Below are 113,682 nucleotides of genomic sequence, written 5' to 3'. Positions count from 1 at the left end.
TCAACAGCCAGCTTAGCGCCATCTGCGCCATCGTCTGCCCGCGCGCGTGCGCCATCTCGTTCAGCAGACGAAGGCTGCTCAGGTTGGCTTCCGTCAGCATTTTCTCCGTCAGGCCGCGCACTTTTTTCCCTTCGCGTTGCATACGTGAACCGTCCGGAATACCGTTCAGGTATTTTCCGGTGAGCAGGCCCTGTGCCAGCGGGGTAAAGGCGATACAGCCCGTTCCGTTTTTCTCCAGCGCGTCCAGCAGGCCAGTCTTGTCGACCCAGCGGTTAAGCAGGTTGTAAGACGGCTGGTGGATCAAAAGCGGGATCTTCCACTCGCGCAGCAATTCGGCCATTACCGCCGTGCGTTCCGTGGAGTAGGACGAAATGCCGACGTACAGCGCTTTTCCGCTCTGCACCGCGTGCGCCAGCGCGGCGGCGGTCTCTTCCATCGGCGTGTTTTCGTCTACGCGGTGAGAATAGAAAATATCCACATACTCCACACCCATGCGTTTCAGGCTCTGGTCGAGGCTGGCGAGCAGGTATTTACGTGAACCGCCCGAACCATACGGCCCTGGCCACATGTCGTAGCCCGCTTTGGTGGAGATGATCAGCTCGTCACGATACCCGGCAAAATCCTCCCGCAGCAGACGGCCAAAATTCTCTTCAGCGCTGCCTGGTGGGGGGCCGTAGTTGTTGGCAAGGTCAAAGTGGGTAATACCGAGATCGAAGGCCTTACGCAGCAGCGCGCGCTGGGAATCGAGCGGCTGAACGTGACCGAAGCTGTGCCACAGGCCCAGCGACAGTGCCGGTAAGCGCAGGCCGCTTTTGCCGCAGTATCGGTACTGCATGTTTTCGTATCGGCCGGTGTAAGGGTGCCAGGACATGATGTCTCCTTTCTTGTCGGTGAATTTTCGAAACAACGTTTTCATTCTATGCCGACTCGATAACAAAAAAGTATATTTTCTGCGGTATCTGCCGATAAAGAGGGTAGTACTCGCCTCTGGGCGAATTCACCCTCACGGCAAGGAATACTCAATGAAGATGCTTCGTAATTTCACCATCCGTTTCGTCATGCTGACGATACTGGGGATCTTTTGTGTCATGTGGGCAGGCGTGGGGCTTTACAGCACCTGGTCTCTGTCTCGTGTTTCTGATGGTAATGATGTTGACCGCCAGCTGGTCCGGCAAATGACGGTGCTGAGCCAGGGCAACGATCAGTATTTCCGTTTCGTCACCCGCCTGAGCCGGGCGATGGAAGTTAAAGCGGCGGGCGGCACGCCGGACCTGGCTCCTGCTCAGCAGGCGCTGGATAACATGAGTAAAAAGCTGGCAGAGATGAAAGCTATCTCTCCGGGCCCGATGGATGAAAAGGTGTCTGCGCAGGTGATTTCCACCTGGCAGGCGCTGCTCGATCGGGGCGTGACGCCGCAGATGGCGCAGGCGAAGCAGGCGACGCTCGAAGGCTATCGTCAGCATGCCAACAACGTCACGCCGCCGCTAAGCCGTGCATTCGGGGCAGCGGCTGAGAACTTTAACAACACCGCGTCGAAGGCGCTCGACAGCACGCGCGTGGTGGTCGACGGCCTCACCAGCATGACCCGGACGGTGATTATCACCGCCACGATCGTGGGTCTGTTGATCCTGCTGTTCACCGACCGCTACCTGGTGGCGATACTGGTAAAACCGCTGGATCGTATCCGTCAGCAGTTCCGCCAGATTGCGCAGGGCGATCTCAGCCAGCCGATTGAATCCTTTGGCCGCAACTGCGTGGGGCAACTGGTGCCGCTGCTGAGCGCCATGCAGGACAGCCTGCGGGAAGCGGTCAGCACGATTCGTTCCGGCAGCGAGAATATCTGGCGCGGGGCAACGGAGATCTCCAGCGGGAATAACGATCTCTCTTCGCGTACCGAAGAGCAGGCCGCCGCGCTGGAAGAGACCGCGGCCAGCATGGAGCAGCTAACCGCAACGGTGAAGCTGAACGCCGAAAGCGCGCGCCAGGCCAGCCAGCTTGCGGATGTCGCCTCCAGTACGGCCAGCCGCGGCGGCTCGCTGGTGGAAGATGTGGTCACAACCATGAGCGGCATTTCGGACAGCTCGAAAAAAATCGCTGAAATCACTACCGTCATCAACAGCATCGCCTTCCAGACCAATATTCTGGCGCTGAACGCCGCGGTGGAAGCGGCCCGGGCCGGGGAGCAGGGGCGGGGCTTTGCGGTCGTGGCGGGTGAGGTGCGTAATCTGGCCAGCCGCAGCGCGAATGCGGCAAAAGAGATCGAAGGGCTGATTGCAGATTCCGTTGCCCGCGTGGAGCAGGGGGCGCAGCTGGTGAACGATACCGGCACCACGATGGAAGCGATCCTGCGCGACGTGACGGAAGTGACCGTCATTATGAAGCAGATCGCCACCGCGTCAGAGGAGCAGAGCAAAGGTATTTCTCAGGTCGGCGTTGCCATCACGCAGATGGACGGCGTGACCCAGCAGAACGCCTCGCTGGTGGAGCAGGTTTCCGCCGCCGCCGCCGCACTTGAACGGCAGACCGAAGAACTCCAGCGCTCAGTGCAGAAATTCCGTCTCACCGCGTAACCTCTCGTGTCAGGCCGTCTCTGGCGGCCTGACGTTTATCGCTCTGAATAATCTGTGTCACCTGCGACAGCTGACCAATTTTCACTTCACTTGCCCGCATAAATTTACTTTTGTCGATCAGCAGCAGCGACTGGCTGGCGCGGTTTAACAGCAGCGCCTTAAAGCCCGCGTTGTGCTCGGACGGATCCCAAAGGACGCCATGCTCATCGACCCCTTCACACGAGAAGATGAACAGATCGATCTCCAGCCCTTTTAGCTGCGTCACCAGCGCCGGGTTAACATAGCAGCGATACTTACGCTCAAGCGTTCCGCCGGAGCAGATAAGCGTGATCCGCTCGCGCTTTGCCATCTCGTGGCAGATAGGCAGACTGTTGGTAAATACGGTGAGGTCGATGTCCGGCAACTGGCGCGCCAGATGAAAGCAGGTTGAGCTGGCGTCGAGGGCGATGGTCATCCCTTCGCTGATCCAGCCCAGCGCGTGGCGGGCAATATCGGCTTTGTCGGCATAATGGCTTTTCAGGCGTGCGCCAAAGGGTTCACCGCTGTCGCGGCTGTCCGGATGAATCAGACGCGCGCGCCCGTGCTGGCGCAGAAGCTTCCCCTGCTGCTGCAACGACTTCAGATCCCGGCGGATCGTCTCTTTGCTGACGGAGAGCTTTTCAGCCAGCACATCGGTAGTCAGCCAGTCGCTTTTACTCAGCAAGGTGATAAGACTCTGCTGTCGGGTCGCTTTTAGCGTCTGGTCTGACATACGAGGCTCCTTGCGCACGCGTGCTGACGCATTTTTCTCATCGCGGAAGAAGGGCGGCGAACCGCCCGGTCATGGATCAACCCTGACGTTTATCTTCCGTCTGGGTATCGAAGTCGCTTGCTGAATGACGCTCATGTAACTGCTCGTTCAGCTCGCCGTTGGTACGGTTAACAATGCGCCCGCGTTTAACGGCCGGACGATTCGCCACATCTTTTGCCCAGCGCTGCACGTTGGTGTACTTCCCGGCATCCAGGAACTCGGCGGCGTTATACACGCTGCCCAGCGCCACGCAGCCAAACCATGGCCAGACTGCCATATCCGCAATGGTATATTCCTCACCCGCTACGTAACGACCGCGCGCCAGCTGTTTGTCCAGCACGTCGAACAGGCGTTTAGCTTCCATGGTGAAGCGATCGATAGCGTACTCAATCTTCACCGGTGCGTAGTTATAGAAGTGGCCAAAACCGCCGCCGAGGAACGGGGCCGCGCCCTGTAACCAGAACAGCCAGTTCAGGGTTTCCGTTCGTCCTGCCGGATCTTTTGGCAGGAAGTGACCAAATTTCTCGGCCAGGTAGAGCAGGATATTGCCGGATTCAAAGACGCGCGTCGGCGGGGTGGTGGAGTGGTCACGCAGGGCCGGGATCTTCGAGTTCGGGTTCACGTCGACAAAACCGCTGGAGAACTGATCGCCCTCACCAATGCGGATTAACCATGCGTCGTATTCCGCGCCCGTCACGCCTAGCGCCAGCAGCTCTTCCAGCATGATGGTAACTTTCTGTCCATTCGGCGTACCGAGAGAGTACAGCTGGAGCGGGTGCGCGCCCACAGGTAGCTCTTTCTCATGCGTCGCGCCCGAGACGGGACGGTTGATATTGGCGAACGCGCCGCCGTTATTCTGTTTCCATTCCCACACTTTCGGTGGCTGATAGGTGTTATCTGACATGTTGGCCTGCCTTTTTGGTGTTGTGTTGAGGCAGTGTAGCAGGAGATGCAGGAACCGTTTAACGATGCGAGCGTAATGGGCAGGGCGGGTGTATGATAACGCCACCTCTGTCAGTTAATTACAACGTGCAGACGACGACAACCCCACAAAAAAATTGCCGCCTGCCTGTTTTAGGTTGGACACATGCGTAAAGGAACGTTAAGCAGTGACGCACCCTTCGGGACGTTATTAGGTTATGCGCCGGGTGGCGTGGCGATTTACTCTTCAAATTACGGCAGTCTCGATCCGCGTCACTACCCGGAAGACGCGGAATTCCGCAGCTATATCGGCAACGAATACATGGGCCATAAATGGCAGTGCGTTGAGTTTGCGCGCCGTTTCCTGTTTCTCAATCACGGGTTTGTTTTTACCGACGTCGGGATGGCGTGGGAGATCTTCTCCCTGCGTTTTTTGCGCCAGGTGGTAAACGACAATATTTTGCCGCTACTGGCCTTTGCTAATGGCTCAAAACGCGCGCCGCAGGCCGGTGCGCTGCTCATCTGGCAAAAGGGCGGTGAGTTTCATGAAACCGGCCACGTCGCCGTCATTACCCAGCTGCTGGATGACAGAGTGCGCATTGCCGAGCAGAACGTTATTCACTCCCCGCTGCCGATGGGGCAGCAGTGGACGCGCGAGCTTCGTCTGAGCGTGGAGGACGGTTGCTATACGCTTCATGACACGTTCAACGATACCGTGATCCTCGGCTGGATGATCCAGACGGAGGAGACGGAACACAGTATTCCTCAGCCGGAGATCGACGGTGAACTGCTGAAAATCAGCGGCGCGCGATTGAAGAACAACCGTCAGTTCGACGGAAAATGGCTCAATGAAAACGACGCCCTGCAACAGGCGTACGTTCGCGCCAACGGCCACGTTATCAACAACGATCCCTGCCAGTACTTCACCATTACCGAAAGCGCCGAGCAGGAGCTGATCAAAGCCACCAACGAACTGCATCTGATGTACCTTCATGCCACCGACAAGGTGCTGAAAGACGACAGCTTACTCGCGCTTTTCGACATCCCGAAAATTCTCTGGCCGCGTCTGCGTCTTTCATGGCAGTGGCGTCGTCACCATATGATCACCGGTCGTATGGATTTCTGCATGGATGAGCGCGGCATCAAGGTTTACGAGTACAACGCGGATTCCGCCTCCTGCCATACCGAGGGCGGGCTCATTCTTGAAGAGTGGGTGAAAAACGGCTATCGCGGCACCGGCCACAATCCGGCGGAAGGCTTGCTGGAGGAGCTGACCGGCGCATGGAAGCACAGCCACGCGCGGCCGTTCGTCCATATCATGCAGGACAACGATATCGAAGAGGATTACCACGCGCTCTTTATTCAGCGCTCGCTGATCCAGGCCGGGTTTGAAACCAAAATCCTGCATGGACTGGGGGCGCTGAGCTGGGATGCCGCCGGGCAACTGATTGATGATGAAGGCCGTCACGTCAACTGCGTATGGAAAACCTGGGCGTGGGAAACGGCGATTGAGCAGATCCGCGAGGTGAGCGAAACCGAGTACGCCGCCGTGCCTATCCGCACCGGTCACCCGCAAGGTGAAGTGCGCCTGATTGATGTCCTGCTGCGCCCGGAAGTGCTGGTCTTTGAACCGCTGTGGACGGTGATCCCTGGTAACAAGGCGATCCTGCCGGTGCTGTGGCAACTGTTCCCGAACCACCGTTACCTGCTGGATACCGATTTTGAGGTCAACGATCTGCTCAAACGGACCGGTTATGCCGTTAAACCGATCGCCGGACGCTGCGGGAGCAATATCGATCTGATCGGCGCCCAGGACGAACTGCTGGACCAGTCCAGCGGCAAGTTTGTCGACCGTAAAAACATCTACCAGCAGCTATGGTGCCTGCCGAAAGTTGACGGCAGATACATTCAGGTCTGCACTTTTACCGTGGGCGGGAACTATGGCGGAACCTGTCTGCGCGGGGATGACTCGCTGGTGGTGAAGAAAGAGAGCGATATTGAACCGCTGATTGTGGTGAAAGATAAATAACGTCTCCCTGTTATAAAAACGCCCCCGCAGGGCATGTTGCGGGGGCGTTTCATTACTGCTCTTCCTCTTCCTGCTGCTCGCTGATCTTCAAATCAATGATCCGGCCAATCTGGTCATGGTAAACCGTCAGCAGGTTGTACTGGCTCATCTCGGACATAATTTGCGGCGTGACGTTAAAACTTTGGGCAAGCTCGTCATGGCGCAACATTTCCGGATGACGCCGCCTCACATGCGCGCGGCGGCGATTGTACTGATACCACAGGATCAGCAGCCAGCCGTTGAACGCCGCAATCAGCAGATAGACCAGCACCGTATTAAAAGAGGCGATAATCACGCTCCAGCGGTGATCGCCCTCCTCGGTTAACTGCATCCACAGCCTGGCGTACAGGAAAAACAGGAATCCTCCCCAGGCTATCAGCGTTAATGCGGCATCGAAAAGACGCGGTGCCAGCCGATGTTCAGTCAAAATTAACGTATTCTCGTTCATTGAATGCTCCCTTTACCCCGGTCCGGACTGATCCAGCGCGCGCGGGCGCGTTTACGTTTAAGCATGACTTTCGGAAATGCCACAAGGGTGGTAAACAGGCCAATCATCCAGTACACCATCGGGAACCAGATTACCCAGAACAGCGAGCCTGCCACTTTCCGCTCGTAGCGCCGCTCGATATACAAACTGACGAGGAATTGCAGCAGGCACATCACACCCAGCAGCAGCCCGGTAAACGCCGGGGGAAACAGGCTCGCAACGGCCAGGTTCGCGGGAAGAGGGATAATATGGCTGAGAATGAACAACACCACGGTTGCCCCATAGGCAAACGCCCACAGCGTTGATAGCGCGTACTCAAGAAACAGGGGCCACATGCGATGATGCTCCCAGCGGGCCATCTTGCGCAGGTTAACCAGAAACACCTCTGCCCCCCCCTGCGCCCAGCGCAGACGCTGTTTCCACAGCCCCTTTAGCGTCTCCGGCATCAGGATCCAGCACAGTGCCCGCGGCTCGAAAAAGATATCCCAGTGGCGAAGCTGAAGCTTCCAGCTTATGTCGATATCCTCTGTGATCATGTCCGGGCTCCAGTACCCGACATCCGCCAGCGCCTGTCGGCGAAAGGCGGCGATGACGCCGGAGACGGTAAAGACCCGGCCATAGATCCGCTGCGTTCGCTTGATAAGGCCAATAATGGAAGAAAACTCGCCCACCTGAATGCGGCCAATCAGCGTTGAGCGCGTGCGAATACGCGGATTCCCGGTGACGGCCCCAACGTGGGGATACTGAATCAGCGGTGCCACCAGATACGCCGCGGTGTCGCGGTCGAGCAGGGCGTCGCCGTCAATGCAGACCAGCAAATCGCCCCGGGCCGCCGCAGCGCCGGCCTTGAGCGCCACGGCTTTCCCCTGGTTCTCCGCGAGATTAATCACCCGCAGGCGCGGTTGCTCTCGCGCCAGCTGTTGCAGTACCTCCGCCGTGTTATCAGAAGAACCGTCATTGATGGCGATAACTTCCACATTCCAGTACCGCTGACCCAGCGCGGCGCTAATGGTCTCCCGTGCGTTGCGTTCCTCATTGAAGCAGGGAATAAGAATCGAGATTAACGGCTCACCGGCTAAGGCGGGGGCGGGTGTTGCGTTATCCCACGACCAGTGCCGTTCAAGCTGAAACCAGAAATAGAGGCCGCCGGTTACCCAGAGCACGGACATAAACAGCGGCCAGAAAAAGACAAAGTCCAGAATCAGTTCGCCGGTAAACAGCGCGGCTACGCCTAACGGCAACCCGAATACCAGACACAAAATAGAGAAGGCGATAATGCGATCAGTCATTGTCAGGATACCAGTACGAAGAAAATTCAGGCCTGATACGCGAAATATCAGGTTGGTTGTTGAGGAAGTCGTCGGGGTAATAACCGTAATTTTTGATGCCGTTCAGCTGGAGCACCCGCATCCACTCCACCAGACGTTCATCGGCTACGGCACGCTGCGGTTTCTGTGCCCAGTTCCTGGCCTGTAGCTCAAAAATCGTTTTACTCAGCGCGCCGGGGCGTGCGGCGACGGCTTTGACTAAACGCGTCAGCCAGGCATTGCTCTCTTCTGCCGGGACGGACTCCATCAGCGGCATTGCCATCGGCACCGTCCAGTCGTAGGCCGCCAGAAAATCATCGAGATTTTGCGCAAACCATGCCTCGCTTTCCGGCTCGAGAATGGGCAACGCGAACATGTTCCGCGCGGTTTTGATCTGCGGGCCACGGATGTTTTTCACCGCCTGGCTCAGGGTGCGGGTAAAGCCGATAAGCCGCTGACTCTTCTGCCGGGTCGTGTCCTGCCCGGCATCGTCAACGTCCGTCAGCACCGCATCGTCATGAAATAAGATCCCATTGAAGCTGGCATAGCGGGCCAGATCTTCATAGATCTCCGTCACCTGCTGGCGAACCTGCGGACTCCACGGGGAGAGCCTGATATAGGGCTCGGCGGCCACGGTCAACGCTCCCGTTTGACGATCCCGGCGCTGCACGCGCGGCAAGGCTGGACTGAGATCGAAAGAGAGAACCGGCATCCACGCGAAGACTTTCACTCCCGCGCGGGTTTGTAGCTGCCAGGCGACAAAATTAAAGAGATCGGCCCGGACCGGGAGCCGACGGTTGGGGAAATAGAGCGCATCGATCCTGCCGTCGCCCCGCGGATCCGAAAACGCCTGGAGAAACACATGGCTGATTTTCATGTCGTAGACCCGCTGGACGAGTTTGTTGATGTTTTTCGTCTGCTGGGCCGGATCGGGATCGTAGACGTAATCGAGATCGACATGCATGACGCGCACCGGGTCAAACTCCTGAACGCGGCTAACCGTGTTGGCAAAGGTTTTTATCGACGGATTTCCAGCGATCAGCAGGCGCGGGATGTTGCCGAGGTCGCGCACGTTTCCCAGCCCGTCTTCCAGGGTAAAGGCCAACTGATAGCCCTGTTTCTGGGCGATAGCGAGCGACGTACCGTTGGCAGCCCCATAGGGCCACACCCAGGCACGCGGCGCTTTTCCCGTCACCTGGGTGATTTTATCGGTGACTTTGCGTACGTCTGCGGCGATCCGCTGGTTGAAGTGTTCATCGGTTTCGTAATGCCCCGTCGCGTTATCGAAAAAACGGTTGGCGATGGCGGGTTCACGGCTTCCCTGCGGGTTGGCCGGAATGCCGTAATGCGAGGCCCAGGTATGCGAGCCAATCTCAATCAGCGGGGACTGGCTGAGCTCGCGAACCATATCCCAGGTGGCAAAGCGATCGCGGGGCGTCATCAGACCGCCGAAGTTAACTTTTTGATTTGCCGGCGTATCCACCCAACTGCCCACCGGCGCCCACAGCGCAGGAACGTTCCAGGCCTGAAGCAGAGGCCAGACCCGGGTGTAAAAGCTGCTGTAGCCGTCGTCAAAGCTGAGCAAAACGGCTTTCGGCGGCAGCGCTTTTTTCCCTTCATGCGCATCCAGAATGTCCTGCACGCTGATGGCGTGATAGCCGTTGTGCAAAAGCCAGCTTATCTGCTCGTTTAACGCGCTGGTGCGAACGGAGAGGTAGCGCTGATCGGCGGCATCATCTTCAACGTCGTGGTAGGCCAGGACCAGAAACTGATTCTCCGGCCAGGGTTTGCTGGCCTCCAGCTGCGGCCTCTTTTCAGGGGCCATAAAGGAGAGCGGCTGCGCGCAGAGGCTCGCGCTGAGGCAGAGCCAGCCGATGACGATCAGGCTTACAGAAAAACGTGTGTTCAGCATATTCATCCTTAAAAGCGTAAAGTCGCATCTAACGTGACGGAGAGATTGCTCTCGCGTTTGCCGTCGTAAGGGCGCTTATCCCAGTTCAGCATCACGCCAGTATCGACAACGTTGTTCCACTGGATGCGTTGCCCGTAACCCAGCAGGGTAACGGCACCCGCGGACTGATTTTTCTGCCAGTAGCTGCCCCCTCCTGCCACGAACTGCTGGCTCCAGAGGGTGTCGTAGTGGCGGTACATCTCATGGTCAACGGACAGGGCAGCCGTCACGGACAGATCCCGTGCCGGGTTGTAATAGAGCGTATTCCGCAGGCTGTTTTTACTGGCGGCGATCCCCGGTTCGAGATCCAGCGTCAGGGTCGGGGTCTGCCAGAGACGCTCTTTCCCAGAGAGGGTGTATTCCTGACGGCGGTTGTGGTCCGAGAAGCGGCTGACGGCGGCGTTGAACTGGTATTCACGTCGCTCGTTTTGATACCAGCGCACCCCACCTTCACCCCGGTTGGCGCTGATCCCATTGCGTAATGCCCGTAAGGGTGTCGCACGTGACAAGTGTTCGAGGTTACCGCTGACCTGCCAGTTATCACTCAGGCTGTAGGTTGTTGAGAGCCGTGCGCCCGGCCTGTTTGTGCCGTGATAGCGGTTGCTGGAGAGCTCGGCTTCGAGCGTGAGGTCACGTGGGCGCCACTCAACGCCGCCCAACAGGTGGCGGCTGATGCCTTTACCTTCGTCGAAATTCCCCTGGGCATAGCGGGCGCCGGCAAACAGCCGCCAGTTATCCGCCACGGGCGGGCCATAGAGCGTGGCGTCCCAGCTCATGTCGTGGCTACCGCTGACGGGGTTATCTGAGTGCAATCCTTTACCCGCGTTCAGACGCAGCTCAGACATGTGGTGGACCGCTCTGAGCCTGTCCAGGCGACGGGCGCTGCGATCGGCGGGGGCGCGAGCAATCACGTCATCAGCCAGTAAATCCATCTGACGCCACTCCTGAAGGTCCATTGCGACGTAAGCCTGCTGTTTTTCAAGCTCCAGATTCGCGGGTTCAAGCGCCTCTGCTTGTTTAAGCTTTTGCTCGGCCGCGCGCGGCAGGCCTCTGGCCTGAAGCAGGGCGGCATAATCAATCTGTAATCCCTGATTTCCCGGCGCCGTTGACGCCAGACGATACGACAGCTTTTCGGCCTCCGGCAGGGCGTTGGTCGCCAGCAAATAGTTAAGTTTGAGAGACTGTCCGGTGAGCCACCGATCGTTCGGCTGAGCGGTCGGGGATCCGAAATCGTAGCGGGTCCAGGGAACGCTGCGGGTCTCGCGCTCAACGTAGCGGCGGGCGGTCTGATACTGCCCCGTATCCAGCCAGGCGTAGAAAAGCGCATGCTCCTCATCCTGCGGATCGGAGGCGTAGTGTGGATAGCGTTGCACAAGCGAGAAGGCGGCGACGGCATTTTTCTCCTGCAAATATGCAGAGATCACCCAGCCGATGGCCCAGTCCGGCACCGGATGCTGTGCGGCCGTCAGCGACTCGTATTCGCTAATGACCTGCCGGTAATCACCCTTCGCATACAGGGCGCCAAGCCGATCGATACGGGCAAGGATGACGTCTTCAGCCGCCTGCGGGTCGTTTTGCCAGCGAGAAAGCAGGGCCTGGTAACGATCTAATGCGTTTTGTGCCAGCCGCAGGCGCTCTTTCTCCGTTCTGCCAGGCACATCCGCCAGGCGTACCCTTTCAGCCGCGGCGTTACGCTCAAGGCGGCGGCGCTCCGCGGGAGACATCGCCACACTTTGCGACAGCCAGAGTGCGGGCGTGCTTACCCGGTTTTCCGTTAACGCATCGATCGTCTCGCGAAGAAGGGCATTATTCCCGGGTGCGGCGTTCAGCGCGCGCATGTCCGCCAGCAGCCGGTCCCCGTTTTTTCCCTGGCGCATCCAGACATAGGAGAGCGTCTCAAGGTGCGCGGGAGAAGGAGCGTCCTTAACCAGCTGCCGGGCTTCCGAAAGCGCGAGGCGATCTCTGCGGGCATCGGCCAGGGTCTTAACATAGCCGATGCGGTAATCGTCGTTATCCGGCGCAAGGCTGAGCGCCTCTTTCCACAGCGATAAGGCGGATGGCCAGGCTTTTTGGTTTCTTCTGGACTGGGCGACGGCAGCGATGGCGCGAGCGGGCAGCGGCATATAAATACCATAACGCTGCCAGACCCGGATAACCTCATCATCGCGTCCTGCCCAGGAGGCTACCTGTAACCAGTCCGCGACCTGTCCGGGTGTTAAAGCATGTTGTTGCTCATAGCGCTGTAGGTAATCAAGAAACAGAGCGTAATTACCGTTACGTGCCTGTTGTATCTGATGCTCATAAACGGATTCATCAGCCTGAACCAGAACAGGAAAGAGTAAAAGCAGGAGCAATAATATTGTGGTGCGATAAAAGAATAACATAGTGAAGCTAAGCGATCTTTCCATATCTATTTGCCATTTGTTTATCGTGAATCCATTGCATAACACGGCCGCCTTTTAACTCTGTGTTAAAGGGCATAAAGGAGAACATTAAATCTGAATGATGCTACGTTATGGGGTACTTACTTAAAGGTAATTATGAGCCCTCATCTCAGTGGTCTGATTGGGCTTAATGTACACCCGATATGTTGGGGGATAAATAAGTTGAAAAGCGGCTGGGAGGTTTTGAGATAATTCTGGAAGAAGTAAGTTTTTTAGATAATTCAGTGCAGGATTGTTCTTTTTAACTGATTGATGTTAAATGTTTTTTCTTTTGCTTCTTCCTGTTTTTTTATATTAGAAATGAAGTTCTGCTGAGTTAATTAAAGTACTTTCTGGTGCATGTTTGGGAAGTTTCATGACAAAAATTCTTAATGTTCAGAGAAGTGACTTTTCTGAAATTCTTTTTTATTTATAATTAACGCCAGGCATTGAGTGATAGTCTACAAAAAGTCTAGCTCACCAATGTCATATTGAGGGATGATCAAAGCCAGAAAACATTTGCCGTTAATGTAAAACGCTATAAACGAAAGCGTTCTTGTTTCTTAAGAGGCGGGCTTGCTTTAATCTAAAAGGGATGGTTAGTGGCGACTTCAATAGTGTTAGTGACTCAGGATTGTTTCCTTGTCAGGGGGATGCGGCTATTTTTCCCGGATATAATTTGCCTCAGTTCGATAGACAGAAACATATTTGATACCGACGCAAATGAATATACTGTACTGATTGATAGCCGTACGCCGCTCCGTTTATATGATTACCTGATACGCCATCCGGCCAGAACGAGAAAAACGATCTGCTGCGTTATGCTGGATATGCGTCCTCGAGAGGAGGATCTTCTCAGTATGAAGCTGTTTATGAACACGTCGCTTACGGCTCCGGATATGGCGTCGTTATTCAATCTGGTGCTTGATATGAAAGGCAGGCGTCTGACAACCAAATGGCTGCTTAACTTACGGCTGAGTCGACACGAAGCGATAATGATCAGGTTGCTGAAGGCAGGGAGGTCAATGGAAGAGATTGCAGATAAGCTGAATATGTCGGTTAAAAGCCTCTATCGCAAGCGAACGGTGCTGTCGGAGCGGTTAGGAGCAGGTAACTTCAACGAGGCGTGTTTGTTTATCTTTAAAAACAAACTGCTGGACGTGGTTGGGAACGATCCCTAGCTTCGTCAGAAGCCAAAAGCAGAAACCCGCCACGAGGGCGGGTTCTTTTCATGGAAATAATTCAGAACGACCAGCGCAGATTGGCGTTAACAGAGTTGACGCGGGTATCCGCACCATATTGTCCCTGGTAACCCACATCCAGCGTCGCAGCACGCGACAGCTGTACGCTCACGCCGATATCACCGACCATCACATCCTCATCCACGGCCTGTCCCTGAGTAATGAACGCGTCGCTGCCCGCAAACGCCATGCGCGAAGAGGTATTCTTATCGCCATAGGCGTGCTGCCAGCCCAACGAACCGTAGAGGTTAACGTGCTTCGGCAACTCGGTCACACCGCGCAACCCGAGTGTCGTATAGAAGGTGTTCATCGTTTCGTTACGGACGCTCAGCGCAGCGGCACCGCCGTCTTCCCTGAAGCTGTCGGTATGCAGCCGGATGTACGATAAATTGACGAACGGCTCAATATTCCTGTCTGGCTGGCCGAAACGGTAGCCCGCTTCGGTGAACGCCAGCAGGGAGTTCGCGTCGTAATCTGACTTCAGCCGATCCGAGAAGCCGCTGAAATCAACATTGCGCTCGCCTTCGATCTTGTGCCAGGTGTAACCCAGCGCGCCGCGAAGGGAGAACGCATCCTGTTGACCCGCCGCATACAGACCAAGGTGATAGTTGTCGGTATCCGTTGAGGAGCGACGGCTGTCGACGTCATAATCACCCCGGCTGTAGCCGAAGTAGCCGCCGACACGCACGTTATGGTCCGCCAGTTTGCGATCTGCCCCCAGCAGGAAGCCGGTGGTGTTGCCGTCCAGCTTGCCCACGTTACCGTCGCCGCTGTTTCGGCTCCAGGAGCTGAAGGTCTGGCCCCAGACGCCATTGTTTTGCGGCTCCGGCTGCTGCACCAGCGACATGGCTAACGGTGGTATCGGCAGGCTGTCGTTATCAAACGCGCGCTGCATCCGCTGGTTTAACACGTTAAACACCTGCGTGCTGCCAGCGATCAGGTTGGACTGCATTGACGGATAAACTTCACCAGAAAGCTGGTTGAACGCCTCGCGCGCTTCCGGTGCGCTCAGCAGAAGCAGCGAGTTATACAGCGCCAGCGACGGGCCGCTTTGCGTCAGCGTGGAGAGCGCGCCTGCGGTATTCCACTGGTTGCTGCTTTGGGCCACGGTCTGGAAAATGCCCGGCTTGCCGCTGCCCGGGTTTTCACCGCCAGGATTCTCACCGCCCGGGTTTTCACCACCAGGATTTTCGCCTCCGGGGTTTTCACCGCCAGGATTCTCACCGCCAGGGTTTTCGCCTCCGGGGTTTTCTCCTCCGGGGTTTTCTCCTCCAGGATTCTCGCCACCGGTCTCTTTCTGCGCGATGGTCAGATCGACGGCGTTGGTGCTTTGCTTAAGCGCCACGTCGAGGAATGCGGATTTGGAGATCGCTCCGGCGAACTCACCGTCGATTCCCCCGTCGGAGGTCAAAATGCGGTAGCTTTGGCCCGTTTTATAGCTGGTTTGCGGATCCAGCGCGGTGACCTGTACCTTAGCCTGATTGCTGATGGTGGTTTTGCCCGATACCAGTAGCTGGTCGCTGCGGCCATCTGCTGCGATATCGACGTCATAGAAGGATTCGCCGATAAAGTTCAGATAGCGTTTCAGCGTCAACGTACCGATATTGCCGTCGCCGGGCGAGATATGTCCGCCGGACAGGATCTCGGTCTGGCCCAGCGTCCCGTTGCCGCCCAGCGTTCCGCCGGACTTGATTGACGCGGCACTGCTGTAACCCACCCCGTTGCTGACGTCTGAACCCGCCGTCGCGTTGAGGATCAGCGTACCGCCGTTCTCCGCGCTAAGGGTCTGGACGTCAAAGATATCGTCTTCTGGCTGGGTATTAATATTGCTGGCAATGATGACTTTACCGCCCCGCGCGGTTACGTTCGCCTTGAGTGCGGAAAGATCGCCGTTCAGCGTCGTCTGCCCGGAGGTATTGATCACATCACCTTCACCGCTCATCGTGTTGCTGAAGAGGTAATTTCCGTCGGTATGGTTGAAGTAGACATAGCTGCCGAACAGTCCGCCACGCAGGCTGATTGCCGTCTTCGCATCGAGGGTACCTGCGCCGCCCGCCGTGCCAAGCGTTGGCTCAGTTAAACCCGTGCCGGTGTCCATATTGCCGCGGCTGCCGATGATGAGCGCACCCCGGTTCGAGCCGGAACCCGATGTCCCCACGATCAGCGCATTGCTGCCAGCGGAAAATGAACCGCCGTCAATCACAGACAGCACGCCATTGCCGTAATCGCCCACGCTCACGCTGCTGCCGCTGGTAAAGCGCGAGTCCTTGCCCGCAATAACCAGCTCGGCGGTTTTCCCTGCCCCGGAGACGCCCGCCACCTGCACGCCGCCAACGTTAACCACCCCGCCGTTCAGCACGTCCAGGTCGCCATAAAGCGTCAACGTACGGCCAACGTTCCACTGTGACCCGCTCCCCGTGACGGTGGCTTTCGGGCTCAGCGTGTCGGTTTCACCCGGTCCGGTACCGTTGCCGATGCGTGCATCGTAAGCGGTATTGAGCGCAGCGCCGTCTTCAATCGCAAGCGTGGAGCGTGCGCCCAGATCGGTGCCTACGCTAAGAAAATTACTGGTCACACGAGAGCCGGCACCCGTGGCGATTAGGTGGCTGTCGTAGCCGCGGGTGGTGCCGACAACGATCTCCTTCGCGCTTGCCAGCGCGCCCTCTTCGACTCGCAGGGTGCCGAGGCCAAGATTCAGGTCGCCGCGCAGGACGTACCGATCGTTCACCGCGTTAAGCTCAGCGTCTGGCCCACGGACCGTGACCACGCTTTCATAAATTTTGCCGTCGAACAGCCGACCGATATTGATGTTATAGGCGGTGATTTTGCCATTATCGATCAGCAGGTTTCCGCGTTGGTTACGTCCAACATAAACATCTCCGGTGTAACCCAGCGTTTCGGTAATACGCGACTCGCCATCAAAAAAGGCATCGGCTGCACGCGCGACATCGGCAGGTAAAAAAAGTAACAGCGGCGCGGAAAATAGAGCGAGGTAAAGTCTGGAAAGCGGTGTCTTAACCGCTAAAGAATGTGATGTAGAGTTATTCACGGGCTATCTCCGTACTCATTAGCATGATGTCAGGAACATCGTTTTTATATGAAAACTCAGATACGTCAGATAACGTAAAAGGCGTTATTTCAGTACGCCTTTTAATGCGGTGCTAATTATTTATGTGTGACAACTGGTGTACAGGTTGGCGCGCTCAGCGTCGGTGCAGATCCTAAAATTCCCGGCATCATCATCGATGAACAATCGAAAATACGCCCTTTTTCTGTCGTGGCGCGATAAGAGAGTTTTTGTCCTCCCAGTGCGTCCGGCTGGGCGCCATTAACGTTGGATACGGTTATTTCATCCGATGAGCCCAGTCCCAGCATTTTAGCGGTCTCCGCCTGTAGGAGTGGAATAGCCTGATCGGTTTTCAACGTGGAACAACCGGCTAGCATCAACGTAACGGTTAAAACGATGAGTGGTTTTTTCATAAATTATCCTTGATATCCAACCAGTTAATTTCACTGATTGTATTTATGTTTTCTTTTACCCAAATCAGCGAATAATATATTTCTCTTTCCTAATCGAAAAAACCCTCCTAAAGTAGGGTGGGTAGATAATAATTCATCTGTACTCTAAGATATGCGAAGGTAAAAGGAGGCTCCTTTGGGACAGAATTATGCGTTAGTCGTTGATGACCATCCATTGGTAGCAAGCGGCATCGCCAATTTTCTGATTACACATTGCCAGTTTAAGCAGGCGTGTGTGGTGACGAATGAGGATGATTGCTACCGCCAAATTAGGGATCATGGCCCGCCACGTTTGCTGGTAATCGATTTTTGGCTCTCTTCCGGAACGGCCCTGAAATTACTCAAAGAAGTAAAGCAACTTTACCCACAGGTACGACTCCTGGTGGTCAGCGGGGATGACAATAATGATATCTGGCGCAAAGTTAATGCCGCCGGGGGACACGGTTTTGTATTGAAAAGCGAGCCACCTGAGATGTTCTCGCGGGCCGTTTTCGCACTCACTGATAATCAGACCTGGTTTCCTGAGGGAAACGAAATTTCCGTTAAGACGAATAATGAGAAGTTAAGTAAATTTAACTTAACGCCGCGACAAATAGACGTGTTAAATATGATTATGCGCGGCCTGCCAAATAAACGCATCGCCGCCCAGCTTTCAATTTCTGAGCCCACGGTCAAAGAACACATCAGCAATATATTGAAAAAGATAGGCGTTAACAGCCGGGTCGAAGCCATCACGCTTCTGCATGGCAAGCAGGAACCGTCGGAATGAGGTTTTTTCAGAGCTTACAAAATGATGGTATCTCTCCTCCGGCGCAGATCCGTTTGCTAAACAACACCTTTCTGCGGCTGGTATTTAGCTTTAGTGCAGTGCCCTTTGTTGGTATTCCTTTCGCCATCTGGATTTATATGCTTGGGGACGACCTCGGCCCAACGATTATCTGGATAATTATTTATCTGCTATGTGCCGTGGCGATACGAATATTGCACCGACGCTATCAGCGTGAAGCGAAAGAAAACGGTGAAAGGGACGTTCTGCGACGCTGGCTTCCGCGTATTAATAATATTGCCTTTATTCACGGGCTGGGAATTTCATCTCTCTATTTAATTACGCCACAGACGCAGAATTTTGACTTTTCCCTGTTACTTAATATCAGCATTGCCGCCATCGTCGCCGCCAATGCGACGCATCTGACGCCTGTCATCAGTACCTTTACGCGTTTTTCTTCGCCTCCTGGGGGGTGCTGAACCTCGGTATTATCTGGCGGCTGGATGAGTTGATGTTCATCGTGCTCATGCTGAATCTGCTTTACGGCTTCGCGATTTACCGCCATGCGTTAACTTCCCATGCGTTCTTTATTCAGCAAGCGCTGCTTGAGGAAAAAAGCTCACGCCTTGCGGAACAGTTTCGTCAGGCCAAAGAGGACGCGGAGCAGGCATTGCTGGATAAAAATCAGTTTCTGACCACCGCCAGCCACGATCTGCGCCAGCCCGTACACGCAATGGGCTTTCTGATCGAAGCCATCCTCCACCGAAACCGGGACGACAGCCTGACGCCGCAACTCCTTGACCTTCAGCAGAGCGTTCGCTCGGTGCATTTAATGCTCAATTCTCTGCTCGATCTGAGCAAAATAGAATCCGGGAATGTCCTCTCTGCCCCGACCAAAGTGGATATCAGTGCTCTGCTCGACTCGGTCATCACGCTGTTTCGTGAAGAGGCCAACAGCCGCGCGCTTAGGCTGTGCATCCGGCGGCCTAAACGCCGTATCGACGTGATGGGCGATCCGCTGCTGGTGCGACAGTCCCTGATTAACCTGATTCAAAACGCCCTTCGCTACACGCTCCAGGGCGGGGTGCTGGTCGCCATCCGACCGCGCGGTGACGAGTGTATGGTGGAGGTGTGGGACACGGGAGTCGGTATCGCCGATGAAGAGAAGGGCAAAATCTTCTCACCTTACTACCGCCCCGAGCTGGCATGGAAGATCGACAGCGCCGGGCACGGGCTGGGACTGGCCGTCGTTGCCCGTTGTGCCAAGCTGATGAAGGTGAAATACGGAATGCAATCCATTGAAGGTAAAGGCTCACGCTTCTGGATGCGCTTTATCCAATATGCTGGCGAAGACATCGCGCTGGATGCCCCGCCCGCCGCTGATAACACCGCCACGCCGGTACGCTATGCGCCGCTGCACGGTTCCTGCCTGGTCGTTGATGACGACCCGCTGGTGACGTCTGCCTGGGAGAGCCTGATGAGCGTCTGGGGAATCGACGTACGCTGTGCGGCCTCGGCTGAAGAAGCGTTTGCCATAATCGACGACGGCTTTACGCCGTTCGCCGTGCTGTGCGACCAGCGCCTGCGATCGGGCGAAAGCGGCTTCGACATCCTGAAAGCGCTTTTTGACCGTCTGCCGGATATGAGCGGCGCGATAGTCAGCGGCGAATTTAATTCTCCGGTTCTGCTGGAGGCGGAGCAGGAGGGTTACCTGGTGCTTCGCAAGCCTCTTGAGCCGGCTAAACTGCATGCGCTGCTGACGCAGTGGTCGGGGTGTCGTTAAGGGAATGCAGAAGTAGTGGTTCTGGCGGGCTTAGAAAGCAAAAACCCCCGCCAAAGGCGAGGGTTCGAAATAAGTGGTGCCCGGACTCGGAATCGAACCAAGGACACGGGGATTTTCAATCCCCTGCTCTACCGACTGAGCTATCCGGGCAACGGGGCGCATTAAACCCGATCCTCCCTCCGGCGTCAACGAAATTTGTTGCTTTCGGTGCAGACTGCACACTCTCTCACCATTTCGTCGCAAACTTAAGCGAAAAAGCGCGTCCAGAGCGCGGAAAGCGGCATCGCGAGCAGCAGGGCAGGGAGCATGTTCACCACTGCAAACATCTTAATGCCACAGATGCGCAGCCCTGTCGCCAGCAGCAACAGGCCGCCGACGGCGGTAAAGTCTGCCATCATCGCTGGCGTTGTCAGCGGCAGGATCAGCGTGGCGCAGGTGGCCAGCGCCAGCTGAATAAGCAACATCGGCACACAAATCGCGGCGACGGCGATGCCGAGGGTGGTGGCAAAAATGGTGGCAGTAAAGAAATCCAGAAACGCTTTCGCAATCAATATGCTGGGATCGCCGGTCATCCCTTCCTGCATCGAACCGAATATCCCCGTGCCGCTGGCGCAGAACAGAATAATGATCGCAACGTAGTTCTGAATAAACGACTCGTGCGTGCCGTGCTTTGCCTTGCCCGGTCGGGCAATCAGATTTTTGGCTTTGCCTACCGCGTGATTAATACCTTTTTCCAGATAGCAAAACTCGCCGATGAGCGCGCCGAGCAGCGTCGCCAGTACCATCACCGGCAGGTTGGCGCATTTCACCACTAAAAGGATACCAATCCCTAACGACGCCAGGCCAAAAATAGAAGGCATGGAGACGCGAATACGCTCCGGCAGGCGCTGACTTAATACTGCCCCAAGTACACCGCCCAGCAATACGGCTCCCGCATTGATAAAGGGTCCAATTACCACGTTTAACTCCTGTTATTTAAGCACTGGCATTGCATGATTATGGCACGTTCGTCCCTGATTACGCTTAGCTTTGGGAGGCGTAACGCATACTGATTCCTTCTTGCACCTGAAAATAAAAGGTGACATGATTGCGCGAATTTTCTCCTTCCTGTCTCACCGTTCGGTGAGGGTGTTTGCGCTTATGAAAACCATGAAAATTGCCGTCAGCCGTGAGCTGGTATCCAAAGTTTCTACGCATCGCGAAAAAGTTATGCTGGATAACACTGATTTCACCGATGTGGCGGCAGTCGTCATTACGGTTGTTGAAAGCTACAGCGGCATTCTCGCATTGCTGAAGCGTACGGGCTTTCAGCTACCGGTATTTATGTTCTCAACAGAGCCAGGAGAGATGCCAGAGGGTGTCACGGCGATCATCTCAGGTAAAGCACAGGAATTGCTGGAACTGGAATCTGCCGCCTGCCGGTATGAAGAGAACCTGCTGCCACCCTTTTTTGACACCCTGAGCCAGTATGTGGCGATGGGAAACAGCACCTTTGCCTGTCCGGGTCACCAGCACGGTGCCTTTTTCAAAAAACACCCGGCGGGGCGGCAGTTCTATGATTTCTTCGGTGAGAACGTTTTTCGCGCCGACATGTGCAACGCTGACGTTAAGCTGGGCGATCTGCTGATCCACGAAGGCTCCGCCAAGCACGCGCAAAAGTTCGCGGCGAAAGTGTTCAACGCGGATAAAACCTACTTCGTGCTGAACGGCACGTCGGCGGCCAATAAAGTGGTGACCAACGCGCTGCTGACACGTGGCGATCTGGTGCTGTTCGATCGTAACAACCACAAGTCCAACCATCATGGGGCGCTGATCCAGGCCGGGGCAACGCCTGTCTATCTTGAGGCAGCCCGTAATCCGTTTGGTTTTATCGGCGGGATTGATGAGCACTGCTTTGATGAGGCCTGGTTGCGGGAACTGATCCGTGACGTCGCGCCGCAGAAAGCCGCCGAGGCGCGCCCGTTCCGTCTGGCGATCATTCAGCTCGGCACCTACGATGGCACGATCTACAACGCCCGTCAGGTGATCGACAAGATCGGTCACCTTTGCGACTACATCCTCTTTGACTCCGCCTGGGTCGGCTACGAGCAATTTATCCCGATGATGGCGGAAACGTCTCCGCTTCTGCTGGAACTGAACGAGAACGATCCGGGAATTTTCGTGACCCAGTCGGTCCACAAGCAGCAGGCCGGGTTCTCGCAAACGTCGCAGATCCATAAAAAGGATAACCATATTCGCGGTCAGTCGCGCTTCTGCCCGCACAAGCGGTTGAACAATGCGTTCATGCTGCATGCCTCCACCAGCCCGTTTTACCCGCTGTTTGCTGCGCTGGACGTGAACGCCAAGATCCACGAGGGCGAGAGCGGACGCAGGCTGTGGGCGGAGTGCGTCGAGCTGGGCATTGAAGCACGCAAGGCCATCATCGCCAACTGCAATATGATCAAACCGTTTATCCCGCCGGTGGTGGCGGGGCGGCCATGGCAGGATCACCCCACGCTGGCTATCGCCAGCGAGCGTCGCTTCTTTAGTTTTGAACCGGGTGCAAAATGGCACGGTTTTGAAGGCTATGCCCGCGAGCAGTATTTCGTCGATCCGTGCAAGCTGCTGCTGACCACGCCGGGCATTGATGCTGAAACAGGGCACTATACCGATTTCGGTATTCCGGCGACCATTCTCGCCCACTACCTGCGCGAGAACGGCATTGTGCCGGAGAAGTGCGATCTCAACTCCATCCTGTTCCTGCTGACGCCAGCCGAGAGCGCGGAGAAGCTAATGCAGCTCGTGGCAATGCTGGGGCAGTTTGAACAGCATATTGAAGACGACACACCGCTCGCGGATGTGCTTCCGACCATCTGTCAGAAATACCCGGTGCGTTACCGCGACTACACGATCCGTCAGCTGTGCCAGGAGATGCACGACCTCTACGTCAGCTTTAACGTGAAGGATTTACAGAAGGCGATGTTCCGTGAGGAGAGCCTGCCTGCCGTGGTGATGAACCCGCAGGATGCCAACCAGGAGTATATTCGCGGGAACGTCGAACTGGTGCGTATTCGTGACGCCGAAGGACGCATTGCCGCCGAAGGTGCGCTGCCATACCCGCCGGGCGTGCTGTGTGTGGTGCCCGGGGAAGTCTGGGGTGGAGCAGTACAGCGCTATTTCCTGGCGCTGGAAGAGGGCATTAATATGCTGCCGGGTTTCTCGCCAGAGTTGCAGGGCGTTTACAGCGAGAAAGATGCGGACGGGATTAAGCGGCTGTATGGATACGTATTGAATGTCTGAACGTAGGCCGGGTAAGCGTTAGCGCCACCCGGCGAGTGCCCGGCGGCGCAAGCTTACCGGGCCTACAATACTGCGTCAGGCTTCTGCGCGGCGGTACATCCTTCTCGGATGCCCAATCTTCCCGTACAGCATCTCCACCGTCAGAAAACCCACCTCCACGCAGTGTTCCAGATAGCGCCGGGTGGTGGTTTTACTCAGGCCCGTCTCGCTCACCACCTCATCCACCGTAAAACAGTGCGCCGCCTTGTTGTTAAACAGCATTTGCACCCGCGCCAGCGTGTTCTCCTCTATCCCTTTGCTGCCGTTGTCCAGGCGATAGTTTTTCGCCTGCAATTGATAGAGTGAATCTACGTTCTGCTGGTCGACGATCTTCCAGACGCGCTGCTGTTCGGCAAACTGCACAAAACGTTCCAGCGACTGGCTCAGGCGCTTCCAGGAAACCGGCTTGAGGATGTAGTCGAACGCGCCGTTACGAATTGCCTGGCTACAGGTGTCCATATCGCTGGCGGCGGTGATGAAAATCACCGAGCAGTTGGCGCGGGTGAGCATCGGGTTGCTGATAAGGGTGATGCCTTTGCCGTCCGGCAGGTAGTTATCCAGCAGCATCAGCTTCGGCTGTTTGCTCTCCAGTTGTACCTGCGCGTCGGCCAGCGACGCGGCAATCCCCACCAGCCTCAGACGCGGATGTTTACCGATAAGCTCCGCGTGCAGTTGCGCCAGTTCGTTCTCGTCTTCAACAATCAGTACGTCGATAAGTTCATGTTGCATAGTCGGTATCTTCCAGTTCCTGTACGGGGTGCCGGGCCGTTCCCGTGGCGGGAATAAACAGTGAGAAAATGGCACCGCGTGGGGTGTTATCGGCAACTTCAATTGCACCGCCAGCCTGTGTGACATAGCTTTCAATCAGATACAGGCCAATACCATGATCGCCGCGCGTTTTGGTGGTGATGCCGCGCTCAAAGATCCGGTCGCGGATCTCCGGTGTGATGCCGACGCCCTGGTCGGCGACTTCAATAATCAGTTCCTGCTCGTTCAGCTTTATCAGCACGTCCACCGGGGCATGCGGGAGCGGTGCACGCTGGGTCGCTTCAATGGCGTTATCCAGCAAGTTCCCGATGATCGAGATAAGTTCCGATTCGAGCAGCGGCAGGAACGGTTTATCCACCCGGCAGGCCGGGTCGAAACTCAGCTCAACGCCTTTTTCACGCGCGCGGGCGGCCTTTCCAAGCAGCAAACCACACAGCGTCGGAGAGCTAAAGCGGGACGAGATAAAGTCCAGCAGCTCCTGAGCGTGTTCCGACTGCGCCTGTATGTAGCGAATCGCTTCGTCATAACGGCCCATATGCAGCAGGCCGGACAGCGTAGTCATGCGGTTCAGCTGTTCATGGCGCATGATGCGCAGGTTATCAACGTAGCGCTTCACCTGGCTGAGCTGGGCGCTGAGCGAGTCGATCTCGTTGCGATCGCGAAAGGTGATCACCCAGCCCTGCAACGCATCTTCCAGCATGATCCGCACCCGGCTGGCAATAACTGTGAGATCGTTAAAGCGACAGATCTCATCGTGGGTGTCTTTCGCAAGCATGGTTTGCGCGTTGAAGAACGGGACGGGCGCGATCACCTGGCTGATGAGTTGACCTCGCAGTTCGCGGGCGGGCTGGCGTAAGCCTAATAATTTACGCGCCGCCTGGTTGATCACCTCAATGCGGAGATCGTCGTCGATGGCAATCACCCCTTCATAAATGGATTCCATCATCGCCTTTTGCTGGCGCACCAGCAGGCCGATTTCGCGCGGCTCCAGAGAGAATATCTGCTTCTTGATGCTGCGGGTGAAGAACCAGGAGAAAATAAACAGGGCGATAAGCAGCAGCACGGCGGCAATCAGGATATTAACCACCTTGCTGACGGTGATGGTGTCTAGATAGCTCGTGAGATAGCCTACCGAAACAATCCCCACCACCTGCCCGGCATCATTAAAAATGGGCGCTTTGCTGCGCAGCGAAATGCCTAACCCGCCCTTGCGGATGGTGATGGTGCTTTTGCCGTGTAATACCTCGTCGTTATCTCCGCCAACCAGCGTTTTGCCTACCCGGTCGGCAAACACGGAGTGGAAAAGATGCAGCCCCTTATTGTCACCAATCACAATAAAACTGGCGTCGCTGCGGGCGGCTATTTTCTGCATAAAGTCATGGATACCCAGGATATCCTTTTGTTCGACTTCTTTTCGCAGGGTAGGAATAAGCGCAATTTCTTCGGCCTGTATTTTTGCGCGCGCGCTCATTTCCTGATAAAGCTGCCTGCCGACATCGACATAATAATATCCGCCCAGTAATGCGAACAGCACTGAGAAAAAGGCGACCAGCGAAATAAACAGCTTGATCTGAAACGATACTTTCATAACTATCACGCGAGATATCAACAGGTCGGCTGAATATACCCAATAAACCTCAAGATGCAGGTTTGAGCACCTGAAAATGATCGTTAATTCGGGACGTCAGAAAACCCGCTATCCCCGGTAACGTATGGCTGAAAAATTCAGATATTGCATCCCTGAACTCCCTGCTGTTGCTGAAGTAGCGGTTATTCCGGGCATGTTCGTTCATTAACTTCCACATTCGTTCTATCGGATTCAGGTTCGGGCTGTACGGCGGGAGGTAATGAAGTTTTATATTTACCACCTCCGCCCAGTCTTTCACTAACTGTGAACGGTGATAACCAGCACCATCCAGAATAACATGAACTTTCTGCTGATAATCTGGATAAATTTTACGTATCTCATTGAAAAAACGAGATACGTTGTATTCATTAACCGTTTTATATTCGCAGATTAGCGGATGTTCCGGGGCCTTCAGATTCAGCGCCCCCATGATATTCAGCCGTGTACGACTACCTGTTGTTTTTACCGCTTTTCTCTGGCCTTTACGTATCCAGCCATAACCTATTTTGGTGGCCTGAGTCGGATGGACAGCATCAATAAAAAGAACCGGTTCATCACCTGCGGTGGCTTTGAGTTCCTCATAATATTCAATGAATTGCTTTTGTTTCTCTTCACTGAATTTATGCGGGACGCCTGACGGTTTTTTATAGGTGAAGCCGTTCCGGTGCAGCCACTTATTCATTCCCGGAATGCTGAAAACGATGTTCCATGTCCGCGCGACAAACGCGACAATATCACGGGTATGGTAAAATAAATTGTCGGATAAGTGGCTGATTAAAAAAGCCGTTTGTTCAGCGCTGAGTTTGCTGTCTGAGCCGCCATTTTCGGGCTTCAGCTTGCCTTTGTTCAGAAACTCGCTGATATGGTGGTCAACAGTAGTCTGATGCAGGCGTAAAGCCTGAGCGATCATGGCCGAACTCCAGCCCTCGGAGGCCAGAAGAATGGCTTTAATGCGATCGCAAACGCGCTTATCACGACTGGAGTCATGAAGACGCTCAAGTTCAGCTTTTTGTTGGTCAGTGATAAAGATTTTCATGGGGACAGCATGATCTCCTGTTGCTGAAAAATCAAGCGTCTTCAATGATCACGGGTATATATCATCTTTTAAAGCCAGGATGCCCGCTTTGCCGAAAACTTGTGATCCCTTGCACAGCGCAGCCTGTAAAAGATTTTTCCGAAAGTCTCATCCTCTTAAGGTTAAATGAATAAATGTTATTTCTTTGTTCAGTTAAGAAAAGAAACCATAAAAACCACGGCAATAAATAAGGCGTAAGTCACATTAAATAAAAGAAACCATTAAAACCATAGCGTCCATTAAAACTTCGCTTTTAATATGCCATCCCTCACATAAAGTAAGCCTTTGTGACTCTAAGCTGAACGCACAAAATAACTAAGGGGCTTATTATGAGCACAACTGACGATTCATTCTCTGTTACCCACGACCCGATTGATATTCTGCGGCCATCGCTCAAAGAGCGCTGGTGGCATATTATGGATACCTGGAAAATCGGCATTATTCCTCTGCCGCTGTTCGTTCTGGCGGGCGCGCTGATTGCGATTGATTGCCTGGGCGGAAAACTGCCGAGCGACATTGTGGTCATGGTGGCCACGCTGGCCTTCTTCGGCTTTGCCTGCGGTGAGTTCGGCAAACGCCTGCCGATTGTCGGCAAGCTCGGTGCGGCGGCAATTTGCGCCACCTTTATCCCTTCCGCGCTGGTCTATTACGGCCTGCTGCCGGACGTGGTGGTTGAGTCCACGACCAAATTCTATAAATCCACCAATATTCTCTACCTCTATATCTGCTGCATTATCGTCGGCAGCATCATGAGTATGAACCGCACCGTGCTGATCCAGGGCTTCCTGCGCATCTTCTTCCCGATGCTGTGCGGTGAAATCGTCGGCATGATTGTCGGCATGGGTGTTGGGCTGGCGCTGGGCCTCGAGCCGTTCCAGATCTTCTTCTTTATCATTCTGCCGATCATGGCGGGCGGCGTCGGGGAAGGGGCGATCCCGCTCTCTATCGGCTATGCCACCCTGCTGCATATGGATCAGGGCGTGGCGCTCGGCCGCGTGCTGCCGATGGTGATGCTCGGCGGCCTGACGGCGATCATTATCTCCGGCTGCCTCAACCAGCTCGGTAAACGCTACCCGCACCTGACCGGTGAAGGCCAGCTGATGCCGAATCGCGCCAACGCTGATGCCACTGTTTCCCAACCTGCGTTCTCCGGCAAAGCGGACGTGACGACCATCGCCTCGGGCGCGCTGCTGGCGGTGCTGCTGTACATGCTGGGCATGCTCGGTCACAAGCTGATTGGTCTGCCAGCGCCGGTGGGCATGTTGTTTATGGCGGTGCTGGTGAAGCTCTGCAACGGCGCCTCTCCGCGTCTGCTGGAGGGTTCCCAGGTGGTGTACAAATTCTTCCAGACCTCCGTGACCTACCCAATCCTCTTCGCTGTCGGCGTGGCGATTACCCCATGGCATGAACTGGTGGCGGCGTTCACCGTCAGCAACCTGCTGGTGATTGTCAGCACCGTTTCCGCGCTGGTGGCGACCGGATTCTTCGTTGGCAAAAAGATTGGTATGCACCCGATTGATGTCGCCATCGTCTCCTGCTGTCAGAGCGGGCAGGGTGGCACCGGTGACGTGGCGATCCTGACCGCAGGCAACCGCATGAGCCTGATGCCATTCGCCCAGATTGCTACCCGTATCGGCGGCGCGATTAACGTCTCTGTCTCACTGCTGATTCTGGGCAACTTCCTCGTTTAAGTTTTCAGGAAAGAACAATGAAACTCGCAAGCTTTTTATACCAGGGAAAACGCAGCTACGGCATCGTACAGGCCGAAGGCGTGATTGATTTGGGCCGCCGCCTGGGCGACCGCTATGGCGACCTTAAAGCGCTGTTGCAGGGGAACGGGCTGGCGCAGGCCACCCGTTTTCTGAACGACGCGGTGGATGTACCGCTGAACGCCATCACCTTCTTACCGGTGATTGTCCAGCCGGAAAAAATCCTCTGCGTGGGCATGAACTATGCCGACAAGCGCAAGGAGTTTGACCAGCACAACCCGGCCCCGACGCTGTTTGTCCGCTTCCCGGATTCACAGACCGGCCACAACGAGCCGGTGCTGAAGCCGCGCCACTCCAGCGAGTTCGACTACGAAGGCGAGCTGGCGGTGATCATCGGCAAAGGCGGGGAGAACATCAGCCGCGACGACGCCCTGCGCCACGTGGCGGGCTACAGCTGTTACATGGACGGCTCCGCCCGCGACTGGCAGCACACCTGGTTCACCGCCGGGAAAAACTGGCGCCAGACCGGGGCGTTCGGCCCGTGGATGGCGACGGCGGATGAGATCCCGGACCCGCACAGCCTGGCGATCCGCACCTGGCTGAACGGCCGCATGGTGCAGGAGGACAACACCAGCAGCATGATCCACAAGGTGGCGGAGCTGATCGAGTACATCAGCACCTTCACCCGTCTCAGCCCGGGCGACGTGATCATCACCGGCTCGCCTGGTGGCGTGGGTAAAAAGCGCAACCCGCCGCTGTTTATGAAGGAGGGGGATCGCATTGAGGTGGAGATCGAGCATATCGGTCATCTGAGCAACGTGATCGTGGAAGCGCCAGCCGTCGGGCTCGCGGCAGCGCACTGAGTAAGGCGGCAGCATGCAATCGCAACCCATTGATTTTCGGCACACCGTTGTGGCGAAACACCCGGAACGCTTAAGCCAAATCCGCTACCTGCTGGCAGACAGCGGCCTTGGCCTGGACAACGACATCACGCTGTTTGTCGAAGCCTGGTCCGGCGCGCAGCTGGTGGGTTGCGCCGGGCTGGCTGCCAACGTCATCAAATGCGTGGCGGTCAACGAGCAGCTTCGTGGGGAAAACCTCAGCGCGCGTCTGCTGGCAGAGGTGGAAAACGCGGCGCTGGAGCGCGGCCATTTTCACCTCTTCCTCTGCACCCGTCCGTGCAATAAGGAGCGCTTTGGCCGCAGCGGTTTCTGGCCGATTGCCCAGAGCGGGAACAACGCGGTGCTAATGGAGAACACTCCGCAGGGGATCGCGCGCTACTGCCGATCCCTGCGCGCTAAGCGCAGGTGTGGGGAAAAAACGGGCGCGATCGTGATGAACGCCAATCCCTTCACCCTCGGCCATCGTCATCTGGTGGAGCAGGCAGCGGCGCAGTGCGATGCCCTGCATCTGTTTGTGGTGCGTGAAGACGCCTCGTTCTTCCCGTTCAGCGCGCGCCTTGAGATGGTGCGTGCGGGCGTGGCGCATCTGCCGAACGTGGTGGTGCATGAAGGCTCGCAGTACATCATCTCCCGCGCCACGTTTCCGGCCTACTTCCTGAAGGAGACCGGCAAAGTGCAGCAGGCGTGGAGCGAGATCGACGTGCTGATCTTCCGGGACTATATCGCCCCGGCGCTGGGCATCACGCACCGCTTCATCGGCTCGGAGCCGTTCTGCGACATCACCCGGCAGTACAACCAGACGCTGCACGACCTGCTGGCCTCGCACATCGACGTGGTGGAGATGCCGCGCATCAAGGCCACCGGCAACGCCATTTCGGCCTCGGAAGTGCGCCGTTTACTCAAGACACAGCAGTTTTCCCGGATCCGGGAGATTGTCCCGGACTCCACCTTCGCGCACCTCGAAGCACATTATCGTGCGAGTGCGGAAGTCGCATAACTATCAGGAATTTATCATGAATATTGTAAGGGAGGCGCTGGCCGGAACGCAGGAGTCCAGCGACCTGATGGTGAAAATCGCCCCCGCTCACGGTGAGCTGGAGATTGTCATCCACAGTGAAGTGATTAAGCAGTTTGGCGAGCAGATACGCCAGGTGGTCAACGACACATTGCGCGCCATGAACGTGCACCAGGGATTAATCATTATTGAAGACAAAGGGGCGCTGGACTGTGTGATCCGCGCTCGCCTGCAAAGCGCGCTTCTGCGTGCCGCCGATGAACAGGCCATCAACTGGGGGGCGCTGAAATGAGCAAACTCCGCCGCAGTATGCTGTTCCTGCCAGGCGCCAATGCCGCCATGCTCTCTACCGCCTTTATCTACCGCCCCGACTCCATCATGTTTGACCTTGAGGACGCCGTGGCCCTGCGCGAGAAAGACACCGCACGCATGCTGGTGTTCCACGCGTTGCAGCACCCAATGTATCAGGATATCGAAACCGTGGTGCGCATTAACCCGCTGAGCACGCCGTTTGGCCTGCTGGATCTGGAGGCCGCCGTGCGCGCGGGCGTGGACGTGATTCGCCTGCCGAAAACCGACACCCCGGATGATATTTACGAGCTGGAAGGCCACCTCGAGCGTATCGAGCAGGAGTGCGGGCGCGAAGTGGGTTCCACCCGCGTGATGGCGGCGATTGAATCGGCCATTGGCGTTATCAACGCCGTGGCGATTGCCCGCAGCTCCCCGCGCCTGATCGGCATCGCGCTGGCCGCCTTTGACTACGTGATGGACATGCAGACCGAGCGCGGCGACGGCACCGAGCTGTTCTATGCCCGCTGCGCCGTGCTGCACGCCGCACGCGCCGCCGGTATCGACGCCTTCGACGTGGTGTGGTCCGACGTTAACGACGAAGCCGGGTTCCTGCGCGAGGTCGACCTGATCCGCAAGATGGGCTTCAACGGCAAATCGCTGATTAACCCGCGCCAGATAGACCTGCTGCACAACGCCTACGCCCCGACTCAGGAAGAGGTGGATCACGCCAAAAGGGTGATTGAGGCGGCAGAAGAGGGCGAGCGTAACGGCCTGGGCGTGGTGTCGCTCAACGGCAAAATGGTGGATGCACCGATTATTAACCACGCGCAGGTGGTACTGGAGCGCGCGGCGGCCTCTGGCGTGCGTCGGTAAGGATGACATAATGAATCAGACAGAACTTCTCCATGTAAATTTCCCCCATCTGCGGGATCTGAAACCCTTTGATACCGCCCACAGCGCGACGCCGTGGCTGGCGGACAGCGAGGCGAAGCACAGCCGCAAGCTCTGCGCCTCAATTGAAGAGGCGGTTAAGCGCAGCGGCTTGCAGGACGGGATGACCATCTCCTTCCACCATGCCTTTCGCGAAGGCGACCGGGTGATCAACACCGTCGTGGCGCTGCTGGCGCGGATGGGCTTCAAAAATCTGACCCTGGCTTCCAGCTCGCTGATGACCTGCAATGACGCGCTGATCGAGCATATCGAGAGTGGCGTCATCACCCGGATTTACACCTCCGGCATGCGCGGCAGGCTGGCGGATGCCATCTCCCACGGGCTGATGGACGAGCCGGTGCAAATTCACTCCCACGGCGGGCGCGTGAAGCTGCTCCAGGACGGCGAGCTGAATATCGACGTGGCGTTTCTCGGCGTGCCGTGCAGCGATGAGTTTGGCAACGCCAACGGGACGCACGGAAAATCGTGCTGCGGTTCGCTGGGCTACGCCATGGTGGATGCGCACTTTGCCCGTAAGGTGGTGCTGCTGACCGAAGCGCTGGTGCCATTCCCCAATATGCCCGCCAGCCTGGTGCAGGATCAGGTGGACTACATCGTGCAGGTGGAGAGCGTGGGCGACCCGGCGAAAATCAGCGTCGGCGCGGCGCGCGTCACCAGCAACCCGCGCGAGCTGATGATCGCCCGCTATGCGGCGGACGTGATTGAACACTCTGGCTATTTCAAACCAGGCTTCTCGATGCAGACCGGCTCCGGCGCAGCGGCCACCGCCTGCACCCGTTTTATGGAAGAGAAGATGGAGCGCGGCGGCGTGAAGGCGCGCTTCGCCCTTGGCGGCATCACCGGCAGCCTGGTGGATCTGCACGAGAAGGGGCTCATCGAAAAGCTGCTCGACACCCAGTGCTTTGACGGCCAGGCAGCGGCCTCGCTGGCGCGCAACCCGAACCACGTGGAGATCTCCACCAACGTCTACGCCAACCCCGGCAGCAAGGCGGCAAGCTGCGACCAGCTCGACGTGGTGATCCTCAGCGCCCTGGAAATCGACGTCGACTTTAACGTCAATGTCATCACCGGCTCCGATGGCGTGATGCGTGGCGCATCCGGCGGACACTGCGACGTGGCGGCGGCAGCCAACCTGACCATTGTGGTCGCGCCGCTGCTGCGAAGCCGCATCCCGACCGTCGTGAAGCGCGTTACCACCCGCCTCACGCCGGGGGAGAGCATTGACGTGCTGGTCACCGACCACGGTATTGCGGTCAACCCGGCGCGCCCGGAGATCCGCGAACGACTTATGGAAGCAGGGCTGAAGGTTGTAGATATCAACGCGCTGTATGAGCGAGCGATTTCGTTGACAGGCGTACCGAAACCGATTGAGTTCACCGACAAAATCGTCGGGGTGATCCGCTACCGCGACGGCAGCGTGATCGACACCGTTCGACAGGTAAAGGAGGAAGTGTGACTATTGCGACACCCGTGCGGACGGGTGTCAGCCTGGACGAACTGCTGGCGGCGAAAGAGCGCCGCGCAGCGCGCCAGGCTGACATGCTTGCGCACTATCAACAACCGGTGATCTCCCTCACGCTGGTTACGCCCGGGGAAATCAAAGACAGCCTTCGCTATCGCAACACCATGGGCGTGGCGCTGCAAATGTGCGACCAGCTGCTGTGGGAAAACCGCTGGCAGGTGCTGGACCGTAAGGTGCTGTGGCTACCCACCGGACCTGAAGCCTTGTGGTGCATCGCGCATCCGGCGGCGGAAATTAAGGCGCACTGTGCAGAACTGGAGCAGACGCACCCGCTCGGCAGGCTGTGGGATCTGGATGTGATCTGCCCTGAAAACGGCCACGTCGGGCGTCAGTCGCTGGGGGCGAATCTCAGACGCTGCCTGATCTGTGACGAGCCCGCCCACGCCTGTTCCCGTTCGCGCAATCACCCCGCTGAGCAGGTGGTTTCCCGCGTGGAGAAGATGATCGATGACTGGTTTGCTCGCGACTGAACCGCGCCCGGTTGATCTCCCTGTGCTTGCCGCAGAGGCGCTGTGGCAGGAGCTGGAGCTGACGCCAAAACCGGGGCTGGTGGACAGGCTCAATAACGGCTCCCATCGCGATATGGACCATGCCTTGTTTGTCCGCAGCATTATGGCGATTACGCCGTGGTTTGCCCGGTTTGCGGAACTGGGTGAAGCACATGCGGCCAAACCTGCCGATCGGCAGTTGCGGATTCTTCGCCCAATGGGAATGGCCTGCGAGCAGGCAATGTACGCCGCCACGGGCGGGGTAAATACCCACAAGGGCGGGATTTTTGCCCTCGGTTTGCTCTGCTTCGCCGCCGGGCGTGTGAAAAATATCTCTGCGGATAGCCTCTGTTGTGAGGTAAGTAACATCTGTCATGGGCTGGTGGCGAGGGAGCTGGCCGGGCGCAGTGGGCAGGCAACGGCGGGGGAGCGGCAGTTTCAGCTGTACGGTTTAACCGGCGCGCGTGGCGAGGCAGAAAGCGGCTTTGCCACGGTGCGTAAGGCTTTGGATGCGTGGAACGGTCAGTCGCTTCACGGCCTGCTGTTGCGCCTGATTGCGGTAAATCAGGACAGCAATCTCGTTTCGCGCGGCGGCATTGAGGGGCTGCGCTACGTTCAGGGCTACGCGCGGGAATTACTGGCTAACGGCTGGGACTGCGAGGCGTTGCTGAAGATGGATAAGGCATTGATTGAACGCAATCTGAGCCCGGGCGGCAGCGCGGATTTGCTGTCGGTGGGGTGGGTGCTTTCTGGAATAAAATAGCCGGGTGGCGGCTACGCCTTACCCGGCCTACGGTCTGGTTTTGTAGGCCCGGTAAGCGCAGCGCCACCGGGCACAACAATCAATGCGCGATCGGCTGCGCAGCGTGCGGCTCGCGCACGTGCTTGTACTTGAACAGCGCAATGAACGCGAAGAACAGCACCAGCGAGTACCCGGCGAAGATCAGCCACACTGGCTGCCAGTTGGTGATGCCGTTAGTGGTATACATCTCAACCACTTTGCCGCTTACCACGCCGCCCAGAATACAGCCGAAGCCGTTGGTCATCATCAGGAACATGCCCTGCGCACTGGCGCGGATTTCAGGCTTCACCTCTTTTTCCACAAACACCGAGCCGGAGATGTTGAAGAAGTCGAAGGCACAGCCGTAAACAATCATCGACAGAACCAGCAGCACGGTGCCGAACGCGCTCGGGTCGCCATAGGCGAACAGACCGAAGCGCAACATCCAGGCGGCGATACTGATCAGCATGACGTTCTTGATACCGTAGCGGCTCAGGAAGAACGGGATGGTCAGGATGAACAGCGTCTCGGAGATCTGCGAGATGGACATCATCACCGACGCGTGTTCGACGATAAAGCTCCCGGCAAACAGCGGATCGTTATCGAAGCTGTGCAGGAAGGTATTACCGAACATGTTGGTGATTTGCAGTTCCGCGCCCAGCAGCATGGAGAAGATAAAGAAGATCGCCATGCGCTTGTTTTTAAACAGTGCGAAGGCGTCCAGGCCAAGCATGGTGCTCCAGCTCTGGTTTTTCTGCTGATTAGATACCGGAATGGTGGGCAGTGTCAGGGTGAACAGCGCCAGCAGTACGGAGAGCGCCGCGCCGATGTAGAGCTGCATATGGCTCAGCTCGAAGCCCGCGAAGCTCACGCCCCACATCGCCATGATAAAGCCGATGGTGCCCCAGATACGGATTGGCGGGAAGTCGGTGACGATATCCAGACCGGCAGATTTCAGGCGATAGTAGGAGATGGTGTTGATCAGGCCAAGCGTTGGCATATAGGCCAGCGAGTTAAGCAGGATCACCATGAACATCGCCCCCGGCGTGGTCACTTCGGCCGCCATAAACAGCGTCCCCGCACCCACCAGGTGGCAAAGCATATACAGCCATTTCGCGCTTAGCCATTTATCCGCCACGATACCGAGCAGCGTTGGCATGAAGACAGCCGCAATACCCAGCGAGCTGTAAACGGCACCGATCGACGCACCATCGAACTTGAGCGTCACAAACATATAGGAGCCGAGTGTAGTCAGCCAGCTACCCCACAGGCAGAACTGCAGAAACGACAAGATTTTAAGCTGCAGCTTAAGGTTCATGTTACTTTCCTCACAAGTGAGCGGGAGATATGTTGTTTTGGGAACATTCAGGGTTGTTATTTGATGCAATTCTATCAGTTGGCAACGATATGTTTTGTTACCTCCCGCAAAAAAATGCAATCCACATTAATTTGCAGTCTGGATTGTGATGCAAATAGCATTTTCGTATGGGTGGGATGAGATGGGTGCGGTCTGATGTCCCCTCACCCTAACCCTCTCCCAGAGGGAGAGGGAACTTGAATACCCTCTCCCTCTGGGAGAGGGCAGGGTGAGGGGTAGCTTTTTAGCGGCGACGGTAGTTCTTCTGCGCCGTATTCACCTTATACAGATAGCGGCGTGATTCCGCAGACGGGTGGCGGGTGGTGAGGGTTGAGTAGACATCCCCCGGCGCCATGCTGTTGATGATGTTCGCGGCCTGCACTTTGTCATTTGAGAAGACGCGCAGCACGCTGCCCGCCCCGCCGTTATAGGCGGTGATCACCGCATAGCGGCGTGAGGTTGGGTTATCAATCCCGCCCAGGTAGACATTGTTCAGCATCGCCAGGTAGGCCGTACCGGTATCAATGTTGCTTTGCGGATCGAACAGGTAGCTGCGGCTCGGCGTGCCGGATTTCCCCTGCGCGCGGAACACGTCTTTACCGGCGCTGTGCTGTACAACCTGCATCAGCCCCAGCGCGTCGGAACGGCTTACCGCGTAGGGGTTGAACGAGGACTCGGTCTGCATAATCGCCAGGATCAGCGACTCATCCACGCCATACTTACGCGACGCCTGACGCACCATGCCCAGATACTTATGCGCACGCTTGTCGAGGTGGTTCGGCACCAGGTTGATCGTGACGCTGTAGATTACTTTCAGGCCGTTAGTGCGGCTTTTCAGGCGCGTTTGCAGCAGGTAGTCGGCGAATTTCGTGGCGCGGCCTTCCCAGCGGATCGGCTGACCGGTCTGGTCAACGACCTGGCCATACAGGAATGGCTCTTTGGAGATGGTGATGTCATCGGCATCAGAGTAGAGGTCGATAGACCCCGGATCGTCGCCCATCAGCAGGGTTTTGATGATGGCCTGACGTAAATGCGCCGCAGGTTCAGTCCCCGCGATGGTTTCAACCGTAATCGTACCGTCATCGAAGTTGATGTGGCTACGGGTCTGATAGGCGTCGGTGTACTTAACGTAGTCCTTCGGTCCGGCAATAAGAACTTCGTTAAATCCCCATATGTTCTCGATGTTGTGGGCAAACTGCCCCATCAAAATGTCAAAACCGTTGGTGTCCTTGACCCAGGCTTCGTTGTATTCATCGCCTTTTTTGGAAGAACAAGACACAAGCAACGGCGCAACAAGGGCTAGCGCTAAAAGTTTTTTCATCATTCCGGGAGTGCGTGTTGTGTTTGCTTTGGGGTTGCTGTTGCCGGGTGGCGCTGCGCTTACCCGACCTACAAAACCGTAGGCCCGTGCAAGCGCAGCGCCGCCGGGCAGCAGCTGCGCGTTATTATTTTTCCGGTGGCGTATAGCCTTCGATGTGGACGTCTTTACCTTCGAACAGGAAGTTCACCATCTCCTGCTCCAGCAGTTTGCGGTGTTCCGGGTTCATCATGCTGAGCTTTTTCTCGTTGATCAGCATGGTCTGCTTCTTCTGCCACTGTCCCCAGGCTTCTTTGGAGATCTCGTTATAGATGCGCTTACCCAGATCGCCCGGGTAGAGCTGGAAATCCTGGCCTTCAGCGTCGCGCTGTAGGAAAGTACAAAAAATGGTTCTGGCCATACTCATTCCTCTTTGTCTTGCCGATGCTAAACCATTGCTCCGACACGTAATTGCTGTAACAGGCGCTCCACGGGAGCCGCCAGCCCGACTGATGGCGGTTGCGCTAAGTTATACCAGAGAGCGGTGCCTTCATCCATGCACGACGTGAATGAGGACACGGGAAGCCACATCGGCACAATATCCAGATGGAAATGGCTGAAGGTATGACGGAACGCGTTGAGTTGCGTCAGGGTATCGGCCGCAATGCCGCGCTGTTCAAGCCATGCCCGAAGCGAGATTTCATCCTCAAACTGTGGGAAGCAGTATAGACCACCCCACAGGCCACTCGGCGGGCGCTGAGCGAGAAAAACCTCGTCGCCATGCTGCATCAGCAGCATGTACCCGGTGCGTTCAGGCAGCGTCTGCTTCGGTTTTTTCCCCGGATACTGCGCCCAGGTGTGGTTCGCATACGCCACGCAGAGGTTGTTTACCGGGCAGAGTTCGCACTTCGGTTTTGAACGGGTGCAGACCATCGCGCCCAGATCCATCATCGCCTGGTTAAAACGCTCCACCCCTTTCGCCGGAGTGACCGTTTCACTGATCTCCCACAGGCGTTTCTCAACCTCTTTCTTGCCCGGCCAGCCATCTACGGCGTAGCAGCGTGCCAGCACCCGCTTGACGTTGCCGTCGAGAATAGGGAAATGCTTGCCTAATGAGAGGGAGAGAATGGCGCCTGCGGTGGAGCGCCCGACGCCGGGCAAATCCGCCACCTCGTCAAAGGTTTCCGGGAATTTACCGTTGTGGCGGGTGGCGACCTGCTGTGCGGCTTTGTGCAGGTTGCGCGCGCGGGCGTAATAGCCGAGGCCGGTCCACAGGTGCAGTACCTCGTCCAGCGGTGCGTTGGCCAGATCGGTGATAGTCGGGAAGCGCGCCATAAAACGCTCGAAGTAAGGAATGACCGTCGCGACCTGCGTTTGTTGCAACATCACCTCGGAGAGCCATACTTTGTAAGGCGTTTTTTCAATTTGCCAGGGCAGGGTTTTACGCCCGTATTTGTCGTACCAGTCCAGCACCTGGGCTGAAAATTGAGAGGCTTGCATGGTCATCGATTCGCTTAATCAGGGACGCAGATTGCAGCACAGCGTCAATCTGCTGTAAACCGGATCTTTCCCATGCTTGCATAGAAGCCTTAACTTTGGATAATGCCCGTTTCCCGAACATTCTCACAAGCAGACAACTCTTTTATGAAAAACGACGTCATTTCACCGGAATTTGATGAAAACGGTCGCCCGCTGCGCCGTATTCGCAGCTTTGTCCGCCGTCAGGGGCGCCTGACAAAAGGGCAGCAACACGCGCTGGACAACTACTGGCCGGTGATGGGCGTTGAGTTCAGCGAGCAACCGCTCGACTTCACCGACCTGTTTGGCCGCGACGCGCCAGTGACGCTGGAGATTGGTTTTGGCATGGGCACCTCGCTGGTGACCATGGCAAAAGCGCGCCCGGAGCAGAACTTCCTCGGTATCGAAGTACACTCGCCGGGCGTCGGTGCGTGCCTGGCAACGGCCCACGAAGAGGGCGTTGAGAACCTGCGCGTCATGTGTCACGACGCGGTGGAAGTGCTGCACAAAATGATTCCTGACAATTCTTTGAACATGGTTCAGCTCTTTTTCCCTGACCCATGGCACAAAGCGCGTCATAATAAACGCCGTATCGTTCAGGCGCCGTTTGCCGAGCTGGTGAAAAGTAAGCTCAAGTTGGGCGGCGTTTTCCACATGGCAACCGACTGGGAACCTTATGCGGAACATATGCTGGAAGTGATGTCGTCCCTGGACGGGTATAAAAATCAGTCTGAAAGCAACGACTACGTACCGCGTCCGGATTCACGTCCGGTGACAAAATTTGAACAGCGTGGCCATCGTCTTGGTCACGGCGTATGGGACTTAATGTTCGAGAGGGTGAAATAATGGCAAAGAATCGTAGCCGTCGTCTGCGTAAAAAGATGCACATCGAAGAATTCCAGGAAGTGGGTTTCTCCGTTGCCTGGCGCTTCCCGGAAGGCACCAGCGTTGAGCAGATCGATCAGGACGTTGATGCGTTCATCAACGAGGTGATCGAGCCAAACAAGCTGGCCTTCGACGGTAGCGGCTATCTGGCGTGGGAAGGTCTGATTTGCACCCAGGAAGTGGGGAAATGCACCGAAGAGCATCAGGCGCTGGTACGCAAATGGCTTGAAGACCACAAACTGGAAGATGTCCGCGTTAGCGAACTTTTCGACGTTTGGTGGGACTAATAAAGCAAGAACGGGCCAGCATTAGCTGGCCCATTTTGTCTGAGGGAGTGTTAAAGATGCGCAAAACGTTGCTGGCTGTTGCTTTACTGGCAATCGGAACCACCGCCCATGCGGAGTATAAATGTAGCGTCACCCCGCGTGATGACGTGGTGCTGAGTCCGCAAACCGTGCAGGTTAAGGGCGAGAATGGCAATCTGGTGATTACGCCGGATGGCAACGTGACCTTTAACGGCAAACCGCAAAACCTGACGGCCGCCCAGCGCGAGCAGGCGATGGACTACCAGGCCGAGTTGCGTACCGCGCTGCCCTGGATCAACGATGGCGCGCTGACCCGCGTTGAAAAGAGCCGCGTGGCGCTGGATAAAATCATCACCAAAGAGGTGGGGGAGAGCAGCAATATGCGCACCCGCCTGACGAAGCTGGATAAACAGCTGAAAGAGCAGATGAACCGTATTATCGAGACGCGCTCTGATGGCCTGACGTTCCACTATAAGGCGATCGATCAGGTGCGTGCCGACGGTCAGCAGCTGGTGAACCAGGCGATGGGCGGCATTCTCCAGGACAGCATCAACGAGATGGGCGCCAAAGCGGTGCTGAAGGGGGGCGGTAATCCGTTGCAGGGTGTACTGGGTAGCCTGGGCGGACTGCAAACCTCGATTCAGAACGAGTGGAAGAATCAGGAAGCCGATTTCCAGCAGTTCGGCAAAGACGTGTGTAAACGCGTGGTGTCGCTGGAAGACAGCCGGAAGGCGCTGGTGGGGACGCTGAAGTAACGCCTCTGCGCGCAGGACCCCTCACCCCGGCCCTCTCCCACAGGGAGAGGGAGTTAGAGTTCCCTCTCCATGTGGGAGAGGGTTAGGGTGAGGGCATCAGGCATTGCAGTCGTTGAAGAATGATATTTAACACTTCATCTTCGTTAACGCGAAATTCATTATTCCAGAACCGTACGACTTCCCATCCGTTCGTATTCAAAAACGCGGTACGACGTGAATCATAGTTCTCCTCATCCTGATGTTGCCCACCGTCCAGCTCAATAATCAGCTTCGCCTTAAAGCAGGCAAAATCCACGATATACGGCCCAACCGGCATCTGACGACGAAACTTATACCCGAAGAAACGACGACCTCTGAGCAAATACCAGAGGCGTACTTCTTCGGGTGTCATTTGTTTGCGGAGTTGTTTTGATTTTTCCATCCCCACACTCTGCCAGCCTTTCCCTCAGCCAGCAGAACGGGATGTAAAATTCTGAATCAGCCTTCAGGATTTTCAGCGAGGAACAGCTCAAGAAGGGAGTTTAAGAACAGCTTGCCGTGCTCGGTGATCTGCCAGGACTCATCACACTCGGTCAGATACCCCTGCGCCAGCGCCTCGTCAATCTGCGGACGAATCACTGACTCCGGCAGCCCGGTATAACGCGTAAATTCCGCGCGCGGTGCGGCTTCCAGCAGACGGAAGCGGTTCATAAAGAACTCAAACGGCTTATCCGCCGCCTCGACGTCGTGCTGACGCTCCAGGTAGCGGCCTTCCATATACCCGCGCGGGTGACGCGTTTTGGCGGTACGCAGAATGCGTCCGTCCGGGAAGGTCACTTTGCCATGTGCGCCGCAGCCAATTCCCAGATAATCACCAAAACGCCAGTAGTTCAGATTGTGCTGACACTGATAGCCCGGCTTCGCATACGCCGACGTTTCGTATTGCTGATACCCCGCCGCGGTCAAAAGCTGGTGGCCCTGCTCGAAGATATCCCACAGCGCGTCATCGTCCGGCAGCACCGGAGGACGGGAACCAAACAGGGTGTTAGGCTCAATGGTCAGCTGATACCACGACAGATGCGGCGCATTCAGTTCAATCGCCTGACGCAAATCGTCCAGCGCTTCTTCGAGCGACTGATCCGGCAGGCCATGCATCAGGTCGAGGTTAAAGCTGCGCAGCCCAAGCCCCGTTGCCAGGTTTGCCGCGCGTTTTGCCTCTTCTGGGCCGTGGATACGCCCCAGACGCTTCAGCTTTGGCTCGCTAAAGCTCTGCACGCCGATAGAGATACGGTTCACGCCCGCACGCTGATACTCGACAAAACGGTCGGCCTCAACGGTACCGGGGTTGGCTTCCATCGTAATTTCAGCATCCACTGTCAGGTTCAGGCGTGCGCGCACGCCATCCAGCAGCGTCTGCATCGCCGGGCCTGAAAGCAGGCTCGGTGTACCGCCACCAATAAAAATGGTCTTCACTTCACGTCCCTGTGCGTACGATACATCAGCATCCAGATCGGCCAGCAGATGCGCGACGTAATCATCGTGCGGCACTTCGCTCTTCAGCGCGTGCGAGTTGAAATCGCAGTACGGGCATTTCTGCACGCACCATGGGATGTGAATATAAAGACTCAGAGGCGGCAAATTAGCCATTACGCAGTGCTTCCAGTAACAGTTTCAGGGCGCGTCCACGGTGGGAGATCGCGCTTTTCTCTTCGCGGGTGAGTTCCGCAGCGGTTTTTCCCTCGGTCGGGACAAAGAAAATCGGGTCGTAACCAAAGCCGCCGTTGCCCGCCGCTTCAAGGGTGATCACGCCCGGCCAGCTGCCGTGACAGACAATCGGCGTGGGATCTTCCGCGTGACGCATGTAGACCAGCACGCAGTGGAACTGCGCGGTACGCTGTTCGTCAGGGACGTCTTTCAGGGCCACAAGCAGCTTTTCCAGATTCTGCTGGTCGGTGGCGTCCACCCCGGAATAGCGGGCGGAGTAAATCCCTGGCGCACCGCCCAGAAAATCCACGGCCAGACCGGAGTCATCGGCTATCGCGGGCAGTCCGGTGATCTGCGCCGCATGGCGCGCTTTTAGAATGGCGTTTTCGATAAACGTCAGGCCGGTCTCTTCGGCGGAGTCCACGCCCAGCCCGGTCTGGGCCACCACGTCCAGCCCAAAATCATTTAATAGCGAGGCCAGCTCGCGCACTTTACCGGCGTTACCGGTGGCGAGAACAACTTTCTGCATGGTTTAGTCCTGTTCTTTCAGAGCCGCGACTTCCGTCGGGATAGATTGCGGGTTAAGGATTTTTACCTGTTTATGCCGGCCAAGTTCACCTTTCTCAATGATGACCTGGCTTTTAGCGACGCGAAACTGTTTAGCCAGATATTTGGTCAGATGCGCATTCGCCTGGCCGTCAACCGGCGGGGCAGTGATGGCGACTTTTAGCTCGTCGCCATGCAGCCCAACAATACTGTCGCGGCTGGCTTTCGGCTGAATGTACAGCCGCAAAACCAGCCCGTCGGCGCAGGGGCTAACTGCACTCATAACGCCATCCACAGCCCCGGCAGCAGCATATTACCCGTCGCCTGTAACAGTTCCGCGATACCCATATTCAGCACGTACAGCAGCAGAACGAGAAGCATCGGGGAAAAGTCGATTCCGCCCATTGCAGGCAGCAGGCTACGAATCGGACGCAGCAACGGTTCAGTCAGCTGAATCAACGCGTACTCCACCGGGCTACGGCCCCGGCTTACCCAGCTCATGATCGCCATCACCAGCAGGACCCAGAAGATCAGCGAGCCGACGGTTTTAACCAGGATCAGAACGGCTGAAATCCAGATAATCGGCTGGAAAGTGATGACCATAAACAGCACGATCGCTTTGATAACGCTCAGAATAAACGCCATCAGCAGAGATGAACTGTCAATTGGCCCCATTGCCGGAATGACGCGGCGAAGCGGCCCCACAACGGGCTGCGTGATTTTCACGATAAATTGTGAGAATGGATTGTAAAAATCACAACGGGCCCACTGCATCCAGACGCGCAACAGCAGCGCCATCGTATACAGTTCAATGACCGTTGAAAGCAGGAAAGTCAACGTCTTCATGGCGTTCCTCAGGTTTCCTTATTATTGGGGGTAATCGCGCGCACCGAAAATTGCCGTGCCGATGCGCACCATGGTGCTGCCTGCCGCGATGGCGGCTTCCATATCGTCCGACATGCCCAGAGAAAGCGTGTCTACCGTGTCATAGCGCGCCTTAAGCGCCTCAAATGCTACAGCCATTTGCTGTGCCACGGCAAACTGCCTTTCATAACTTGACTCTGGCGCCGGGATAGCCATCAGCCCGCGCAGGGTTAAGCGCGGCAGCGCCGCCACGTCTGCCGCCAGCGCCTCCAGTTCGCCCAGCGTAATGCCGGACTTGCTGTTTTCATCGCTGATGTTGATTTGAATCAGCACGTTAAGCGCTGGCATCTCCATAGGGCGCTGGTCGCTCAGACGGGTAGCGATGCGCAGACGATCGATGGTGTGGCACCAGTCAAAGTGCTCTGCTACCAGACGGCTTTTGTTCGACTGTAGCGGACCGATAAAGTGCCATTGCAGGTCTGTATTTCCCCGTTCCCGGAAAGCGCGAATTTTATCCACGCCTTCCTGCACATAGTTTTCACCAAAGGCACGATGACCGGCGGCTATCGCTTCTGCGATGGCGCTCGCAGGCTTAGTTTTGCTGACTGCAAGCAACGTAATTTCTTCTGGAGCACGGCCGCAACGCGTTGCCGCGGCTGAGATTTTGTCCCGGACCTGTGCCAGGTTATGCGCAATGTCGTTCATTTTCCGAGGAGTAGTCTATGGATGTGGAAGAAATTGTGGCCCTTAGTGTAAAGCATAACGTCTCCGATCTACACCTGTGCAGTGATTCGCCACCGCGCTGGCGCAGGTCAGGTCGTCTTGAACCTGCGCCGTTTCCGCCCCCGGATGTGGAGGCGTTATTAAAAGCGTGGCTCAACGACGAACAGCAGGGCGCATGGTGGGCAAACGGGCAGGTGGATTTTGCCGTTACCCTCGCAGGCCGTCAGCGGCTGCGCGGCAGTGCGTTTAAGCATATGCACGGCGTTTCGATTGCGCTGCGGCTGTTGCCGCTGACGTGCCCGCAGCTCTCTGCGCTAGGTGTGCCGCGAGCGATCCCGGAACTACTGTTCAATGACAATGGCCTGATTCTGGTCACCGGCGCCACCGGCAGTGGGAAATCGACCACCCTGGCCGCTATGGTCGATTTCCTCAATCACCAGACGGACGGGCATATTCTGACCCTGGAAGATCCGGTGGAGTTTATGTACCAGAGCGAACGTTGCCTGATCCAGCAGCGGGAGATAGGCCAGCACAGCCCGTCCTTTGCCGAGGCGCTGCGCAGCGCGCTGCGTGAAGATCCGGATGTGATTCTGCTTGGTGAGCTGCGCGACAGCGAGACGATACGCCTGGCGCTGACGGCGGCGGAAACCGGCCATCTGGTGTTAGCCACGCTGCACACGCGCGGCGCGGCGCAGGCGATCGAGCGCCTGGTCGACACCTTCCCGGCGCAGGAGAAAGATCCGGTGCGTAATCAGCTGGCGGGAAGCCTGCGTGCGGTCCTGGCGCAGAAGCTACGTCAGGATGTCCAGGGCGGGCGCGTGGCGCTGTATGAGCTACTGGTGAATACCTCGGCGGCGGCAAACCTGATCCGCGAAGGCAAAACCTGGCAACTGCCGGGCATTATTCAAACGGGGCAGCAGGCGGGAATGCAGAACTTTGAGCAGAGTCTGGCGGAGCGACGGGCGCAGGGGCGGCTGTAGCCCCGGCGCTCAGTAACCCTGTTCGAAATAGCTTTCGAGAATAATGACGGCTGAAGCTGAATCCACGCTGCCTTTGTTCAGCGCCCGGAAGCCACCGTGCTCGAACAGGCCAGCGCGTGCCTCGACGGTGCTCAAACGTTCATCGTGCAGCTTAACGGAGACGCCAAAGCGGCCATGGATTTTGTTCGCGAATTTGCGCGCGCGGGCGGTAAGCGGTTGCTCGGTGCCGTCCATGTTTAGCGGCAGGCCGACAATCACGTCGTCCGGCTGCCACTCTTTGAGCAAGCGCTCAATAAGGTTCCAGTCCGGCGTGCCGTCGTTAGCTTTCAGCGCCGTGAGCGGGCGAGCGGTGCCGGTGATCCGTTGACCCACAGCGACGCCGATGCTTTTGGTGCCGAAGTCGAAGGCGAGAAGGGTGCCGCTCATTACGCGTGCCCCGCAACGCCAGGCATGGTCAGAATATCAATGCCAATCAGTTTTGCCGCGTCACGCCAGCGATCGGCGATAGGGGTTTTAAACAGGATATTCATATCCGCAGGGGCTGTCAGCCAGGCGTTGTCCAGAATTTCTTGTTCCAGCTGCCCTTTTTCCCAGGAGGCGTAGCCGAGCGCAACCAGCACCTCAGAAGGCTGACTGGCAGTGCCCAGCGTTTCAAGCACGTCGCGAGAGGTGGTGACGACGGTGTTATCGGAGATACGAATGCTGGACGAGAAAACCGGCGGGGTATGCAGGATAAAGCCACGATCTTCTGCAAGCGGGCCGCCGAGCATCACCGGTTTATCGAGACGGATTTCCGGCAGCCGCGCTTCAGCAGGGATTTTCAACTTGTCCAGAATGCCTTCCACCTGGAGGTTTTCCAGCGGCTTATTGATGATAATCCCCATCGCGCCGTCTTCGTTGTATTCGCAAATATAGACCACGGAGCGGCGGAAAATCGGATCCTGGAGAGCAGGCATGGCAATAAGAAAGTGATGCTGTAAATTCATTGTCAGAGGTACTGTTTCCTGGTTTAAAAAGCGACAGCGCCCAGTATGGGGATAAACACAGGCGCTGTCACAGGTTATTTCTGTAAACGTTTTTCGATAGCGTCCATCAGCATTCCGGTGATCGAGATCGGGAATTCCGCTTCGATTTCACGAATGCAGGTCGGGCTGGTGACGTTCACTTCGGTCAGACGATCGCCGATGATATCGAGGCCGACGAAGATCAGGCCTTTGGCTTTCAGCGTAGGGCCGACGCGGCGGGCAATTTCCCAGTCGCTTTCGCTTAACGGACGCGGTTCGCCACGGCCGCCAGCCGCCAGGTTGCCACGGGTTTCCCCTCCCTGCGGGATACGCGCCAGGCAGTAAGGCACCGGCTCGCCGTCTACGACCAGCACACGCTTGTCGCCGTCTTTAATGGCTGGCAGATAGTTCTGCGCCATGCAGTAGCGGGTTCCCAGCTCGGTCAGCGTTTCGGCAATCACGCCAATGTTCGGATCGCCCTCTTTCACGCGGAAGATCGACGCGCCACCCATGCCGTCCAGCGGCTTCATGATGATGTCGCCGTGCTTCTGCCAGAATTCTTTCAGCTGCGTTTTGCTGCGGGTGACGAGCGTTTCCGGCGTCAGGTCAGAGAACCATGCGGTATAGAGCTTCTCGTTGCAGTCGCGCAGGCTCTGCGGCTTGTTGACGATCAGCGTTCCTTTCTCTTCGGCACGCTCAAGGATATAGGTGGCGTAAATGTATTCGGTGTCGAACGGCGGATCTTTACGCATCAGGATCACGTTAAGGTCGGCCAGGGCAATATCCTGCTCGGTACCGAATTCGTACCATTTTTCGTAGTTCTGCTCGACGTTAACGATGCGGGTGCGTGCGCGGGCTTCACCGTTGATCAGGTAAAGATCGTTCATCTCCATATAGTGGAGTTCATAGCCGCGACGCTGCGCTTCCAGCAGCATAGCGAAGCTGGAGTCTTTCTTGATGTTAATGTTTGCGATGGGGTCCATCACGATGCCGAGCTTAATCATCTTCTTCTCCGGTTATGGGTCAGGCTTTGCTTCAACCCAGATCGCCAAATCGCACCTGTAGCGCGGTAATGGCGGTGAGTGCCGTTGTCTCAGTGCGCAGAACGCGAGGTCCCAACAAAATATCAGTAAACTGGTAACGCGCCGTCATGGCAATTTCGTCAGCCGACAGGCCGCCTTCCGGGCCAATCAGCAGGCGTACACGCTCAACGGGCAGCGGCAGCGTATTGATGCTGGCGCTGGCGCGCGGATGAAGATTGAGCTTAAGCCCGCTTTCCTCTTCTGCACACCAGTCCTCCAGATCCATCGCCGGGCGGATCTCCGGGATACGGTTGCGGCCGCTCTGTTCGCAGGCCGCAATGGCAATTTTTTGCCACTGCTGGATCTTTTTGTTCAGACGTTCCGCATCCAGTTTAACGCCGCAGCGCTCAGAAAAAAGTGGCGTAATGAGGCTTACACCCAGTTCAATGGATTTCTGAATGGTGAACTCCATCTTTTCCCCACGCGACATCACCTGGCCCAGGTGAATGTGCAGCGGGGATTCCCGGTCGTCCACGTCGCCACGCAGCACCTTCACGTGCACGCTTTTTTTATCGGCGCGCGTAATTTCAGCGTCGAAAACCTGATTAGAGCCGTCAAAGAGCTGAATCGCCTGGCCGGCCCCCATGCGCAGCACGCGACCTACATGGTTTGCGGCATCATCAGACAGGGCGATTTCGCCGCCTGGGGTAATCAGTTCAGGGTGATAGATGCGAGGGATGCGCATAGTCAGAAATTCCATGTGTCATGCGATATAAGCGAATTGCCGTAGTGTAGGTTAGCTCTTTTGCGCCTGGCAAGCCCGCTGGACGTAAGGGTTGTGATTCCCCTGGACTTTGGCGATACGTTCGTCGCGCTGGCATTCCCAGTCCGTCACCGGGTAGAGCTTGTCCCAGGCATTGAAGAGCTGCGTCTGCTGGCGGGAAAGATTGAGATCGTAGCGGTCGCGCATATAGAAATAAGTGCGGGCGATGCTGCCGCGCGCGCGGGCAGGCGGTTCGGCGACTTTCTCTTTGAAATCGACCTTCATGGCGCACTGACCGTACTGGCCTTCGCCACCGTTCCACTGGCTGTACATGAAGTTTCCGCGGTCGCCATTGACCTCACCCACGGCGGGTTGCAGGTTGTGCATATCGCTTTCCATCTGGCGGTAGACCGGATCTTTTGCGCAATTTTTACGTCCACCGTCCTGCCAGCACTGGCGCTGGTGGCCAAACTGCCAGGCCGGAACAACGTGTTCCCATTCGATTCGGCTGGCGCGATTCTCGTTCTTGCGCACCTTATAGCCGCAGGATCCCAGATCCACGACCCCTTTCTTACCCTGCCAGTTAATTTTACAGCCGCAGTAGAAATCACCCGGTACGTCGGCGTTAATCTTTACGCCTGCGGTTTTTGCCTGAGAGAAACTGTGAATACCGTCGGCCAGAGCATGGCCGGATAGCGCTGTCGCCAGAAAAGCGACCGCGAGAGAAACATTACGGGACATCTTACACTCCGTGTCAAAACGAGCCCGCAACGTAACGAATGTTGTTCCCGTATGCAATCAGTCAGATCAGGAAAGTTCCTGAAAGTTCGAGTGATTATTCCGCAACCAGCGGTTCGCCGCACTTTACGCAGCGATAGGTCGCCTCGCCGCGCACAACGCGGTTATGGCGGCGGACGGTAAGCTGGTGCTGCTGACACTGGCAGCGGTAGGGGAAGGTATTGCGGCGTACCGATTCCAGCTCGAACTGATGGGTGCGGCGGGCCTGAACCCCGAGCACCGCCTCCATCATCCATTTCCACTCTTTGCCGTGCGGCGCGACGCGGCCAAAGTGTTTCCACACCAGCAGGTGCGCCAGCTCGTGCGGGACGACTTCGTCGATAAACGCCTGCTGGTTTTCCATCATCAGCACCGGATTCAGGCGGATCTCATACGACTCCAGCCAGGCGGTGCCTGCCGCGGTGCCACGCTGCTGATAGACCAGCTTCGGTTCAGGATAATTGCGGCCGAGCTTCAGGTTGGCCTGGGCGAGTTTTTCCCGCAGGCTGCGCATGACGGCTTGCTGAATGGCGATGGGGAGACGGGGAGCTTTCATAGGGGCAGAGCATAAAGCGGGAAGCGGGGAGGCGCAAGAGGCGCCTCCCGCAGGAGGATCAGTCGTGTGCGCCGATTTCGCGCAGAGGACGACCTTTCATCAGGTTACGTTCAATGTGTTCCAGTGAAACATGTTTGGTTTCAGGAACCAGCCAGATAGTGAGAACGATAAAGAACAGGTTCAGACCGGCGTAGACCCAGAAGGTATTGGCGTTACCCAGGGTATTGAGCATGGTCAGGAACGTTGCGCCGACGATCATGTTGGCAATCCAGTTGGTTGCGGTAGAACAGGTGATACCAAAATCACGCCCTTTCAGCGGCTGGATCTCAGAGCACAGCACCCAAATCAGCGGACCGGCGCTCATCGCAAACCCAATGATAAACATCAGCAGCATCGCCACGGCGAAGTACTGTGCCGTTGGAGAGTGAATGCCCATGTGCATCATGGTACCCAGCACGCCCATCCCGACGGCCATCACCAGGAAGCCCAGCGTCAGGGTTGGCTTACGTCCCCAGCGGTCCACCAGACCGATAGCGATAAAGGTCGCCAGCACGTTGGTCAGGCCGACGATCACGGTGCCCCACATCTGCTCGGTGGTGTTGGTGTAGCCCGCCAGTTCGAAGATTTTCGGCGCGTAATACATGATGACGTTCATCCCGGTGAACTGTTGCATGATCTGTAACAGCACACCGAGGAACACCGCGCGGCGGAAGTTGCTGTTCTCTTTGAACAGCGCCCAGCCGGACTGTTTGACCTTCAGGCTTTCGCGGATCTCTTCCAGCTCGTTTTTGGCTTCGGCGCTGGTATCACGCAGGCGTAAGAGCACGCGTTCGGCATCATGGAAGCGGCGTTTGGCGGCGAACCAGCGCGGACTGTCCGGCAGGAAGAAGACGCCAATCAGCAGCAGGATGGCTGGAATGATGATTACGCCCAGCATCCAGCGCCATGCGCCGCTGTAGCTGAATGCGGTATCCGAGAGATAAGCCCCCAGAATACCGATGGTGATCATCAGCTGATACATGGAAATCATGCTGCCGCGGATTTTTTCCGGAGCGATTTCAGACAGGTACAGCGGGGCAGTATAAGACGCCACGCCCACTGCCAGACCGAGCAGCACGCGGGAGATGATCAGCACTTCAACGTTAGGCGCAGCGGCAGAGAACAGTGAGCCGGCAACGAACAGGATCGCGCCGATCATCAGGCTCTTTTTACGCCCGAGCTTAAAGGAGAGCCAGCCGCTACCGACCGCGCCGACGGCGGCACCGAACATCATGGAGCTAACCACCCATTCCTGAGTGTGTGCGCTAATCTGGAACTCATCGGTGATGAAAGGTAATGCACCGGCAATTACGCCAATATCCAGGCCAAAGAGTAATCCTGCCAGAGCGGCGAGGAAGCAGACGAAGAACGTCATTGCCTTATTGGACGTACGCCCCTGTTTATTATTGTCAGGCATTATGCCCTCCAGTTGGGTTATCAGTTTTTACGATATTAAGAGTAGGTGAGCGGCTCATAAAAATATGTGAGTCAAATCACAACGGTGTAATCGGTTACACTGGCTTGTAACCGTAAAAATAATTAAAGCTTTGAAAATATAGAGGTAAATTAATTGATGTGCATCGCGTTTGCACAAATTTCAGACTTAACTGAAAGGGAATGTAACAGCAGAAGAAATGCGATCATGCAAAGAGAATATTCTGAAAGCGGGGTATAGAGAGTGAGGTGTAAACGGTTCCAAACATTGCCGGGTGGCGGCTGTGCCTTACCCGGCCTACAAAAACTCACTACCCGTAGGTCGGGTAAGGCATAGCCGCCACCCGACATAAAAAAGGCCAGCACAAAGGCTGGCCTGTTTAAGCTACTGGCAGTCGATTATTTCAGACCGGCAGCATCACGCAGCAGGGCGGCTTTGTCGGTTTTTTCCCATGGGAAATGTTCGCGGCCAAAGTGACCGTACGCTGCGGTTTCCTGGTAGATTGGGTGCAGCAGATCCAGCATCTGAATCAGACCGTATGGACGCAGGTCGAAGAACTCACGCACCAGCAGGGTCAGCTGTTCAGAAGGCACTTTTTCAGTACCGAAGGTTTCCACCATGATGGAGGTTGGCTCAGCCACGCCGATAGCGTAGGAAACCTGGATCTCACAGCGGTCAGCCAGACCGGCAGCAACGATATTTTTCGCCACATAACGTGCAGCGTACGCCGCAGAACGGTCAACTTTAGACGGATCTTTACCGGAGAATGCGCCGCCGCCGTGACGTGCCATGCCGCCGTAGGTATCTACGATGATTTTACGACCGGTCAGACCGCAGTCACCCATTGGGCCGCCGATAACAAAGCGTCCGGTTGGGTTGATGAAGAATTTGGTCGCAGAGCTCAGCCATTCAGTTGGCAGAACCGTCTTGATGATCTCTTCCATCACCGCTTCTTGCAGGGATTTCTGGTCAATCTCTTCAGCATGCTGCGTGGAAAGAACCACTGCATCGATACCGACGATTTTCCCGTCGTCATACTGGAAGGTCACCTGGCTTTTCGCATCCGGACGCAGCCACGGCAGGGTGCCGTTTTTACGCACTTCAGCCTGACGCTGCACCAGACGATGGGCGTAGGTTACCGGCGCTGGCATCAGCACGTCGGTTTCGTTGGTTGCGTAGCCGAACATCAGGCCCTGGTCACCCGCGCCCTGTTCCAGCGGATCGGCACGGTCAACGCCCTGGTTGATATCCGGAGACTGTTTGCCAATCGCGCTCAGTACGGCGCAGGAGTTGGCATCAAAGCCCATATCAGAATGTACATAGCCAATCTCACGCACCGTGTTACGGGTGATCTCTTCGATATCAACCCATGCGCTGGTGGTGATCTCACCGCCAACCAGAACCATGCCGGTTTTGACATAGGTTTCACACGCTACGCGCGCCTTTGGATCCTGCGCCAGGATCGCATCCAGCACCGCATCGGAGATTTGGTCAGCAATTTTATCAGGATGTCCTTCTGATACGGACTCGGACGTAAACAGGTGTTTTGCCATGTTTTATTTCACCTAAGAGGAATTTGGTTAGCTCAAGCTGCTGTGTGGAATAGCCATAGGAGATAATTCTACCAAGGCCTACAGGATTTTGACACTGGCAGTCTGAGTGTTAATCGGTATGGATGGATTAACATCTGGACGTCTATTTTAGGTCACTTCTTCACCCGATTTCCAGTTTTTTTTGACTCACCTCTCACTGCGTTGAAAACACGGCTGGAAATTTTTCCTGACGACGCTGGCAACCTGCGCATTTTTGTTTTGCTTTTTAGCGACCTTCTCGGTATAAAACGCGGCGCGCGGCTCATATAAAATAAGCGCTCGATGAACACATCGTGTCGCCACTTCCAGCCGGGTTAAGCAGTGAACTTTTAGCTTTGGCTTGTGGTCCGTTTCAGCAGAGGCGGCCGTGGAGGTGATACGAGATAATGAACCATCGTTTTCCGCTCATTCAGCGCAGCCGTTCTGGCGCGCATTTGATTCCCACCCGCACTTCTGGTCTAAACACCTGCCGATGTTATACCCATCTCGGTGCTTCTCAGGATTCCAGAGCCGGTCACGCTTTGTGAAAACTGAACAAGGGCGCTCTTGTTAATACAGGAGTTTTCTCGTGGTTTCGCCGAACCTTGTCATACAGAGTTCGGATACGTGTTTTACAATGATATGAATAAGAAACCGGTCGCACGGTCTGGATTTCAGCATACTCTGCTGGGAAATGGAGCCGTTAATGGGTTGTTATCGCCGTATAACGCTGCGATAGTAGTCAACTGTTTTACACTTAATACAAAGAGTTGAGGTTCGCTATGTCTGACGACATGTCTTCGCTTTCGCCTTCGTCAGCAGGCGAACAGGGTGTACTACGTTCTATGCAGGAGGTTGCGATGAGCTCCCAGGAAGCCAGCAAGATGCTGCGCACTTACAATATTGCCTGGTGGGGCAATAACTACTACGACGTTAACGAGCTGGGCCACATCAGTGTCTGCCCGGATCCGGACGTCCCGGAAGCGCGCGTGGATCTCGCTAAACTGGTGAAAACCCGTGAAGCGCAGGGTCAGCGCTTGCCTGCACTGTTCTGCTTCCCGCAGATCCTGCAACATCGCCTGCGTTCTATTAACGCCGCGTTCAAACGCGCGCGGGAATCGTATGGTTATAACGGCGACTATTTCCTCGTTTACCCGATCAAGGTCAACCAGCACCGTCGCGTGATTGAATCCCTGATCCACTCCGGCGAGCCGCTGGGCCTGGAAGCAGGCTCTAAAGCGGAGCTGATGGCGGTTCTGGCGCATGCGGGCATGACCCGGTCGGTGATCGTCTGTAACGGCTATAAAGACCGCGAATACATTCGTCTGGCGCTGATTGGCGAGAAGATGGGCCACAAGGTCTATCTGGTGATCGAGAAGATGACCGAAATCGCGATCGTGCTGGAAGAGGCCGAGCGTCTGAACGTGATCCCACGCCTTGGCGTGCGTGCGCGACTGGCGTCGCAGGGTTCCGGTAAATGGCAGTCTTCCGGCGGTGAGAAATCCAAGTTCGGCCTTGCGGCGAACCAGGTGCTTCAGCTGGTGGAAATTCTGCGCGAGCGCGGCCGTCTGGACAGCATTCAGCTGCTGCACTTCCACCTCGGCTCGCAGATGGCCAATATTCGCGACATCGCCACTGGGGTGCGTGAATCCGCGCGTTTCTACGTTGAGCTGCATAAGCTCGGCGTGAATATTCAGTGCTTTGACGTGGGCGGCGGCTTGGGCGTGGACTACGAAGGGACCCGCTCGCAGTCTGACTGCTCGGTAAACTATGGCCTGAACGAATATGCCAACAACATCATCTGGGCGATTGGCGATGCCTGCGAAGAGCACGGCCTGCCGCACCCGACGGTGATCACCGAATCCGGCCGCGCGGTCACCGCGCACCATACGGTACTGGTCTCTAACATCATTGGCGTTGAGCGTAGCGAAATCACCGAAGCCACGCCTCCGGCAGACGATGCCCCACGTTCCCTGCAAAGCATGTGGGAAACCTGGCAGGAGATGCACGAGCCGGGCACGCGTCGTTCCCTGCGCGAATGGCTGCACGACAGCCAGATGGACCTGCACGATATTCACGTCGGCTACTCGTCTGGCACCTTCAGCCTGCAAGAGCGCGCGTGGGCCGAGCAGCTCTATCTGAATATGTGCCACGAAGTGCAGAAACAGCTCGACCCGAGCAACCGCGCGCACCGTCCGATTATCGACGAGTTGCAGGAGCGTATGGCGGACAAAATGTACGTCAACTTCTCCCTGTTCCAGTCGATGCCGGATGCCTGGGGTATCGACCAGCTGTTCCCGGTTCTGCCGCTGGAAGGGCTGAACCACGCCCCGGAACGCCGCGCCGTGCTGCTGGACATCACCTGTGACTCCGACGGCGCAATTGACCACTACGTCGACGGCGACGGTATCGCGACCACTATGCCAATGCCGGAATACGATCCGGAGAACCCGCCAATGCTGGGCTTCTTTATGGTGGGTGCGTATCAGGAGATCCTTGGCAACATGCACAACCTGTTTGGTGATACCGAAGCGGTTGACGTGTTTGTCTTCCCTGACGGCAGCGTGGAGGTTGAGCTGTCCGACGAAGGGGACACCGTGGCGGACATGCTCGAATACGTTCAGCTGGATCCGAAAAAACTGCTCACCCAGTTCCGCGATCAGGTGAAAAATACCGGTCTGGACGATGCCTTGCAGCAGCAGTTCCTGGAAGAGTTTGAAGCGGGTCTGTACGGGTATACGTATCTGGAAGACGAGTAAGAAAACCTCCCTCTCCCTGTGGGAGAGGGGCGGGGTGAGGGCATCAGGCCGCTGTGCCGCCGATGCCCGGTGGCGCTGCGCTTACCGGGCCTACGAATGTAGGCCGGAGAAGGCGAAGCCGCCATCCGGCAGAATGCTATACTCACTTGAACCCGTATGAATTAACGGCGATAATTCGCCCCAATATGCGATTTACGAATCAATCCCTTCCTCGTCGGGTTTAACGACGCGGAGGGGATTTTTTTTCATCTGTTTTTAATGTATCGACTTTATAAGAGGTCAGGACATGAGCACTTTAGGTCATCAGTACGATAACTCTCTGGTATCTAACGCGTTTGGTTTTTTACGCCTTCCGATGAACTTCCAGCCGTACGACAGCGATGCGGACTGGGTGATCACCGGCGTACCGTTCGACATGGCAACGTCCGGTCGCGCGGGGGGACGTCATGGCCCGGCGGCGATCCGTCAGGTTTCCACCAACCTGGCCTGGGAGCACAACCGCTTCCCGTGGAACTTCGACATGCGCGAGCGCCTGAACGTGGTGGACTGCGGCGATCTGGTGTACGCCTTCGGCGACGCGCGTGAGATGAGCGAAAAATTGCAGGCGCACGCCGAGAAGCTGCTGGCGGCCGGTAAACGCATGCTCTCCTTCGGCGGTGACCACTTCGTGACCCTGCCGCTGCTGCGCGCCCACGCGAAGCACTTCGGCAAAATGGCGCTGGTGCACTTCGATGCGCACACCGACACCTACGCGAACGGCTGCGAGTTCGACCACGGCACCATGTTCTATACCGCGCCGAAGGAAGGCCTGATCGATCCAAACCACTCCGTGCAGATCGGCATCCGCACCGAGTTCGACAAAGACAACGGCTTCACCGTACTCGACGCGGGCCATGTGAACGATCGCGGCGTGGACGATATTCTGGCTCAGGTTAAGCAGATCGTCGGCGACATGCCTGTCTATCTGACCTTCGATATTGACTGCCTGGATCCGGCATTCGCACCGGGTACCGGTACGCCGGTGATCGGCGGCCTGACATCAGACCGCGCCATCAAGCTGGTGCGCGGCCTGAAGGATCTGAACATCGTCGGGATGGACGTGGTGGAAGTGGCTCCGGCCTATGACCAGTCCGAGATCACCGCGCTGGCCGCGGCGACCCTGGCGCTGGAAATGCTCTACATCCAGGCGGCGAAAAAAGGCGAATAAGCCTTACGCGCTGATTGCTGCTGCGCGCCGCATGCGCAGCAGCAACATTCCCCCGGCAAGCAGGGTGACAACCTGCGAGACGACCAGCACCGAAAAGCCTGAACTGACCGACCCCACCGATCTCATCACCATCCCCATCAGCAGCGGAATAAACGCCGCGCAGATATTGCCGATCCCATTGATTATGCCGTAAGCGCTGCCCACCGCTTCCCGCGCGGCGTGATGCTGGATCACCGCCGGAATAGCCGCTCCCTGTAGCCCCCAGAAGACGTTAGCCGAAAGCATAAACAGCGCCAGCCAGGCAGGCTGATGGCTGAGCATCAGCGCGACAACGGAGAGTGCCGTCAACGTACCGCCCACCACAAACAGTACCGGGCCTGTTCCGGACGCATTTTATCGAGCAGCACGCCGCCCAGAAACTTTGACCCCAGACTGAGCAGGAAGGGGATCGCCGCAAGCCAGCCCGTGGCATGCAGCGAGAAGTGGTGCTCGTCACGCAGCCACGCGGGTAACCAGGCGCTGCTCCCCCAGAGATAGCTCAGGGTGGCGATTTCAACCACCATGATCCAGCCCAGCAGCGGCGTCTGCCAGGCCAACGTGAAGGTGTGAACAAACCCCGGCTTTTTCGCGGTCGGGAGCTTGCGCGGCGCGGGCAGAAAACGCCAGATTAAGCCGCCGCCGAGGAGAAGGTTGATTGCCGCCAGTGCATAAAACGATCCGGCCCAGCCCAGATGCGACATCAGCCAGGTCACCAGCGGAAAGCCCACGGCCAGCCCGAGCGAGACGCCCAGCGCGGTCACGGCGTTGGGTTTGCCGATCTCTTGCGCGCTAAAGTTATCGCTGATAAAGCGCGTTTTCAGTGAAAAAAGCGGTCCCTCCGCGATCCCCAGAATCACGCGGGCGAAGAGCATTCCCGTCAGCGAGCCGAGCAAAGGTGAAGCCGCGCAGACCGCGGCCCAAATCGCAATGCTGCTTAATAATCCCTGCCGATAATGAAGTTTGCTTTCAATAACCGGCGTTAATAATAAAGCGGAAAATCCATAACCCAGAAGAAAGCAGGTCATGAGCAGGCCCTGTAACATTCTGTTTTCATTTAACTGAAAATGTTCGGCAAATTCCGGGTTTAAAATCATTACCGAGATATTTACCCGATCGACGTAGGAAATAATAATGAGTAATAAAAGTGCAATCGTGCCTTGCCATCTTGCCGTCATCATGTCCGCCTTACGTTTTTTGTAACTTATATTTTTCATCAATGTGATTGTCACGGAGCTAAAATGGTTCGCCTGTGAAACTCTTTGTTTAATAAAGATAAATAAAAAATAAGTTTCACAGGTGAAACGCGATAGAGGTAACGTTCATTTATTTTTAGAGAGTAAAAAGAAAAGAAGTCAATCTGTTTTATTGAAAATAAGAGTCCATTAAAAAAACCTATTTCTCACGCTGCAATAATGAAAATTTCATATCGCTGCATTTTTTCGTGATCCCTTGCACACTTAGTTAATTAATTGCCGATCGATTAACAAATTCGTCACATTGTCGCTTGACGAAACATTCATCGCTTTTATATTGACCGTATTAAATAAGAAACAGAGTTTCATATATGAAACAAAAGCCTGGAGGATCGTGATGAGCTGGATAGGCGTATGTGACGCAGAACAAGTACAGGAAGATTTCCCTTTTAGCGGCAACGTCGACGGTAAAGAGATCGGCGTTTACCTGATCGACGGTGAATATTACGCGCTGGAGGACGTATGCCCGCACGCCTATGCCCTGCTGAGTCAGGGCTTCGTGGAAGACGGCAAGGTGGAATGCCCGCTGCACGAGGCGGTGTTCGACGTCAAAACCGGCCAGTGTCTGCACGGCCCCGGAGGACGCAACCTCAATCGTTACCCGGTTCGGGTTTTTGAAAACCAGATTCAGATTACCTTCGTTGAGGAGACCGTGGCATGAGCGACACGCTGAACTACAACCCGGCGCTGCCGGAAAGCCGCCAGTTTACCCCGCCGGCAGAGGGCGGTAATGGCGCCATTCATAAGCCGGGTGATTACACCAACCTGATCTGGCAGACCCGCAGCCGCGAGCCGGAAAGCTGGGAAGTGAAGCTGATTGCGACGCTGGAAGATCTCTTCGAGCAGGGCGTTGAAACCTTGCCGGAGCTGGTAAGCGGGCTGAACGCGGTGCGTATGCACGACCAGCAGGGCGAGCCGTGGAGCGACGCCAGCTTCCAGGCATTCTTACAGGTTAACGGCTACTGAGGGCAACGCGATGACGACGACCGTACAAAACTATCTTGATAAAGGCCTGCGCGGCCTCTGGTATCCGGTGCTGGCGAGCTGGGAAGTGCAGTCTGCGCCGGTGGGCATCACCCGCCTGGGCGAGCAGATTGTGGTCTGGCGCAATAAAGATGGACAGGTTCAGGCGCTGGAGGACCGCTGTCCGCATCGCGGTGCGCGCCTGTCGATGGGCTGGAACCTCGGGGACCGCATTGCCTGCTGGTATCACGGCGTAGAGGTGGCGGGCAACGGCGAGGTGAAAGACGTGCCCGCCGTGGATAAATGTCCGCTGGTCGGCCAGCAGTGCGTGCGCAGCTATAACGTGCAGGAGGCGCACGGCGCCATCTTCCTGTGGTTTGGCGTCACCGCGGACCAGCAGCCGGACGAACTGACCTTCCCGGATGAACTCGCCGACACGGAAAACTTCAGCAACTTCCTCTGCACCGCCGCGTGGAAATGCAATTACCAGTACGCGCTGGAAAACGTGATGGACCCGATGCACGGCACCTATCTGCACTCCTCGTCGCACTCGATGGCGGAAGGGGATCGCAAGGCCGACATGGTGCTCCAGCCGACCAAAACCGGTTTTATTTTCGAGAAGAAAGGGCAGAGCGGCGTCAACTTCGACTGGGTTGAGCTCGGCAACAGCGGCACCTGCTGGATGCGCCTCTCTATTCCTTACAAGAAGCGCTTCGGACCGGGCGGCCACTTCTTTATCGTCGGCATGGTGGTGCCGGAAGATAACGACAACTGCCGCGTCTTCTTCTGGCGCATCCGCCGCGTGCAGGGCTGGCAGCGCGATATGTGGCGCTTCATGTACCGCAACCGTCTGGAAAAACTGCACTGGGAAGTGCTGGAGCAGGACCGTGTGGTGCTGGAAAGCCTGGCGCCAAACGCGCGCGATCATGAATACCTGTATCAGCACGACGTTGGCCTCTCGCGCCTGCGCCGCATGATGCAAAAGGCCGCCAAAGAGCAGCTGGCGATGCGTGAAGCACAGCAGGGAGCCGCCTGATGAATGGGCTGCTAAGCGGCAAGCGCATCGTGGTGACCGGCGCCGCGCGCGGGCTGGGCTACCACTTTGCCCAGGCCTGCGCGGAGCAGGGTGCGAAGGTAGTGATGTGCGACATCCTTCAGGGCGAGCTGGCCGAAAGCGCCCACGGGCTGAGCGAGCAGGGCTATGCGATCGAATCGCACGCTATCGATCTGGGCGATCCGCATTCTATTGAGCAGGCGTTTAGCGCCATTGGCGAGCAGGGGCCGATTGACGGCCTGGTCAACAACGCGGCGATGGCAACGGGCGTGGGCGGCAAAAACATGCTTGATTACGATCCGGATCTCTGGGATCGGGTGATGAGCGTCAACGTGAAAGGCACCTGGCTGGTGACGCGCGCCGCCGTGCCGCTGCTGCGCGAAGGGGCAGGCATTGTGAACGTGGCGTCCGACACCGCGCTGTGGGGCGCGCCGCGCCTGATGGCCTACGTTGCCAGCAAGGGGGCCGTGATTGCCATGACCCGTTCAATGGCGCGCGAACTGGGGGAAAAACGTATCCGGATCAACGCCATCGCACCGGGGCTAACCCGCGTCGAGGCGACGGAATATGTCCCCGCCGAACGGCATCAGCTCTACGAAAACGGACGCGCGTTAACCGGCGCGCAGCAGCCGGAAGATGTCACCGGCAGCGTGGTCTGGCTGTTAAGTGATCTGTCGAGGTTTATCACCGGACAGCTGATCCCGGTCAACGGCGGTTTTGTCTTTAACTAAGGTAGGGCGATGATGGCAAACGATCAGGAAGTGAAGTATCTGGTGCCGGGGCTGGAGCGCGGTTTACAGCTGCTGTTGGCCTTTGGCGAGCAGCATCGCGATCTGACCTTTGCCGAACTGCACCGGCTGGTGGATATGCCGAAGGCTACCGCCTATCGCGTGGTCCAGACGCTGGAGTACATGGGATTTCTGGAGCGCAACACGCGCACCAATACCTTTTCGCTGGGCATGAACGTGCTGCGTCTTGGCTTTGAGTACATCGCCTCGCTGGACGTGGCGCAGGTCGGCCAGCCGGTGATCGAGCAATTGCGCGACGTGAGCCAGTGCAGCAGCCATCTGGCGATCCGCGACGGGCGCGACATTATCTACATCGCCCGCGTCAGCGCCGCCGGGTCGCGCATCAACCAGGTCAGCATTGGTACCCGCCTGCCGGTGCACTGCACCTCGCTCGGCCGCATGCTGTTGACCGATATTTCCCGCGCTGATTTCGAACAGCTGTTCCCGCATGAGCGTCTGCCGGGCAACACGCCGGGGCAGCTTTACGACCGTGAAGCCCTGTGGCAGATGGTGCAGCAGGACAAAGCCCGCGGGTATGTCATCGGCGAATCCTTCTTCCGCCACGGCATCTCCTCCATCGTCTACCCGGTGTATGACCGAAGCGGCCGCGTGGCGGCGGTGGTCAGCATTCTGGTGCCGTCGGAGGAGATCCCGCAGAGCGACCGCGAGCGCCTGCAAAACGAGGTTCGCCTCGCGGCGGATAAAATTTCTGGCTTCTTAGGGTATTTGTCACAGGCCAGTTAAATCAGTGAGTTAACGTCAGGCGCTTGACTGCGTCGGGCATGTTTTACGCCCAGTCTGGGCCAGATGAGGCAACGAACGATGAGTGTAACCGGAATTGAAAAGCTGGAATTTGGTGTGGAAGACCTGACGCACTGCGCCAAATTTATGCGTGATTTTGGCCTGACGGGCGATGCCAGCGGCCAGCGTTTCACCACCCTGAGCGGCGCGCGCGTGGAGCTTAACCCGATCGACAGCCCCGACCTGCCGCCCGCATTTGAAGCGGGCAACACCCTGCGCCGCATGACCTGGGCGGTTGCCAGCCAGTCTGATCTGGACGCGCTGCGCCCGAAGCTGGCGCAACAGCCAGGTTTTCGTGAAGTGGGCGACGCGCTGGAGTGCCTGGACCCGAACGGCATGACGCTGCGCGTGCAGGTGACCCAGCAAACTGACGTGGAGCTGAACGTCGAGCCGATTAACCAGTGGGGCGATGCCCGCCGTATCGACACCCCCAGCCCGGTTTACGATCGCGCCCAGCCGATCAACGTGGGGCATGTGGTGTTCTTCGTGGAAGAGCTGGCGGCAGTGGAGAAATTCTACCGCGAGGTGCTCGGCTTCCAGGTCTCGGACCGCTATATCAACCGCGCCGTGTTCCTGCGCTGCGGCGTGCGCGGCGGCCATCACAACCTGTTCCTGCTGCAACTGCCGAACCGCAAGCGCGGCCTCAACCACGTGGCCTTCACCGTGCGCGACATCCACGAGGTGATCGGCGGCGGTATCGCGATGAATAAACATGACTGGAGCACCTTTATCGGGCCGGGCCGTCATCCGGTGTCGTCGGCGTACTTCTGGTACGTCAACAGCCCGACCGGCGGGGCGTTTGAGTATTACACCAACGATGATTACCTGACGGAAAACTGGCAGCCGCGTGAGCTGGAGCATTCCCTGGTCTCCTTTACCGAGTGGGCGGTGGAAGGCGGGATTGACCATGACACACGCCGCCAGCAGAAAAAGCCGGAGGCGGTATGACGTCGCGCATTGTCATTATCGGCGGCGGCCAGGCGGGCGGCTGGGCGGCGAAAACCCTGCGCGATGAGGGTTTCGACGGCGAGATTTGCGTGGTAGCGGAAGAAGAGTGGGATTTCTACGAGCGCCCGCCGCTGTCAAAAGCGTCTTTGCTGGAGCCGGACGCGGCGCTCCCAAGGCTGTTTAGCGACGAGGTGCAGCAGGCGCTGAACCTGGCCTGGTACCGGCCGCTGCGCGCTGAATCTGTCGATCGCGATGAGAAAAAAGTCGTTCTTAGCAACGGCGAGCAGCTTAGTTACAACATCCTTTTAATCGCTACCGGCGGTCGGGCGCGCCTGCCTTCGCAGGCGTGGGCCAGCCATCCGCAGGTCTATACCCTGCGCCACTGGCAGGACGCGCAGCGCCTGAAAAGTCGTCTGGCGGAAAGTAAAAAACTGGCGATCGTCGGCGGCGGCTGGATCGGACTGGAGATTGCTGCCTCGGCGCGGAAAAGCGGCGTGGCGGTCACCCTGTTCGAGCAGCAGCCTGCGCTGTGCATGCGCTCGGTGAGCGGCGAGGTGTCGCAGCGCCTGGAGGCCATCCACCGCGAGCAGGGGGTGGAGATCCGTACCGGCTGCGGTGCGCTGGAGCTGGAGGACGACGGCGGCCTGCCGGTCATCCACTGCGACGGCCAGCGTGAAACCTTTGATGCGGTCGTGGTTGGGATCGGCGTCGATCTCAATCTGGAGCTGGCGCGCGATGCGGGGCTGAAAACCGGGCGCGGGATCGTGGTGGATGCCCAGGGACGCACGACGGATCCGTTCATCTTTGCCGCAGGAGATGTCGCCCAGCACCATCACTACGGGCTGTGCATCCAGTCCTGGGCCTTCGCCCAGAATCAGGCTGCGGCGACGGCGAAAGCGATGCTCAACCCCGATGCGCCAGGCTATGACGACGCGCCGTGGCTGTGGTCGGATCAATATCAGCACAATATTCAGATCCTTGGTATTCCGCAGCCAGGCAGCAGAACGGTCGTGCGTGAAGAGGCGCTGTACTTCTCGCTGGACGACAACGGGAGGCTGACGCAGCTGGTGGCGTTCGACGATGCGCGTACCGTCAAGCTGGCGAAGCGCTGGATGGCGGCGGGGCGGGATCTGTCCGACGTGCCGCTCGCCGACCCGACCTTTTCACTGATGTCACTGCGATAGCTAACCCGCACCCGTAGGGGGAGAGATGACCACACTAGAGACTAACACCGCACCGGTTGAGGCGAGCGGTGAGGGGACCCGCACGCCCGAAAAAGCGGTGCGCTGGGCCATCCCGCTGTTGCTGCTGGCCTGCGTGCTGCTGGCGTTTTTCGACAAAATCAGCATCGCGGCGCTCTTTTCGGATACCCATTTCCAGCAGGCGATGGGCATTGATTTCGACACCACGCGTCTCGGCATTTTGATGAGCGCTTTCCTGCTGAGCTATGGCTTCTCATCGGTGTTTTTAAGCGGTTTAGGCGACAAAATCGCGCCGCTGCGCCTGCTCACCGGGATGATGGCGGTGTGGTGCGTGCTGATGGTGGCGATGGGCTTTACCCATAACTACACGCTGATGATCGTCCTGCGTATTCTGCTGGGCGTGGCGGAAGGACCGCTGTTCCCGCTGGCCTTTGCCATCGTACGTCACAACTTCCCCCAGCATTTACAGGCACGCGCCACCATGCTGTGGCTGCTGGGTACCCCGGTGGGCGCGGCGATTGGTTTCCCGCTCTCCCTCTGGCTGCTGAACACCTTTGGCTGGCAGAGCACTTTCTTTGTGATGGCCATGCTTACCGTGCCGGTGCTTATCTTTGTGCGCATTGGTCTGCGCGGGATCCGCCTGGAGGCAAAACCCGGCACCTCGCAGGCGTCCCGGGACGAGCGGCGCGCGGCGCGGCGTGAGCTGTTCGTCAGCCCGCACTTCTGGATCATCTGCATCTTTAACATCGCTTTCCTGACCTATCTGTGGGGCATCAACGGCTGGCTGCCGGGCTACCTGATCAAAGGCAAAGGCATTCATCTGGAGCACGCGGGCTGGCTGTCGTCGATGCCGTTCATCGCCATGCTGGCAGGGGAAGTGATTGGCGCGTGGCTCTCGGACAGGGTCGATAAGCGCGCGGCGGCATGCTTTATCTCCATGGCGGGGGCGGCCGTCGGGCTGGCGGCGGTGATGCACCTTGATACCCCGCTGGCCGTCATCGCGGCGATGAGCTTCAGCACCTTTATGTGGGGCACCGGCGCACCCAACATTTTCGCCCTGCTGGCGAAGGCCACCCATCCCCGGGTGAGCGCCACGGCGGGCGGTATCTTCAACGGGCTGGGAAACTTTGCGGGCGCGCTGTCGCCGGCGGTGATGGGCGCGCTTATCGCCTTCACCCACAGCATGGATTCCGGGCTGATTTTTCTGGCGGTGATGGCGGCGGTGGGCTGCGTCCTGTTACTGCCGCTGCTGAGACGTTACTGAGGAGAGTGTCATGACTGATTCAACCGTAACCAACACAACAGGCATCAAACCTGACCATCTGACGATGGAAGAGTGGGTCGAGTCGCGCATCGCGCGCTTCGAAGGCCGTAAATACGACTGGAACGCGCTGAAGTTCCAGGCCGATTTTGACCCGAAATACCGCCGGGCGCAGATGCGCTACATCGGCACCGGCGCAACGGGCGTCGCGAACGACACCAACACCGTGCAGGCGGACCATTTTACCTTCTCCACCATGGTGCTGCCGTCGAAGTGCGAAGGACCGCTGCACCTGCACGACGACGTGGAAGAGGTGTTCTTCATGCTCAAGGGGCAGATCACGCTGATGATCCAGGACGGCGACAACTACACAGAAACCGTGCTGCGTGAGCGTGACCTGATCTCCGTTCCGCCGGGCATCTATCGCGGCCTGTTTAACCACGGCGAAGAAGAAGCGCTGATGTGCGTCATGCTGGGGACCAACAAGCCGGAAATCCCAACCTATCCGTCCGACCATCCGCTTTCCAAAGTGAAGCGGAACTAAGGGGGGCATGATGACGGGTTTTCGTGAACAGGGAAGCGGTATTCCGCTGATGCTGCTGCACGGGATCAGCTCCGGCGCCGCCTCCTGGCACAAGCAAATGGCGCTGAACGGTTTTCGCGTGCTGGCGTGGGACATGCCCGGTTACGGCGAAAGCCCGATGCTGGCCGTAGCGCGGGCGAACGCGGGGGATTACGCCGACGCGCTGGCGGCGATGCTGGATCGCGCCGGTGTCTGGCAGGCAGTGCTGGTCGGCCATTCCCTGGGGGCGCTGGTGGCCAGCGCCTTTGCGGCAAAGTTCCCGGATCGCGTCATTCATCTGGTGCTGGCCGACGCCGCGCAGGGGTACGGCAATGCCGCGCCGGAGCAGCGGGAGCAGGTCTGGCGTAACCGCGAGCAGCAGATGGCGCTGGGGGGCGACATCCTCGCCCAGACCCGCGCCGCGAAGCTGCTGCGCCCCGGCGCGCGCGCGGAAGATATCGCCACCGTCGCGGCGGGCATGCGGGCGCTGCGCCCGGAAGGCTACCTTGCCGCCGCGTGGATGCTGGCGCATGACGATATCCACGGCTGGCTTAAACGCTACTCCGGCACGTTTGAAGTCTGGTGCGGCGAGCAGGATGCCATCACCCAGCCGGAACTGGTTCAGGGTCTGGCGCTGCGCTACGGCATGCCGTTTATCGCCATTCCGCAGGCCGGGCACGCCAGCTATCTCGATAACGACGCGTTTTTCAACCAACAGCTTTTACGCATTAACGAAGAGGTGCGCGATGAATGCACAAATTGACGGGCGCGTAGCGGTCGTTACCGGCGGTTCTTCCGGCATTGGCTTTGAAACGCTGCGCCTGCTGCTGGGTGAAGGGGCGAAAGTCGCCTTCTGCGGCCGTGACCCGGACCGGCTCGCCAGCGCCCATGCGACGCTGCAAAACGAATTTCCTCACGGGGAGATTTTTGCTTACCGCTGCGACGTGCTGAACGCCGACGAAGTTCAGGCCTTTGCGGATGCGGTACAGGCGCGTTTTGGCGCGGCGGATATGCTGATCAACAACGCCGGGCAGGGCTACGTGGCGCACTTCCATGACACCCCGCGCGAGGCGTGGCTGCACGAAGCCGAACTCAAACTGTTCGGGGTGATTAACCCGGTGCAGGCGTTTCAGCCTCTGCTGGAGCAGTCCGACATTGCCTCTGTTACCTGTGTGAACTCCCTGCTGGCGCTACAGCCGGAGGAGCACATGATCGCCACCTCTGCCGCTCGTGCCGCGCTGCTGAACATGACGCTGACGCTGTCGAAAGAGCTGGTGGGCAAAGGTATTCGCGTCAATTCCATTCTGCTCGGCATGGTGGAATCCGGCCAGTGGCAGCGCCGCTTTGAAAACCGGGCGGACAAAAGCCAGAGCTGGCCGGAATGGACGGCGGATATCGCGCGCAAGCGAGGCATTCCGATGGCGCGCCTCGGCAAGCCGCAGGAGCCCGCGCAGGCGCTGCTGTTCCTCGCTTCGCCGCTGGCCTCGTTTACCACCGGCGCGGCGCTGGACGTTTCCGGCGGCTTCTGCCGCCATCTGTAAGGACACATCATGAAAAAGGTAATGTTGATTGGTTTTGGCGCCATGGCGCAGGCGGTGATTGAGCGCCTGCCCGCCGGCGTGGCTATCGGCTGGATCGTGGCGCGCGCGTCTCACCATGCCGCCATTCACGACCAGTTTGGCGATGCGGTTGAGGCGCTGACGTCGCCGATGGCGTGCGCACAAACGCCGGATCTGGTGCTGGAATGCGCCAGCCAGCAGGCGGTGGCCCAGTACGGGGAAGAGATCCTGCGTCGCGGCTGGCATCTGGCCGTCATTTCCACCGGCGCGCTGGCGTACAGCGCGCTGGAGCAGCGTCTGCTTGCTGCGGGCGGAAAAATGACCCTGCTTTCCGGTGCGGTGGCCGGTATCGACGGGCTGGCGGCGGCGAAAGAGGGCGGCCTTGAGCGCGTTACCTATCAATCGCGCAAAAGCCCGGCCAGCTGGCGCGGCAGCTATGCCGAGCAGCTTATCGATCTGAATGCGGTGTCAGAGGCAAAGGTCTTTTTTGAAGGCAGCGCCCGCGAGGCGGCGCGCCTGTTCCCGGCGAACGCCAACGTGGCGGCGACCGTGGCGCTCGGCGGCGTCGGGATGGACGACACCCGCGTGCAGCTGATGGTTGACCCGGCAACGAAACGTAACACCCACACGCTCCATGTGGAAGGATTGTTCGGCGAGTTTCATCTGGAGCTGAGCGGACTGCCGCTGGCTTCTAATCCTAAAACCTCCACCCTGGCGGCACTGAGCGCGGTGCGCGCCTGCCGCGAGCTGGCCCTGAGCTGAGGAGAGACGATGGACGATCTGAAGATTTTTATCGGCGGCCAGTGGCGACACGGCGGCGGCAACCCGATGCAGAGCCACTTCCCGGCAGACGGGTCGATCAACGCGACGCTGAACGCCGCCAGTCTGGATGACCTTGAGGAGGCGGTAGACGCCGGGGAGCGCGCCTGGCGCGATCCCGCATGGCGTAACAGCCTGCCGCACATGCGCGCGAAGATCCTGCATAAGGTTGCCGATCTCATTGAATCCCGCATCGACGCGCTGGCGCAGATGCAGAGCCGTGATAACGGCAAGCCGCTGGCGGAAGCGCGCGGGCTGGTGATGAGCGCGGCGGGAACGGCGCGCTACTTTGCCGCCGCCTGCGAGCTGCTGGAAGGGGAACTTCCGACGCCGCGCCAGCCGGATCTGCTGACGCTGAGCCGCTATGAGCCCCTTGGCGTGGTGGCGGCCATCACGCCGTGGAACTCGCCGATTGCCAGCGAAATGCAGAAGGTCGCACCGGCGATTGCCGCCGGGAACGCGGTGATCCTCAAGCCCGCCGAAGCCACGCCGCTGATGGCGCTGGAGCTGGCGCGGATTTTTGAACAGGCCGGGCTGCCCGCCGGGCTGCTGAGCGTCCTGCCGGGTAAAGGCTCGGTGATTGGCGATGCGCTGGCGCGTCATCCTCGCGTGCGCAAAATTTCCTTTACCGGCGGTACCACCACGGGCCGTCATCTGGCGCACGTGGCGGCGGAAAAACTGATCCCGGCCTCGCTGGAGCTGGGCGGCAAATCGCCGACCATTGTGCTGGAGGATGCTGATATCGAACAGGCCGCGCGCGGGATCTGCTATGGCATTTTCAGCTCGGCGGGGCAGGCGTGTATCGCCGGGTCGCGGCTGTTTATCCACGAGAGCATTTACGCCCCGCTGATGGCGAGGCTGCTGGAATTAACTCGCGGGCTGCGTGTCGGACATCCGTTTACCGACGGCGTGCATGTCGGACCGCTGATCGGCGAAAAACATCGCCAGAGCGTGATCCAGTACGTCGAACTGGCGAAGCGTGAAGGGGGCCGCGTGCTGTGCGGCGGCGAGATCCCCGCCGATCCCGCTCTGGCAAACGGCAGCTTTTTCCAGCCCACGATTATCGAAGGGCTGAGCAACATCGCCCGCGCCTGTCAGGAAGAGATCTTCGGCCCGGTGCTGGTGGCGATGCCGTTTGGCGATGAAGCCACGCTTATCCGCGAGGCGAACGACTCGGTTTACGGCCTGGCGGCGGGGATCTGGACGCGCGATACCGGGCGCGCCCTGCGTCTCAGCGAGCAGCTGGAGGCAGGCACGGTGTGGATCAACACCTACAAAGTCTTTGCGATTTCGACCCCGTTCGGGGGCTTTAAAGAGAGCGGTCTGGGCCGCGAGAAGGGTATCCAGGGGCTGAAAGCCTGGATGCAACAAAAGAGCATTTATCTGGCGACGGGTAACAGCGTCAACCACTGGTGCGACTGAGAAAGGGTGAGCAATGAGCGAAATGATAACCGTCGGCGACGCCATCGCCAGAACGCTGGAGCAGTATCAGGTTGAGGCCATCTACGGCGTCATCTCTATTCACAACCTGCCGATCGCGGATGCGGTTGGGCAGCGGGGCAATATCCGCTTTGTGCCCGCGCGCGGTGAAGCCGGTTCCGTCACCATGGCCGATGCCCACGGGCGCTTTTCCGGCCTCGGCGTGGCGCTGACCAGCACCGGCGCGGGGGCGGGGAATGCGGTAGGCGCGCTGGTGGAAGCCATGAATGCCTGCACGCCGCTGCTGCATTTAACCGGGCAGGTTGAGAAAGCCTGGCTGGACGCCGACACCGGGTTTATCCATGAAACCCGTGACCAGCTGACCTTCCTGAAGGCCAGCTCAAAACGGGCGTACCGCATCAGCAATGCGAATCAGGCGATAGCGATTCTGCATAAAGCTATCCAGGACGCGCAGACCCCGCCGTGCGGACCGGTCTCGGTGGAAATACCGATTGATATTCAGGGCGCCAAAATTCCGCTGTCGCTGGTGACTAAACCGGTTAAACCGGCATCGGTTCCAGCCGTGGATACCGGAATGGTTGACGCGCTGTGGGCGCAGCTCAAGCAGGCGAAACAGCCGCTGCTGTGGCTGGGGGGCGGGGCGCTGGGCAGCGCTGAGGCGGTGAAAACGCTGGCGGATGCGGGTATCACCGTGATTTCCAGCACCCACGCGCGCGGCGTGCTGCCGGACAGCCACCGCGCCAGCCTTCGCGCGTTCCACAACTCGCCGTCGGTTGAGGCCCTGATTGCGCAGTGTGATTTTACGCTGGTGGCCGGTTCTCGCCTGCGCAGCAACGAAACCCGATCCTGGACGCTTGAGCTGCCTTCCCCGCGGGTGCAGATCGATATCGACCCGGCGGCGGCAAGCCGTAACTACCTGATGGATAGCACGTTGATAGCCGATTGTTCAGCGGTGCTTGGCGCGCTGGCTGAAAAAGTACAGGGCCGCGAGTGGGGCAGTCCCCAGTGGGATATGCAGGTGCAGCAGGCGGTCGGGCAAGCTGAGCAGGGGCTGCGCGAGCAGTGCGGCGCCTATGCGAAGCTTAACGACGCCATAGCAAAAGCCCTGCCGAAAGATGGCCTGCTTGTGCGCGATATCACCGTGTCCGGCAGCCTGTGGGGTAGCCGCCTGTTCAGGGCTAACGGTCCGCTGATGAACATTCACTCCCTCGCCGGGGCGATTGGTATGGGGCTGCCGATGGCCATCGGCACCGCGATTGCCAACCCGCAGCGCAAGGTGGTGGGGCTGGTGGGCGACGGCGGCCTGAGCCTCAATTTAGGCGAGCTGGCGACGCTGGCGCAGGAGAAAGCCAACGTGACGCTGCTGGTCATGAACGACGGCGGCTACGGGGTGATGCGCGGTATTCAGGATAAGTATTTCGGCGGGCGTCAGTATTATAACGCGCTGCATACGCCGGACTTTACCCTGCTGGCGCAGGCGATTGGCCTTCAGGCGTGGAGCGTTGAGCGGGCAGAGGATTTTGATGCGGTGATGACGGAGGCGCTGGCGATGCCGGGGCCGTCGGTAGTGGAAGTGCGGATGGGGCAGATTGGCGCCCTGAAGTTTGCCGGGCCGCCGCAGAAGACGCTTTACTAGCTGTTTCCCCTCATCCTAACCCTCTTCCACAGGGAGAAAACGGTAGGCCGGGTAAGGCGAAGCCGCCACCCGGCTTTTTTCATCAGAACACGTTAAACGGGTATTCCACGTAAGCGCGGATCTCGTCCCCGCCGACGTTGTACTCGCTGGCGTTGCTGGAGACGCGCAGTACGGAGTAGCGCAGCTTCAGCTTCAGATCTTTCGCCGGGCCATCCTGCACCTGGTACTGGATCTGGTTAAACCACTCGTGTTCTTTGCCATTGCTGGTTTCAGAGGTTTTGATGTTATCGCCGCGCACGTAGGCGGTGGTCCAGCTCAGGCCCGGTAAGCCAAGGCCGCCAAAGTCCAGACCGTAGGATGCCTGCCAGGAACGTTCATCTTCGCCGTTGAAATCAGACCAGTAGGAGTTCGCCAGCCAGATGGTGTTACCGCCGTCACCCACTCCGCCTTTGTCGCGATAGCCGCCGTAGTTGTAGCCGGTACTGCCGCTGCTCTGCTGGTACGCCACTTTGAACGTGTGAATGTCCCAGATATAGCTCGCTGCCAGGCTCCAGATGGTGTTGCTGCGGCCCGTGTTGAGGCTGTCCGCGTAATGCTGGTCGAGACGGGAGTTATAGCCGTTGAAGTCGAGCACCAGCTGCTGCCCGGTACTGAACGGCTGTTTGAAGTTCATGCCCAGGTACTGCTTGTTCATCACCTCTTCGTTATGAGAGGCGTACAGCGCGCCGCTGAACTGGTCGTTAAACTGATAGCTCGCACCGCCGAAGGAGAGGCTCTTCAGTCCGCTGTCGTGGCGGTCATCGCTTTTACGCTGCTCGTCGGTGAAGTAACCGGCGTTGACTTCCAGACCGTCGATCTCTTTCGAGGTCAGCAGGGTGCCGGTGTAGCTTTCAAACAGCAGGCGGGAGCTGTCGGATGTAATGATTGGCAGTTCAGGACGCTGGTTCCCGTAGCTCAGCACGGTATTGGAGATGCGCATTTTGGCCGTCGCGCCAAACTTTGCCAGATCGGATTTTGCCCGGCCGTCGTCTTCCTGCTTAAAGAAGTCGATGCCGCCCGCGCCGCTCTTGCCGCGGCCACCGTCCAGACGCACGCCATACTGCGCGATACCGTCCACGCCGAAGCCCACCAGCCCTTCGGTATAGCCGGATGCAAACGTGGCGATGATCCCCTGACCCCATTCGGCTTTGTCCTGCTGGCCCTGATGGTAGTCGCGGCTGATATACGCATTGCGTAAAAACAGATCCAGATGGCTGTCGTCAATAAAACCCTTGCTGTCGGATTGCTGGCTTGCGGCGGCAGGTAATGCGGCAAATAAACTTAAAGCAATTAATGATAATTCTTTTTTCACGGAGGGAACGTCTCTGTCTGGATATATTAATTTGAATAACTGCGGAAGAGATAATTACCGGAAAAAGTAACCTTTGCAATAATTATGTGACCAGACATTTCAGAGTGGCAGGGTAGATTTGGCGGGGCTTTCAGGGGTGTTATCGATACGTGCTTTTAAGTTAACAATTCATGCGAAATAAAAAGGAGGCAAAACTGCCTCCTTCTGAAATTATTTAATTCCGTCTGCCGCCATACGGTCGCGAATATGCTGCGCACGCTCTTCCGAAGCCGGGTGATCGTCAAACATGGAGCTTTGACGGCCCTCCTCCAGTTTCGCCAGTTTTTCGAAGCTGGTAGCTAAACCCGATGGATTGATGCCGCGTTTGCGCAACAGATCGTAAGAGTAGTCATCCGCTTCCGACTCCTGACGCTGGGAGAACTGCGAGTTCACCAGTTTTTCGCCCACGTCGCCCAGCTGCGACTGGGACAGGCTGCCGACGATGCCGCCCGCAGAGGCCGCCGCTGCGCGCACGGCATTGGTGCCCAGCGCAACCTGCATCCCTTTCTTCACGTGACCCAGTGCAACGTGACCCATTTCATGGCCGATCACCGCTTCCACTTCGTTGTCGGTCATCATGTCCATTAGGCCGCTGTAAACGCGGATACAGCCGTTCGCCATCGCAAAGGCGTTGACGTCTTTCGCCATATACACCTTATAGTTCACCGGCTGACCGTTAATGTTGTCGCCCAGCGCGGAAGCAATCTTGTTCAGACGCTGCGTGTAGGTGCTGTTTGCCGGGGCAAGCGTAGCTTTTCCATCCATATCCTTACAGGCCTCGTCGCTCAACGCTTTCACCTGCGCATCGCTCAATGAGTAGGCCTGAAAAGCTTCTGCGCCTGAGGTCATCAGGCCGTTAGAATCCATATTCTGACAGCCGCTTAGCAGGAGCGTTGTTCCCACAGCCAGCCCGATTGCACGCATTTTCATGATGTTGCTTCCGTACTCGTTAATCTGAATTAATTCCGAAAAATGCACCGTCAACGAAGCCGGTGTCGGGCTAAGTATAAGGAATATCGACAGGGGCGGGCGAGCAGATTGCGCAACATGCGAGCATGATCCAGAGATTTCTTAAGCTGCAAAAGAATGGTCCATGTACATGCCCTGCGGCTTGGGTTACATTGTTGGCACTTTTTTCCGGCGTAGCCCAAAACGCGCTGTCGTCAAGGGCATGGCCTTTAACAGTCCGATCTGGAGTTAAAATGTCCTCACGTAAAGAGCTTGCTAATGCTATTCGTGCGCTGAGCATGGACGCAGTACAGAAAGCCAAATCCGGCCACCCGGGCGCCCCTATGGGCATGGCTGACATCGCCGAAGTCCTGTGGCGTGATTTCCTTAACCACAACCCGCAGAACCCATCATGGGCAGACCGCGACCGTTTCGTGCTGTCTAACGGCCACGGCTCTATGCTGATCTACAGCCTGCTGCACCTCACTGGCTACGATCTGCCAATCGAAGAGCTGAAAAACTTCCGTCAGCTGCACTCCAAAACTCCAGGTCACCCGGAAGTGGGCTACACCGCTGGCGTTGAAACCACTACCGGTCCGCTGGGTCAGGGCATCGCTAACGCCGTAGGGATGGCGATTGCAGAGAAGACGCTGGCGGCGCAGTTCAACCGTCCTGGTCACGACATCGTTGACCACTTCACCTACGCGTTCATGGGCGACGGCTGCATGATGGAAGGCATTTCTCACGAAGTGTGCTCCCTGGCAGGTACCCTGAAGCTGGGCAAACTGGTTGCGTTCTATGACGACAACGGTATCTCCATCGACGGTCACGTTGAAGGCTGGTTCACTGACGACACCGCCGCACGCTTCGAAGCCTACGGCTGGCACGTTGTGCGTGGCGTTGATGGCCACGATGCTGACTCGATTAAACGTGCCGTAGAAGAAGCGCGCGCTGTGACGGACAAACCGTCTCTGCTGATGTGTAAAACCATCATCGGCTTCGGTTCGCCGAACAAAGCGGGTACGCACGACTCCCACGGCGCGCCGCTGGGTGACGCGGAAATTGCACTGACCCGTGAAGCTCTGGGCTGGAAACACCCTGCATTCGAAATCCCATCTGAGATCTACGCTCAGTGGGATGCAAAAGAAGTGGGCCAGGCGAAAGAAGCGGCCTGGAACGAGAAGTTCGCTGCCTATGCGAAGGCCTTCCCTCAGGAAGCGGCTGAGTTCACCCGTCGCATGAAAGGCGACATGCCGTCTGACTTCGACGCGAAAGCGAACGAGTTCATTGCTAAGCTGCAGGCGAACCCGTCTAAAATCGCGAGCCGTAAAGCGTCTCAGAATGCGATTGAAGCGTTCGGTCCTCTGCTGCCAGAGTTCCTCGGCGGCTCCGCTGACCTGGCGCCTTCTAACCTGACTATCTGGTCCGGTTCTAAAGCGATCAACGAAGACACTGCCGGTAACTACATCCATTACGGTGTACGTGAATTCGGTATGACTGCGATTGCCAACGGTATCTCTCTGCACGGTGGTTTCCTGCCGTACACCTCTACTTTCCTGATGTTCGTTGAATATGCACGTAACGCCGTGCGTATGGCTGCGCTGATGAAACAGCGTCAGGTGATGGTCTACACCCACGACTCCATCGGTCTGGGCGAAGATGGTCCAACTCACCAGCCGGTAGAGCAGGTGGCTTCCTTGCGCGTGACCCCGAACATGAGCACATGGCGTCCATGTGACCAGGTTGAATCCGCGGTGGCGTGGAAATACGGCGTTGAGCGTCATGATGGCCCGACCGCACTGATCCTCTCCCGTCAGAACCTGGCGCAGCAGGAGCGTACCCCAGAGCAGCTGGCAAACATCGCGCGCGGTGGTTACGTGCTGAAAGATTGCGCAGGCCAGCCTGAGCTGATCTTCATCGCGACCGGTTCTGAAGTTGAACTGGCCGTTGCCGCATGGGAAAAACTGACTGCTGAAGGCGTGAAAGCGCGCGTAGTCTCCATGCCGTCTACCGATGCGTTCGACAAGCAGGATGCCGCGTACCGCGAATCCGTACTGCCTAAAGCGGTCTCCGCTCGCGTGGCGGTGGAGGCGGGTATCGCTGACTACTGGTACAAATACGTGGGCCTGAACGGTGCTATCGTCGGTATGACCACGTTTGGTGAGTCTGCGCCGGCTGAACAGCTGTTTGAAGAGTTCGGCTTCACCGTTGAGAACGTTGTCGCTAAGGCGAAAGAACTGCTGTAACTCTCCCAGTGAGGCAAAACGGGTCGCTAAGGCGGCCCGTTTTTATTTCGATGGTATTTTTTTTGTGTTAACAACATATATTTGGTGATTCCCATCACAAATACGTAAAGTCATAATATGTGTAATTTGCAATGAATATCACATATATAGACTTGCTTTTTTATTTCTTGTTTTTAACGATATGTTTTCATTCGTTTTATTAAAATGCGTTCTGACACGCTCGCCATTTTCTCCCCGTTTGATTTCATTTTACCGCAGGCGTATTTTGTTTTTAGCGATACGTTGTACCCTAAAAATAAAATAAGGATGATATATGCGGTTAATTGATTATTTCCCTGAATCCTCAATATCAATAAAATCCGCAGCAAAGGACTGGCAGGAAGCCATTGATTTGTCCATGTCGTCTTTGCTGCAAAATCATTATATTAGCGCTGGTTATATTGAAGCAATTAAAACCTCGACGCTCACTAATGGTCCTTATTACATTCTCGCTCCGGGTGTAGCGATGCCTCATGCCCGTCCGGAGTGCGGTGCCTTAAAAACAGGTATGTCATTAACGCTTCTTAAACAGGAAGTGCAGTTTGCCGACGACGATGAGCCCGTGAAATTACTCATTGGTTTATCGGCGGCGGATGCGGATTCACATATCGGCGCTATCCAGGCATTAAGCGAATTATTATGTGAAGAAGATAAACTGTCGGCGTTGTTAACCGCTAAGTCAGAAAAGCAGTTGGCGGATATTATCGCTCGCGCATAATTATTCTCTCCTTTACAGGACATTATTATGGAACACAAGTCTGCTCGTGCAAAGGTCCAGGCTTTTGGGGGCTTTTTGACTGCAATGGTCATCCCGAATATTGGCGCTTTTATTGCCTGGGGATTTATTACCGCATTATTTATTCCAACCGGCTGGATGCCAAATGAGCATTTTGCCAAAATTGTCGGTCCGATGATCACCTATTTATTGCCGGTGATGATTGGCTCTACCGGTGGACACCTGGTTGGCGGCAAACGTGGGGCGGTGATGGGGGGGATCGGCACTATCGGCGTGATTATCGGCGCGGATATTCCTATGTTCCTCGGCTCAATGATCATGGGGCCACTTGGCGGTCTGGTGATTAAGCACATCGATCGGCTGCTGGATAAACGCATTCCCGCTGGTTTTGAGATGGTCATCAACAACTTCTCGCTGGGTATTGCGGGCATGCTCCTCTGCCTGCTGGGATTTGAAGTGATCGGCCCTGCGGTGTTAATTGCCAATAACTTTATCAAAGAATGTATTGAAGCACTGGTGCATGCGGGCTATTTGCCGCTGCTGTCGCTGATTAACGAACCGGCAAAAATCCTGTTTTTAAATAACGCTATCGATCAGGGTGTTTATTATCCGCTGGGAATGCAGCAGGCTTCCGAAACGGGTAAATCCATCTTCTTTATGGTGGCCTCCAACCCCGGGCCGGGATTAGGTCTGCTGCTGGCTTTTACTTTTTTTGGCAAAGGGATGGCAAAGAAATCAGCCCCTGGCGCGATGATTATTCACTTCCTGGGCGGCATTCATGAGCTCTATTTCCCTTACGTACTGATGAAACCGCTGACGCTGATTGCGATGATTGCTGGCGGCATGAGCGGAACGTGGATATTTAATATGTTGGGCGGTGGTCTGGTAGCTGGCCCAAGTCCGGGTTCGATTTTCGCCTATCTCGCGTTAACACCTAAGGGTGCTTTTCTCGCAACGATTGCTGGCGTAACGGCAGGCACTCTGGTCTCTTTTGCAGTCACCTCCCTGATCTTAAAAATGGATAAAAGCCATGAAGCTGAAACGGAAGATACTTTCAATGATTCTGCCAACGCCGTAAAAGCCATGAAGCAGGAAGGCAAGTTTTCTTATCGGGATATTAAGCGCATCGCTTTTGTCTGCGATGCCGGAATGGGCTCCAGCGCTATGGGCGCGACGACATTCCGCAAGCGTCTGGAAAAGGCCGGGCGAGATATCGACGTAAAACATTACGCCATCGAAAATGTGCCTGACGATGCGGACATTATTGTTACCCATGCCAGCCTGGAGGGGCGTGCTAAACGGGTCAGTGACAAACCGTTAGTGCTGATAAAAAACTATCTCGGCGATCCGCAGCTTGACGATCTCTTTAAGCATTTAACGGCGAATTAATCTATCTGGTTTCTGGAGTCATTATGAAAACGAAAGTGGCTGCCATTTATGGCAAGCAGGATGTTCGTATCCGTGAATTTGAACTGCCCGAAATGAGCGACAATGAACTGCTGGTGAGCGTAATTTCTGACAGCGTTTGTTTATCAACCTGGAAGGCAGCGAAATTAGGCAGTGAACATAAACGTGTGCCGGACGATCTGGAAAATCATCCGGTCATCACCGGACATGAATGCGCCGGGGTGATTGTTGAGGTCGGGAAAAATCTGACCGAAAAATATAAAAAAGGTCAGCGCTTTGTTTTACAACCGGCAATGGGATTACCGACCGGTTATTCTGCTGGCTACAGCTATGAATATTTTGGCGGCAATGCGACGTATATGATTATTCCAGAAGTCGCAATTAATCTGGGCTGCGTTTTACCTTATCACGGCTCCTATTTTGCGGCGGCTTCGCTGGCGGAACCCATGTGCTGCATTATCGGCGCGTATAACGCCAATTATCATACGACGCAATATGTCTATGAGCACCGGATGGGCGTGAAACCGGGAGGTAATATTGCGCTTCTGGCCTGCGCCGGGCCGATGGGAATTGGCGCTATTGATTATGCGATTAACGGCGGGATTCAGCCGTCGCGCGTTGTGGTGGTGGATATCGATGAGGCTCGCCTTGCGCAGGCGGAAAAACTCCTGCCGGTTGAGCTGGCGGCACAAAAGGGTATTGAGCTTATCTATGTCAATACCTCCGAACTGGAGAACCCTGCCGCTACGTTACGCGCATTAACTGACAATGCAGGCTTTGACGACGTGTTTGTCTATGCCGCGGTTCCGGCGGTCATTGAACTGGCAGACGATCTTCTCGCCGAGGACGGGTGCCTGAATTTCTTCGCCGGACCAACGGACAGCAATTTCAAGGTGCCGTTTAATTTTTACAACGTCCATTACAACAGTACCCATGTGGTGGGCACCTCCGGCGGCTCGACGGAGGACATGAAAGAGGCGATTGCGCTGAGTGCGACGGGCCAGCTCCAGCCGTCGTTTATGGTGACCCACATCGGCGGCCTTGATGCGGTGCCGCATACGGTACTCAATCTTCCGGACATTCCTGGAGGCAAGAAGCTTATCTATAACGGTGTCACCATGCCGTTAACGGCCATTGCCGATTTTGCCGAAAAGGGCAAAACCGATCCGCTTTTCCGGGAGCTGGCAAGGCTTGTGGAAGAGACGCACGGCATCTGGAATGAAAAAGCAGAGCGCTATCTGCTGGCGCAGTTTGGTGTGGATATTGGGGAGGCGGCGGCATGATGTCTCTGGCATGGCCGCTCTTTCGCGTTACGGAACAGGCGGCGTTGGCCGCCTGGCCGCAAACCGGGTGCGGCGATAAAAACCGAATCGACGGGCTGGCGGTAACCGCCATGCGCGAGGCGCTAAACGCGATAGCGATGCGCGGGCGTATCGTTATCGGCGAAGGTGAGATCGACCATGCGCCAATGCTGTGGATTGGCGAGGAGGTCGGAAGCGGCATCGGCCCGGCGGTGGATATTGCCGTCGATCCCATCGAGGGCACCCGCATGGTGGCGATGGGGCAAAGCAATGCGCTGGCTGTGATGGCGTTTGCGCCTGAGGGCCGCCTGTTTCATGCCCCTGATATGTACATGAAAAAACTGGTGGTTAACGCAGCGGCAGCCGGGGCAATCAGCCTCGATCTCCCGCTGGCAGACAACCTTCGCAACGTTGCCCGGGCGCTGGGCAAGCCGCTGGAGCATCTGCGGATGGTGACGCTGGACAAACCGCGCCTGCAAAATGCAATTGCCGAGGCGACGCAGCTGGGCGTGAAAGTGTTTGCGCTGCCCGATGGCGATGTCGCCGCCAGCGTTCTGACCTGCTTACAGGATAATCCCTATGATCTGATGTACACCACAGGCGGCGCGCCGGAAGGGGTGATCTCCGCCTGCGCGGTGAAAGCGCTGGGTGGCGATATGCAGGCGGAGCTGATCGATTTTTGTGAAGCGAAAGGGGAGAGTCCTGAGAACCGTCGGGTCGCCGTGCAGGAGCACCGTCGCTGTGCGGAGATGAAGGTGGAAGTCAATCGTATCTATACCCTTAGCGAACTGGTAAAGGGCAATGACATCCTGTTCAGCGCGACGGGCGTGACGGGTGGCGAACTGGTTAAAGGTATTCAACAGGTTGCGAAGGGTGTGCGCACGCAAACTTTACTGATCGGCGGCGCAGATCGAACGTGTAATATAATAGACTCTCTGCATTCACGGTGATTTATCGAGATACAAATGACGACGCTGACAGAAGACGATGTGCTTGAGCAACTGGATGCTCAGAATAACCTCCTCGCATTCATGACGACGGCACAGTCTTTTTTACTCCAGGGCATTAAATGTTTTCTGCCGTCGCTGTTTGTCGATAACGATGAAGAGATCGTGGAATATGCAGTGAAGCCGTTACTCGCCCGGAGTGGGCCGCTTGATGACATCGATGTGGCGTTACGCCTGATCTATGCGCTGGGGAAAATGGAAAAATGGCTCTACGCCGACATAACGCATTTTTCGCAGTTTTATCAGTATCTGAACGAGCAGGATACGATCCCTGGCTTCGCCGATGACATCACCTGGGATTTTATCAGCAACGTTAATTGCATCACCCGTAACGCGACGTTATTCAGCGCGCTGGAGTCGATGAAATTTGCTGACTTTGCCGCATGGTCTGAGGTGCGCTTTACCGCAATGATCAAGACGGCGCTCACCCTGGCGGTAACGACAATTTTAAAGGAACTTACGCCGTGAAAATTGGGCTAACGGTCAATGGGCTATATGTAGAAGCACATTATCCTGACGACGAAATTGAAAATGTTCATAAGCCTTTGCTGCGGCAACTGGCGAAACGGCATTTCGCCAGCGCCAGCAGACGTACGATTGTTTTTCTCAGCGCCCCGCCCGGTACGGGCAAGTCCACGCTGACCGCCTTCTGGGAATATCTCTCTCGTCAGATGGAGGGGCTCGCTCCGATTCAGACGTTGCCAATGGATGGATTTCATCACTACAACGTCTGGCTGGAAGCGCATAACCTGCGCGCGTACAAAGGCGCTCCGGAGACCTTTGATGTCGACAGGCTGGCGCAACATCTGCGGCAGATAAAAGAGGGCGACGGTACCTGGCCGCAGTATGACCGGCAAACGCACGACCCTGTCGAAGATGCAATCGTGGTAACGGCCCCTGTCGTGATTGTTGAGGGTAACTGGCTGCTGCTTGATGACGAACGATGGCGAACGCTGATGGAATACTGTGATTTTTCATTGTTTATTCGCGCCCCCGCCGAAGCCTTACGTACGCGCCTGGTTGGACGTAAGCTGGCCGGCGGACTCTCTCAGGCCGACGCCGACGCGTTTTATGCGCGCACCGACGGGCCAAACGTGGAGCGTGCTTTGCGTCACAGCCGTCCTGCCAATGTTGAACTGATGATGTCGGCAAATGGCGAATACCGACTCGTCTGATCCTCAGCGGCTTTCAGTAGGGGCTCCGGTCGACCCGCCGCGTTTTTACGTGGCGGGATGAAAAGGGATTATTCCGGAAAAATGTGATGGAGATCAGATAAAATCGCTCTTAATCTGGACAGAGATTCCTTTTATTCCCCGATTCGCTTATTCTTGCTGAAGCGTTTCAGTCGATTAAATGTTCGACAATTGACCAATCAATCGCAGTTTGTGACAGCAAGGATTCCCCTTCGGGCGTCGCTGGATTACTCTTTCAGCCACCTCAAACTCAGGGATAGCTTTGCAGGAGATCTATGACCGTACGCGTAGCGATTAATGGCTTCGGTCGCATCGGACGCAACGTGGTTCGTGCTTTATATGAATCCGGGCGTCGTGCGGAAATCACCGTGGTGGCAATCAATGAACTGGCGGATGCTGCGGGCATGGCGCATTTGTTGAAATATGACACCAGCCACGGTCGCTTTGCCTGGGACGTTCGCCAGGAAAGGGAACAGCTGTTCGTCGGTGACGATGCCATCCGCGTGCTGCATGAGAACAGTATTGAAGGGCTGCCCTGGCGCGAACTGGGTGTGGATGTGGTGCTGGACTGTACCGGCGTGTACGGTAACCGTGAACATGGCGAAGCGCATCTGAATGCTGGCGCGAAAAAAGTGCTGTTCTCCCATCCCGGCAGTAACGACCTCGACGCCACCGTCGTGTTTGGCGTCAACCAGCACGAGCTGCAAGCTGAACACCGCATTGTCTCCAACGCCTCCTGCACCACCAACTGCATTATTCCGGTCATTAAACTGTTAGACGATGCGTATGGCATTGAATCCGGCACCGTGACCACGATTCACTCCGCCATGCACGATCAGCAGGTCATCGACGCCTACCATCCGGATTTACGGCGCACTCGCGCGGCGAGCCAGTCCATCATTCCGGTGGATACGAAACTGGCTGCCGGGATCACCCGTATTTTCCCGCAGTTTAACGACCGTTTCGAAGCGATTGCCGTGCGCGTGCCGACGATAAACGTCACCGCAATCGATCTTAGCGTGACGGTGAAAAAACCGGTAAAAGCCTGTGAAGTCAACCTGTTGCTGCAAAAAGCGGCACAGGGAGCATTTCATGGTATAGTTGACTATACGGAATTACCGTTGGTCTCAGTAGATTTTAACCACGACCCGCACAGCGCCATCGTGGATGGCACGCAGACGCGAGTCAGTGGTGCGCACCTTATCAAGACGCTGGTCTGGTGTGATAACGAATGGGGCTTTGCTAACCGAATGCTCGACACCACGTTAGCCATGGCCGCAAAAGGTTTCAGGTAGAGCGCACCTTGCGCTTGCAAAACTTTAAGAATCAACGAGAGGATTCACCATGTCTGTAATTAAGATGACCGATCTGGATCTGGCAGGTAAACGCGTTTTCATCCGTGCCGATCTGAACGTACCGGTTAAAGATGGCAAAGTGACCAGCGACGCGCGTATCCGTGCATCTCTGCCAACCATTGAACTGGCTCTGAAGCAGGGCGCTAAAGTGATGGTCACCTCCCACCTGGGCCGTCCAACTGAAGGCGAGTACAACGAAGAGTTCTCTCTGCTGCCGGTTGTTAATTACCTGAAAGACAAACTGTCCAGCCCGGTTCGCCTGGTGAAAGATTACCTGGACGGCGTGGAAGTTGCCGAAGGTGAGCTGGTTGTTCTGGAAAACGTTCGCTTCAACAAAGGCGAAAAGAAAGACGACGAAACCCTGTCCAAAAAATACGCTGCGCTGTGCGACGTATTCGTGATGGATGCATTCGGTACGGCTCACCGTGCGCAGGCATCTACCCACGGTATCGGTAAATTCGCAGACGTCGCCTGTGCAGGTCCGCTGCTGGCTGACGAACTGGAAGCGCTGGGTAAAGCTCTGAAAGAACCAGCTCGTCCAATGGTCGCTATCGTTGGTGGTTCTAAAGTTTCTACCAAACTGACCGTACTGGATTCCCTGTCCAAAATCGCTGACCAGCTGATCGTTGGTGGTGGTATCGCGAATACCTTCGTTGCTGCGCAAGGCCACAACGTGGGTAAATCCCTGTACGAAGCGGATCTGGTTGACGAAGCCAAACGTCTGCTGAGCACCTGTGATATCCCGGTTCCAACTGACGTTCGTGTAGCTACCGAGTTCTCCGAAACCGCTACCGCAACCCTGAAATCTGTTAACGACATCAAAGATGAAGAGCAGATTCTGGACCTGGGCGACGTTTCTGCACAGAAACTGGCTGAAATCCTGAAAAACGCAAAAACTATCCTGTGGAACGGTCCTGTCGGCGTGTTCGAATTCCCGAATTTCCGCAAAGGGACTGAGATCGTGGCTAACGCTATCGCAGACAGCGAAGCGTTCTCTATCGCAGGCGGTGGTGACACCCTGGCAGCTATCGATCTGTTCGGTATCGCTGACAAGATCTCCTACATCTCCACTGGTGGCGGCGCATTCCTCGAATTCGTGGAAGGTAAAGTCCTGCCAGCAGTAGCAATGCTCGAAGAGCGCGCTAAGAAGTAAGCCATTCAGGGGCAGGGAAACCTGCCCAATTTTCAGCGCGCTTATCAGAGCTCGCACCTTTTCTAACGGCCGAAGATACAGGACTAAGCAACATGTCTAAAATTTTTGATTTCGTAAAACCTGGCGTTATCACTGGTGATGACGTACAGAAAGTGTTCCAGGTAGCTAAAGAAAACAACTTCGCTCTGCCAGCAGTTAACTGCGTAGGTACCGACTCCATCAACGCCGTACTGGAAACCGCTGCAAAAGTTAAAGCACCGGTTATCGTTCAGTTCTCTAACGGCGGCGCTGCGTTCATCGCAGGTAAAGGCGTGAAAACTGACGTTCCTCAGGGCGCTGCTATCCTGGGTGCTATCTCTGGCGCACATCACGTTCACCAGATGGCTGAGCACTACGGTGTTCCGGTTATCCTGCACACTGACCACTGCGCGAAAAAACTGCTGCCATGGATCGACGGTCTGCTGGACGCAGGTGAAAAACACTTCGCAGCAACCGGTAAGCCACTGTTCTCTTCTCACATGATCGACCTGTCCGAAGAGTCTCTGGAAGAAAACATCGAGATCTGCTCTAAGTACCTGGCGCGTATGTCCAAAATGGGCATGACCCTGGAAATCGAACTGGGTTGCACCGGCGGTGAAGAAGACGGTGTGGACAACAGCCACATGGACGCTTCTGCTCTGTACACTCAGCCAGAAGACGTTGATTACGCTTACACCGAGCTGAGCAAAATCAGCCCACGCTTCACCATCGCAGCGTCCTTCGGTAACGTACACGGCGTATACAAACCAGGTAACGTGGTTCTGACCCCGACCATCCTGCGTGATTCTCAGGAATACGTGTCTAAGAAACACAACCTGCCGCACAACAGCCTGAACTTCGTCTTCCACGGCGGTTCCGGTTCTTCTGCTCAGGAAATCAAAGATTCCGTAAGCTACGGCGTAGTGAAAATGAACATCGATACCGACACCCAATGGGCAACCTGGGACGGTATCCTGCAATACTACAAAACCAACGAAGCTTACCTGCAAGGTCAGCTGGGCAACCCGAAAGGCGAAGACCAGCCGAACAAGAAATACTACGATCCACGCGTATGGCTGCGCGCTGCCCAGACTTCTATGATTACTCGTCTGGAGCAGGCATTCAAAGAACTGAACGCGGTTGACGTTCTGTAATTTGAGCTGTTCATAGCGTCAAGAAGGTCCGCATATGCGGGCCTTTTTTTATGCCTTTTCAATAGCCTGATGCCTCTGTTTTTGTGATCTGTTTGGCAATATCATGGCTTTTTGTTTACCCTTTACTGACCTGCCTGTCTCCGTGTGGGATAGATTTTGTGGTTTTTATGAGCATAAGGAAAGATAAATGGAAGATCTCGGTGTTGTAGATAGCATCAATAACGCTGGCTCCTGGCTGGTGCGCAACCAGGCGCTCCTGATTAGTTACGCTGTGAATATTGCGGCGGCAATCGCCATTATTATTGTGGGGATGATCGTTGCCCGCACGGTTTCCCGGGGCGTTAATCGCGTAATGCTATCCCGTCATATCGATGCAACCGTTGCTGATTTCCTTTCTGCGCTGGTGCGTTACGGGATTATTGCGTTTACCCTCATTGCGGCAATGGGGCGGGTCGGTGTACAGACCGCTTCGGTCATTGCCGTACTTGGTGCCGCTGGTCTGGCCGTAGGTCTCGCTCTTCAGGGCTCGCTGGCTAACCTTGCAGCTGGCGTACTGTTAGTGACGTTCCGTCCTTTCCGTGCCGGAGAGTATGTTGATCTCGGTGGCACTGCGGGCACCGTGCTGAACGTGCAGATTTTTTCTACCACGCTGCGTTCGGCAGACGGCAAAATCGTCATTGTGCCAAACAAGAAAGTTATTGATGGCAACATTACTAACTTCTCTCGTGAGCCGGTTCGCCGTAATGAACTCATTATCGGGGTTGGCTATGATTCAGATACTGAGTTGGTGAAAAAGCTGATTACCGATATCATCGAATCAGATGACCGCATTCTTAAAGATCGCGAAATGACCGTTCGCCTGAACGAGTTGGGCGCGTCATCCATTAATTTTGTGGTGCGCATCTGGAGTAAAAGCGGCGATCTGCAAAACGTTTACTGGGACGTGCTGGAGCGCATCAAGCGTGATTTCCATGCCAACGGTATCAGCTTCCCTTATCCGCAGATGGACGTAAATCTCAAACGCGAGAAAGCAGCCGAATAATTTGCTTTAACGTAGGCCCGGTAAGCGTCAGCGACACCGGGCTTTTCTTTAATTAGCCCGGCTAATCCCCAATTAATATTATCAATTTCCTCTAATGTCGTTCCCGCAGTATAGTCTGCCTCCAGGACAACTCTGCGAGAATTACGTCATGTTATCTTATTATTTTCAGGGGCTTGCGTTAGGCGCGGCCATGATCCTTCCCCTTGGTCCACAAAATGCGTTTGTGATGAACCAGGGCATTCGCCGCCAGTATCATCTGATGATTGCCCTGCTGTGCGCGGTGAGCGATTTGCTACTGATTTGCGCCGGGATTTTTGGCGGCAGCGCCTTGCTGATGCAGTCGCCGTGGCTGCTGGCGCTGGTTACCTGGGGCGGCGTAGCGTTTCTGCTGTGGTACGGGTTTGGCGCCCTGAAAACGGCCATGAGCAGCAATCTTGAGCTGGCGAGCGCCGAAGTGATGAAGCAGGGGCGCTGGAAGATTATCGTCACCATGCTCGCCGTGACGTGGCTTAACCCGCACGTTTATCTTGATACGTTCGTGGTGCTCGGCAGCCTGGGTGGACAGCTGGACGTTGAGCCCAAGCGCTGGTTTGCGCTCGGTACGGTCAGCGCCTCCTTCCTCTGGTTCTTTGGTCTTGCGATCCTGGCGGCATGGCTGGCGCCACGTCTGCGCACCGCTAAAGCGCAGCGCATTATCAATACCCTGGTTGGGCTGGTGATGTGGTTTATTGCCTTCCAGTTGGCGAAAGAGGGCATTCATCACGTACAGGGATTGTTCAACTAAGCGTTGTCTTATGGACATCTGAACAAGACCCGCTAAGCTTGCTGGCATGAGCCCTGTTGATGGGGCACTCTTCGCAACATGGAGGAATGACAGTGAAGTTTAAGGTGATGGCCCTGGCGGCATTAGTAAGTTTAGGTACGGTGTCGGTGCAGGCGAATGAACTGCCAAACGGCCCGCACATTGTCACTTCAGGCACGGCAAGCGTGGATGCGGTACCGGATGTTGCAACCCTGGCAATTGAAGTGAACGTGGCGGCGAAAGATGCTGCTTCCGCCAAGAAACAGGCAGACGATCGTGTTGCGCAATACCTCTCTTTCCTGGAACAGAACGGTGTCGCGAAAAAAGACATCAGCTCTGCGAACCTGCGTACCCAACCGGATTACGACTACCAGAACGGCAAAAGCATCCTGAAAGGCTATCGCGCCGTGCGTACTGTGGAAGTGACTGTACGCCAGCTTGATAAGCTCAACGGATTGCTGGATGGTGCGCTGAAGGCTGGGCTGAACGAAATTCGTTCCGTCTCGCTGGGCGTTGCGCAACCGGAGAAATATAAAGACGAAGCGCGTAAAGCGGCGATTGATGATGCCATTCATCAGGCGCAGCAGCTGGCATCCGGCTTCAAGACCAAGCTCGGTCCGGTTTACAGCGTGCGCTACCACGTTTCAAACTACCAGCCAAGCCCGATGGTTCGGATGATGAAGGCGGACGCCGCGCCGGTTTCTGCTCAGGAAACCTATGAGCAGCCAACCATTCAGTTCGACGATCAGGTTGATGTGGTGTTCCAGCTGGAGCCGACTGAAAAGCCAGCTCAGTAACCCGTAGGCCGGGTAAGGCGAAGCCGCCACCCGGCTAGTTTTTCAATCCTGTCTTAACACCTTATGCCCAAACGCCAGCAGCGCGTCAGTGACGTTGCGCATCATGCGGCTTTCCGGCGCAAAACGGTGCCAGTACAGCATCCGGCGCTGATACAGCCCCGGGGTTAAATCAATCAGCTCACCGCTTTTCAACTCTTTCTCAATCTGCAAATGCGGGATCATGCAGCAGGTGGTTCCCTGACGCGCGAGCTGTACGAAGGCTTCGGACGAGTTAACGATATGACACGGTACGCTGCCCGGCGGCAGATCGAAGTTTTGTTGCAGGAAGGCCTGATGCATATCGTCCAGATGGTCGAAAGCGACGGCAGGCGCTTTCAGCAGCGCGGCGCGGGTCACACCGTTCGGGAAGTAGCGCTCGGCAAAAGCTTTTGAACCGACAAACAGGTAATCCAGCGCGCCCAGCTGATCCACCAGACAGCTTGGCAACGCCTGAGGCTGAATACTGACCGCACCAACCACTTCGCCGCGACGCAGGCGCTCCTGGGTGCGGGTTTCGTCTTCAACCTGGAGATTCAGGCGGATAGGGGAGTCGGCCAGCACCGGCGCAAGGGCCGGCAGCAGCCAGGTTGCCAGACTGTCGGCGTTCACCGCCAGCGACAGCAGCAGCGGCGTGGAGCCGGTCTGTTCATCGCCCAGCCACTCATCTTCCAGCAGTTCAACCTGCCGCAGCAGGGCGAGGAGCTTTTGTCCTTGCTCCGTCGGACGCGGCGGTACGGTACGCACCAGCAGCGGCTGCCCGAACATGTTTTCAAGCTGTTTGATACGCTGTGATACGGCGGACTGGGTGATGCACAGCTTTTGCGCCGCGCGCTCAAAACCGCGTTCACGAATAACTGCATCAAGTGCCTGTAGTGTTCTGTAGTCCGGACGTTTCATTGCTCTGGCTGACTCCTTAATTTTGCTTAATCTGCACTATGACACAATTTTCCCTTCGTGGCAGACGAAATCCATTCGACGTGTTCTATAATGCGCCCTGAGTTTTCACACCACAGGCAAAACGATCATGACGCAGGATGAACTGAAAAAAGCAGTAGGATGGGCCGCTCTCCAGTACGTACAGCCGGGTACCATTGTCGGTGTTGGTACGGGGTCGACGGCGGCGCACTTTATCGATGCGCTGGGCACGATGAAGGGGCAGATCGAGGGCGCGGTTTCCAGCTCCGATGCTTCCACGGAAAAGCTGAAAAGTCTCGGCATCACCGTTTTCGACCTCAACGAAGTGGACCGTCTGGGCATTTACGTTGATGGCGCGGATGAAATCAACGGCCATATGCAGATGATCAAAGGCGGCGGCGCGGCGCTGACGCGCGAGAAGATCATTGCCTCCGTTGCGGATAAGTTCATCTGCATCGCGGACGCCTCCAAGCAGGTCGACATTCTGGGGAATTTCCCGCTGCCGGTCGAAGTGATCCCGATGGCGCGCAGCGCCGTGGCACGTCAACTGGTGAAGCTGGGTGGTCGTCCGGAATACCGTCAGGGTGTGGTGACCGACAACGGCAACGTGATCCTCGACGTTCACGGCCTTGAGATCCTCGATGCCATTGCGCTGGAAAATGCGATCAACGGCATTCCAGGCGTCGTTACCGTAGGGTTATTTGCCAACCGTGGCGCGGACGTGGCGCTGATCGGCACGGCTGACGGTGTAAAAACCATCGTAAAATGATCTGACGGGGGGAGCACTCCCCCCGCTAAAAAATTTTTGAAAAGCTAAATTCGGTGACTTGTGTCACGTTTTTCCGCCTCTTTTGCCGATCCTGCCGCGTTCGTAATTTTCCGCAGCATTTTCCTCTGCCATTTTGCTCTGTATGACTTTTCTTCAGAGTGCCGACGCAAACGTTCATATTGCTGCAATAGTTTTTTTTGATATGTTGGCTGCACGGGATTTATATCCAGCACAACATCAGTTCAGATAAAAACAGGGTCGGGTAAATGGCAAAGGTATCACTGGAGAAAGACAAGATTAAATTCCTGCTGGTTGAAGGCGTGCACCAGAAAGCGCTCGATAGCCTTCGCGCAGCAGGCTACACCAACATCGAATTTCACAAAGGCGCGCTGGACACTGAAGAGCTGAAAGCGTCCATCCGTGATGCCCATTTCATTGGCCTGCGATCCCGTACCCAACTGACTGAAGACGTTATTGCTGCGGCGGAAAAGCTGGTGGCGATTGGCTGTTTCTGCATCGGCACCAACCAGGTTGATCTGAATGCCGCCGCAAAACGCGGTATCCCGGTCTTTAACGCGCCGTTCTCTAACACCCGTTCCGTGGCGGAGCTGGTGATTGGCGAGCTGCTGCTGCTCCTTCGCGGCATTCCGGAAGCTAACGCCAAAGCGCACCGCGGCGTGTGGAATAAGCTGGCTGCGGGCTCCTACGAAGCGCGTGGTAAAAAGCTTGGGATTATCGGTTACGGCCACATCGGTACGCAGCTCGGTATTCTGGCGGAATCCCTCGGCATGCACGTGTTTTTCTACGATATCGAAAGCAAGCTGCCGCTGGGTAACGCGACGCAGGTGCAGCATCTCTCTGATCTGCTGAATATGAGCGACGTGGTCAGCCTGCACGTGCCGGAAAATGCGTCCACCAAAAACATGATGGGGGCGGAAGAGCTGGCGCTGATGAAGCCGGGCTCTCTGCTGATCAACGCCGCGCGCGGTACGGTGGTCGATATTCCTGCGCTGTGCGATGCGCTGAAGCGTAAGCATCTGGCGGGTGCGGCGATTGACGTATTCCCGACGGAACCGGCCACCAACAGCGATCCGTTCACTTCTCCGTTGTGCGAGTTCGACAACGTGATCCTGACGCCGCACATCGGCGGTTCTACTCAGGAAGCTCAGGAGAATATCGGCCTGGAAGTGGCGGGTAAGCTGAGCAAATATTCCGACAACGGTTCAACGCTCTCTGCGGTGAACTTCCCGGAGGTGTCTCTGCCGCTGCACGGTGGGCGTCGTCTGCTGCACATCCACGAAAACCGTCCTGGCGTGCTGACCGCCATCAACCAGATCTTTGCTGAGCAGGGTGTTAACATTGCCGCGCAGTATCTGCAAACTAACTCGCAGATGGGTTATGTGGTGATTGATATCGAAGCGGATGAAGACATCGCCGAGAAAGCATTGCAGAGCATGAAGGCCATTCCGGGGACGATTCGCGCGCGCCTGTTGTACTGATGGTGCGGTCTGTGGCGTCGGGTGGCGGCTACGCCTTACCCGACCTACAGTTGTCGTGCGGTCTGTGTGTCGGGTGGCGCTTACGCTTACCCGACCTGCAATGTTCGAGGATTTATGTAGGCCGGGTAAGGCGTAGCCGCCACCCGGCTTTGTTCTACCAGGTCCAGGTTTTACTGGGCGTCACCACCGCCGGCAACGGCACATCCCATTTCTCTACGGGTAATGCCTCCACGCCCTGGCAATCATGCGCATACCCCACCGGCTGCAATCCGTACTGCTGCCAGTTTTGTAGCGTCCTGTCATAGAATCCCCCGCCCATGCCTAATCGCTGGCCCTGCTCGTCAAACGCCACCAGCGGCGTAATCAGCACATCCAGCCCGGAAAGCGGGAGCACGTCGCGCACGTCGAGTTTAGGTTCGGTGATTTTCAGACGATTCACCACCAGCTCGCTGTGCGGATGGTAGTGCAGAAACAGCAGATTGCCCGGGCTAAAGGGATGCAGAACCGGCAGGTAAACTTTTTTCCCGGCGCGCCAGAGCTGGTCGATAAGCGGTTGGGTATCCAGCTCACCATCAAACGAGATAAACAGGGCGACGGTGTTTGCCATCACCACAGGGGGATAGGCCATCATGCGGGCGGCGGCCTGCTGAGCAAACTGTGCCTGTTGCTCGGCGCTTAGGGCGCGACGACGCTGGCGAATAAGCTGACGGATGTCCTGGCGTGAAGCAGAAACTTCAGGGAGTTGAGTCATGGTAGTCGGTAGAAGAAAAGAGAGGGAATCTCCGAGATGCCGCCGCAGGCTGTAACCCTTGAACCCTTGGTTCAAGGTGAATGTGTCGTCATAGTTTTAAGGCTTCTCGGACGTACCGAGCATGCTCACCAACCATGGAGCGCCACATTCTTGTGGTATGAAATATCGGCTCAGGGGACTGGCCCGCTTGCGAACATCTCAGAGAAATTTTGTCTTCACAGTTACTCTACCATAGTCAACTGAGAAGTGTTATTCAAACTTTGGTCCCGGTCTTTCGGGGCTGCGACCTTGATCAAGCAATGCCTGTTCTATGGTCTGCTGGAGCATTTTAATGCGCTGCTCCATGCTTGCCGCGTAATCGCGGGTCTTCGCTTTTTCCTGAGTCAGTTCATAGCTGATGTTCAACGCGGCGATGAAAACCAGCTGCTCAGTATTTGTGACTCTAGTGCGTTCTTTTAGATCTTGCAACCGCTGATTCAAATCGTCCGCAGCCTGATTCAAGGCATCCCTTTGTTCAGGCGGACAATTCACTCGCAGTGAACGGCCAAAAATCTGGAGATCGACGGGTTGTGCAGACATGCCACCTTCCTGCTGATTGACTGCGCTGCCTTCGCATACTGCCCCGGGGGCTGCGAAGGGGCGACACTATAGCTACCCTGATGTGAAGATACAAGCCCTTTTCTGGTATCACCAGGGTCCAAAGTGGTAGCATATCATGAATATCCTCCCTTTGATGACGAATGCGTATGTCTATACAGAACGAAATGCCTGGTTACAAGGATTTAAACCAGTTACTGAACCAGCAGGGAGTCGGTCTGACCCCTGCCGAAATGCACGGTCTGATCAGCGGCATACTGTGCGGCGGAAACAGCGACAGCTCATGGCAGCCGCTGATCCACGACCTCACCAACGAAGGGCTGGCGTTTGGCCACGAACTGGCGGAAGCGCTGCGTAAAATGCACGCCGCAACCAGCGATTCCCTGGAAGACGATGGCTTTCTTTTTCAGCTTTATCTGCCTGAAGGCGACGATGTCAGCGTCTTCGATCGCGCTGATGCGCTCGCGGGTTGGGTAAACCACTATCTTCTTGGCCTGGGCGTAACCCAGCCTAAACTGGATAAAGTGACCGGCGAAGCGGGTGAAGCGATCGACGATCTGCGCAACATCGCCCAGCTCGGCTACGATGAAGACGAAGACCAGGAAGAGCTGGAGATGTCTCTCGAAGAGATTATCGAGTACGTACGCGTGGCGTCTCTGCTGTGCCACGACAACTTTACGCGCTCGCAGCCGACCGCGCCGGAAGTTCGCAAGCCAACATTACACTAAGAAAAATAACGCACAGGAGGGTGTCATGGTTATCTCCAGTCAAGAGTATTCTCGCCGTCGTCAGGCGCTGCTGGCAAAAATGCAGCCGGGAAGCGCTGCCCTGATTTTCGCCGCGCCGGAAGTGACGCGCAGCGCCGACAGCGAATACCCCTATCGCCAGAGCAGTGATTTCTGGTACTTCACCGGGTTTAACGAGCCGGAAGCGGTACTGGTGCTGATTAAAAGCAATGACACCCACAACCACAGCGTGATTTTTAACCGCGTGCGCGATCTGACCGCGGAAATCTGGTTTGGCCGCCGCTTAGGACAGGAGGCGGCGCCAGAAAAACTGGGCGTGGACCGCGCGCTGGCCTACAGCGAAATCAACCAGCAGCTCTACCAACTGCTGAACGGTCTGGACGTGCTCTATCACGCCCAGGGCGAATACGCGTATGCGGATGACATTGTTTTCACCGCGCTGGATAAGCTGCGTAAAGGCTCACGTCAGAATTTGTCTGCACCCGCCACCCTGACGGACTGGCGACCGATGGTGCATGAGATGCGCCTGTTCAAGTCTGAAGAAGAGCTGAACGTGATGCGCCGCGCGGGCGAAATCAGCGCCCTGGCGCATACCCGCGCCATGGAAAAGTGCCGTCCCGGTATGTTCGAGTACCAGCTTGAAGGCGAAATTCACCATGAATTTAACCGTCACGGCGCGCGCTTCCCGTCCTATAACACCATCGTAGGCGGCGGGGAAAATGGCTGCATTCTGCACTACACCGAAAACGAAAGTGAACTGCGCGACGGCGATCTGGTGCTGATTGACGCCGGCTGTGAATATCAGGGTTACGCGGGCGACATCACCCGTACCTTCCCGGTGAACGGTAAATTCACCTCCGCGCAGCGTGAAATCTATGACATCGTGCTTGAGTCTCTGGAGACCGCGCTGACGCTGTTCCGTCCTGGCACCTCCATCCAGGAGGTTACGGGCGAGGTGGTGCGCATCATGATTACCGGGCTGGTGAAGCTCGGCATTCTGAAAGGCGATGTGGACACCCTTATAACCGAAAACGCCCATCGTCCGTACTTTATGCACGGCCTGAGCCACTGGCTGGGGCTGGATGTGCATGACGTCGGGGCATACGGTCCGGAACGTTCGCGCGTGCTGGAGCCTGGCATGGTGCTGACCGTTGAGCCGGGGCTGTACATCGCGCCGGATGCCGACGTGCCGGAACAGTACCGCGGGATCGGCATTCGTATTGAAGATGATATCGTCATCACCGAAACCGGTAACGAAAACCTGACCGCGACCGTGGTGAAAAAAGCTGACGACATCGAGGCGCTGATGGCGGCGGCACGCGGATGAGCGTAATCATCGTTGGCGGAGGCATGACCGGCGCTACTCTGGCGCTGGCTATTTCGCAGTTAACCCAGGGCCAGCTTCCGGTGCATCTCGTCGAGGCGGTCGCGCCGCAGGCGGCCGATCATCCCGGTTTCGACGCCCGCGCTATCGCGCTGGCGCAGGGAACCTGTCAGCAGCTTGCGCGTATTGGGATCTGGCAGGCGATAGCGGATTGCGCAACGGCGATCGGCACCGTTCACGTCAGCGATCGCGGGCATGCCGGGTTTGTGACGCTGGATGCCCACGATTACCGGATCGAGGCGCTGGGACAGGTTGTCGAGCTGCATAACGTAGGGCTGCGGCTGTTCCGTCTGTTACAGGACGCGCCTGGCGTCACGCTGCACTGTCCGGCGCGCGTCGCCAGCTTTAGCCGTCGTGACGAGGCCGTCAGCGTGACGCTGGACAACGGCACCACGCTGGAGGGGCAACTGCTGGTGGCGGCAGATGGTTCACGCTCCGCGATCGCCACGCAGTGCGGCGTCGAATGGCGCTCTGAACCCTATGGGCAGGCGGCGGTCATCGCTAACGTCTCTACGGCTGGCGCGCATAACGGCAGGGCATTTGAGCGCTTCACGGAGCACGGCCCGCTGGCCATGCTGCCGATGTCGAACGGGCGCTGCTCGCTGGTATGGTGCCATGCGCAGGATCGGGCCGATGAGGTTCTCTCCTGGTCCGACGAACGTTTTTGTTCCGAGCTGCAAAAAGCCTTCGGCTGGCGGCTTGGGCGCATCACCCATGCCGGAAAACGCGTGGCCTATCCGCTCGCGCTGACGACCGCATCGCAGACTGTCTCCCATCGCGTCGCCCTGCTCGGCAACGCCGCGCAGACGCTGCACCCCATCGCCGGGCAAGGCTTCAACCTTGGCCTCCGTGACGTGATAAGCCTGGCAGAGCTACTGGCCCGGACGTGGAGCGAACAACAGGATTGTGGCGCATACTCGGTGCTAAGCCATTACCAGAAACGACGCCAGGCGGACAAAGCGGCGACCATTGGCGTCACCGACGGTTTAGTCCACCTGTTTGCCAATCGCTGGGCACCGCTGGTTGCGGGTCGCAACCTTGGGCTGATGGCGATGGAACTGTTCATTCCGGCACGTGACGTGCTGGCGCAGCGGACCCTGGGTTGGGTCGCGCGTTAAGGAGTATTGACCGTGCAAAATGTTGATGTCGCCATTGTGGGTGGCGGAATGGTAGGACTGGCGCTGGCCTGTGGTTTACAGGGCAGCGGCCTGCGCGTGGCCGTGCTTGAGCAAAAAGCGCCGCAGCCTGTGGCGCAGGATGCACCGCCGGAGCTGCGCGTCTCGGCGATCAATGCCGCCAGCGAAAAGCTACTGACGCACCTTGGCGTCTGGTCTGAAATCGTGGCGCTGCGTGCCAGCTGTTACCATGGCATGGAAGTGTGGGACAAAGACAGCTTCGGCCATATCGCGTTTGACGATGAAAGCATGGGCTATAGCCACCTTGGACACATCGTTGAAAACGCGGTGATCCACCACGCGCTGTGGCAGAAAGCACAGCAGTGCAGCGACGTCACGCTGATCGCACCGGCGAAACTCCAGCAGGTGGCGTGGGGCGAAAACGACGCGTTTATCACTCTTGAAAGTGGCGACATGCTGACCGCGCGTCTGGTGGTGGGTGCCGACGGCGCCAATTCCTGGCTGCGTAACAAAGCGGATATTCCGCTGACCTTCTGGGATTACCGCCATCACGCGTTGGTGGCCACAATCCGCACCGAAGAGCCGCACGGCGGCGTGGCGCGCCAGATTTTCCATAATGACGGCATTCTGGCCTTCCTGCCGCTTGCCGATCCGCATCTCTGCTCCATCGTCTGGTCCTTAGAGCCGGAGAAAGCGCAGCAGATGCAGGAGGCGACGCCGGATGCCTTCAGTCAGGCGCTATGCGTGGCGTTTGATAACCGTCTGGGCCTGTGCATGCTTGAAAGCGAACGCCAGACGTTTCCGTTAACCGGTCGCTACGCGCGTCAGTTTGCCGCGCACCGTCTGGCGCTGGTGGGGGATGCGGCGCATACCATTCATCCGCTGGCCGGGCAGGGGGTGAACCTCGGCTTTATGGACGCGGCTGAGCTGGTTGAAGAGCTGCGTCGCCTGCATCGGGAAGGCAAAGATATTGGCCAGCATCTGTATCTGCGTCGCTACGAGCGCAGCCGCAAACACAGTGCGGCGATGATGCTGGCGGGGATGCAGGGTTTCCGCGAGCTGTTTGCCGGAGCGAATCCGGCGAAAAAACTGCTGCGCGATATTGGCCTCAAGCTGGCCGACACTCTTCCCGGCGTAAAACCGCAGCTTCTTCGTCAGGCAATGGGCCTCAACGATCTTCCCGACTGGTTACGTTAATCTCGATCCCCGTCACACTTTATTTTCCCGGCCTCCGCGCCGGGGAAATTTCCTCGTTTGAAATAATCTAATTTCACGTCATTTTTCGCATTAGAAAATCTAATCTTACTATTTTTATGTTACGGAAATTCGGCCCGTTTTTCCGCACGAAATATCACCATCTGCTAAATTCTGTTAGATCATTGTTAATTTTATGCGGGTTTAATCGCATTTTCCCAGTGAATAACTCTGTAGGCTTCTCAGCGATTTTTGGTCATAAGCTAATGTGATGACCCGTTTTACCTTATGGTTAACCGCCGGTTTCGGTGGTAAGTTCAGGTAAAAGAGAACGTTTGCGTCGGCCCCCGATCGCGAGGCCGACACCGGGTTTCACGGTGAATTTTTCAACGAGGAAAAGATGGCTCAACAGACTCCTTTGTACGAACAGCACGTGTTGTGCGGCACCCGCATGGTGGACTTCCACGGCTGGATGATGCCGCTGCACTACGGCTCGCAGATTGATGAGCACCACGCGGTGCGCACCGATGCCGGTATGTTCGACGTGTCTCATATGACGATTGTCGACCTGCGCGGTAGCCGCACCCGGGAGTTTTTGCGTTATCTGCTGGCAAATGACGTCGCCAAACTGAAGACGCCGGGCAAAGCGCTCTATACCGGCATGCTGAATGCCTCGGGCGGCGTGATTGATGACCTTATCGTCTATTACTTCACTGAAGATTTCTTCCGCCTCGTTGTAAACTCCGCCACCCGCGAAAAAGACCTCTCCTGGATCACCCAACACGCCGAACCTTATGCCATCGACATCACCGTCCGTGACGATCTGTCACTGATCGCCGTGCAGGGGCCGAACGCGCAGGCGAAAGCCGCGTCTCTGTTCAGCGACGAGCAGCGCAAAGCCACCGAAGGCATGAAGCCGTTCTTCGGCGTGCAGGCGGGCGATCTGTTTATCGCCACCACCGGCTACACCGGTGAAGCGGGCTACGAAATTGCCATGCCAAACGATAAGGCCGCTGATTTCTGGCGTGCGCTGGTGGAGGCGGGCGTGAAGCCTGCGGGCCTGGGCGCGCGCGATACGCTGCGTCTTGAAGCGGGGATGAACCTCTACGGTCAGGAGATGGACGAAGGCGTCTCTCCGCTGGCGGCCAACATGGGCTGGACCATCGCGTGGGAACCGGCTGACCGTGATTTTATTGGCCGTGAAGCGCTGGAGATGCAGCGCGAGAAGGGCACTGAACAGCTGGTAGGCCTGGTGATGAAAGAAAAAGGCGTTCTGCGCGGCGAGCTGCCGGTGCGCTTCACCGATGCCGATGGCAATCATCGCGAAGGCGTGATCACCAGCGGAACGTTCTCCCCGACGCTCGGCTACAGTATTGCCCTGGCACGCGTGCCGGCGGGGATTGGCGAAACGGCGGTGGTGCAGATCCGCAACCGCGAAATGCCGGTCAACGTGACCAAACCGATTTTTGTTCGCGCCGGTAAGCCGGTCGCCTAACTATTTTTATCAGGAGAACTTCAATGAGCAATGTGCCAGCAGAACTGAAATACAGCAAAGAACACGAGTGGCTGCGCAAAGAGGCGGACGGCACTTACACCGTTGGGATCACCGAGCACGCGCAGGAGCTGCTGGGCGACATGGTGTTTGTTGATCTGCCGGAAGTGGGCGCAACCGTGAGCGCAGGCGACGACTGTGCGGTGGCGGAATCCGTTAAAGCGGCCTCTGACATCTACGCCCCGGTAAGCGGTGAAATTGTTGCCGTGAACGACGCGCTGAGCGACTCCCCGGAGCTGGTCAACAGCGAACCGTATGAAGGCGGCTGGATCTTCAAGATCAAAGCCAGCGACGAAGCGCAGGTTGCCGCGCTGCTGGATGCGACCGCGTACGAAGCACTACTGGAAGACGAATAACGTTGTGCCGGATGGCGCTGCGCTTATCCGGCCTACAGGTCAACGTAGGCCCGGTAAGCGTTAGCGCCACCGGGCAACAGCGTTACAGATAACTACGATTCACTGCACGTTTCAGGAACCATCGCTCATGACACAGACTTTAAGCCAGCTTGAAAACCGTGGCGCCTTCATTGAACGTCACATTGGGCCGGATGCTCAGCAACAGCAGGAGATGCTGAAGACAGTTGGCGCGGATTCATTAAACGCACTGATCGGCCAGATCGTGCCAAAAGACATCCAGCTTGCCACGCCGCCGCAGGTAGGCGAGTCCACGACGGAGTTCGCCGCGCTGGCGGAGCTGAAGGCCATCGCCGGCCTTAACAAGCGCTATAAGTCTTATATCGGCATGGGCTACACCAACGTGCAGTTACCGCCGGTGATCCTGCGTAATATGCTGGAAAACCCGGGCTGGTATACCGCTTATACCCCGTATCAGCCAGAAGTCTCCCAGGGCCGTCTGGAAGCGCTGCTGAACTTCCAGCAGGTGACGCTGGATCTGACCGGTATGGATATCGCCTCTGCCTCGCTGCTGGACGAAGCCACCGCCGCCGCCGAAGCGATGGCGATGGCGAAGCGCGTGAGCAAGCTGAAAAACGCCAACCGCTTCTTCGTCGCGGCGGACGTGCATCCCCAGACGCTGGACGTGGTGCGCACCCGTGCGGAAACCTTCGGCTTTGAGGTGATTGTCGACGACGCTGAAAAAGTGCTGGATCACCAGGACGTCTTCGGCGTGCTGTTGCAGCAGGTGGGCACCACCGGCGAAGTACACGACTACGGCGCACTGATCGCCGAGCTAAAATCCCGTAAGGTTATTATTAGCGTCGCCGCTGATTTTATGGCACTGGTGCTGCTGACGGCGCCAGGTAAACAGGGCGCGGATATTGTCTTCGGCTCAGCCCAGCGTTTCGGCGTGCCGATGGGCTACGGCGGCCCGCACGCGGCGTTCTTTGGCGCGAAAGATGAATTTAAACGTTCCATGCCAGGCCGTATTATCGGCGTATCGAAAGATGCCGCCGGTAACACCGCGCTGCGCATGGCGATGCAGACCCGCGAGCAGCATATCCGCCGCGAGAAAGCGAACTCCAATATCTGTACCTCGCAGGTACTGCTGGCTAACATTGCCAGCCTGTACGCGGTGTTCCACGGTCCGGCAGGCCTGAAGCGCATTGCCAGCCGCATCCACCGTCTGGCCGATATCCTGGCCTGCGGTCTGCAACAGAAAGGTCTCAGACTGCGTCATGAACACTATTTCGATACCCTGTGCGTCGAGGTGGCAGACAAAGCGGCCGTGCTGGCGCGCGCCGAGGCAGCGCAAATCAACCTGCGCAGCGACATTCACAATGCGGTCGGCATTACGCTGGACGAAAGCACCACCCGTGACGATATCCTGACCCTGTTCAACGTATTGCTGGGTGACGCACACGGTCTGGACGTTGATACGCTCGACAAAGAGGTTGCGCTCGACAGCCGCTCCATTCAGGAAAGCATGCTGCGCGACGACGCGATCCTGACTCACCCGGTGTTCAACCGCTATCACAGCGAAACCGAGATGATGCGTTACATGCACTCTCTGGAACGTAAAGATCTGGCGCTGAACCAGGCGATGATCCCGCTGGGCTCCTGCACCATGAAGCTGAACGCCGCGGCTGAGATGATCCCAATTACCTGGCCTGAATTCTCTGAGCTGCACCCGTTCTGCCCGGCTGAGCAGGCGGAAGGTTATCACATGATGATCAACCAGCTCTCCGACTGGCTGGTGAAGCTGACCGGGTACGACGCGCTCTGCATGCAGCCGAACTCCGGTGCGCAGGGTGAATACGCTGGTCTGCTGGCGATCCGTCACTATCACGAAAGCCGCAATGAAGGCCACCGTGATATCTGCCTGATCCCAAGCTCTGCCCACGGTACCAACCCGGCTTCTGCCCAGATGGCAGGAATGGAAGTGGTGGTTGTGGCGTGCGACAAAAACGGCAACATCGATCTGGCCGACCTGCGTGCCAAAGCCGAGCAGGCGGGCGACAAACTCTCCTGCATCATGGTGACCTACCCATCCACCCACGGCGTGTACGAAGAAACTATCCGTGAAGTGTGTGATGTGGTGCATCAGTTCGGTGGCCAGGTTTACCTCGACGGCGCAAACATGAACGCCCAGGTGGGCATCACCTCTCCGGGCTTTATTGGCGCGGATGTGTCGCACCTGAACCTGCATAAAACGTTCTGCATTCCGCACGGCGGTGGCGGCCCGGGCATGGGTCCTATCGGCGTGAAGGCGCACCTGGCGCCGTTTGTCCCAGGCCACAGCGTGGTGCAGATCGAAGGCATGCTGACCCGTCAGGGCGCGGTCTCCGCGGCACCGTTCGGCAGCGCCTCTATCCTGCCAATCAGCTGGATGTACATCCGCATGATGGGCGCGGAAGGGCTGAAGCAGGCCAGCCAGGTGGCGATCCTCAACGCCAACTACATCGCAACGCGTCTGAAGGACGCCTATCCGGTGCTCTATACCGGTCGCGACGGTCGCGTGGCGCACGAATGCATCCTCGATATTCGTCCTCTGAAAGAAGAGACGGGCATCAGCGAGCTGGATATCGCCAAGCGTCTGATCGACTACGGCTTCCACGCGCCAACCATGTCGTTCCCGGTAGCGGGTACGCTGATGGTTGAGCCGACCGAATCTGAAAGCAAGGTGGAGCTGGATCGCTTTATCGACGCCATGCTGGCTATCCGCAGCGAAATCGACCGCGTGAAAGGCGGGGAGTGGACGCTGGAAGATAACCCGCTGGTGAACGCGCCGCATACACAGAACGAACTGGTGGCAGAGTGGAACCACGGTTATACCCGCGAGCTGGCTGTCTTCCCGGCAGGTGTGGCAAACAAATACTGGCCAACCGTGAAACGTCTTGATGATGTTTACGGCGACCGTAACCTGTTCTGCTCCTGCGTACCGATGAGCGAATACCAGTAACGTTGTTCCTGTAGTAACGTAGGCCGGGTAAGGCGAAGCCGCCACCCGGCTTTTTTATTGGGAGAAAAGAATGGCAATTGCACTGGTCACCGGCGCCAGCCGGGGTATTGGTAAAGCCACCGCGCTACAGCTGGCAAGCGAAGGCTACACCGTTGCGGTGAATTTTCATCACAACATCAAAGCCGCGACGGACGTCATTAATCAGATCGTGGACGCGGGTGGTAAAGCCTTTGCCGTGCGCGCGGACATCAGCGATGAAGCGCAGGTGATGGCGATGTTCGACAGCATCGATCGCGAAGGTGAGCCGCTCGCCGCGCTGGTGAACAACGCCGGGATTTTGTTTGAACAATCCACGATCGAAAACCTCTCCGCTGAACGTATTAACCGCGTGCTGGCTACCAACGTCACCGGCTATTTTCTCTGTTGCCGTGAAGCGGTGAAACGCATGTCGCATAAACACGGCGGCAAGGGCGGCGCGATTGTGAATGTCTCCTCGGCGGCATCACGGCTGGGCGCGCCGGGGGAATATGTGGATTATGCCGCCTCAAAAGGGGCGGTGGATTCCCTGACCACCGGCCTCGCGCTGGAGGTGGCGGCGCAGGGCATTCGCGTTAACGGCGTGCGGCCAGGCCTGATTTATACCGATATTCACGCCTCCGGCGGCGAGCCGGGGCGTGTGGATCGGGTGAAGTCGATGTTACCGATGCAGCGTGGCGGTCAGCCGGAGGAGGTCGCCCAGGCCATTGTCTGGCTGCTGAGCGACAAAGCCTCCTATGTCACCGGTAGCTTCCTGGAGCTGGCTGGCGGGAAGTAACGCTACGACGCCAGCCACAGCCGCAGGCGCATTCCCCAGCCACTGGTCCAGCCGGTGGTGATCGACTTCACTTCACCGTGAGAGATCACCACCAGCGTTGGCGTAACCTTAACGTCCCACTCACGCGCCAGTTCTCCACTGGCGTCGTTGACCGTGGGCATCATCGCCTTCTTCTTCCTCATCCAGGTTTCGAGCGTCGCGTTATCGCCCGAGCGCAGCGCAACCGACATCACGTTACCCCCGTCCGCGGCAAGCGCCGCCACCGACGGCGTGGTGTAGCGGCATACGCTGCACCATGTCGCCCAGACGTAGACCAGCAGCGGTCGCTCCTTACTCATGGCGATAAGATCGACGGGCTGGCCGTCGAGGGTGTGCAGTGCCGTCGCGGAGAAATTCTGCGGCAGCGCGGGCTGGCGGAAATAGTCCACCGCCAGGCTCACGGCTACGCCAATCAGCAGCCATACGCCCAGCTCGCGCAGCAGGCGCGGAAGCTTACTTGCCACGGGCGTTTGCCAGCTGTTCTTTGACCAGCCCCTCCAGGTCGTCATACGGAATTGCGCCCGCCACCATCTGGTCGCCGATAATGGTCGCCGGGGTACCCTGAATATTCAGCACCTGCGCCAGGATGAGGTTCATCTTTAGGCTGTCCATGGTTTTATCATCCGTTTTAATGCTGTCCGTTCCGGTCTTTACCTTCGCGGCGGCGATGCTGGCGTCATCGTGATAGCCCTTTTTCATCATCAGCCGCTGGTGGAGCGCCCAGAATTTATCCGGCGCCTGCTGCCACGTTGAGAGTGCCGCTTTCGCGGCATTTACCGAGCTTTGTCCCTTGAACGGCAGCAGTTTGACGATGAGCTGCACGTCGGGATTTTCCTGCACGATTTTCTCAAGCATTGGGTCGAACTGCTTGCAATACGGGCAGTTGTAGTCAGTGAAGGAGACGATGGTCAGCTTCGGCGATGTCGCGCCGGTTCGCGGGCTGTTGGGGTCGTTAAACAGCAGTTTTGCCAGCTGGTCGCTGGAAGCGTCATCAGAAGGTGCGGCGAAACCGAACGTTGATAACGACAGCAGAAGTAAAGCAACGAAGGCTCTCATGTTATTTTCCTTTTGCATCGGACAGGGTGCTCAGCACCGCTTCGCGGCTTAACAACGCAGGCAGCACGTGGCCCTGCGGTAATCCCGGTCCGTAGATCTGGTTAAACGGCACGGCGGCGCTGCCGCGCGTGGTTAAGAACTGGCTGATGGTATCTGAGGGGCGGCTCCAGTCGCCGCGCAGGGCGACAACGTCCGGGGCGGAGAGCGCATCCTGCACGTCGTCGCGCAGCAGCACGTTGTATTTATTGGCTTTACAGGTCACGCACCAGTCGGCGGTCACGTCGACGAACACCCGTTTGTTCTCCGCCAGCGCGCGGGCAATGGCCTGCTCGCTGAGCGGCTGCCAGTGAATACGATCGCGGCGGGAACCCTCGCCGCCGGAACCGGATACAAACGCGACCGCCCCGGCCACCACTACAGCTAATACCCCGGCTCGCAGTGCCGTTTGCCAGCGGTAGCGCCAGGCGGTGACCAGCAGCAGCGTAAGGATCAGGAGCACGCCCAGCGTGATGACGGGCAGGCTGCCAATGTGCACCGTCAGCAGGCTCAGCAGCCACAGCGATGAGCCGAGCATCATCATCCCCAGCACTACGCGTACGACGTTCATCCAGCGTCCCGGACGTGGCAACCGCTGGGCCAGCCCCGGCCAGGCCGCCACCAGCAGCCACGGCAGGCTCATGCCGATACCCATCGCCAGGAAGATCCCCCACAGCAGGGGAAGCGGCGCCGCCAGCGCGACCGAGACCGCCGTACCCAGGAACGGTGCGGTGCAGGGCGTCGCCAGCAGCGTGGCAAACGCGCCTTGCCAGAAATGACCCGCAAGCCCGTTGCCGCCGCGCGTGGCGAGGAAGGTGCTGGCGCCGGAAGGGAGACGGATTTCAAACAACCCCAGCAGGCTGGCGCTGAAAAGCACCATCACCAGCGCCATCGCGCCAATAAACCACGGGTTCTGGAACTGGATCCCCCAGCCGAGCGCCTGATTGCCTAAGCGTAAAACCGTCATCATCAGCGCCAGCGCGAGGAACGAGATCACGATCCCGGCTACCGACGCAAGAAACTGTCGGCGTACCTGACCCCGCGCCTGCCGTTCGGTTTGCATCAGCGTGCCCAGCTTCATGGCCAGCACGGGCGGGCAGTACGCAGGGCATGACGTTAAGGATCAGACCGCCCGCCAGCGCCATCAGCAACACCCAGCCTAACGAGAGCGTCGGCGCGGCGTTCCCCGGCTGAATGCTCAGGCTGGACTCCTGCGCCTGCCCGCTATCGGCCAGAACCAGCGACAGGGTTTTGCCGCTGAGGTTGGGCGCGGCCTCGCCCCAGCTGTCCGTCACGGGCACGGTGGCGACCAGCGAGTCACCGCGCACGGTGAGGGCCGGTTTGCCGAAATCAACATCATCCATACTGTCGATAAACAGGGACGGCGCCTGCCAGCCTGCGTCACGCTGCGCCGTTACGGTCAGCTTGCCGGGGGCATAGGTGGCGTTAAGCGTTGAGGTCAACCCGCCGCTGAGCGGAAGGGTGCCCATGGCCCGACTGAAATCGTAATCAAAACCGGCGCCTGCGGATGCGGTCATGTTCAGCGAAAACGGGTAGTCGGTAAGAATACAGACGTTGCTACAGGTGGAGAGCGTCAGTACGCCGCTCAGGATCTTCGGGACGTCGCCCCGCAGAGTGATGGGAAAGCTGACATCGCCGTGGTAGCCCTGCGTGGTGATGCCCGCGACGTCGAAACGCTGCGGCACAGGCCAGCGCCAGATCGCCTCGACGGGCTGATGCCATTTAATCGCGGGTGCGACGCCGCCTTCACCCGGCGAGCGCCAGTAGGTTTTCCAGCCTTTTTGCAGGGCGACGTCCAGCAGCAGGCGGGTTTCGCCAGTGCTTTCGGGTTGCGCACGCAGCCTGACGCTGGCGTGCTGATTATCGGCGGCGCGCAGCCAGCCGCTGTCGGCAGCCTGGCTGAGGGGCAGCCATAGCCAAAGCAGGCAGACCAGCAGTCGCCTGAATACAGTAAACATAAATTTTCTCCGTAAATGATGAATTAACCTGAAGTAACAGGCGAAGGCTCATTCACGGAAGACGCATAATCGCAGATGCACCCTTAACCGGGGCGGGGAGATAACGCGGGGAGGCCACTGCCGTTCGCGGCGCGGTGGACTGGCTGCCAGCAACGCCAGCAGCAGGGTGACGGCAATCAGGGCGCCTTCAAACAAAACAGGCGGGACCGACATCAGCGACTTGGCGCTAAGCTCACACGGGGTTACCGGTGCGTCGGCACTCTCCTGCCCCTGCTGGACAGACTGGCTCGTGGCGGTGACGTTCATGACAAGCGCGTGCATCCCGGCCATCCGCTGGGCGGTGCATATCAGCACCACCAGGCAGGCCAGGGCTACAAGCAGGATAGCGTTGCGTTGTCGCTTGATCATGTTCGCCTCAAATATTCAGGACGCCTATATTATCGGGCGAACATATTTTGGCAACGCAAAAGCTGTAAAGAAGTGTCTGGAAGATAAGCGGTTTGCCCTCTCCGCTTGCAGAGAGGGCGAGCCATTACAGCGTTTCGCCGTTGCTGGCAATGACGGTTTTATACCACTCAAAGCTCTTCTTACGGGAGCGGGACATGTCACCGGTACCGTCGTCGTGCTTGTTGACGTAGATAAAGCCGTAGCGCTTACTGTACTGGCCGGTGGTGAAGGAGACGCAGTCGATGCAGCCCCACGGCGTGTAGCCCATCAGATCCACGCCATCCCAGGTCACCGCCTTCATCATCTCTTCCACGTGGGCGCGCAGGTAGTCGATGCGATAGTCATCGTTGATGCTGCCGTCCTCTTCCACGGTGTCGTAGGCGCCGAAACCATTTTCCACGATAAACAGCGGCTTCTGATAACGCTCGTACAGTTCACACAGCGAATAGCGCAGGCCTACCGGATCAATCTGCCAGCCCCAGTCGGACGCCTTGACGTGTGGGTTCGGCACGCTGCCCTCGAAGCCGGAAATGGCGTCACCGGTACCGCCTTCCGCTTTGACCGCGTTGGTCATGTAGTAGCTGAAACCTAAGTAATCGCAGGTGCCTTCACGCAGGATCTGCTCGTCGCCAGCTTCCATTTTGATGGAGAAGCCACGGCGCTCCCACTCGTTCAGCACGTAAGACGGGTAATAGCCGCGCAGCTGTACGTCGGTAAAGACGTAGCGCTCGCGCATGGATTCCTGAGCGAACATGACATCTTCTGGCTTGCAGGAGTATGGATAGAGCGCCACCATCGCCAGCATGCAGCCGACTTTCATTTCCGGGTTAATGCGGCGTGCGGCTTTCACCGCCAGCGCGCTGGCCACGAACTGGTGGTGCAGCACCTGGTACATGGTCTCTTCCGGGTTGTCGTGCTCGGTATAGACCACGCCAGAGCAGCAGTAGCCGAACAGCGGCGCACGCCAGTTGCGCTGGTTGTTGATTTCGTTGAAGGTCATCCAGTATTTGACCTTATTTTTGTAGCGCTCAAATACCACTTCCGAGAAGCGCACAAAGAAATCGACCACTTTACGGTTGGTCCATCCGCCATATTCCTGAACGAGGTGCAGCGGCATTTCAAAGTGGGAGAGGGTGATAACCGGCTCGATGTTGTACTTCAGCAGTTCATCGAACATGTCGTCGTAAAACTTCAGCCCCTCTTCGTTTGGCTGAGTTTCGTCGCCTTTCGGGAAGATGCGCGTCCAGGCGATGGAGGTACGGAAACATTTGAAGCCCATCTCGGCAAACAGCCTGATGTCTTCTTTGTAATGGCCGTAGAAGTCGACGGCTTCGTGGTTGGGGTAATATTTGCCTTCAATCACTTCCTGCGTGATTTCTCGCGGAACGCCGTGTGCGCCGCCGGTGAGCACGTCGCAGATGCTTGGCCCTTTGCCGCCTTTGTTCCAGCCGCCTTCAACCTGGTGCGCCGCTACCGCGCCGCCCCATAAAAAATCTTTCGGTAAGGTGAGTTTTTTCATCTTTGCTATTCTCAATTCAGGACTTATTGATTTCGAGTCTAGCAAAGCGGAATTAAATGTCACGATATAACATTTTGCGGAAATTGTAATTTGTCACATCAAAAAAACAGGATGTTTTATTCTGTTAATTTCTTCGCCAGTTTCCGGCCTAATGATTCCAGAATATAGATGACGGGAATTTGCGTGGTGATATCGTAAACGCCGCCAATGCGCGTTTGCGGTACGTGCCAGGAGAGGTTAAAGTCCGCCAGCTTTGCGAGACGTGAATGTTCGTGGCTGGTGACTGAGAGCACCTTGCAGTGGTGCAGGCTGAACTGGCTGGCGAAGCGCAGGATCTCCTCGGTCTCGCCGGAGACGGAGAGTACAATGGCCAGCGCATTTTTAGCCATGTCGTTAGTGACCGGGAAATAAGGATCGTCGATATGGTTACTGAATTTCCCGATATTTGAAAAGAAACGTGCGCCATATTTTGCCAGCGATCCGGAGGTGCCCGCACCGACAAAAATAATTCGTTCAGATGATAAAATAATATCGACCGCGTTATCTAATAGCGCATCAAACTCTTCGTTATTTACGCTTTTAAAGAAGCTGATGATTTCACTGGCACCAAAATTCGCCTGCTGCGGCTCGTTCTGCTCCAGATAGAGTTTAAAGCGCACCCGAAATTCCGAGTAACCATCGCAGTTGAGCTTGCGGCAGAAGCGCAGGATAGTGGTAGTGGAAACGCCCGCCGCATCCGCCAGCTCGCGGATGGTCATGTACATCACTTTATCGCGGTTCTTAATGACATAGTTGTAGACCATCATTTCCAGATTGTTGAGGCTGGCAATGGCGGAATGGCTGAACATACTCACAATGGCTAAACTCGCTGTCGGACACTATTCCTGAAGCATACCATGATGACGAAGGGCGGGAGACGGATTTATCTCCTTGATTACTTAGATGTTAATGAAATTATTTACACCTGTGCGGTGGATTGTTTTTACATTATGCTGATTTATAAGGATAAATCATGAATGTGGATTTATTTTAGCTAACAGGTGTTCACTGGAATCATTCTCAGTTAGCATAGACTGGCGATGAATAATCATCTTTTGTTTTCCCGGAGTTAAGTATGGTGAGCAGACCATTAATCGCACAGGGATATTCGCTGGCTGAGGAAGTAGCCAACAGTATAAGCCACGGCATTGGCCTGGTTTTTGGGATTGTCGGCTTAGTGTTATTGCTGGTACAGGCAGTGGATACCAACGCCAGCGCGATGGCCATTACCAGCTACAGTCTGTATGGCGGGAGTATGATCCTGCTTTTCCTGGCCTCAACGCTGTATCACGCTATTCCGCATCAACGGGCGAAGATATGGCTCAAGAAATTTGACCACTGCGCTATCTATCTTCTTATTGCGGGTACCTATACGCCGTTTTTGCTGGTGGGGCTCAACTCACCGCTGTCGCGTGGCCTGATGATTGTGATCTGGAGCCTGGCGCTGCTGGGGATCCTGTTTAAGCTGACCATTGCGCACCGGTTTAAAGTGTTGTCGCTGGTTACCTATCTGACAATGGGCTGGCTGTCGCTGATTGTGGTGTATCAGTTAGCCATTAAGCTGGCGGTGGGGGGCGTGACGCTTCTGGCGGTGGGCGGGGTGGTCTACTCGCTGGGCGTGATTTTCTACGTCTGCAAGCGTATCCCGTATAACCATGCCATCTGGCACGGCTTTGTGCTGGGCGGCAGCGTGTGCCACTTCCTGGCAATTTATCTGTATGTTGGGCAGGTGTAGTTTTTTTGTAAGGTGCGGTCTGATGCCCTCACCCCGACCCTCTCCCACAGGGAGAGGGAGAATATCAACACCGTAGGCCCGGTAAGCGCAGCGCCACCGGGCGATACAGCATCAATCTTCCAGAGAATACGGTAGCGGCTCAATGCTGAGCGTGTTTGCATCATCCCGCACGCGGAACACGCTGTCGGGCTCCATATCATTATTCATGACAACCTGCACCAGCAGGCGGCCATCATCGAGCTGGACGGCGGCTAACACGGTGCCGGTACGGCGCCAGTTTTCGCCCATCTTCATCTCAAGATCTTCACCTGCTTCCGGCACACGGCTGGCGTGACCAGCCAGCGTCCACAGGGCGCGTTTGTTCGCGCCGCGGAATTTCGCACGCGCCACCATTTCCTGACCGGTGTAGCAGCCCTTCTTAAAGCTGATACCACCCAGCGCCTGGATGTTTGTCGCCTGCGGGATAAACTGCGCGCTGTTTGCCGCGTCAATCACCGGCAGGCCCGCTTCGATGTTCAGCGCCAGCCACTGCTGGCTGTTGTTGAGCTGTGCTTCACCGCGCAGGGCGTCAGTGACGCGTTCCGCCGTTGCTTCGTCGGTTACCAGCAGGAAGCGCTCCGCCGGGTGTTCGAACCACAGAATGGAGGTCGCTCCCTCGCTGACCAGCTGTTTTTCAGCATCCGGCAGCTGGGTAAACAGGTTTTTCAGCGCTGCACGCGCCTGGAAACCCGCGACCCCCAGCAGAACGTGTTCATCGTCCGGGGCGATGGTGACTTTAGAAAAGACCGCGTATTTTTTCAGCTCTTTAAGCTGGGCGTCACGCAGGCTGCGGCGCTCAATAAAGGCGAATCCGTCCTGACGGCGGAACAGACGCAGGTTGCTCCACATTTTGCCTTTTGGATCGCAATGCGCGGCCAGCAGATGCTGGTGCTCAGTCAACTGCGCCACGTCCGCCGTGACCTGGCCTTGCAGGTATTTTTCACTGTCCGCACCAGTCAGTGTCGCCAGTGCCCAGTCATCAAGAGTAATCAGCGTCAGCGGCAGACGCGCAGAGGCGGCGGGCTGGCGAGGAGAAAATGGTGTAAATGCCATAGTGATGTCCTGAATTGCTTAACGCTTTGATAATACCTAATGGTAAAAGAGACTGTATTCAATGCAAGCGCTTTCAGCAGGCCATTCGTGCCATTACGCGGTTATGCGTGGCGCTACGCAAAATAGTGTAATCCGCTGTCTTTATAAGGATTATTCAGGGAGCCTGCTCGAGGTTCGCAATATTCCAGTAAAGAAACGGTCAAAAACACGTTACACTAGCAGGTGTTCCCGGAGAGCAATAATGAATACCAAACGGGATACCGACTGTGCCAAACGTAATGCAGGAAACAGAACATGGATATTAACAACAAGGCCCGTATTCACTGGGCGTGCCGTCGCGGCATGCGTGAACTTGATATCTCCATCATGCCTTTCTTCGAGTATGAGTACGACAGCTTAAGCGATGACGATAAGCGCCTGTTTGTCCGTCTGCTTGAGTCTGACGATCCGGATTTATTCAACTGGCTGATGAATCACGGCAAGCCCGCCGACACCGAGTTGCAACGGATGGTGCAATTAATTCAAACACGGAATCAGGAACGTGGTCCTGTGGCAATCTGATCTTCGCGTCTCGTGGCGCTCACAGTGGATGTCCTTACTGCTCCACGGGCTGGTGGCGGCACTGGTGTTATTGGTGCCGTGGCCGCTTAGCTATACCCCTCTGTGGTTGCTATTGCTGTCGTTTGTGGTGTTTGACAGCGTGCGCAGCCAGCGTCGAATCAACGCCCGTCAGGGTGAAATTAAGCTGCTGATGGATTCTCGCCTGCGCTGGCAGGGAAAAGAGTGGGAGATGATGGGGACGCCGTGGATGCTTAATACCGGGATGATGCTACGGCTGCGTCGGGTCGAGGATAACCGTCGCCAGCACCTGTGGCTGGCCGCAGACAGTATGGATCCTGCGGAGTGGCGAGATCTGCGCCGGTTGATCGTGCAACAGCCGACGCAGGAGTAAATCAGCTGAACTGCTCGGCCATCTCACCCAGAATCTGCTCGCACCAGCTCTGGAGGCGCTCGTCGCTAAGATCGTACTGGTTGGTTTCATCCAGCGCGAGCCCGACAAACAGCTGACCGTCGGCAATAATCGGTTTTTGACTGGTGAACTCATAGCCTTCCGTAGGCCAGTAGCCGATAAAGGTCGCGCCCTTTGGCGCCAGTTTGTCGTGCAGCATGCCGAGTGCGTCAAGGAACCACTCCCCGTAGCCCAGCTGGTCGCCCATGCCGTACATCGCAATGATTTTGCCTTCAAAATTGACTGAATCGAGCTGATCCCAGATGGCTTCCCAGTCTTCCTGAATCTCACCAAAGTCCCAGGTAGGGATACCCAGAATCAGCACATCGTACTGCTCCATCAAGGCAACCGCGTCATCTTTCAGGTTATGCAGCGTCACCAGTTCCGGGCCAATGATGTCACGAATTTTCTCCGCCGCCATTTCGGTGTAGCAGGTGCTGGAACCATAGAACAGACCAATATTCATCGCGTAACTATCTCAATTCTTGCTATGACTTTGCGCGTAGTGTACCAGAAACCGATGGCATTCAGGCATAATGGCCAGATTGCAGAACCAAAGGGGCTGATGTGGAAAAGGATCTCGCACTCATCGAACAGTTTCTCGACGCGCTGTGGCTGGAGAAAAACCTCGCTGAAAATACGCTCAGCGCCTATCGTCGTGATCTCACGCTGCTGGTCGAGTGGCTGGCACATCGTGGGCTGACGCTTGAAAGCGCGCAAAGCGATGACCTGCAAGGGTTACTGGCTGAGCGGATGGAAGGGGGGTACAAAGCCACCAGCTCTGCACGTCTGCTGAGCGCCATGCGCCGCCTGTTCCAGCACCTGTACCGCGAGAAGATCCGCGCGGATGACCCCAGCGCACTGCTGGCATCGCCTAAACTGCCTCAGCGGCTGCCAAAAGATCTCAGCGAAGCACAAGTTGAGAGATTATTACAGTCGCCCGCAGTTGACCTTCCGCTGGAGTTACGCGATAAAGCCATGCTTGAACTATTGTATGCCACGGGCTTGCGCGTTTCCGAGTTGGTGGGCCTGACGATGAGCGATATCAGCCTGCGTCAGGGCGTGGTGCGCGTTATCGGTAAAGGGAACAAAGAACGGCTGGTGCCGCTGGGTGAAGAGGCGGTCTACTGGCTGGAGACGTATCTGGAACACGGGCGTCCGTGGCTGCTGAACGGCGTCTCCATAGATGTATTGTTCCCGAGCCAGCGCGCGCAGCAGATGACGCGACAAACGTTCTGGCATCGCATTAAACATTACGCCACACTGGCGGGTATTGACAGTGAGAAGCTGTCGCCGCACGTTTTGCGTCACGCCTTCGCGACGCATCTGTTAAACCACGGCGCTGATTTACGCGTGGTGCAGATGTTGCTTGGACACAGCGATCTTTCAACGACGCAAATATACACCCATGTCGCGACGGAACGCCTGCGGCAGCTACACCAACAGCACCACCCTCGCGCGTGAGTGCCGACGAATTGTTACAGGAACAAATATGAAAAAGTCTTTAGCGCTGCTCACCCTGCTGGCAGCTTCGGTTTCCGGTATTGCCCATGCGGACGATGCCGCCATTAAACAGTCTCTGACGAAACTCGGCGTCGCCAGCAGCGAGATCCAGCCAGCGCCGGTGGCTGGCATGAAAACGGTGCTGACCAACAGCGGCGTGCTGTACGTGACCGAAGACGGCAAACACATCATTCAGGGGCCTATGTACGACGTGAGCGGCGCGCAGCCGGTGAACGTCACTAACCAGCTGCTGATGAAAAACCTGAACGCGCTCGAAAAAGAGATGATTGTCTACAAAGCGGCGCAGGAAAAGCACGTTATTACCGTCTTCACCGACATCACCTGCGGCTACTGCCACAAGCTGCATGAAGAGATGAAAGACTACAACGCGCTGGGCATTACCGTGCGTTACCTGGCTTTCCCACGCGCCGGCGTGCAGAGCCAGCCTGAGCAGGATATGAAAGCGATCTGGTGTGCGAAAGACCGCAACAAGGCCTTTGATGACGCGATGAACGGCAAAGGCGTGAAGCCCGCGTCCTGCGATATCGACATCGCTAACCACTACGCGCTGGGCGTGCAGTTTGGCGTGAGCGGTACGCCAGCCATTGTGCTGAGTAACGGCTACGTGGTGCCGGGCTACCAGGGTCCAAAAGAGATGAAAGCGTTCCTCGACGAGCACCAGAAACAGATGGGTGGTAAATAATTCGCGTGAAAGCCCCGATAAGACTGCGCCGCCGCGATGCGGGTGAAACCGCGGATTTACCAGACACGCTTCCGCTGCTGCTAAAGCGGCTGTATGCCAGCCGTGGCGTGCGTACGGCAAGCGATCTTGAGCGCAGCGTCAAAGGCATGCTGCCCTGGCAAGCACTGAGTGGCATCGAAAAAGCGACTGAAATGCTCTACGACGCGTTCCGGGAAGGCACGCGGATTGTCGTGGTGGGCGATTTCGATGCAGACGGCGCAACCAGTACCGCGTTGAGCGTGCTCAGCCTGCGTGCGCTGGGCTGCGATAACGTGACTTACCTGGTGCCGAACCGGTTTGAAGACGGCTACGGCCTCAGCCCGGAAGTGGTCGATCAGGCCCACGCCCGTGGCGCACAGATGATCATGACCGTGGATAACGGGATCTCCTCTCATGCGGGGGTTGATCATGCCCATGCGCTGGGGATCCCGGTACTGGTCACCGATCACCACCTGCCAGGCGAAACCCTGCCTGCCGCCGAAGCCATCATTAACCCGAACC

The 113,682-nt window shown here is 56.9% G+C and carries 107 protein-coding genes, 1 tRNA gene, 1 other RNA gene and 3 pseudogenes (2 of these 112 only partly in view); 65 read left to right on the top strand and 47 right to left on the bottom strand.

What is annotated here, in order from left to right; genetic code table 11:
* Positions 1 to 871, bottom strand: the 5' portion of a protein-coding gene (locus AC4OVU_RS18390) for an aldo/keto reductase (RefSeq protein WP_017382745.1). It extends 170 nt beyond the left edge of the window; the window shows 871 of its 1,041 coding nt (coding positions 1-871); its start codon is at positions 869 to 871; its stop codon lies beyond the left edge, outside the window.
* A 151-nt stretch (positions 872 to 1,022) separates the two neighbouring features.
* Here AC4OVU_RS18390 and AC4OVU_RS18385 point away from each other — a divergent pair, with 151 nt between their 5' ends.
* Positions 1,023 to 2,570: a methyl-accepting chemotaxis protein gene (locus AC4OVU_RS18385; protein ID WP_110293060.1), complete on the top strand. Its 1,548-nt coding sequence runs from the start codon at positions 1,023 to 1,025 to the stop codon at positions 2,568 to 2,570.
* Here the strand turns inward: AC4OVU_RS18385 and fucR are convergent.
* Entirely contained in the window at positions 2,560 to 3,321 is a 762-nt protein-coding gene (gene fucR / locus AC4OVU_RS18380) for an L-fucose operon activator (protein WP_015571863.1), read from the bottom strand. The two genes, AC4OVU_RS18385 and fucR, sit on opposite strands and share 11 nt — an antisense overlap.
* A 76-nt stretch (positions 3,322 to 3,397) precedes the next feature.
* Positions 3,398 to 4,264, bottom strand: coding sequence for a glutathione-dependent disulfide-bond oxidoreductase (yghU, locus tag AC4OVU_RS18375; RefSeq protein ID WP_003862465.1), 867 nt, complete (start codon positions 4,262 to 4,264; stop codon positions 3,398 to 3,400).
* A 183-nt stretch (positions 4,265 to 4,447) separates the two neighbouring features.
* Between yghU and gss the strand changes: the two genes are divergently transcribed.
* On the top strand, positions 4,448 to 6,310 hold the full coding sequence (gss, locus tag AC4OVU_RS18370; RefSeq protein ID WP_110293061.1) for a bifunctional glutathionylspermidine amidase/synthase: 1,863 nt from the start codon (positions 4,448 to 4,450) through the stop codon (positions 6,308 to 6,310).
* 52 nt (positions 6,311 to 6,362) lie between these two features.
* Here the strand turns inward: gss and pgaD are convergent, their stop codons facing one another.
* The 4 genes from pgaD to pgaA are packed head-to-tail and all read right to left on the bottom strand — an operon-like array spanning position 6,363 to position 12,502.
* Positions 6,363 to 6,797 carry a poly-beta-1,6-N-acetyl-D-glucosamine biosynthesis protein PgaD gene (gene pgaD / locus AC4OVU_RS18365; protein WP_015571861.1) on the bottom strand — a complete coding sequence of 145 codons (435 nt, stop codon included), beginning with the start codon at positions 6,795 to 6,797 and terminating at the stop codon, positions 6,363 to 6,365.
* Positions 6,794 to 8,125, bottom strand: a complete 1,332-nt coding sequence (pgaC, locus tag AC4OVU_RS18360) for a poly-beta-1,6-N-acetyl-D-glucosamine synthase (protein WP_015571860.1) — start codon at positions 8,123 to 8,125, stop codon at positions 6,794 to 6,796. The genes pgaD and pgaC overlap by 4 nt, the downstream gene beginning before the upstream one ends.
* The gene (gene pgaB / locus AC4OVU_RS18355) at positions 8,118 to 10,055 is read right to left on the bottom strand and encodes a poly-beta-1,6-N-acetyl-D-glucosamine N-deacetylase PgaB (RefSeq protein WP_110293062.1); all 1,938 of its coding nucleotides are present in this window, start codon (positions 10,053 to 10,055) and stop codon (positions 8,118 to 8,120) included. Before pgaB ends, pgaC begins: the two co-directional genes overlap by 8 nt.
* 8 nt (positions 10,056 to 10,063) lie before the next feature.
* Positions 10,064 to 12,502 carry a poly-beta-1,6 N-acetyl-D-glucosamine export porin PgaA gene (gene pgaA, locus AC4OVU_RS18350; protein ID WP_110293063.1) on the bottom strand — a complete coding sequence of 813 codons (2,439 nt, stop codon included), beginning with the start codon at positions 12,500 to 12,502 and terminating at the stop codon, positions 10,064 to 10,066.
* Between the two features lie 668 nt (positions 12,503 to 13,170).
* On the opposite strand from pgaA, the gene AC4OVU_RS18345 reads away from it, so the two are divergent.
* Positions 13,171 to 13,698, top strand: coding sequence for a helix-turn-helix transcriptional regulator (locus AC4OVU_RS18345; protein WP_045324834.1), 528 nt, complete (start codon positions 13,171 to 13,173; stop codon positions 13,696 to 13,698).
* Between the two features lie 61 nt (positions 13,699 to 13,759).
* Here the strand turns inward: AC4OVU_RS18345 and AC4OVU_RS18340 are convergent, their stop codons facing one another.
* On the bottom strand, positions 13,760 to 16,807 hold the full coding sequence (locus AC4OVU_RS18340; protein ID WP_063150878.1) for an autotransporter family protein: 3,048 nt from the start codon (positions 16,805 to 16,807) through the stop codon (positions 13,760 to 13,762).
* A gap of 116 nt (positions 16,808 to 16,923) precedes the next feature.
* Positions 16,924 to 17,238: a lipoprotein gene (locus AC4OVU_RS18335; RefSeq protein ID WP_017382737.1), complete on the bottom strand. Its 315-nt coding sequence runs from the start codon at positions 17,236 to 17,238 to the stop codon at positions 16,924 to 16,926.
* A gap of 175 nt (positions 17,239 to 17,413) precedes the next feature.
* Here AC4OVU_RS18335 and AC4OVU_RS18330 point away from each other — a divergent pair, with 175 nt between their 5' ends.
* Positions 17,414 to 18,046 (top strand): response regulator transcription factor, encoded by a 633-nt coding sequence (locus AC4OVU_RS18330; RefSeq protein ID WP_017692678.1) that lies wholly within the window; start codon positions 17,414 to 17,416, stop codon positions 18,044 to 18,046.
* A pseudogene (locus tag AC4OVU_RS18325) lies at positions 18,043 to 19,826 on the top strand (hybrid sensor histidine kinase/response regulator). Before AC4OVU_RS18330 ends, AC4OVU_RS18325 begins: the two are co-directional and overlap by 4 nt.
* Positions 19,827 to 19,900: 74 nt before the next feature.
* On the opposite strand, the gene AC4OVU_RS18320 reads toward AC4OVU_RS18325, so the two are convergent.
* Positions 19,901 to 19,976: transfer RNA gene (locus AC4OVU_RS18320), tRNA-Phe, on the bottom strand.
* A gap of 95 nt (positions 19,977 to 20,071) precedes the next feature.
* Positions 20,072 to 20,785, bottom strand: coding sequence for a DUF554 domain-containing protein (locus AC4OVU_RS18315; RefSeq protein ID WP_017692680.1), 714 nt, complete (start codon positions 20,783 to 20,785; stop codon positions 20,072 to 20,074).
* A 181-nt stretch (positions 20,786 to 20,966) separates the two neighbouring features.
* Between AC4OVU_RS18315 and AC4OVU_RS18310 the strand changes: the two genes are divergently transcribed.
* The gene (locus AC4OVU_RS18310) at positions 20,967 to 23,105 is read left to right on the top strand and encodes an ornithine decarboxylase (RefSeq protein ID WP_039272057.1); all 2,139 of its coding nucleotides are present in this window, start codon (positions 20,967 to 20,969) and stop codon (positions 23,103 to 23,105) included.
* A 75-nt stretch (positions 23,106 to 23,180) separates the two neighbouring features.
* Here the strand turns inward: AC4OVU_RS18310 and AC4OVU_RS18305 are convergent, their stop codons facing one another.
* Genes AC4OVU_RS18305 through AC4OVU_RS18295 form a run of 3 tightly spaced genes read right to left on the bottom strand, consistent with a single transcriptional unit; the run spans position 23,181 to position 26,575 of the window.
* Positions 23,181 to 23,873 (bottom strand): response regulator, encoded by a 693-nt coding sequence (locus AC4OVU_RS18305; RefSeq protein WP_015571854.1) that lies wholly within the window; start codon positions 23,871 to 23,873, stop codon positions 23,181 to 23,183.
* The gene (locus AC4OVU_RS18300; protein ID WP_015571853.1) at positions 23,863 to 25,500 is read right to left on the bottom strand and encodes an ATP-binding protein; all 1,638 of its coding nucleotides are present in this window, start codon (positions 25,498 to 25,500) and stop codon (positions 23,863 to 23,865) included. Before AC4OVU_RS18300 ends, AC4OVU_RS18305 begins: the two co-directional genes overlap by 11 nt.
* A gap of 49 nt (positions 25,501 to 25,549) precedes the next feature.
* Positions 25,550 to 26,575, bottom strand: coding sequence for an IS630 family transposase (locus AC4OVU_RS18295; protein ID WP_040118421.1), 1,026 nt, complete (start codon positions 26,573 to 26,575; stop codon positions 25,550 to 25,552).
* Positions 26,576 to 26,943: 368 nt separating this feature from the next.
* Between AC4OVU_RS18295 and AC4OVU_RS18290 the strand changes: the two genes are divergently transcribed.
* From AC4OVU_RS18290 to citG, 8 genes are read left to right on the top strand one after another with little or no spacing between them, the layout of a single operon-like run.
* A complete protein-coding gene (locus AC4OVU_RS18290; RefSeq protein ID WP_110292357.1) occupies positions 26,944 to 28,305 on the top strand; it encodes a 2-hydroxycarboxylate transporter family protein in 1,362 nt (453 codons plus the stop codon).
* Positions 28,306 to 28,322: 17 nt separating this feature from the next.
* Positions 28,323 to 29,186, top strand: a complete 864-nt coding sequence (locus AC4OVU_RS18285; protein WP_015571851.1) for a fumarylacetoacetate hydrolase family protein — start codon at positions 28,323 to 28,325, stop codon at positions 29,184 to 29,186.
* Positions 29,187 to 29,199: 13 nt separating this feature from the next.
* A complete protein-coding gene (gene citC, locus AC4OVU_RS18280; RefSeq protein WP_047716348.1) occupies positions 29,200 to 30,222 on the top strand; it encodes a [citrate (pro-3S)-lyase] ligase in 1,023 nt (340 codons plus the stop codon).
* Between the two features lie 16 nt (positions 30,223 to 30,238).
* Positions 30,239 to 30,532, top strand: coding sequence for a citrate lyase acyl carrier protein (gene citD, locus AC4OVU_RS18275; RefSeq protein ID WP_017382935.1), 294 nt, complete (start codon positions 30,239 to 30,241; stop codon positions 30,530 to 30,532).
* Positions 30,529 to 31,404 (top strand): citrate (pro-3S)-lyase subunit beta, encoded by an 876-nt coding sequence (gene citE, locus AC4OVU_RS18270; protein ID WP_023306921.1) that lies wholly within the window; start codon positions 30,529 to 30,531, stop codon positions 31,402 to 31,404. Before citD ends, citE begins: the two co-directional genes overlap by 4 nt.
* A gap of 10 nt (positions 31,405 to 31,414) precedes the next feature.
* Positions 31,415 to 32,938 (top strand): citrate lyase subunit alpha, encoded by a 1,524-nt coding sequence (gene citF / locus AC4OVU_RS18265; protein WP_023304410.1) that lies wholly within the window; start codon positions 31,415 to 31,417, stop codon positions 32,936 to 32,938.
* Positions 32,935 to 33,474, top strand: a complete 540-nt coding sequence (citX, locus tag AC4OVU_RS18260; protein ID WP_022651835.1) for a citrate lyase holo-[acyl-carrier protein] synthase — start codon at positions 32,935 to 32,937, stop codon at positions 33,472 to 33,474. The genes citF and citX overlap by 4 nt, the downstream gene beginning before the upstream one ends.
* Positions 33,452 to 34,255, top strand: a complete 804-nt coding sequence (gene citG, locus AC4OVU_RS18255) for a triphosphoribosyl-dephospho-CoA synthase CitG (protein WP_047716349.1) — start codon at positions 33,452 to 33,454, stop codon at positions 34,253 to 34,255. The genes citX and citG overlap by 23 nt, the downstream gene beginning before the upstream one ends.
* Before the next feature lie 79 nt (positions 34,256 to 34,334).
* Here the strand turns inward: citG and AC4OVU_RS18250 are convergent, their stop codons facing one another.
* The 4 genes from AC4OVU_RS18250 to mutY form a co-directional block, all read right to left on the bottom strand.
* Entirely contained in the window at positions 34,335 to 35,591 is a 1,257-nt protein-coding gene (locus AC4OVU_RS18250) for a nucleoside permease (RefSeq protein ID WP_047716350.1), read from the bottom strand.
* A 283-nt stretch (positions 35,592 to 35,874) separates the two neighbouring features.
* On the bottom strand, positions 35,875 to 36,951 hold the full coding sequence (gene mltC / locus AC4OVU_RS18245) for a membrane-bound lytic murein transglycosylase MltC (protein ID WP_017382930.1): 1,077 nt from the start codon (positions 36,949 to 36,951) through the stop codon (positions 35,875 to 35,877).
* Between the two features lie 124 nt (positions 36,952 to 37,075).
* The gene (locus AC4OVU_RS18240) at positions 37,076 to 37,348 is read right to left on the bottom strand and encodes an oxidative damage protection protein (protein ID WP_003862425.1); all 273 of its coding nucleotides are present in this window, start codon (positions 37,346 to 37,348) and stop codon (positions 37,076 to 37,078) included.
* Between the two features lie 26 nt (positions 37,349 to 37,374).
* Positions 37,375 to 38,427 carry an A/G-specific adenine glycosylase gene (mutY, locus tag AC4OVU_RS18235; protein WP_181419209.1) on the bottom strand — a complete coding sequence of 351 codons (1,053 nt, stop codon included), beginning with the start codon at positions 38,425 to 38,427 and terminating at the stop codon, positions 37,375 to 37,377.
* Positions 38,428 to 38,571: 144 nt separating this feature from the next.
* Here mutY and trmB point away from each other — a divergent pair, with 144 nt between their 5' ends.
* The 3 genes from trmB to AC4OVU_RS18220 are packed head-to-tail and all read left to right on the top strand — an operon-like array spanning position 38,572 to position 40,390.
* Positions 38,572 to 39,291 (top strand): tRNA (guanosine(46)-N7)-methyltransferase TrmB, encoded by a 720-nt coding sequence (gene trmB / locus AC4OVU_RS18230; protein WP_015571843.1) that lies wholly within the window; start codon positions 38,572 to 38,574, stop codon positions 39,289 to 39,291.
* Positions 39,291 to 39,617 (top strand): YggL family protein, encoded by a 327-nt coding sequence (locus AC4OVU_RS18225; RefSeq protein ID WP_003862421.1) that lies wholly within the window; start codon positions 39,291 to 39,293, stop codon positions 39,615 to 39,617. The genes trmB and AC4OVU_RS18225 overlap by 1 nt, the downstream gene beginning before the upstream one ends.
* A 56-nt stretch (positions 39,618 to 39,673) precedes the next feature.
* Positions 39,674 to 40,390: a YggN family protein gene (locus AC4OVU_RS18220; RefSeq protein ID WP_015571842.1), complete on the top strand. Its 717-nt coding sequence runs from the start codon at positions 39,674 to 39,676 to the stop codon at positions 40,388 to 40,390.
* An 82-nt stretch (positions 40,391 to 40,472) separates the two neighbouring features.
* Here the strand turns inward: AC4OVU_RS18220 and AC4OVU_RS18215 are convergent, their stop codons facing one another.
* From AC4OVU_RS18215 to AC4OVU_RS18190, 6 genes are read right to left on the bottom strand one after another with little or no spacing between them, the layout of a single operon-like run.
* Positions 40,473 to 40,811, bottom strand: a complete 339-nt coding sequence (locus AC4OVU_RS18215) for an endonuclease domain-containing protein (RefSeq protein WP_047726774.1) — start codon at positions 40,809 to 40,811, stop codon at positions 40,473 to 40,475.
* 56 nt (positions 40,812 to 40,867) lie between these two features.
* A complete protein-coding gene (gene hemW, locus AC4OVU_RS18210; RefSeq protein ID WP_110292355.1) occupies positions 40,868 to 42,016 on the bottom strand; it encodes a radical SAM family heme chaperone HemW in 1,149 nt (382 codons plus the stop codon).
* The gene (rdgB, locus tag AC4OVU_RS18205) at positions 42,009 to 42,602 is read right to left on the bottom strand and encodes an RdgB/HAM1 family non-canonical purine NTP pyrophosphatase (protein ID WP_110292354.1); all 594 of its coding nucleotides are present in this window, start codon (positions 42,600 to 42,602) and stop codon (positions 42,009 to 42,011) included. The genes hemW and rdgB overlap by 8 nt, the downstream gene beginning before the upstream one ends.
* 3 nt (positions 42,603 to 42,605) lie before the next feature.
* Complete coding sequence (yggU, locus tag AC4OVU_RS18200; RefSeq protein ID WP_023304404.1) at positions 42,606 to 42,902, bottom strand: DUF167 family protein YggU; 297 nt, start codon at positions 42,900 to 42,902, stop codon at positions 42,606 to 42,608.
* A complete protein-coding gene (locus AC4OVU_RS18195) occupies positions 42,899 to 43,465 on the bottom strand; it encodes a YggT family protein (RefSeq protein WP_015571838.1) in 567 nt (188 codons plus the stop codon). The genes yggU and AC4OVU_RS18195 overlap by 4 nt, the downstream gene beginning before the upstream one ends.
* 21 nt (positions 43,466 to 43,486) lie before the next feature.
* On the bottom strand, positions 43,487 to 44,188 hold the full coding sequence (locus tag AC4OVU_RS18190) for a YggS family pyridoxal phosphate-dependent enzyme (RefSeq protein WP_017692690.1): 702 nt from the start codon (positions 44,186 to 44,188) through the stop codon (positions 43,487 to 43,489).
* Positions 44,189 to 44,205: 17 nt separating this feature from the next.
* Between AC4OVU_RS18190 and AC4OVU_RS18185 the strand changes: the two genes are divergently transcribed.
* Positions 44,206 to 45,186: a type IV pilus twitching motility protein PilT gene (locus AC4OVU_RS18185; RefSeq protein ID WP_110292353.1), complete on the top strand. Its 981-nt coding sequence runs from the start codon at positions 44,206 to 44,208 to the stop codon at positions 45,184 to 45,186.
* Positions 45,187 to 45,195: 9 nt separating this feature from the next.
* On the opposite strand, the gene ruvX is transcribed toward AC4OVU_RS18185, so the two are convergent.
* The 8 genes from ruvX to metK all read right to left on the bottom strand — a co-directional run bounded on the left by ruvX (position 45,196) and on the right by metK (position 52,335).
* Positions 45,196 to 45,612 (bottom strand): Holliday junction resolvase RuvX, encoded by a 417-nt coding sequence (gene ruvX, locus AC4OVU_RS18180; protein ID WP_006811925.1) that lies wholly within the window; start codon positions 45,610 to 45,612, stop codon positions 45,196 to 45,198.
* Positions 45,612 to 46,172 (bottom strand): YqgE/AlgH family protein, encoded by a 561-nt coding sequence (locus AC4OVU_RS18175; protein ID WP_006811924.1) that lies wholly within the window; start codon positions 46,170 to 46,172, stop codon positions 45,612 to 45,614. The genes ruvX and AC4OVU_RS18175 overlap by 1 nt, the downstream gene beginning before the upstream one ends.
* Positions 46,173 to 46,246: 74 nt before the next feature.
* A complete protein-coding gene (gshB, locus tag AC4OVU_RS18170; protein ID WP_015571835.1) occupies positions 46,247 to 47,194 on the bottom strand; it encodes a glutathione synthase in 948 nt (315 codons plus the stop codon).
* 31 nt (positions 47,195 to 47,225) lie between these two features.
* Positions 47,226 to 47,957 carry a 16S rRNA (uracil(1498)-N(3))-methyltransferase gene (rsmE, locus tag AC4OVU_RS18165; protein WP_017382923.1) on the bottom strand — a complete coding sequence of 244 codons (732 nt, stop codon included), beginning with the start codon at positions 47,955 to 47,957 and terminating at the stop codon, positions 47,226 to 47,228.
* A gap of 51 nt (positions 47,958 to 48,008) precedes the next feature.
* The gene (endA, locus tag AC4OVU_RS18160; RefSeq protein WP_003860034.1) at positions 48,009 to 48,716 is read right to left on the bottom strand and encodes a deoxyribonuclease I; all 708 of its coding nucleotides are present in this window, start codon (positions 48,714 to 48,716) and stop codon (positions 48,009 to 48,011) included.
* Positions 48,717 to 48,810: 94 nt separating this feature from the next.
* The gene (locus tag AC4OVU_RS18155; RefSeq protein WP_110292351.1) at positions 48,811 to 49,308 is read right to left on the bottom strand and encodes a SprT family zinc-dependent metalloprotease; all 498 of its coding nucleotides are present in this window, start codon (positions 49,306 to 49,308) and stop codon (positions 48,811 to 48,813) included.
* Between the two features lie 58 nt (positions 49,309 to 49,366).
* On the bottom strand, positions 49,367 to 50,764 hold the full coding sequence (gene galP, locus AC4OVU_RS18150; RefSeq protein WP_015571832.1) for a galactose/proton symporter: 1,398 nt from the start codon (positions 50,762 to 50,764) through the stop codon (positions 49,367 to 49,369).
* Positions 50,765 to 51,180: 416 nt separating this feature from the next.
* Positions 51,181 to 52,335: a methionine adenosyltransferase gene (gene metK / locus AC4OVU_RS18145; protein ID WP_491928762.1), complete on the bottom strand. Its 1,155-nt coding sequence runs from the start codon at positions 52,333 to 52,335 to the stop codon at positions 51,181 to 51,183.
* A 425-nt stretch (positions 52,336 to 52,760) separates the two neighbouring features.
* Between metK and AC4OVU_RS18140 the strand changes: the two genes are divergently transcribed.
* The 4 genes from AC4OVU_RS18140 (at position 52,761) to speB (ending at position 56,319) form a co-directional block, all read left to right on the top strand.
* Complete coding sequence (locus AC4OVU_RS18140) at positions 52,761 to 52,901, top strand: hypothetical protein (RefSeq protein WP_418235904.1); 141 nt, start codon at positions 52,761 to 52,763, stop codon at positions 52,899 to 52,901.
* Positions 52,902 to 52,995: 94 nt separating this feature from the next.
* Positions 52,996 to 53,127, top strand: a complete 132-nt coding sequence (gene yqgB / locus AC4OVU_RS18135) for an acid stress response protein YqgB (RefSeq protein WP_057979949.1) — start codon at positions 52,996 to 52,998, stop codon at positions 53,125 to 53,127.
* An 8-nt stretch (positions 53,128 to 53,135) separates the two neighbouring features.
* Positions 53,136 to 55,112 (top strand): biosynthetic arginine decarboxylase, encoded by a 1,977-nt coding sequence (gene speA, locus AC4OVU_RS18130; protein ID WP_017382922.1) that lies wholly within the window; start codon positions 53,136 to 53,138, stop codon positions 55,110 to 55,112.
* 286 nt (positions 55,113 to 55,398) lie between these two features.
* On the top strand, positions 55,399 to 56,319 hold the full coding sequence (gene speB / locus AC4OVU_RS18125; RefSeq protein ID WP_110292349.1) for an agmatinase: 921 nt from the start codon (positions 55,399 to 55,401) through the stop codon (positions 56,317 to 56,319).
* A 3-nt stretch (positions 56,320 to 56,322) separates the two neighbouring features.
* Here speB and AC4OVU_RS18120 read toward each other — a convergent pair.
* Positions 56,323 to 57,533: pseudogene (locus AC4OVU_RS18120) on the bottom strand (MFS transporter).
* Positions 57,534 to 57,948: 415 nt separating this feature from the next.
* Between AC4OVU_RS18120 and AC4OVU_RS18115 the strand changes: the two are divergent.
* The 14 genes from AC4OVU_RS18115 to AC4OVU_RS18050 all read left to right on the top strand — a co-directional run bounded on the left by AC4OVU_RS18115 (position 57,949) and on the right by AC4OVU_RS18050 (position 70,644).
* Positions 57,949 to 58,272 carry a Rieske (2Fe-2S) protein gene (locus AC4OVU_RS18115; RefSeq protein ID WP_003860044.1) on the top strand — a complete coding sequence of 108 codons (324 nt, stop codon included), beginning with the start codon at positions 57,949 to 57,951 and terminating at the stop codon, positions 58,270 to 58,272.
* Positions 58,269 to 58,577, top strand: a complete 309-nt coding sequence (locus AC4OVU_RS18110) for a recombinase-like helix-turn-helix domain-containing protein (protein WP_017382919.1) — start codon at positions 58,269 to 58,271, stop codon at positions 58,575 to 58,577. The genes AC4OVU_RS18115 and AC4OVU_RS18110 overlap by 4 nt, the downstream gene beginning before the upstream one ends.
* Before the next feature lie 10 nt (positions 58,578 to 58,587).
* Positions 58,588 to 59,610, top strand: a complete 1,023-nt coding sequence (locus tag AC4OVU_RS18105) for a Rieske 2Fe-2S domain-containing protein (protein ID WP_006811913.1) — start codon at positions 58,588 to 58,590, stop codon at positions 59,608 to 59,610.
* Positions 59,610 to 60,359 (top strand): SDR family oxidoreductase, encoded by a 750-nt coding sequence (locus tag AC4OVU_RS18100; RefSeq protein ID WP_045347328.1) that lies wholly within the window; start codon positions 59,610 to 59,612, stop codon positions 60,357 to 60,359. The genes AC4OVU_RS18105 and AC4OVU_RS18100 overlap by 1 nt, the downstream gene beginning before the upstream one ends.
* 12 nt (positions 60,360 to 60,371) lie before the next feature.
* A complete protein-coding gene (locus AC4OVU_RS18095; RefSeq protein ID WP_045333642.1) occupies positions 60,372 to 61,160 on the top strand; it encodes an IclR family transcriptional regulator in 789 nt (262 codons plus the stop codon).
* Positions 61,161 to 61,238: 78 nt separating this feature from the next.
* Entirely contained in the window at positions 61,239 to 62,165 is a 927-nt protein-coding gene (locus AC4OVU_RS18090) for a VOC family protein (protein WP_015571827.1), read from the top strand.
* Positions 62,162 to 63,349 carry an NAD(P)/FAD-dependent oxidoreductase gene (locus AC4OVU_RS18085; protein WP_110292421.1) on the top strand — a complete coding sequence of 396 codons (1,188 nt, stop codon included), beginning with the start codon at positions 62,162 to 62,164 and terminating at the stop codon, positions 63,347 to 63,349. Before AC4OVU_RS18090 ends, AC4OVU_RS18085 begins: the two co-directional genes overlap by 4 nt.
* Before the next feature lie 25 nt (positions 63,350 to 63,374).
* The gene (locus AC4OVU_RS18080) at positions 63,375 to 64,631 is read left to right on the top strand and encodes an MFS transporter (RefSeq protein WP_491928761.1); all 1,257 of its coding nucleotides are present in this window, start codon (positions 63,375 to 63,377) and stop codon (positions 64,629 to 64,631) included.
* A 10-nt stretch (positions 64,632 to 64,641) separates the two neighbouring features.
* The gene (locus AC4OVU_RS18075) at positions 64,642 to 65,172 is read left to right on the top strand and encodes a cupin domain-containing protein (RefSeq protein WP_015571824.1); all 531 of its coding nucleotides are present in this window, start codon (positions 64,642 to 64,644) and stop codon (positions 65,170 to 65,172) included.
* 10 nt (positions 65,173 to 65,182) lie between these two features.
* Entirely contained in the window at positions 65,183 to 65,953 is a 771-nt protein-coding gene (locus AC4OVU_RS18070) for an alpha/beta fold hydrolase (RefSeq protein WP_032619068.1), read from the top strand.
* Positions 65,937 to 66,731 (top strand): SDR family oxidoreductase, encoded by a 795-nt coding sequence (locus AC4OVU_RS18065; RefSeq protein WP_015571822.1) that lies wholly within the window; start codon positions 65,937 to 65,939, stop codon positions 66,729 to 66,731. The genes AC4OVU_RS18070 and AC4OVU_RS18065 overlap by 17 nt, the downstream gene beginning before the upstream one ends.
* A 9-nt stretch (positions 66,732 to 66,740) precedes the next feature.
* Complete coding sequence (locus tag AC4OVU_RS18060; protein WP_110292420.1) at positions 66,741 to 67,511, top strand: aspartate dehydrogenase; 771 nt, start codon at positions 66,741 to 66,743, stop codon at positions 67,509 to 67,511.
* Positions 67,512 to 67,520: 9 nt separating this feature from the next.
* The gene (locus tag AC4OVU_RS18055) at positions 67,521 to 68,990 is read left to right on the top strand and encodes an aldehyde dehydrogenase (protein WP_110292419.1); all 1,470 of its coding nucleotides are present in this window, start codon (positions 67,521 to 67,523) and stop codon (positions 68,988 to 68,990) included.
* 13 nt (positions 68,991 to 69,003) lie between these two features.
* Positions 69,004 to 70,644, top strand: a complete 1,641-nt coding sequence (locus tag AC4OVU_RS18050) for a thiamine pyrophosphate-binding protein (protein ID WP_045907076.1) — start codon at positions 69,004 to 69,006, stop codon at positions 70,642 to 70,644.
* Between the two features lie 82 nt (positions 70,645 to 70,726).
* Here the strand turns inward: AC4OVU_RS18050 and AC4OVU_RS18045 are convergent, their stop codons facing one another.
* Positions 70,727 to 71,995 (bottom strand): OprD family outer membrane porin, encoded by a 1,269-nt coding sequence (locus AC4OVU_RS18045; protein WP_017382910.1) that lies wholly within the window; start codon positions 71,993 to 71,995, stop codon positions 70,727 to 70,729.
* 210 nt (positions 71,996 to 72,205) lie between these two features.
* Complete coding sequence (loiP, locus tag AC4OVU_RS18040) at positions 72,206 to 72,964, bottom strand: metalloprotease LoiP (RefSeq protein WP_017382909.1); 759 nt, start codon at positions 72,962 to 72,964, stop codon at positions 72,206 to 72,208.
* Between the two features lie 272 nt (positions 72,965 to 73,236).
* Between loiP and tkt the strand changes: the two genes are divergently transcribed.
* The 13 genes from tkt to AC4OVU_RS17975 all read left to right on the top strand — a co-directional run bounded on the left by tkt (position 73,237) and on the right by AC4OVU_RS17975 (position 87,232).
* A complete protein-coding gene (tkt, locus tag AC4OVU_RS18035; protein WP_110292418.1) occupies positions 73,237 to 75,228 on the top strand; it encodes a transketolase in 1,992 nt (663 codons plus the stop codon).
* A 313-nt stretch (positions 75,229 to 75,541) separates the two neighbouring features.
* Positions 75,542 to 75,985 carry a PTS mannitol transporter subunit IIA gene (cmtB, locus tag AC4OVU_RS18030; protein WP_110292417.1) on the top strand — a complete coding sequence of 148 codons (444 nt, stop codon included), beginning with the start codon at positions 75,542 to 75,544 and terminating at the stop codon, positions 75,983 to 75,985.
* A 27-nt stretch (positions 75,986 to 76,012) separates the two neighbouring features.
* Positions 76,013 to 77,392, top strand: a complete 1,380-nt coding sequence (locus AC4OVU_RS18025; protein ID WP_023295398.1) for a PTS mannitol transporter subunit IIBC — start codon at positions 76,013 to 76,015, stop codon at positions 77,390 to 77,392.
* Positions 77,393 to 77,415: 23 nt separating this feature from the next.
* Positions 77,416 to 78,693, top strand: coding sequence for a zinc-binding dehydrogenase (locus AC4OVU_RS18020; RefSeq protein WP_129541238.1), 1,278 nt, complete (start codon positions 77,416 to 77,418; stop codon positions 78,691 to 78,693).
* Positions 78,690 to 79,661, top strand: coding sequence for a class II fructose-bisphosphatase (glpX, locus tag AC4OVU_RS18015; protein ID WP_045615207.1), 972 nt, complete (start codon positions 78,690 to 78,692; stop codon positions 79,659 to 79,661). Before AC4OVU_RS18020 ends, glpX begins: the two co-directional genes overlap by 4 nt.
* Positions 79,662 to 79,676: 15 nt before the next feature.
* Positions 79,677 to 80,186, top strand: a complete 510-nt coding sequence (locus AC4OVU_RS18010) for an MltR family transcriptional regulator (RefSeq protein ID WP_015571811.1) — start codon at positions 79,677 to 79,679, stop codon at positions 80,184 to 80,186.
* A complete protein-coding gene (locus AC4OVU_RS18005; protein WP_110292415.1) occupies positions 80,183 to 80,893 on the top strand; it encodes a nucleoside/nucleotide kinase family protein in 711 nt (236 codons plus the stop codon). The genes AC4OVU_RS18010 and AC4OVU_RS18005 overlap by 4 nt, the downstream gene beginning before the upstream one ends.
* A 293-nt stretch (positions 80,894 to 81,186) precedes the next feature.
* The gene (gene epd, locus AC4OVU_RS18000; RefSeq protein WP_015571810.1) at positions 81,187 to 82,206 is read left to right on the top strand and encodes an erythrose-4-phosphate dehydrogenase; all 1,020 of its coding nucleotides are present in this window, start codon (positions 81,187 to 81,189) and stop codon (positions 82,204 to 82,206) included.
* 49 nt (positions 82,207 to 82,255) lie between these two features.
* Complete coding sequence (gene pgk, locus AC4OVU_RS17995) at positions 82,256 to 83,419, top strand: phosphoglycerate kinase (protein ID WP_015571809.1); 1,164 nt, start codon at positions 82,256 to 82,258, stop codon at positions 83,417 to 83,419.
* Positions 83,420 to 83,511: 92 nt separating this feature from the next.
* Positions 83,512 to 84,591 (top strand): class II fructose-bisphosphate aldolase, encoded by a 1,080-nt coding sequence (gene fbaA / locus AC4OVU_RS17990; protein WP_017692704.1) that lies wholly within the window; start codon positions 83,512 to 83,514, stop codon positions 84,589 to 84,591.
* Between the two features lie 187 nt (positions 84,592 to 84,778).
* The gene (gene mscS, locus AC4OVU_RS17985; protein ID WP_110292414.1) at positions 84,779 to 85,633 is read left to right on the top strand and encodes a small-conductance mechanosensitive channel MscS; all 855 of its coding nucleotides are present in this window, start codon (positions 84,779 to 84,781) and stop codon (positions 85,631 to 85,633) included.
* 148 nt (positions 85,634 to 85,781) lie between these two features.
* Positions 85,782 to 86,417 carry an arginine exporter ArgO gene (argO, locus tag AC4OVU_RS17980; RefSeq protein ID WP_003860085.1) on the top strand — a complete coding sequence of 212 codons (636 nt, stop codon included), beginning with the start codon at positions 85,782 to 85,784 and terminating at the stop codon, positions 86,415 to 86,417.
* A 92-nt stretch (positions 86,418 to 86,509) separates the two neighbouring features.
* Complete coding sequence (locus tag AC4OVU_RS17975; protein ID WP_032654935.1) at positions 86,510 to 87,232, top strand: oxidative stress defense protein; 723 nt, start codon at positions 86,510 to 86,512, stop codon at positions 87,230 to 87,232.
* 42 nt (positions 87,233 to 87,274) lie between these two features.
* On the opposite strand, the gene argP is transcribed toward AC4OVU_RS17975, so the two are convergent.
* A complete protein-coding gene (argP, locus tag AC4OVU_RS17970; RefSeq protein WP_003860089.1) occupies positions 87,275 to 88,168 on the bottom strand; it encodes a DNA-binding transcriptional regulator ArgP in 894 nt (297 codons plus the stop codon).
* Positions 88,169 to 88,295: 127 nt separating this feature from the next.
* Between argP and rpiA the strand changes: the two genes are divergently transcribed.
* Positions 88,296 to 88,955 carry a ribose-5-phosphate isomerase RpiA gene (gene rpiA / locus AC4OVU_RS17965; protein ID WP_003860091.1) on the top strand — a complete coding sequence of 220 codons (660 nt, stop codon included), beginning with the start codon at positions 88,296 to 88,298 and terminating at the stop codon, positions 88,953 to 88,955.
* 266 nt (positions 88,956 to 89,221) lie between these two features.
* Positions 89,222 to 90,454, top strand: coding sequence for a phosphoglycerate dehydrogenase (serA, locus tag AC4OVU_RS17960; protein ID WP_017692705.1), 1,233 nt, complete (start codon positions 89,222 to 89,224; stop codon positions 90,452 to 90,454).
* 154 nt (positions 90,455 to 90,608) lie between these two features.
* On the opposite strand, the gene AC4OVU_RS17955 is transcribed toward serA, so the two are convergent.
* The 3 genes from AC4OVU_RS17955 to zapA all read right to left on the bottom strand — a co-directional run bounded on the left by AC4OVU_RS17955 (position 90,609) and on the right by zapA (position 91,784).
* Positions 90,609 to 91,205 carry a 5-formyltetrahydrofolate cyclo-ligase gene (locus AC4OVU_RS17955; RefSeq protein ID WP_015571804.1) on the bottom strand — a complete coding sequence of 199 codons (597 nt, stop codon included), beginning with the start codon at positions 91,203 to 91,205 and terminating at the stop codon, positions 90,609 to 90,611.
* A 24-nt stretch (positions 91,206 to 91,229) separates the two neighbouring features.
* A non-coding RNA gene (gene ssrS / locus AC4OVU_RS17950) (6S RNA) lies at positions 91,230 to 91,413 on the bottom strand.
* 41 nt (positions 91,414 to 91,454) lie between these two features.
* The gene (gene zapA, locus AC4OVU_RS17945; protein ID WP_003860096.1) at positions 91,455 to 91,784 is read right to left on the bottom strand and encodes a cell division protein ZapA; all 330 of its coding nucleotides are present in this window, start codon (positions 91,782 to 91,784) and stop codon (positions 91,455 to 91,457) included.
* 167 nt (positions 91,785 to 91,951) lie between these two features.
* On the opposite strand from zapA, the gene AC4OVU_RS17940 reads away from it, so the two are divergent.
* The 8 genes from AC4OVU_RS17940 (at position 91,952) to AC4OVU_RS17905 (ending at position 101,985) form a co-directional block, all read left to right on the top strand.
* Positions 91,952 to 92,530, top strand: a complete 579-nt coding sequence (locus AC4OVU_RS17940) for a YecA/YgfB family protein (RefSeq protein WP_003860099.1) — start codon at positions 91,952 to 91,954, stop codon at positions 92,528 to 92,530.
* Positions 92,531 to 92,561: 31 nt separating this feature from the next.
* A complete protein-coding gene (gene pepP, locus AC4OVU_RS17935; protein ID WP_026080576.1) occupies positions 92,562 to 93,875 on the top strand; it encodes a Xaa-Pro aminopeptidase in 1,314 nt (437 codons plus the stop codon).
* Entirely contained in the window at positions 93,872 to 95,050 is a 1,179-nt protein-coding gene (gene ubiH / locus AC4OVU_RS17930; RefSeq protein WP_045907064.1) for a 2-octaprenyl-6-methoxyphenyl hydroxylase, read from the top strand. The genes pepP and ubiH overlap by 4 nt, the downstream gene beginning before the upstream one ends.
* A gap of 12 nt (positions 95,051 to 95,062) precedes the next feature.
* On the top strand, positions 95,063 to 96,265 hold the full coding sequence (gene ubiI / locus AC4OVU_RS17925) for an FAD-dependent 2-octaprenylphenol hydroxylase (protein WP_023295388.1): 1,203 nt from the start codon (positions 95,063 to 95,065) through the stop codon (positions 96,263 to 96,265).
* Positions 96,266 to 96,662: 397 nt separating this feature from the next.
* Positions 96,663 to 97,757, top strand: a complete 1,095-nt coding sequence (gene gcvT / locus AC4OVU_RS17920) for a glycine cleavage system aminomethyltransferase GcvT (RefSeq protein ID WP_110292413.1) — start codon at positions 96,663 to 96,665, stop codon at positions 97,755 to 97,757.
* 23 nt (positions 97,758 to 97,780) lie between these two features.
* Positions 97,781 to 98,170: a glycine cleavage system protein GcvH gene (gene gcvH, locus AC4OVU_RS17915; RefSeq protein WP_006811885.1), complete on the top strand. Its 390-nt coding sequence runs from the start codon at positions 97,781 to 97,783 to the stop codon at positions 98,168 to 98,170.
* Between the two features lie 127 nt (positions 98,171 to 98,297).
* On the top strand, positions 98,298 to 101,171 hold the full coding sequence (gene gcvP / locus AC4OVU_RS17910; RefSeq protein ID WP_039269830.1) for an aminomethyl-transferring glycine dehydrogenase: 2,874 nt from the start codon (positions 98,298 to 98,300) through the stop codon (positions 101,169 to 101,171).
* Positions 101,172 to 101,241: 70 nt separating this feature from the next.
* Positions 101,242 to 101,985 (top strand): SDR family oxidoreductase, encoded by a 744-nt coding sequence (locus AC4OVU_RS17905; protein WP_015571798.1) that lies wholly within the window; start codon positions 101,242 to 101,244, stop codon positions 101,983 to 101,985.
* A 2-nt stretch (positions 101,986 to 101,987) separates the two neighbouring features.
* Here the strand turns inward: AC4OVU_RS17905 and AC4OVU_RS17900 are convergent, their stop codons facing one another.
* From AC4OVU_RS17900 to AC4OVU_RS17875, 6 genes and pseudogenes are all read right to left on the bottom strand, one after another.
* Positions 101,988 to 102,488 carry a protein disulfide oxidoreductase gene (locus AC4OVU_RS17900; protein WP_045895036.1) on the bottom strand — a complete coding sequence of 167 codons (501 nt, stop codon included), beginning with the start codon at positions 102,486 to 102,488 and terminating at the stop codon, positions 101,988 to 101,990.
* Positions 102,478 to 103,080 (bottom strand): DsbA family protein, encoded by a 603-nt coding sequence (locus AC4OVU_RS17895; protein WP_045141943.1) that lies wholly within the window; start codon positions 103,078 to 103,080, stop codon positions 102,478 to 102,480. The genes AC4OVU_RS17900 and AC4OVU_RS17895 overlap by 11 nt, the downstream gene beginning before the upstream one ends.
* A 1-nt stretch (position 103,081) precedes the next feature.
* Positions 103,082 to 105,095, bottom strand: a pseudogene (locus tag AC4OVU_RS17890) (protein-disulfide reductase DsbD family protein).
* 48 nt (positions 105,096 to 105,143) lie between these two features.
* Positions 105,144 to 105,503 (bottom strand): hypothetical protein, encoded by a 360-nt coding sequence (locus tag AC4OVU_RS17885; RefSeq protein ID WP_022649310.1) that lies wholly within the window; start codon positions 105,501 to 105,503, stop codon positions 105,144 to 105,146.
* A gap of 124 nt (positions 105,504 to 105,627) precedes the next feature.
* Positions 105,628 to 107,061, bottom strand: coding sequence for a 6-phospho-beta-glucosidase BglA (gene bglA / locus AC4OVU_RS17880; RefSeq protein WP_017382891.1), 1,434 nt, complete (start codon positions 107,059 to 107,061; stop codon positions 105,628 to 105,630).
* A gap of 116 nt (positions 107,062 to 107,177) precedes the next feature.
* Positions 107,178 to 107,909, bottom strand: a complete 732-nt coding sequence (locus AC4OVU_RS17875; RefSeq protein WP_015571796.1) for a MurR/RpiR family transcriptional regulator — start codon at positions 107,907 to 107,909, stop codon at positions 107,178 to 107,180.
* A 266-nt stretch (positions 107,910 to 108,175) separates the two neighbouring features.
* Here AC4OVU_RS17875 and trhA point away from each other — a divergent pair, with 266 nt between their 5' ends.
* Positions 108,176 to 108,835 (top strand): PAQR family membrane homeostasis protein TrhA, encoded by a 660-nt coding sequence (trhA, locus tag AC4OVU_RS17870; protein WP_003863433.1) that lies wholly within the window; start codon positions 108,176 to 108,178, stop codon positions 108,833 to 108,835.
* A 111-nt stretch (positions 108,836 to 108,946) separates the two neighbouring features.
* On the opposite strand, the gene ygfZ is transcribed toward trhA, so the two are convergent.
* Positions 108,947 to 109,927, bottom strand: coding sequence for a tRNA-modifying protein YgfZ (ygfZ, locus tag AC4OVU_RS17865; protein ID WP_039269839.1), 981 nt, complete (start codon positions 109,925 to 109,927; stop codon positions 108,947 to 108,949).
* 294 nt (positions 109,928 to 110,221) lie between these two features.
* On the opposite strand from ygfZ, the gene sdhE reads away from it, so the two are divergent.
* Both sdhE and AC4OVU_RS17855 read left to right on the top strand, forming a co-directional pair.
* Positions 110,222 to 110,488 (top strand): FAD assembly factor SdhE, encoded by a 267-nt coding sequence (sdhE, locus tag AC4OVU_RS17860; protein WP_003863437.1) that lies wholly within the window; start codon positions 110,222 to 110,224, stop codon positions 110,486 to 110,488.
* Complete coding sequence (locus tag AC4OVU_RS17855; protein ID WP_017382887.1) at positions 110,469 to 110,879, top strand: protein YgfX; 411 nt, start codon at positions 110,469 to 110,471, stop codon at positions 110,877 to 110,879. Before sdhE ends, AC4OVU_RS17855 begins: the two co-directional genes overlap by 20 nt.
* A gap of 1 nt (position 110,880) precedes the next feature.
* On the opposite strand, the gene fldB is transcribed toward AC4OVU_RS17855, so the two are convergent.
* On the bottom strand, positions 110,881 to 111,402 hold the full coding sequence (fldB, locus tag AC4OVU_RS17850) for a flavodoxin FldB (RefSeq protein ID WP_015571793.1): 522 nt from the start codon (positions 111,400 to 111,402) through the stop codon (positions 110,881 to 110,883).
* A 101-nt stretch (positions 111,403 to 111,503) separates the two neighbouring features.
* On the opposite strand from fldB, the gene xerD reads away from it, so the two are divergent.
* The 3 genes in view from xerD to recJ are tightly spaced (at most 28 nt apart) and all read left to right on the top strand, a layout consistent with a single transcriptional unit that may run on beyond the window.
* Complete coding sequence (xerD, locus tag AC4OVU_RS17845; protein WP_003863442.1) at positions 111,504 to 112,400, top strand: site-specific tyrosine recombinase XerD; 897 nt, start codon at positions 111,504 to 111,506, stop codon at positions 112,398 to 112,400.
* Between the two features lie 28 nt (positions 112,401 to 112,428).
* Positions 112,429 to 113,142 (top strand): bifunctional protein-disulfide isomerase/oxidoreductase DsbC, encoded by a 714-nt coding sequence (gene dsbC, locus AC4OVU_RS17840; protein ID WP_015571792.1) that lies wholly within the window; start codon positions 112,429 to 112,431, stop codon positions 113,140 to 113,142.
* A 5-nt stretch (positions 113,143 to 113,147) separates the two neighbouring features.
* Positions 113,148 to 113,682, top strand: the 5' portion of a protein-coding gene (gene recJ, locus AC4OVU_RS17835) for a single-stranded-DNA-specific exonuclease RecJ (RefSeq protein WP_110292277.1). Its footprint extends 1,199 nt past the window's final position; the window shows 535 of its 1,734 coding nt (coding positions 1-535); it begins with the start codon at positions 113,148 to 113,150; its stop codon lies off the right edge, out of view.

Source organism: Enterobacter sp. 6722112, assembly GCF_058661685.1.
Note: the sequence above shows the minus strand (reverse complement) of the source record. Positions and strands in the feature narration are given on the sequence as shown.

Coding starts and splice junctions, on each gene's coding strand:
- fbaA (WP_017692704.1), top strand. CDS start 83,512: ATGTCTAAAATTTTTGATTTCGTAAAACCTGGCGTTATCACTGGTGAT.
- epd (WP_015571810.1), top strand. CDS start 81,187: ATGACCGTACGCGTAGCGATTAATGGCTTCGGTCGCATCGGACGCAAC.
- AC4OVU_RS17940 (WP_003860099.1), top strand. CDS start 91,952: ATGTCTATACAGAACGAAATGCCTGGTTACAAGGATTTAAACCAGTTA.
- AC4OVU_RS18300 (WP_015571853.1), bottom strand. CDS start 25,500: ATGAAAGTATCGTTTCAGATCAAGCTGTTTATTTCGCTGGTCGCCTTT.
- AC4OVU_RS18010 (WP_015571811.1), top strand. CDS start 79,677: ATGACGACGCTGACAGAAGACGATGTGCTTGAGCAACTGGATGCTCAG.
- citF (WP_023304410.1), top strand. CDS start 31,415: ATGAATCAGACAGAACTTCTCCATGTAAATTTCCCCCATCTGCGGGAT.
- argP (WP_003860089.1), bottom strand. CDS start 88,168: ATGAAACGTCCGGACTACAGAACACTACAGGCACTTGATGCAGTTATT.
- hemW (WP_110292355.1), bottom strand. CDS start 42,016: ATGGCTAATTTGCCGCCTCTGAGTCTTTATATTCACATCCCATGGTGC.
- ruvX (WP_006811925.1), bottom strand. CDS start 45,612: ATGAGCGGCACCCTTCTCGCCTTCGACTTCGGCACCAAAAGCATCGGC.
- mltC (WP_017382930.1), bottom strand. CDS start 36,951: ATGAAAAAACTTTTAGCGCTAGCCCTTGTTGCGCCGTTGCTTGTGTCT.
- gss (WP_110293061.1), top strand. CDS start 4,448: ATGCGTAAAGGAACGTTAAGCAGTGACGCACCCTTCGGGACGTTATTA.
- citE (WP_023306921.1), top strand. CDS start 30,529: ATGAGCAAACTCCGCCGCAGTATGCTGTTCCTGCCAGGCGCCAATGCC.
- AC4OVU_RS18140 (WP_418235904.1), top strand. CDS start 52,761: ATGAACCATCGTTTTCCGCTCATTCAGCGCAGCCGTTCTGGCGCGCAT.
- bglA (WP_017382891.1), bottom strand. CDS start 107,061: ATGAAAAAACTCACCTTACCGAAAGATTTTTTATGGGGCGGCGCGGTA.
- AC4OVU_RS18075 (WP_015571824.1), top strand. CDS start 64,642: ATGACTGATTCAACCGTAACCAACACAACAGGCATCAAACCTGACCAT.
- AC4OVU_RS18345 (WP_045324834.1), top strand. CDS start 13,171: ATGCGGCTATTTTTCCCGGATATAATTTGCCTCAGTTCGATAGACAGA.
- gcvP (WP_039269830.1), top strand. CDS start 98,298: ATGACACAGACTTTAAGCCAGCTTGAAAACCGTGGCGCCTTCATTGAA.
- metK (WP_491928762.1), bottom strand. CDS start 52,335: ATGGCAAAACACCTGTTTACGTCCGAGTCCGTATCAGAAGGACATCCT.
- gcvT (WP_110292413.1), top strand. CDS start 96,663: ATGGCTCAACAGACTCCTTTGTACGAACAGCACGTGTTGTGCGGCACC.
- AC4OVU_RS18020 (WP_129541238.1), top strand. CDS start 77,416: ATGAAAACGAAAGTGGCTGCCATTTATGGCAAGCAGGATGTTCGTATC.
- AC4OVU_RS18335 (WP_017382737.1), bottom strand. CDS start 17,238: ATGAAAAAACCACTCATCGTTTTAACCGTTACGTTGATGCTAGCCGGT.
- AC4OVU_RS18385 (WP_110293060.1), top strand. CDS start 1,023: ATGAAGATGCTTCGTAATTTCACCATCCGTTTCGTCATGCTGACGATA.
- tkt (WP_110292418.1), top strand. CDS start 73,237: ATGTCCTCACGTAAAGAGCTTGCTAATGCTATTCGTGCGCTGAGCATG.
- zapA (WP_003860096.1), bottom strand. CDS start 91,784: ATGTCTGCACAACCCGTCGATCTCCAGATTTTTGGCCGTTCACTGCGA.
- AC4OVU_RS17875 (WP_015571796.1), bottom strand. CDS start 107,909: ATGTTCAGCCATTCCGCCATTGCCAGCCTCAACAATCTGGAAATGATG.
- AC4OVU_RS18050 (WP_045907076.1), top strand. CDS start 69,004: ATGAGCGAAATGATAACCGTCGGCGACGCCATCGCCAGAACGCTGGAG.
- loiP (WP_017382909.1), bottom strand. CDS start 72,964: ATGAAAATGCGTGCAATCGGGCTGGCTGTGGGAACAACGCTCCTGCTA.
- AC4OVU_RS18090 (WP_015571827.1), top strand. CDS start 61,239: ATGAGTGTAACCGGAATTGAAAAGCTGGAATTTGGTGTGGAAGACCTG.
- AC4OVU_RS18105 (WP_006811913.1), top strand. CDS start 58,588: ATGACGACGACCGTACAAAACTATCTTGATAAAGGCCTGCGCGGCCTC.
- AC4OVU_RS17905 (WP_015571798.1), top strand. CDS start 101,242: ATGGCAATTGCACTGGTCACCGGCGCCAGCCGGGGTATTGGTAAAGCC.
- AC4OVU_RS18290 (WP_110292357.1), top strand. CDS start 26,944: ATGAGCACAACTGACGATTCATTCTCTGTTACCCACGACCCGATTGAT.
- glpX (WP_045615207.1), top strand. CDS start 78,690: ATGATGTCTCTGGCATGGCCGCTCTTTCGCGTTACGGAACAGGCGGCG.
- AC4OVU_RS18055 (WP_110292419.1), top strand. CDS start 67,521: ATGGACGATCTGAAGATTTTTATCGGCGGCCAGTGGCGACACGGCGGC.
- speB (WP_110292349.1), top strand. CDS start 55,399: ATGAGCACTTTAGGTCATCAGTACGATAACTCTCTGGTATCTAACGCG.
- AC4OVU_RS18080 (WP_491928761.1), top strand. CDS start 63,375: ATGACCACACTAGAGACTAACACCGCACCGGTTGAGGCGAGCGGTGAG.
- AC4OVU_RS18110 (WP_017382919.1), top strand. CDS start 58,269: ATGAGCGACACGCTGAACTACAACCCGGCGCTGCCGGAAAGCCGCCAG.
- AC4OVU_RS18220 (WP_015571842.1), top strand. CDS start 39,674: ATGCGCAAAACGTTGCTGGCTGTTGCTTTACTGGCAATCGGAACCACC.
- pgaC (WP_015571860.1), bottom strand. CDS start 8,125: ATGACTGATCGCATTATCGCCTTCTCTATTTTGTGTCTGGTATTCGGG.
- AC4OVU_RS18175 (WP_006811924.1), bottom strand. CDS start 46,172: ATGAATTTACAGCATCACTTTCTTATTGCCATGCCTGCTCTCCAGGAT.
- speA (WP_017382922.1), top strand. CDS start 53,136: ATGTCTGACGACATGTCTTCGCTTTCGCCTTCGTCAGCAGGCGAACAG.
- AC4OVU_RS18310 (WP_039272057.1), top strand. CDS start 20,967: ATGAAAACCATGAAAATTGCCGTCAGCCGTGAGCTGGTATCCAAAGTT.
- sdhE (WP_003863437.1), top strand. CDS start 110,222: ATGGATATTAACAACAAGGCCCGTATTCACTGGGCGTGCCGTCGCGGC.
- serA (WP_017692705.1), top strand. CDS start 89,222: ATGGCAAAGGTATCACTGGAGAAAGACAAGATTAAATTCCTGCTGGTT.
- yggU (WP_023304404.1), bottom strand. CDS start 42,902: ATGAGTGCAGTTAGCCCCTGCGCCGACGGGCTGGTTTTGCGGCTGTAC.
- AC4OVU_RS18305 (WP_015571854.1), bottom strand. CDS start 23,873: ATGCAACATGAACTTATCGACGTACTGATTGTTGAAGACGAGAACGAA.
- fucR (WP_015571863.1), bottom strand. CDS start 3,321: ATGTCAGACCAGACGCTAAAAGCGACCCGACAGCAGAGTCTTATCACC.
- pgaA (WP_110293063.1), bottom strand. CDS start 12,502: ATGGAAAGATCGCTTAGCTTCACTATGTTATTCTTTTATCGCACCACA.
- citG (WP_047716349.1), top strand. CDS start 33,452: ATGACTGGTTTGCTCGCGACTGAACCGCGCCCGGTTGATCTCCCTGTG.
- AC4OVU_RS18115 (WP_003860044.1), top strand. CDS start 57,949: ATGAGCTGGATAGGCGTATGTGACGCAGAACAAGTACAGGAAGATTTC.
- gcvH (WP_006811885.1), top strand. CDS start 97,781: ATGAGCAATGTGCCAGCAGAACTGAAATACAGCAAAGAACACGAGTGG.
- AC4OVU_RS18155 (WP_110292351.1), bottom strand. CDS start 49,308: ATGAAAGCTCCCCGTCTCCCCATCGCCATTCAGCAAGCCGTCATGCGC.
- AC4OVU_RS17895 (WP_045141943.1), bottom strand. CDS start 103,080: ATGAGAGCCTTCGTTGCTTTACTTCTGCTGTCGTTATCAACGTTCGGT.
- citC (WP_047716348.1), top strand. CDS start 29,200: ATGCAATCGCAACCCATTGATTTTCGGCACACCGTTGTGGCGAAACAC.
- trhA (WP_003863433.1), top strand. CDS start 108,176: ATGGTGAGCAGACCATTAATCGCACAGGGATATTCGCTGGCTGAGGAA.
- AC4OVU_RS18240 (WP_003862425.1), bottom strand. CDS start 37,348: ATGGCCAGAACCATTTTTTGTACTTTCCTACAGCGCGACGCTGAAGGC.
- AC4OVU_RS18195 (WP_015571838.1), bottom strand. CDS start 43,465: ATGAAGACGTTGACTTTCCTGCTTTCAACGGTCATTGAACTGTATACG.
- trmB (WP_015571843.1), top strand. CDS start 38,572: ATGAAAAACGACGTCATTTCACCGGAATTTGATGAAAACGGTCGCCCG.
- dsbC (WP_015571792.1), top strand. CDS start 112,429: ATGAAAAAGTCTTTAGCGCTGCTCACCCTGCTGGCAGCTTCGGTTTCC.
- fldB (WP_015571793.1), bottom strand. CDS start 111,402: ATGAATATTGGTCTGTTCTATGGTTCCAGCACCTGCTACACCGAAATG.
- mscS (WP_110292414.1), top strand. CDS start 84,779: ATGGAAGATCTCGGTGTTGTAGATAGCATCAATAACGCTGGCTCCTGG.
- AC4OVU_RS18025 (WP_023295398.1), top strand. CDS start 76,013: ATGGAACACAAGTCTGCTCGTGCAAAGGTCCAGGCTTTTGGGGGCTTT.
- AC4OVU_RS18185 (WP_110292353.1), top strand. CDS start 44,206: ATGGATGTGGAAGAAATTGTGGCCCTTAGTGTAAAGCATAACGTCTCC.
- AC4OVU_RS18215 (WP_047726774.1), bottom strand. CDS start 40,811: ATGGAAAAATCAAAACAACTCCGCAAACAAATGACACCCGAAGAAGTA.
- AC4OVU_RS18285 (WP_015571851.1), top strand. CDS start 28,323: ATGAAACTCGCAAGCTTTTTATACCAGGGAAAACGCAGCTACGGCATC.
- AC4OVU_RS18070 (WP_032619068.1), top strand. CDS start 65,183: ATGACGGGTTTTCGTGAACAGGGAAGCGGTATTCCGCTGATGCTGCTG.
- AC4OVU_RS18085 (WP_110292421.1), top strand. CDS start 62,162: ATGACGTCGCGCATTGTCATTATCGGCGGCGGCCAGGCGGGCGGCTGG.
- rsmE (WP_017382923.1), bottom strand. CDS start 47,957: ATGCGCATCCCTCGCATCTATCACCCTGAACTGATTACCCCAGGCGGC.
- rdgB (WP_110292354.1), bottom strand. CDS start 42,602: ATGCAGAAAGTTGTTCTCGCCACCGGTAACGCCGGTAAAGTGCGCGAG.
- galP (WP_015571832.1), bottom strand. CDS start 50,764: ATGCCTGACAATAATAAACAGGGGCGTACGTCCAATAAGGCAATGACG.
- AC4OVU_RS17955 (WP_015571804.1), bottom strand. CDS start 91,205: ATGACTCAACTCCCTGAAGTTTCTGCTTCACGCCAGGACATCCGTCAG.
- AC4OVU_RS18060 (WP_110292420.1), top strand. CDS start 66,741: ATGAAAAAGGTAATGTTGATTGGTTTTGGCGCCATGGCGCAGGCGGTG.
- mutY (WP_181419209.1), bottom strand. CDS start 38,427: ATGCAAGCCTCTCAATTTTCAGCCCAGGTGCTGGACTGGTACGACAAA.
- rpiA (WP_003860091.1), top strand. CDS start 88,296: ATGACGCAGGATGAACTGAAAAAAGCAGTAGGATGGGCCGCTCTCCAG.
- yqgB (WP_057979949.1), top strand. CDS start 52,996: ATGAATAAGAAACCGGTCGCACGGTCTGGATTTCAGCATACTCTGCTG.
- gshB (WP_015571835.1), bottom strand. CDS start 47,194: ATGATTAAGCTCGGCATCGTGATGGACCCCATCGCAAACATTAACATC.
- pgaB (WP_110293062.1), bottom strand. CDS start 10,055: ATGCTGAACACACGTTTTTCTGTAAGCCTGATCGTCATCGGCTGGCTC.
- argO (WP_003860085.1), top strand. CDS start 85,782: ATGTTATCTTATTATTTTCAGGGGCTTGCGTTAGGCGCGGCCATGATC.
- AC4OVU_RS18225 (WP_003862421.1), top strand. CDS start 39,291: ATGGCAAAGAATCGTAGCCGTCGTCTGCGTAAAAAGATGCACATCGAA.
- AC4OVU_RS18295 (WP_040118421.1), bottom strand. CDS start 26,575: ATGAAAATCTTTATCACTGACCAACAAAAAGCTGAACTTGAGCGTCTT.
- AC4OVU_RS17885 (WP_022649310.1), bottom strand. CDS start 105,503: ATGATCAAGCGACAACGCAACGCTATCCTGCTTGTAGCCCTGGCCTGC.
- AC4OVU_RS18190 (WP_017692690.1), bottom strand. CDS start 44,188: ATGAACGACATTGCGCATAACCTGGCACAGGTCCGGGACAAAATCTCA.
- AC4OVU_RS18095 (WP_045333642.1), top strand. CDS start 60,372: ATGGCAAACGATCAGGAAGTGAAGTATCTGGTGCCGGGGCTGGAGCGC.
- yghU (WP_003862465.1), bottom strand. CDS start 4,264: ATGTCAGATAACACCTATCAGCCACCGAAAGTGTGGGAATGGAAACAG.
- pgaD (WP_015571861.1), bottom strand. CDS start 6,797: ATGAACGAGAATACGTTAATTTTGACTGAACATCGGCTGGCACCGCGT.
- endA (WP_003860034.1), bottom strand. CDS start 48,716: ATGTCCCGTAATGTTTCTCTCGCGGTCGCTTTTCTGGCGACAGCGCTA.
- ygfZ (WP_039269839.1), bottom strand. CDS start 109,927: ATGGCATTTACACCATTTTCTCCTCGCCAGCCCGCCGCCTCTGCGCGT.
- cmtB (WP_110292417.1), top strand. CDS start 75,542: ATGCGGTTAATTGATTATTTCCCTGAATCCTCAATATCAATAAAATCC.
- pgk (WP_015571809.1), top strand. CDS start 82,256: ATGTCTGTAATTAAGATGACCGATCTGGATCTGGCAGGTAAACGCGTT.
- AC4OVU_RS18250 (WP_047716350.1), bottom strand. CDS start 35,591: ATGAACCTTAAGCTGCAGCTTAAAATCTTGTCGTTTCTGCAGTTCTGC.
- AC4OVU_RS18100 (WP_045347328.1), top strand. CDS start 59,610: ATGAATGGGCTGCTAAGCGGCAAGCGCATCGTGGTGACCGGCGCCGCG.
- AC4OVU_RS18065 (WP_015571822.1), top strand. CDS start 65,937: ATGAATGCACAAATTGACGGGCGCGTAGCGGTCGTTACCGGCGGTTCT.
- ubiH (WP_045907064.1), top strand. CDS start 93,872: ATGAGCGTAATCATCGTTGGCGGAGGCATGACCGGCGCTACTCTGGCG.
- citD (WP_017382935.1), top strand. CDS start 30,239: ATGAATATTGTAAGGGAGGCGCTGGCCGGAACGCAGGAGTCCAGCGAC.